This is a genomic window from Vibrio sp. D431a (assembly GCF_030248655.1).
Classification (GTDB): Bacteria; Pseudomonadota; Gammaproteobacteria; order Enterobacterales; family Vibrionaceae; genus Vibrio; species Vibrio alginolyticus.
Window position 1 is genome coordinate 1 of record NZ_JAHGAP010000019.1, and the last position, 115,343, is coordinate 115,343.

The following is a 115,343-nucleotide window of genomic DNA, read 5'->3' on the forward strand; positions in this document are numbered from 1 at the left end:
CCACGACTACAACATCAAGATTCACTTCACCATTGAAGTTTTGGTTTGGTGCAAAGCTGAACGTACCATCACCATTGTCGGTAAAGATACCTTCGCTGCCACTGTAGCTTACGCTATCTAGTGCTACCTCACCTTCAATATCGGAAGAGTTTGCCAACAACTGTTCTGCACTGATGGTAATGACTTCATCTTCATCAATGGTGTAACTGGTTACGCCTGCGATTGGTGGATCGTTCACTTCAAGAACGGTAATTCCCGCTGTTGTTGTATCAACCGCGCCGTCCTCGTCAACCACGACAACATCAAGGCTAACATCGCCTGTAAAGTTTTCGTTTGGTGAGAAGGTGTAAGTACCATCGCCATTAATTTCGAGCACACCGTCGTTGCCACTGTAACTCACGCTACTGATCGCAACATCACCCTCGATATCAGACGAATTAGCCAGTAGTTGCTCATCACTGATGGTGATCGAGTTGTCTTCATGTACGGTGTAAGACGTGCTGCCTGCAACTGGCGGATCGTTCTCTGGCGTCACACTCACATCAATGTTGGCAGAGGTTGTATCCGTACCGTCTGATACATCAAACGTGAAGTTCACATCGCCATTGAAGTTCTCGTTAGGCGCGAAGCTGTACGTGCCATCGCCATTGTCGGTTAGGACACCGTCCGTGCCAGTGTAAGTCACGCCTTCAACTGTTAGGTTGTCACCTTCTACATCCGTCGCGCCTGTTAACAAGTCTGCGTCTGTGAAGGTAAGAAGACCATCCTCACCCACGGTGAACGCTTGATCTTGTGGCTCTGGAGCGTCATTGACTGGTGTAACGGTTAGGTCAAGACCTGCCGCGACCACTTCCTCCCCGTCTGTCACATCGTAGGTGAACTCGATATCACCGTAGAAGTTCTCGCTTGGAGTAATGGTGAAACTGCCATCCTCATTCATTTCAACCGTGGCATTTGCATCGTTGGTGCTCAGGTTGATTGCGCTTAGGTCATCGCCATCGATATCAACAGCGTGCTCAAGTAACTGCTCTTGAGTTAGCGTAATGCTGTTGTCTTCGGCAGTGACTGCGCTGATATCACCCGTCACTTCTGGTGCATCATTGGTTGGCGAGATATGAATTGTCACATCTTGCGTCGCTGTCGCCGTGGTTCCGGTATCCACATCTGTAGAGGTTGCGTTCACGATTAGCGTCACATCGCCGTTGAAGTCCGCAGAAGGAATAAACTCTAGTCCTTCTAGCTCGCCTGGTTGTAGTGACCAAGTGCCGTCCCCGTTATCAACACCCGCTGATAGCGCGCTGCCTTCTGGCACATCTTCAATCAAGATAGCGAGGTTTTCTGAACCATCTGTATCGGTTAACGCTGCATCGATATCAAGTGGCACTGGTGTATCTTCGGTACCAATGATTTGGTAATCCGCGTCCGCTACCGTGATTTCGATGTTGTCGATACCAAACGATTCATCCCAAACGTCTTGATTCAAGGTTGAACCGAAGCCGAGTTGCAGTTCACCATCCTCGACAGGAACCGTCAGGTTGATTTGGTGAGCTTGGTCGTTCCAACCACTGAAGCCTTCACGTTGAGAGGCTCCGTGGATCACTTCACCCACTTCATTACCATCTGAGTCGTAAAGCGTTGTCGTGCCATCTTGAGTACGGAACGCGGAGTTTTCCAAGGTGGTTAGCTGTTCACCGCCCACAAAGATTTGGAACGACTCGCCATCCCAAGAATCGATTTCGTAGAAGCTAAACGAGATATTCACTTCATTAACATCGCTTGGGATCTCGTAGGTTTTGCTGACCGCTTCATCACCGCCAGTGCCACCAATACGACCCAACATGTCGCCCGTTTCGAAGCCTTGTGAGCTCTCAGTGTTCGCGTTCCAACCGTTCGAGCCAGACTCGAAGTTATCAGACGCAATCACCAAGTCCGAAGCAATCGAAAGCTCTGGCATATCAACCACAGATTGAACATCAATGTTCGCTTCTGCTGGCACGGTAGCGGTTCCATCGTTGACATCAAACGTTACGTTCACGTTGCCATCGAAGTTTTCATTCGGAGCGAAGGTGTACGTGCCGTCACCGTTGTCGACTAACGTACCACTGTCAGAAGCAACGTTCTCAACCGTTAGGTTATCACTATCGATATCACCTGCATTTTGCAGCAGTTGCTCTTCGGTGAAGGTGAAACTGGTGTCTTCTTGCGTAACAAACTGTGGTTGACCAACCGTTGGTAGGTCGTTCACTGGGTTCACAGTCAGATCGGCAGTGGCTTGAATGGTCGCATCGCCGTCCGTAATGTCGAAGCTCAGATCAATGTCGCCATTGAAGTCCGCATCTGGTGTGATAGTGAAGCTGCCATCGTCATTCGCAACAACGGTCGCATTGCCGTCAACAGTGAGGTTCGCCGCGGTTAGGTCATCACCATCCACGTCGCCTGCTTGTGCAAGAAGTTGCTCTTGGCTGAGAGTGATAGAACCATCTTCATCCACGCTGTAAGCCAAATCACCTGATACTGGAGCATCGTTGACTGGCAATACATCAATGTTTGCATTGGTTGCTACCGTTGCACCATCTTCATCGGTCACGACAACATCTAGGCTGACATCACCGTTGAAGTTTTCGTTTGGTGCGAAGCTGAATGTACCGTCGCCGTTGTCAGTAAAGATACCGTCGGAGCCGCTGTAGCTGACACTATCAATCGCGACGTCACCTTCAACATCAGATGCGTTCGCCAATAGCTGCTCAGAGCTAATGGTGATCACTTCGTCTTCGTTGACTGAGTAGCTAGTTGCACCGGCAATTGGTGGATCGTTCACCTCAAGAACGGTAATACCCGCAGTGGTTGAATCCGTTGCACCGTCTTCATCGACAACCACAACGTCAAGGCTCACTTCACCATTGAAGTTCTCGTTTGGCGAGAAGGTGTAAGTACCATCACCATTGTCTTGGAACACGCCATCTGCGCCACTGTAGCTCACGCTGTCGATTGCTACTTCGCCTTCTACGTCAGATGAGTTAGCCAATAGTTGTTCGTTACTGATGGTGATCGAATTATCTTCATGCACCGTGTAAGACGTGCTGCCTGCAACCGGAGGATCGTTCTCTGGCGTCACGCTTACATCGATATTCGCCGTCACGGTATCCGTGCCATCAGAAACATCGAAGGTAAAGTTCACGTCGCCATTGAAGTTTTCGTTTGGCGCGAAGCTGTAAGTGCCATCACCATTGTCGGTTAGGACACCGTCTGCACCTGTGTAAGTGACACCTTCAACCGATAGATTATCGCCATCGATATCCGTTGCACCATCAAGCAGATCTTCATCAGTGAACAGCAAGACGCCATCTTCACCAATGGTAAACGCTTGATCTTCTGGCTGTGGTAAGTCGTTAACTGGATTAACCGTTAGGTCAGCCGTTGCAACAATAGTGTCGCTGCCATCGTTGATATCGAACGTGATATCAATGTCACCATTGAAGTTCGCATCAGGCGTAATGGTAAAGCTGCCATCATCGTTTGCCGTAACCGTTGCATCACCGTCAACCACTAGGTTAGATGCGGTTAGCGCGTCGCCTTCTACATCCGATGCTTGAGCAAGAAGCTGCTCTTGGCTAAGCGTAATTGAATTGTCTTCATCGACACTGTAAGCCAAGTTGCCCGATACTGGCGCATCGTTGATTGGCAATACATCGATGTTTGCATTAGTTGACGCAGTTGCACCGTCTTCATCAACAACCACAACATCTAGGCTCACATCGCCATCGAAGTTTGCGTTTGGTGCGAAGCTGAATGTGCCGTCACCGTTATCAGTAAAGATACCGTCAGAGCCGCTGTAGCTTACGCTATCAATCGCAACTTCACCTTCAACGTCAGAAGCGTTCGCCAATAACTGCTCAGAGCTAATGGTGATGACTTCGTCTTCGTTCACTGAGTAGCTGGTCGCGCCTGCAATTGGTGGATCGTTCACCTCAAGTACTGTAATACCTGCGGTAGTCGAATCCGTCGCACCATCTTCATCGACCACGACAACATCTAGGCTCACTTCGCCATTGAAGTTCTCGTTTGGCGAGAAGGTGTACGTACCGTCACCATTGTCTTGGAACACACCATCTGTGCCGCTGTAGCTAACGCTATCAACCGCGACATCTCCTTCGACGTCAGATGAATTCGCCAGTAACTGCTCGTCACTAATGGTGATCGAGTTGTCTTCATGCACTGTGTAAGACGTGCTGCCTGCCACCGGTGGATCGTTCTCTGGAGTGACTGTCACATCGATATTCGCGGTCACGGTATCCGTGCCATCAGAAACATCGAAGGTAAAGTTCACATCCCCATTGAAGTTCTCATTCGGTGCAAAGCTATACGTACCATCGCCATTGTCAGTTAGGACACCATCTGCGCCTGTGTAAGTGACGCCCTCTACCGATAGGTCATCGCCATCAATGTCCGTTGCACCATCAAGCAGGTCTTGGTCAGTGAAGGTCAACACACCATCTTCACCAATGGTGAACGCTTGATCTTCTGGCTGCGGCAAATCATTAATTGGGTTAACGGTTAGGTCCGCTGTTGCAACAATAGTGTCGCTGCCGTCGTTGATATCGAACGTGATATCAATGTCGCCATTAAAGTTCGCATCTGGCGTGATAGTGAAGCTACCATCGTCGTTTGCCGTAACCCTTGCATCACCGTCAACCATTAGATTAGATGCGGTTAGCGCGTCGCCTTCTACATCCGATGCTTGAGCAAGAAGCTGCTCTTGACTCAACGTGATTGAGTTGTCTTCGTCGACGCTGTACGCCAAGTTACCCGAAACTGGTGCATCATTGATTGGTAAGACATCGACTGTGATGTAAGTATCGACCTCTGCGCCGTCTTCATCACGAATGGTCACATCCAACTGCACTTGACCATTGAAGTTTTCATTCGGAGCAAAGCTACAAGTACCATCGCCGTTTACTGAGAAGATACCATCTGGACCGTCGTAGCTGATGCCTACTAGCTCAACATCCCCTTCAACATCCGAAGCATTCAGTAGCACTTGAGATTCACTAAAGGTTAGAACTTGGTCTTCATCGATAGTGTATGCGGTAGGACCTGCGATTGGTGGGTCATTTACCTCAATCACAGTAATGCCAGCAGTGGTAGAATCCGTTGCACCTTCTTCATCAACAACGACAACATCTAGGCTCACCTCGCCGCTGAAATTTTCGTTTGGTGAGAAGGTGTACGTACCATCACCGTTGATTTCCAGCACGCCATCGTTACCGCTGTAGCTCACGCTATCAATCGCCACTTCGCCTTCTATATCAGACGAGTTAGCCAACAGCTGTTCGTTACTAATGGTAATCGAATTGTCTTCATGAACGGTGTAAGCCGTGCTGCCTGCAACCGGTGGATCGTTCTCCGGCGTCACGCTTACGTCGATATTCGCCGTCACGGTATCCGTGCCATCGGAAACATCGAAAGTGCAGTTCACGTCGCCATTAAAGTTCTCGTTTGGTGCGAAGCTATATGTGCCATCACCATTGTCAGTAAGAACACCGTCCGCGCCTGTGTAAGTGACGCCCTCAACAGATAAGTCATCCCCTTCAATATCGGTAGCGCCTGTTAGGAGATCCGCATCAGTAAAGGTCAGCACACCATCTTCACCAATGGTGAACGCTTGATCTTGTGGTTCAGGCGCATCGTTAACTGGTGACACCAATAACTCAAGGTTGGTTGAGACAACATCATCGCCGTCAGACACATCGAACGTAAAGGTGATGTCACCATTAAAGTCCGCATCTGGCGTTAAGGTGTAAGTACCGTCACCATTGTCTGTGATGGTGATGTTTTCATCATCCGTTGCCAAGTTCAGTGCTGTCAGTTGGTCTCCATCCAAGTCACGCGCATTAGCGAGCAAATCTTCTTGCGTGATTAGGATTGAACCATCTTCTTCAACCACAGCAGAAACAGGCAATGCTTCAGGCGTATGTTCAATGTGAGCACCCGTTGCATTGACGTAGATGGTTTGAGAAACGGTTTCAGAATCATTATTTGATAGCTCTGTCGCCGTTGCCGTTACATTGATTTCTAGCTGTTGGTTAAAGTCTTCTGGCAATTGAATCTGTAGCTCTTGTTCAATTGCTGTGGTTGGAAGCGTTACAGAACCATCTGGACCGACTGTTACTTCACCGCTGTAGATCTGGCTGTTCACTTCACCTACATCAATGGTGAAGTTGAAGTCACTATAATCGGCATCGCCGCCACCGTAGAGATCTTCAAAGCCGTAAACCAGTTCACCGTCTTCGTTCACAGTAGTTCGAGTATGTTCAATGCCATCTTGGTTGAGCTCTGAGCTTGTGCCGCCATGGAAGACTGCATCACCAAATTGGCTTTGAATCACGGTTTCAGAACCATCAGCACCCACAAACACGAGTTGTGGGTCGACCGTATCCATGTTCGCAGGAGAGCCATCTGCCGCACGGAACTCATACTGACCATCTTGCATGGACGCAAAGTCATTGAAGTTATGACCGTTAGGAATCAAGAATAGGTTGAAGCTTTCCCCTTCCGAGATTTGGAAGCTGAACTGATCTTGTCCCGGAATGAGGTCACCGCCTCCGCCAACTTGAGAGGCGTTTTCGTACACCACTTCAACGCCCGTGATATTGCCGTCTTCATCAACTTTGTAATAGCCAGCTGCGTTTTGGTAACCCGCGGTTTCACCTTCAAAGGTAACCGTGATTTCAGTATCGTTAAAACTGGTGATACCGTTGTCTTGATCGTTAAGTACCCCTTCGTTGTCGTAGCTGATCACCGAACCTTCTGGAACGCCATCAACGGTCACAGTCAGCGTTTCTGACAAGTCTTGGTCAACCAATGCTGCGGCGATGTTCACTTCAACAATACCGCCTGGCTCAACCAAGATCGCTTGGTCATCCACGTTTCGACCGTCGCCATCAGTGATGACTAGGTCTGGCGCATCTGCCACGGCTTCGATATGGACATTAATGTCTTGCTCAACTTCATCCGTACCGTCAGAAACCGTAAAGCTGAACTGCAAGTCACCACTGAAGTGCTCTTCTGGTACGAAGCTAAATGTACCGTCACCGTTGTCCGTTACAGTACCTTCATCACCGGAGTAGTTAATGCTGGTAACGGTGAGGTCATCACCATCAATATCAATCGCGCCACTTAGCAGATCTTCTTGCGTGAACAGGATGCTGCCATCCTCTTCAATTTGGTACATGCCAGGCGCAACAATTGGAATGTCATTGACTGGATTCACCGTCAATGTCATTTCATTAGCAACACTTAGTTCACCGTCACTCACTTCATAAGTGAATGCAATGTCACCATTGAAGTTTTCCGACGGTGTCACCGTGAAGGTGCCGTCGCCGTTATCCACGATAGAGGCATTCGGATCATTGGTTTCTAGTGCCGTTGCGTATAGGTCATCACCATCTTGATCGCTGGCATTTTCAAGCAGCATTTCTTGTGTCACGAGGATAGAGCCATCCTCGTCCACGTCTGCCACGATTGGCGCTGCTTCTGGTGCGTCGTTGACGAACTCAACTTTCAAGTCGATGTTTGCCGCCACCACATCGGTGCCATCACTCACATCAAACGTGAGGTCAACATTACCAAAGAAGCCCTGCTCTGGCGTTAACGTGTAGGTGCCATCGCCATTGTCTGTCACTTGAACCGTATCGCTTGAGCTCGTCACGTTCACAACAGATAAGTCATCGCCTTCGATGTCCGTCGCTTGAGCCAGCAGCTCTGCTTCAGTAATCGTGATGGCTTCACCGTCTTCTGTGGTGAAGGACAAATCAGGTACATCTGGCAGGTCGTTCACTGGGTTAACAGTGAGGTTTAGATCCGCGGCGACGGTTTCGATCGCGTCAGTTACGTCATAAGTAAATTCGATTTCACCAAAGAAGTTTTCACTAGGCGTAATCGTGAAGCTACCATCAGCGTTCTCAACGATGGTTGCATTAGGATCGTTGGTCGACAGGTTCACCGCTTCAAGGTTGTCACCATCCACGTCCGTCGCGTTCGCTAACAAGTCTTCTTGAGTGATGGTAATTGAGCCATCTTCATCAACGACCGCATCAACAGGACCGCTGACCTCTGGACCTTCGTTGACGATCTCAACATCGATCTTCGCAGTGCTTGGTGCACTTGCTTGACCGTCGCTGATATCGAAGGTCAGGTTCACTTCACCGTAGAAGTTCGAAGTTGGCTCGAAGGTAAAGGTGTTGTCGCCGTTGTCTGTCAACGTACCTTGTGACTGGTCAACAAGCAGTAGATTCTCGATATGAAGAATGTCGCCATCCACATCGGTCGCACCTGATAACAGGTCTTTTGCTTCGATGATGATGGTGCCGTTTTCTAGCATTTGAGTATGCAGCGGTGCACCAGGAACTGGCACATCGTTGACCGGAATAACGGTCAGATCTAGATGGGTATCGACTTCATCGGTGCCATCGAAGACTTTGTAATCGATATCGACTTCACCATTGAAGTTTTCATTCGGCATAAAGGTGTAAGTGCCGTCGCCATTGTCGACAAGCTCACCGTTATCACCGCTGTAAGAGATATCAGAGATAGACAGCGCATCGCCTTCCACATCACTTGCATTGGCAAGCAGATCGTCCGCGCTAAACGTAATGCCCACATCCTCATCAGTCGACAACACAATCGGACCAGAAACGATTGGCGCATCGTTTACTGCTTCGAAGTTGATGTTGATGATGTTGTCGTCAGTGAGTTCACCATCCGTAACTTGGTAACCCAGCTCAATCTCACCGTAGAAGTTCTCATCTGGTGTGACTGTCCATGTACCATCGCCGTTGTCAGTTAACGTAGCGTGCTCCGCGTTATCCCCCACCAGCTCTAGGTTTTGAATATCAAGAACATCGCTATCGATATCACTCGCTTGTGCGAGAAGCTGCTCTTCTGTGATAACCACAGAGGCAAACTGCGTAGAACCTTCGGTATCGATGGTCACATTTGGCAAGTCAGCGGTCAGTTCGATTTCACTGTCACCTTCTCGGATATTCAGTTCTACCGTCTCCGTGATTTCCGTGCCGTCCACGCCAATAGATGTGAACACTGCTTCATCATGACAAGTTTGCGATACCGTCATGTTTTGAACCACGTAAGTACCGTTACCTTGAATTGTTCCTAGCTCAAAGTAAGACACTGGCTCGTTCACCGTTAGGGTGTAATCCGTCTCATAGCTACCACGATCTTCTTTGTGGTAAGTCATCGAGTCGATCAAGTCACCATCGGAGTTGAATGCACGAATTTCGACTTCGGTAAAGTGGCGAGACTCTTCCATAAACCAGCCACCTAGACCGTCTAGGTGGAAGCTGATTTCGTTGATGTCTTGACCTTCAACGCTCACAGTCAGTTTTTCATCACCACTCAAGCCTTGACGGTCAGTATCACCAATACCGTGACCGATGTGTGTTTTACCATTCCACGCACCGAGTGGGTCATCATTACTTTGAACGGTAACTTTCAAATCACCATCAACAAACTCACGTGTGTAAGGGTCAACAGCAGTACCCCAATCATCGAGGCTAGCGTTGTCATCAAAGGTACCAATTTGACTCGTGTGCGTACCGTTTGCCAATGCGTCATCATTTGGAATGAAGCGCACTTCCGTATCTGCAGGCACCTCCTGCCCGACTTCTAGCTGTACCCATTCGTCATTTAGATTTGCTTCAATGATGCCGTTTTCAGGGGCTTGGTCGAGACGTAACGCAGGCTCTTCACGCAGAGAAACACCCACGGTTTGATCTTCTTCTGCTTGAATAAAGATCTCGTCGCCCGCTTCTGGCGCATCGTTGACAGGATTAACGGTCAGATCCAACGTGGTCAGAACATCATTTTCGCCATCGCTGATGTTGTAAGTGAAGTCCAACTCACCGTTAAAGTTTTCCGTATGCGTAATGGTGAAAGAACCATCATCGTTGGCTACGATCGTCGCATCTGGGTCATTGGTTTGTAGATTGCTGGCAACAAGGTCATCACCTTCAATGTCTGTCGCATTCGCAAGCAACTGTTCTTGCGTGATGGTGATGGCATTATCTTCATCCACTTCAGCTTGAATGCCTGACGTTTCTGGTGCGTCATTCATCGCGATAACATCGATGCCTGCGGTTGTTGTATCCGTTGCACCATCTTGGTCAATAACCGTAACGTCGAGCGAAATGTTACCGTCAAAGTTCTCATTTGGCGTAAAGGTATATGTGCCGTCGCCATTGTCCACGAAGCTACCGTCGTTACCAGAGTAGCTAACATTCGCCAAGGCTACGTCGCCTTCCACATCAGAAGAGTTGGCTAACAACTGCTCGTCACTAATGGTGATTTGACCATCTTCTTGAACCGTGTAAGACGTAGAACCTGCCACCGGTGGATCGTTCACTGGTGTCACGCTGACATCAATGAATGCTGGTGTTGAACCTGTGCCGTCAGACACATCGAATGTGAACTGAACATCACCGTTGAAGTTCTCATTCGGCGCGAAGCTGTAAGTGCCATCACCATTATCGGTAAGCACGCCGTCCGCACCTGTGTAGAGAACATTTTCGATAGACAGATCATCGCCGTCAATATCCGATGCGCCTTCCAATAGGTCTGCATCCGTGAAAAGCAAGGTGCCGTCTTCTTCTACCGTGAACTGTTGATCTTGCGCTTGTGGCAAGTCATTCACAGGATTAACCGTAATATCCAGACCAACTTGTACCGAGCCGCCATCGTTATCAATGATATCGAAGGTCAGATCTAGGTCACCGTTGTAGTTTTCATCCGGTGTGATGGTGTAGCTGCCATCATCGTTGTATTGAATCGTCGCGTTGTCATCTGTCGATAGATTGATGGCTTCAAGGTTCTCGCTATCAATATCGCCCGCTTTGGCAAGCAGCTGCTCTTGGCTTAGCGTGATTGAGCTGTCTTCGTTGATGGTGTAAGCCAAATCACCCGATACTGGTGGATCGTTGATTGGCAATACGTCGACATTGATGTGCGTATCAACGGTTGCCCCATTTTCATCTTGAATGGTCACATCCAACTGAACTTGACCATTGAAGTTCTCGTTTGGTGCAAAGCTGCAAGTACCATCACCATTGACGGTAAAGATACCATCCGAGCCTTCATAGCTGATGCCAACAAGCTCTACATCGCCCTCAATATCAGATGCGTTGGCAAGAATTTGTGACTCACTGAATGTCAGTACTGAATCTTCATCAATCGTGTAAGACGTTGGACCGGCAACTGGAGGATCATTCACTTCAATGACGGTAATGCCTGCGGTCGTTTCGTCAATCGCACCTTGCTCATCCGCCACAATCACATCAAGGCTGATATCACCACTGAAGTTCTCATTCGGCATGAAGGTGTAAGTACCGTCACCGTTGTCTTGGAATACGCCATCGGTGCCTGAATAGGTCACGCTATCGATGGACACCGCGCCTTCCACATCCGAAGAGTTAGCCAGAAGCTGCTCGTCGGAAATCGTAATCGCATTATCTTCATCAACCGTGTAAGACGTTGAACCCGCAACCGGAGGATCGTTCACTGGAGTGACGCTCACATCCACATTGGCAGGTACGGTCTCAGTGCCGTCAGAAACACCAAAGCTAAAGCTGACATCGCCGTTGAAGTTTTCGTTTGGTGCAAAGGTGTAAGTACCATCGCCGTGGTCAGTCAGCACACCATCGCTGCCTGTGTAGCTAATGCCATCAACCGTTAAGTTATCGCCATCGATGTCGGTCGCCCCTGCAAGCAGGTCTGCGTCAGTAAACTGAAGCGTGCCGTCTTCTTCAACACTAAACTGCTGGTCTTGAGGAACAGGAAGATCATTAACCGGATTAACCGTTAGATCTGCCGTTGCTTGGATAGTGTCTGTGCCGTCCGTAATGTTGAATTGGATATCAATGTCACCATTAAAGTCCGCATCTGGTGTAATCGTGAAGCTGCCATCATCGTTCGCTGTAACGGTTGCGTTTCCATCCACCGTCAAATCACTAGCAGTCAGGTCATCGCCCTCAATATCAGACGCTTGAGAAAGAAGTTGCTCTTGGCTGAGTGTAATCGCACCGTCTTCATCAACACTGTAAGCCAAATCACCCGATACTGGCGCATCATTGATTGGCAATACATTCACATTGATGACGGTATCAACTTCTGCTCCATCTTCATCTCGAATGGTGACATCAAGTTGAACTTGTCCGTTAAAGTTCTCGTTTGGCGCGAAGCTGCACGTGCCATCATCGTTAACGGTGAAAATGCCATCCGGCCCATCGTAACTAATGCCAACAAGCTCTACATCGCCTTCCACATCAGAGGCATTCAACAGCACTTGCGACTCACTAAACGTCAGAACTGAATCTTCATCAATAGTGTAAGAAGTTGGTCCAGCGACTGGTGGATCGTTCACTTCCAGTACTGTAATGCCAGCAGTGGTGACATCCGTTGCGCCTTCTTCATCAGCGACGACAACATCAAGCGTCACTTCACCATTAAAGTTTTCATTTGGAGAGAAGGTGTACGTACCGTCACCATTGATTTGCAACACACCATCGCTGCCAGAGTAGCTCACGCTATCAATCGATACATCCCCTTCTAAATCCGAAGAGTTTGCCAACAGTTGCGCGTCAGAAATGGTAATAGAGTTGTCTTCGTGAACCGTGTAAGACGTTGAACCAGCCACAGGAGGATCATTCACCGGCGTAACGCTCACATCCACATTCGCTGAAACTGTATCTGTGCCATCAGATACGTCGAAGCTGAAGTTTACATCACCGTTGAAGTTCTCATTTGGCGCAAAGCTATACGTGCCATCGCCATTGTCAGTTAGAACGCCGTCGGTTCCTTCGTAGCTGATTCCCGTTACAGAAAGGTCATCGCCTTCAATGTCGGTCGCACCTGCAAGCAGATCCGCATCGGTAAATTGTAGCGTGCCGTCCTCTTCCACACTGAATTGTTGGTCTTGAGGAACAGGCAGATCGTTGATTGGATTAACGGTTAGGTCAGCGGTTGCTTGAACGGTATTCGTGCCATCTGAAATATCAAAGCTAATGTCGATATCACCGTTGAAATCTGCGTCCGGCGTGATGGTGAAGCTACCATCGTCATTTTGAGTCACCGTCGCGTTGCCATCTACCGAAAGGTTAGAAGCCGTCAGTGCATCGCCTTCCACGTCAGAAGCTTGCGACAACAACTGTTCTTGGCTCAAACGAATCGAGCCATCTTCATCCACTGAGTAAGCAAGATTGCCAGATACTGGCGCATCATCAACTGGCGTAACGTTAACATCAATGTTGGCAGAAACCGTATCTGTGCCATCGGACACATCAAAGCTAAAGTTCACATCGCCATTGAAGTTTTCATTTGGCGCAAAAGTGTAGGTCCCATTACCGTTGTCGGTCAGGATGCCGTCACCACCGTCGTAGCTTACGCCCTCAACCGTTAGGTTATCGCCTTCAATATCCGTTGCACCACTGAGCAGGTCTGCGTCCGTAAAGATCAGCGTGCCATCCTCTTCAATCTCAAAGGTTTTATCTTCAGGCACTGGTGCGTCATTGATTGGACGAACAGTTAAATCAATCGAGCTAGAAATGGTTTCTTGACCATCACTGATATCAAACGTTAAGCCGAGTTCACCATTAAAATCAGTATCAGGTGTGACGGTATAAGTGCCATCACCATTATCCACAACGGATGCATTAGCACCCACTTGCACGTTGAATGCGGCAAGATCATCGCCATCAACATCACTCGCGTACCCGAGAAGTTGTTCTTGCGTGAAGGTAATGGTGCCATCTTCATCCATGATGTATGCCAGATCTTGCCCTACTTCTGGCGCGTCATTTTCACCTTCGACTTTAATTTGGAACGTTTCGCTCGTAGTTTCGGAGTCGAAATCGTCTTCTACTTGCGTCGTGGTTTCTTCGCTGGTGTCTTGTACATCCACCGCGAAGCTCTCTTCAGTGGTTTCTGAATCTAGCTCGTCACCACCTTGAGAACCTTCAGAGTCTGAAGAAGCACTTGGCGCAGATGAAGTTTGTACCGCTTGTCCTTGCGCTTCATTGCCTTCTGCGTCCGAACCACCTTCAGAGCCAGAGGCATCACCACCACCGACCGCTTGGGCACCCGCCCCAGAATCCGAACCACCGCTGCCCAGAGCCTCGTCACCTGATTCTCCGCTAGAAGCTACACTATCAACAACATTGGATTGTGCAGCGTCAGAGTCGCTGCTACTTTCAGTATCCTCTTCTTGAACTGCGCCACCCGAGCTCACTGCTTCTTCTTCCGTACCCGCGCCACTAGGATTTTCTTCCATCGCACGATTGGCTTCATCAACAGCATCTGCGCTTTCAGCACCGGTCGCTACAGTCGAAGAGACGGTCGACTGCTGTTTTTCTTCTTTTGTCCCCGTATCCTTCGTTTCTGTTTGCTCTACCGCATCGTTAAGCTTTTCATTGTCTTTTTCTTGATTAGTGTCGCCTGCCATTACAGCCTCCGTTGCTTTTAGCTAACTGATCGTATTTAGAGGCAGTAAAGGACACCATTTTTAGAAACCAACTTTTTTATACAACTTTTTTCATACCTTTCGAGTTCCATAAAAACAAAAAAATTTGAAAACCCAGTATAAAGATCCTTACTTGTTGTCATTAAAGCAATTAGTGCGGTGGGATAATGATAAATATGACAAATCTGTTGCGCTCAGTCGACAACAGCCATAAAGGGCTGCAATTGCTATTAGGCGATTTTTACCAAGATTTCAGTGACGCAGGGATTGATATTGAGATGCTGCATAAACAAAACCGTTTTGAAGCACTCAGATGTTATTCAAAAAGACTAAAGACCATTCTCGTCTTGTTATGTGATGACGACTTACCACCAAAATTGGCAAAGCTTGAACACTTAAACAAACACCATTTCCCTGCTCCTAATGAATTGATCGAGGATGTTAAAACCGAGCTTAACAACGTAAACAAACAAATTAGCCAGCTGTTAAAAATCGAAAATTCAATCGATAGCCGCACAGGTAGTGAATCGTAGGGGTGGCTCATGAGCAATAAGCAAATAGAACATCACCTCAAAAAGGCGCTCGTTTCGAACAACGAAGCTTCGAAGGTAACAACAGACGATACAATCGTGCTAGCCAGTGCAATGACCAGCGTACACAAAACCTTGCTGGTTATCTTTTTGCTTTCCATGGTGGCTATCGCCGTGGCATCTCAGGCTCGTATCGACATTGTGGTGTCGGTGCGCGGTGAGCTATTGCTCGAATCTGACATCGAAAAAGTGCAACACCTTGAAGGCGGTATTCTAGAAGAAATGCTAGTGCGCAAAGGCGAAGTAGTTTACGAAGGTCAGCCTATTGCACGCCTTCGCTCTCTGGATAGAAACACTCAACTCGATACGGTAAACACAGAGATCATTCAGCTTGAGCTAGACAAGATTCGTTACGAAAGCCTGCGCGATATGGTGGAACCCGATTTTTCTGCCTACATCGAAAAGTACCCAGAATTAGTGCAAGTCAACATGAATACCTGGCAGCAAGAATTTTCTAAAAACCGTTCCAATGAAGAGTTGATCACTCACGATATCCAACATAAGAATTCGCTTATTGATTCAATGCTCAAGCGCCGTAAAAGCTCCGAGAACCAGCTCTCCTTGATACGCAAGCAGCTCAATATTAAGAACACCTTGTACAAAGAGGAAATGGCGTCTTACGTCGATGTTCTGAATATGCAGGTTCAAGAGTCAAACATGGTGCGTGAGATTGAAAACCTTGATGAGTCGGTCATGAATGAGCGCTTCCAACTCGACAAACTAGAGAAGCAGTACCGAGACTTGGTGGAGAATCGTAATGCCGAGTATCAAGCACAAATCATTCAAGCAAACAAGGACTTAAAGTTGAAACGTATATTACGTCCTCAACACTCAGATAAAGTGGATCGCCTCGTGGTTTACGCCCCTATTGACGGTGTAGTAGATAAAGTGCACTTCAATTTCCGCTCCGCTGTGATACCGCCAGGTGAAAGCATCGCGGACATTGCACCGATCAATAACGCCCTTCACGGAGAGGCGAAGATCCCGCGTAAAGACATGGGTTTTGTAGAAATCGGACAAGCGGTCAAAGTGAAGATGGATACCTACAACTTTGCCAAATACGGATTTTTGGAAGGTCGAATTGCATCGATCAGCCGTTCTTCTTATGAAGAAGAAGACGCTGAATTCTATCTCGCGGAAATCCAAATCAGTCAAAACTATCTAGAGCGCGGAGGCACACAATACAAGCTGTCCCCTTATATGGAGTTTACCGCAGACGTGAAAACAGGTTCACGCCGGGTGATCGAATACGCAGCGAAGCCGGTTATGTCGGCTATCGAAGACGCATTCGATGAGAGGTGATGGATGAGTAGCAAACCTTCTTACAATATTTCCGTTCCTGTTATGCGCCTAAGCATCGCTTTCAGCTTGATGCTGGCTGCCCTCGCCTTTTATTTGTATATCTCTTGGGAAAAAGTGGATTCAGTCGAGAAAGTGCAAAACGCGCCTCTGTTGGTTCAAGCTCAACAGCTCAACCAAACTATCGAGTTTGATATTCAAACGCTTCAACGCTGTTTAAGCGCGCGTTATTGCAGTACAACAGAGCTTGATTTTGAGGTTCTGAAAGACGAAATTGACCAATTTAAGTCGCTCGCGTCACTCAACAAAACCGAGTTTAGCTTGGTGGGCGCGACCGAATACACGCAGCTTGAACTGGCAATCAATCGCTTCTCAGACAGCCAAAAAACACGCGACGATGTGTTGGCACTGTACCTCTCGCTCACCAATAACTACCTACAAATGGACGACAACTACCGGACCATATTTAACAACCATGCGAGTGACCTAATGATGGAGAAAAACGAGTTCTTCATTTGGTTGTTTGTGGTCGTTGTCGTACTGGTTGGTATCGCAGTGCTATCGAACTTGGTGGCAATCCTTAAACTGAAAAAATCCAGCTCGAATGAGCGTGACATTGACCAAGAATTCGATGAGCTTTATCAAGAACTCAAACTACTGGATTTACAAAGGTTGGAAGAGTTGCTGAATGAAGTGAGCATCAATCCTAAGCAGCGTCAGATCTACTCACACCTAAAACTGATTTTCAGCAAACTCGAAGAGCAAAAACGCAATAACGATCTCTACAAGCAGCTCTATGCTCTGATTGGTTACGAGATTCGTGGCATCACCAACACCATTAACGGCGGCGTGCAATATCTCGTTCAAGAGACCGATGAGAGCGGAGTGTTGATGGCGCAAGATATAACCTCGGCTGCCAATACCCTGTCTGAATTGGCAGAGAACTACAACCGACTCATTTCACAAGGGACCGAGAGCAAATCGAAAGAGTTTTCACTGCTGAATGTACTGTCTGAATTGATGATTCACATCAGTTCAAAAGTGCAGCGAAATGAAGGTGAGCTAGACTGCTTTATCTCAGATAACTTACCAAACCGTGTTGAAGGACAATCTACCAGCTTATTCTGGGTGTTGTTCCTACAGCTATCAAATGCCATCCAACTCAAAGCCGACAAGAAACTGTTTGTCACCATTGAATCAGGTGCGGCGTCAGACATTGAAAATACCCGCTTGACCATCAATCTAAACTTCTTAACCACACTGGATGTGCCGTTTGCCAAGCTCAATACCCTACACTGGAGCGACCATAAACAGCACACTGCAACCAAAGACGATTTGGCTAAAAGCGTACTGAAAGATTATGGCTATTACGAGAGCCATTGGTATCAATCGGGCAATCAGGAACGTTTTCAAATTCAGCTCGATTTGAAAGCCAAAAGCTTCCACACCGAGAAAACTCGCTTCGACAATAAGCGTTTGTTGCTGTGTGCCAACTCTCAGCTGCGCATTGATGTAATGAACAAAATGTTAGTCAACTTGGGCTTGGAGATCACGCCAATTCGAACGCCGAACGAACTCTTCTCTGCTGCAAAAACCTTTGGCGAATACGATGCCATCATGCTGACCGACACGTTCGAGCCAAACAAGCTGCCCTCACTGAGCAAAACGGTGAAATCGCAACTGCGCAATCACCCGAACACGAAGTTGTTGCTTTCAGTCACTAGCACTCAGCAAGCACAAGAGAGTCATACCTTTGTCGACAAGATTCTGAACTCCCCCGCTATTCCGTATGAGTTCATCCCTAACCTATTAGCAATCATGGAAGCGGAAGCCTCTGAAGAACAGATGGAGAACAGCTCATTCCTGATTGTGGAGGATGACCGTGTTCAACAGATTCTACTCAAACGTATTTTGAGCAAGCAAGAATACGAAGCCGACACCGTTGGCGATGGCGCAGACGCCGTTCAGCATTTCATGAATCAGCGCTCAGACATCATTTTTATGGACTGCATCATGCCGGGCATGGGCGGCATTGAAGCGACCAAACGCATTCGACAATACGAACAAGAGAGCGGACAGAACCCTTGCACCATTATAGGTGCGACAGCATTGACCAGCAGTAATGAACACCAAGCTTGTATCGAAGCTGGAATGGATTACGTGATCAGCAAACCTTATAAAAACGACGAAATCATCAAGGTGATCAACAAGTATGTGGCGGTACAGAAACTTAACTAGCTGTGTATTGGCAGCGCTTACATTGAGCAACGCTCCTTCGGCAATGGCGACCACCTTGCTTGAGGCGGTCAAACTCGGCTTGGAAAACAATTTATCTCTGCGCGCTAGTGACAAAGGAGTGGAAGAAAACGAATACAACATCGACATTAGCCGTTCTAAGTTTCTACCCTCTTTAAACGGTGCTGCTGATACCACATGGAATGAAAACGAAACCATATTAACGGGAACACCGGATACACGTTCTAGCTACAACTCGAACAGCTACAGTGTGTCTTTATCCCAATCGGTGTTTAACCTTGGTGACATCTTTAAATACGGCACCGCGAAGCTTGATTTCAACATTGAAGAAATCAAACACGAGAACAAAATCCAGAGCACCATTTCTGAAATCGCGACGCAATATTTCGAATACCTCAAAAACAACGCGCAAATCAAAGCCACCCAAGTAGAACTTAAATCGTCTGAAACACGTGAGCGCCAAATGCGTCGCAACGTGGAACTTGGCAACACTGCGGCGAGCGAGTTGTATGAGGTAATTGCCCAGAAAGAAGGCATTGCCAATCGCTTAAGAACCTTAGAGAAAGACCGGCGCGTAATTTTGAACGGTTTAGAGATTCAAGTTCAATACCCAGTCACCCCATCACAGGACATCTACGAAAGCGTGCCCTTGGCGGAAATCAGCGAATCCGAACAACGTGAGATTCTTGAACAAGCTTTGAAGCTCAATAACGACTTATTGGTTGCGAAGAAAACCGTCGAGCGCAGCCGAAGAGGCTTGAAAGAAAGCGGTTCAAACTTTGTGCCGACCGTATCGCTCTCTGCCAGTTACCGTTACGACGATGCGAACAACTATGACCGAACCGACCCAACCGCAACAGGGGACAGTAACTCGACCAGCGTCGGGTTGAACTTGAATGTGCCAATTTTCTCCGGCGGTTCGGATTACTACGGTTATCAAAAATCGTCGACTGCCATCGAGCGAACCGAGCTGCTGTACCAAGATTCATTGTTCGCGACGCGCAATAGCGTTAACACCTCAGTACTCAACATTAACGACTTCTCCCGCGCCATCAGCAGTTACGAGAACATCATCCGTGCCAACTACTCTTCCTACAAAGGCATTCAACGCGCCTATCAGCTTGGTACGCGAACCATTACCGACTTACTGGCAGCGGAAAGTAAACTGTTCAGCGCACTACGTGATTACGAGAGCGCGCGCTATGACTACATCATTGAATCGATCAATCTTGAGCAAATCAAAGGCATGCTATCGGTTCAATCTATCGAAAGCATCATGCAGTTGATGAGCGATATCGAAGGCAGAAGCAATCAAGACTTAGTTCCAAAACACCTTCTCTCTAAACCATCGATTAAGAAAGGAGGTCGCAATGCAAACTGAGCACTTTTCCCAAAAGATTAACTTTGCTGACAAGTGTTATCTGACTTTCTCAACGGTCATCTCAACACTGTTTGGTTTAGTGCTGCCCTTTTCGATTCTTATTATCTTTGACCGTGTTTTACCTAACCAAGCCAAAGACACGCTGTTTCTTCTGTTTGCCATTATCTTGATCACCATCTTCCTCGACTATCACTTAAAGAATCAGGAAGAGAAGATTTCGTCGGTGATCATGAAGCAATTCGAAACCAACTTAACCAACAAGGTGTTTCAATCAATCTGTTTGGCTGAGATATCGAAGTTTCGTCGTCTAGAACCCGGTGAATACCTAGAGCGTATTGCGACCATTCCAGAGATTAAATCCTTCTTTGGCGGAGAATCTGTACGGGCATTGATCAACCTTGCCGTCAGCATACTGACCATTCTGATTATCGGTCTGATCAACATCTGGGCAGGGGTGACCACCTTGCTCGCCTCCATCATTTTGGCGGTGTTCGCACTCAGTCTTTCCAAGCAAAAAATCAACAGTCTAGAAAACAAATCCGACATCGAAGGCTTAACCACGTCGAAAATCATCGAGATCATCTCTAGCCCACTCGATATCAAAGCGCGCAATATGGAATATCGCGTTGAGAGCCTCATGACACAAATGGTGGAAGAACGTGAAGTCGAGAACATCAAATACGAGCAAATTGAATCAAACTTCAACCTTATCTTGTCGCTCATACAACAGCTCTCCATCGCTTGTGTGGTGGTGGTTTTGGCAACGGCCGTTATCAACATGCAATCGAGTCAAGGCATCATGGCTGCTATCATCATGCTTACCAACCGTTACTTCGCGCCATACCAGCAAGTGATGCGCACGGTGAGTCGATGGGAGTTGAACAAGCTTCATATTCAACGTATCGCCGAGCTGCTTGAGCTTGCTGCATCTATAGAACAACAAAACGACACGACGGAAGTCGAGCGCATCTCGGTGAAGTATTCGGAAAAACAACGCATTGAGTTTGAACGCGGTCAGGCTTACTTGCTGACGGGGAAAAGCGGCGCAGGTAAAACCCACCTCGCCAATTGCATTACGCGGCAAAACACCGACAGCAAGCTCGATATCCAAATCAACGAGACACCGCTCGATGACGTCAACTACAACGTCTGGCGTAATAGCGTGCTCATGGTCGACAAAAGCAGTTCGTTCGTCGAAGGCACCATCATCGACAACTTGACTTGTTTCCGCCCGAGCTTAAATAACACGGCATTTGCGCTTTGCGAAACCATGAACATCAAGGCACAAATCGATGCCCTTCCCGCTGGTTTTTACACCGAGCTTAAAGGACATTTACGCAACCCATTCTCGCGCCAAGTCGCTTATGCCTTGTTGTTAGTGCGTGCCTTACTCGCTAACAAACGTGTGTTGATCTTCGACGACATCGACTGTGTTTATGATGACGACTTTGCTCGATTGGTTTTGACCAGCACCGCCTATCGCGCCAACGACAAAATCCTCATCATCGTCAGCAACAAGATGGACAAACTCAATCATCGCCTCAAACGCGTCAAACTTACCGGAGGTGACCAATGAGTATTTTGGTTGATTTTAATAATGTCCCTCAGCGCTTGTTGGACTTTGAGGCTCGCAGTTATGACGAGCGATACAATGAGTCACCTTTGATTCGTGGTTTAGCTTACACCCTCATAGCGCTTGAATGGGAAGGCACACCTTCTATCCTCAGCGACGCTTTTATCCCCAAACCAAAAGACAGCGACAGTTTTATCGCTACGATTGAACGCCTTGGTTACCGTTGTGACGTCACCAAACTAAAAACGTTGGAGCACATCGAGGGGCATCCTCATCCTTGTTTTATCGAGATAGAAAACCTCACTGCGATTTTCTTGGGCACTAAAGACGGCAAACTGATCCTGTTTGATTACACAAATAACAACACCATTGAATACCCGCTCTGCAAGAAGCCGTGCTTGTTGGTCTCGATCAGCGAATACTCCCGCTTATTCCGAGAACCGCCACCTGAATCTCAAGACCGCAGTAACTGGATTAAATACGCGTTTTATCGCTACAACAATGAACTCAAAAGCCTGATTATTCTCAGCTTCGTGGTCAGCATTCTCGGCGCACTCCAGCCCTTTTTTATTATGAGTGTGTACAACTTCGCCTTAACCTCTAGCTCGCAAGCCACGCTTTATTGGCTCACGTTATTTGCTGTGATTGTTGGGTTCTCGGAATACTTTTTCAAGAAAATGCGGGTCAACATCATCGCCACATCAGGAAAGGATTTGGCGGTGCATATTTCTCAAAACGTAATATCCAAACTGTTGTGGCTTCCTTATTCGATGACATCTACCGCTGGTGTCTCTTCTCAGTTAGCACGATTGAAGGACATCGACACTTTCCGCCGTTTGGTAACCGCAGAGTCAACATTAAGCTACTTCGACATGCCGTTTGTTATCGTATTCATTATTGCCATTGCTCTTATGTCTGGTACCGCAGCGCTAGTCGTTATGGCGGGGTTGATTCTAATGTTGGTGTTCTGTGTTTATTCTCGTTACATCTACTCGCAAGCCACGTCCAAGAGCTCTCGCGCCAACGCCATGGTTTCTTACCAATGGAATGAGATTCTTCGTGGTATAAAAACCATCCAAGGCTTGCCATTATTGCGTGTTATCCAGTCCCGCTTTAGCGCATCGCATTTACAAAGCACCAACGATGCAGAACATGTTTCAGTGACTAATAGCAGGGTTCAGGCAGCAGGCGGGAGTTTGATTCAGGTTATTGGTACCGCAAGTATCGTCGCGGCCGTTATCGGCGTGATGGACGGCACCTCCGATGCAGGTGCAATGCTTGCTACCGTAATTTTAGTCTGGAAGGCGTTGGGGCCAATTATGGGCATCTACAACTCTATTTCTAAGTTCCAATCCATTAAGGCGTCTTCTGCGCAAATCAACAACCTTATGGCGATGAATGACGATAAGCTAACGTTAGAGAAAAGCCCCCCTATTCGCCTCTTTCAAGGTAGTATCGTCGGCTCTGGTGTGAGCCATCGTTATAGTGGTGCGGCAACAGGCTTAACTAATCTTGGTTTTAAAATTCCACCGGGCGCAAAAGTCGTGATTTGTGGACCAACAGGTTGCGGTAAAACGACGCTCATCTCTATTATCGCTGGGCTAGAGGAACGCTATCAAGGCTCAGTTTCGGTGGACGGTTATAACATCAAACAGTTCAACAGTTACCGCTATCGAACCTCGATTAACTACATCCCGTTTAACCTGCATATTTTTGAAGGCTCCTTGGAGACTAACTTCATCTTGCATAATGGATTAATCCCAACAGAAAAAATGCGTGAAATGGTGAGTTTCTTTGAGCTCGATACATGGTTACCACAAGGCCTGGACACTCAATTGAGCGTTGATATCTGTAAAAGTTTACCAAATGGTATTCAACAAAGACTGCGGCTCGCATTAGGGCTAGGCAACTGCGAACAATCTTTGATTATCATTGACGAGCCATTTAATGGTGCAGAGCAAGAAAACTCCCACTATTTCAAGCGGTTATTTAGCGATAAACTACTCAATAAGACCGTTATTTTCTCAACGAATGATCCGGGCATGATCTCTACATCCAACATGAGCTTAGTCTTGGAGCCAGATGGCAACCTGAAATATTTCGGGTTAACCGATAAGTACTTAAAAAGTCTAAGTTAAGTTCGGAATGTGGTGTGGTTCATCATTCATACTTGAGCACGGTCATTGACAAAAATGTAAACGATGAGACTATTTACTCTGTAAGCACGTACACTAAGGAATCCGATGTATACATTTGTTGCAGACAAATTGGATGTGGTTTATTTATCAACAATACCAGAAAACTACCAGTTACAAGACTTCGATGTGCCTGAAGAAGAACTCGAAATTCGTGAAATTGTAGAGGTATGGTATGAGTGTGCGTTTCTTCCTGACTTTAACCTTCAACACATCGACATCGAAAACAAAACTGCATTAGTCGAGACACAAGCGCAAGTCGTAAACAACTACACAAGTACGCTCGCTTTTTTACTCAAAAGTCGTGCTTATCGCGCAGCACTTAACCGATTATTGAGTGTATGGAGATTGGAGTCAGCAGCTAAAGCACAGCTTGAGCTGCTGTTACTTACGGAAGAACAGAGTAGCAAGCCAGTAAATTAATCGGCTAGGATAAGGGGCCAAAAACCTTAAACCCAACCATCGAATCGGAGACGTTTCTGCACGCGTTCAACCGCCTCTATCTGCATCTGACGAACACGCTCGTTAGACACGTTTAACAACAGGCCTATTTCCGACAAGGTTTTCACTCTCTGGTCAAATAATCCGAATCGATGGATTAAGACTTTCTGCAACTTAGTTGGCAAGGTTTTAATAATATTTTCAATAGCTTGAGTAAAGCACTGGTTTTCACAGTCTTGTTGTGGATCTGGCGTATACTCACTTTCACACAGTTCAAGAACAAATGGAACACGATGTAGGTCCGCAGTGGTAGATACATCAATAAAACCACTAAGAGCAACAAGTTCATCTATACGCTCTGCTTTCACCCCTGAGCAGCGTGAGAGTTCAGAAATAGACAACTCCTTGCTCTCACTTTTTGACGCATCGAGCTTTTTTAAAGCCAGGCTATTTATCTCTTTGCACACATGAGCAGGTAAACGTACCGTGCGGCCATTGTTCATTAATGCCGCTTCTATATTCTCGCGAATCCACCATACCGCATAAGTAGAAAAACGGTAGCCTGGCTCAGGATCGAACTTATCTACCGCTTTTATCAAACCAATATTACCTTCTTCTATTAAATCGAGCAGAGTAAAGTTATTGCCTGGCCGTTTGAGGTAACCTTTTGCGATTTTCACAACAAGTCGAAGATTAGACTCAATCAACATTTCGCGCGCTTCTTCATCACCAGCTCGATTAAGTTTGGCGTAATGCAACTCCTCTTCACGAGACAACAAATCAATGCCCATAATATCTTTGAGATAGTGAGCATAAGGGTCTTTCCCAACTGACAACGATTCTTTCATTGACAGTTCATCCGTGACAGCTCGGAACCTAGCAAAGCATTCGTTGTTCATTCCCCGTCCTTCTCAAGCCAACTTATTTCTTATCTTCTTTAATTGTTTTTGTACAACACCGTATGCATCATGCTTTATATGCATTACTTTACACTGAGTGTAGACAGGGGTTCTGATCTTTACCAAGAAATCACTTATCACTTTAAAACAATTACTGCTTCTATGATAAAAACGTGAGCAAGCGGGGGTTTATATATATGAAAGTGATAGTATTTGTACGCAAATTGGCCTCAAAGAAAACAACGCAACGTGATCGTCAACGCTTACCACCTTACTCTGACTAAAACTTTGAGGCTTGAGGATGCTTTGAAGTATCAGTTGAATTAGCGAGACCTAATTCACTTGACGAAGCGCAGGTTGAAGCTGACAGTCTGTTATAACTTGGAAAACTGCACGATTCTTTCCTTCAGACTTACCTTGATACATCAACTCGTCAGCATCTTGCAAGCTCACGATGTGGGTAAACTCAGGATAGTAAGCACAGCCCAAACTGATACTCAAATGAATTGCTTGTCCGCCCAGTATAACAGGCTGATCGTAAACGGCTTTACAAAGCATATTGGCAAAATTGAGCGCTTCTCGCTCTGACAGAGAAGACGTAACGAGTGCGAACTCTTCTCCTCCAATTCTCGCCAATGTCATTCGGTCATCAGTCATCGACTTAGCGGCTTCTGCGATGGCAACTATTGCTCGGTCTCCAGCAAGGTGGCCATATCGATCATTGATTGATTTAAAATCATCAATATCAAACACCATCACCGTTAAGTTTCGCTTCAAATGATTCAGTAGCGCCAATTGCTCAATCAGGTGTCTACGGTTGTATAGCTTTGTGAGAGAATCCGTCAACGTCATCTCTAGCAATTGCTGATTGGCAATCGTTAACTGCCTTGTCCGAAGAGCAACCATACGTTTGAGGGCAAAAATATGATAAAGCGTTGCAACCGCCATAATGAAAATAGCAATAGGGAAAAGATAAAGTGGATAAACCGTTTTCACCACACTCCAACGGGTGAGGATCCGCTCACGATCCGTATCGATGACTTTTTCAAACGCTCTTGATACCTCTAAAATGGAAGTTGCACTGTGCATTCCTGCTGCAATCCGAAGATCTTTACTATATAAGCTAATTGTCGGGACAAACATACCTGCTCCCGGCGTGGTTGCCATATAAAAGTTAGCAACTTGCAGGTCTGCAACAAAGTACAGCACCTTTTTATCGACGGCGGCTTGTATCATCGAATCATTGTTAATGTATTCTGCGATAGGTGCATTCGGATAATTCGTCTGAACAAACTCAGACTCGTAACTTCCTTTAACAACGCCAATTGGCAGCGTCATTTCGCCAGTTAAAACACTCCTGATATCAACCGAAAGTACATCTTTATTTACGTACAGTTTGGTTTGGATAGGCATTATGACTGCGCCAAAGTCCATATACTTCGCTCTTTCGGGCGAGTAGACAAGTCCTCCGTGAAAGTCAGCCTTACCCTCTTTTACGGCTTGTAAAGAAGCATCCCAATCCAAAAGGAGAAACTGAACGTCGATTTGGTTGTTCGCCGCGTACTCTTTCCAAAAGTCGATTAAAATACCTTTAGGTTCACCATCTGGGCTAAGGTAAGAGAACGGCTTCCACGCTTTGGAGTTAGCAACAATTAAAGAATGAGACTCTGACTTGTGTGCATGCGCCATCGGACAAATGGACAGCCACAGTAGTAATATAGAAGCACACGCTTTTTTACATTTGCAACCATAAGTACCATAACTCGTCGATGACATACCTACTTCTCACCAGTCTTTTTAAACCATAATCTCGGCTGTTTGATTAGACTAAAGATATAGTAGAGTTGCATAATACAGGAAGTGACGCTTATTGATATGAATCTAACTTAGTAAGTTTTAGTACTTAATTGGTACTTTCAACGCTTGGTTCGCTGAAGCAGTTGAAGCAGTTGAAGCAGTTGAAGCAGGTGAAGCAGGTGAAGCAGGTGAAGCAGGTGAAGCAGTACATGATAAATTAGGAAAACTTATCTGGTACTAAAAAATTGAATATCATCAGTTTTGCAAACACCTAGTACCAATAAAAAAGCCCTATTCAAAATCCACCTTGAGGAGAACTTTGAACAGGGCTCTTTGCCTCTATGCTTCATTTTACGGCTGAAGCTACCTTTACCTTTTTTCGCTTTAACGACTCGTGTTTGGAACAGCTGACTGGTAACAACCGCTTTTAACGCGTTGTCTTTGATTTCACCTCTGCCGAAGTCGGTCTCATGTTGTGAGCCACTCGGTTGAGGACTGATTTTACGCTTTGCCATAAATCCTCCTTAATGGTCGAACCAGATTGGACAATAATTATATAAATAAGTCAAATTTATAGATTTAGTTGAATTTTATGCTAAAAAACTTCACATCACCGTCATTTATTTGAAATTTAATCAAAAACATGCTGGTTAAATAGTGACTAAATACAAATATTTGTCCATAAAGCACTAATATATGTTGACTCTTCGTGGAATTAACCTAGACTCAAACACGGCTAGAAAGAAAGTTCTTTGTTTTCACATTTCGTTGGATTACTTGTAACCCGTCGTCCTGTGGTACGCAATAGCAATTTATTTTTCCACGCTATAAGCGCCGTTGAGGCGAAAGATTACATTATTTAGATATTTAGGAAATAGACATGTCTAACACAGCTACTGGCACAGTTAAGTGGTTCAACGAAACTAAAGGCTTCGGTTTCATTCAACAAGAAAACGGTCCTGACGTATTTGCTCACTTCTCTGCAATCACTGGTGACGGCTTCCGTACTCTAGTTGAAGGCCAGAAAGTAGAATTTGTTATCTCTCAAGGTCAAAAAGGCCCTCAAGCAGAGCAAATCAAAGTACTTTAATTCTTAAAGAATTTGATACGATAGCCAGCTTTTAAAGCTGGCTATTTTTTTGCCTAAAACTTATTTTGCCAACAAAACGATATAAATCTATGGCTCTTAAACCAACCATTTACAAATTTCGTATCGCCATTTCCGATATGAATAATGACTATTACGATTCTAAAAATCTAACTATCGCCCTTCACCCTTCTGAAAAGCCGCAACGAATGTTGGCTCGCATTCTAGCTTACTGTTTAAATGCTCAAAGCAATCTAGAGTTTACAAAAGGACTCTCTACGATTGAAGAGCCTGATTTATGGCATGTTGGCGATGATCAAAGCATTACTCACTGGATTGAAATTGGCGAACCAGAACCAGACAGAATTAAGAAAGCTTCTCGCCTCGCAAAGCATGTAAAAGTTTACACTTATAACACCAAAGCGGCTGTCTGGTGGGACAAAATGTCAGGAAAGTTCTCAATGCTTCCCGTCAACGTAGAGAGCTTTGACTATGACGCTATCGACTTGATTTGTCAGCACCTTGACCGAGGTACTAGCCTTTCTGTTATGATTACTGGCAGCTCAATTTTTGTTGATATCAATGATCAGCATATCGAAGTAACGGTGAAGGAACTAAAAAACCATGACGTCTCTTAGTGAACTGAGTCAAGAGATGGGATTTGAAGAAATCCCCTTTGTTAAAGAACATAAAGCAGCAAAGCGACGTTGGTTAAAAGAACAGTCACAACTATTTACAAAAGTCTGTGAGAACAAACCCACAACAGCACCTACTCTTCACCTGCTTGGCCTTTTGACCAAATCACATATTGAAGCAAGTGCTAACTACGAGCAACATGCTCACTCTACCCAGCGTATGCAGCAAGTTCTGACTGACTCCTTGGGTAATGAGCACGCGGATAAGTTTACTAACCAATCTGCTGAAGACCTAATCTTAGTCACCCACCTTTGGTTATACACGCAAGGCTATTTAAATATGGATTTCAGCTTGGCGCACGATCATGCTGAGCAGACTCAAAATACATTGCAGCACGAGCTTGTCATAAAACGCATGGACGTTGATGCATTCAGAACCGAACTCATGCAAAGTTTTTATCAAGGTAAGGAAGCCCGTCCGGCTTCAGCAAGTGGCTTTTGGGGTTGGTTTAAACGTCTATTTTCCGCATAAAATACATGGTTTTATCCATTTCAAACAACTGATAGACTTCACGCTCAGTGCAACAAGCATCATGATTGCATTCTTAAAGGACAGTTACCCAATGAACATCAAGGGATCATTATGAAGTTTATCCGTTGGATTTTAGGCAAGGTTATCTTATTGCTGAACGCGGTGTTCTCACCTCGTGGTATTAAGCGCACCGCAGAAGAACAGCAACGTATTGATGAAAAAGCGAAACAATACGCACTTTACCAATTTGAAGCCTGCCCTTTTTGCGTAAAGGTCCGCCGTGCAATGAAACGTCAATCGGTGAACATTGAGCTACGTGATGCAAAAAATAATCCTACTCATCGAGCTGAACTAGAGCAAGGTGGTGGGCGAGTTAAAGTCCCTTGCCTTCGTATCGAAAAAGATGGCGAAACACAGTGGTTATACGAGTCATCTGACATCGTCGCTTACGTTGAAAAAGAATTTGCCTAAGTTCCCCCTATGAACATTGGCGGATGTAAAAGAGGCACCTAACGGTGCCTCTTTTCTATTTTTTCTAGCTAAATGTTGCCGTGCGAGCTTTCCTTATTCAGTCTTCTTGCTCAACTCCGAACTTAAACTCCACTAAGCAAATAATGGGTATGCAAGAACAACACAACGAAGATTACCACCCAACGTCTGCGTTATTCATCCACGATCAATGTTAGCTCTACGCGCCGATTGCAAGCTTTACCACTCGCTGTCGCATTGCTGCACTTCGGTACATACTCTCCGAAGCCTCTAGAAAACACTCGTTGACGTGGAATACTCGTCGCCAATAATTGTTTTTCTACTTCACGAGCTCGCTTTTCAGATAGCGTGTCGTTGAAACTTTCAGCTCCCGTACTATCCGCATGACCATCAATCACGACATCAACATCAGTTCTTCCCGCCAGATAGTGACCAATGTTTCGAATCCAGTCTTGAGATTGAGCAGATAACCGTGCAGAGCCCGTTTGAAAATGCACTTGCTCTTTCAAACGTATCATCAGGTGACCACCACTGAGCGTCTCGTGAGGAATGTTATGCCTGCTCAGGAACATTTCCAGAGAGGTCACGTTTTGCGACTTTTTTACTGACGCCCTCGCCGTTTGATATGAACGAGGGGAAGAAGCCACATTGGATGCGCTCGGGTATCCCCATTCTGGGTGTCTCAGCTCAGTGTTTGATTTAGGAGCTGTATCTAAAATGTTCCCACCTGGGACCATATCTTGATCGAGGCTACTGCACCCGGCCAGAATGCCACAAACAATTAAAAACCAATGCTTCATACCATTACCAACGTAGAAAAACTCTTGTTCATTGTGTCGACAAAACACGCCGAATCTTTAGCGCTTTTGTCCACCGATTGGTTTGTCTATGCAGCGTTCATGCCACTGGAGTCAATGCCAAATCATCTCTCAAATAAAAAGCAACACTAAAATACCCTACCCTTACAGCCCATACGTCAGGCTAAGTCTGTTACCAATGGTCTCACTTTATTGTTATTTAATGGTTTTAGTCACTATCGTTAACCGATAAACTAACGCAAATTTCTCATTTAGAGCACTACTATGTTAAAAACCATATCGAAAGGCTTTGCTGTTGTTGTTGCCGTAATGGCTTTGTCGGCATGCGATAGCGGCAAGAGTCAGCCTCAGCAAGGCAAACAATACGAAGTTTTGCCAGTATCCCTTGAAGAATATGATTTAGCTCCCCTGACTGAAGCATTCTCTTTAACTTGTGGCCACTGCCGCTCAATGGAAGAGTTTGTCCCTCAAATTGAATCATTGACCGATCAAAGCGTTGAAAAAATGCATGTAACGTTCAATGAAAGTGCACAAGTGAGCGCCATCATCTTCTATACTGCCGTAATGCAGCTTGAATCAACACCAGATAAAGCGTTTATGGCGGATCTTTTTACTGCTGTGCAAATGGGTGCCGATGCAACGGCTGAGGAACGCCAAATCGCCGTAGAGAAAGCCTTTGAGTCTCGCAACCTTATCAGCCCTTACCATTTAGATGAAGCACAGCAAAAAACGCTGTTTGAGTACATCACTAAGGCAGAAGCGATCACGACTCGCGGCCAAATTAACTCCGTTCCAGCCTTTATCGTAAACGGAAAATATCAAGTGATTACTGGTGGTCATGACAGCGTTGAAGCCATGGCAGAAACCATCAACTTTTTGCTAAAACAACCTAAATAGACAAGGAGATTACGTGTCTAAATTTTTGTTTCCTCTTATTATTTTTATTTTGGCGGGCTTTTTCATTTACCGTACTTGGACAAACCATAAAGTAGCAGATGAAAACTTTGCCAAAGGCCAAGCATTCTTACTAGAAAATGCGAAAAAAGAAGGCGTCATCACAACAGAAAGTGGCCTTCAATACATGGTTCTTGAAAAAGGCGAAGGTGAGGTTCACCCAACGGCAACAAGTAAAGTAAAAGTACACTACCACGGCACCTTGATTGATGGCACGGTATTCGATAGCTCTGTTAATCGTGGTGAGCCTATTTCATTTGGTCTTAACCAAGTCATTAAAGGCTGGCAAGAAGGTCTACAATACATGGTAGAAGGTGAGAAAATCCGCCTTTTCGTACCAAGCACGCTTGGCTATGGTAAGAGTGGCTCTGGCCCAATTCCACCAGCAAGTGTTTTGATCTTTGATGTTGAACTACTAGAAATTCAATAAATCTAGAAAGCTTTGTCTTAAAGCCAAAGTATCAAAACCAAAAACGCCGCGAACCACGCGGCGTTTTCTGTTTTAAGAAAGGTTAAAAACCAATATAGTGATCCGAAAGCAATGCAATGAACAACGCCAAAAGATGATAGATAGAGAATTTAAACGTCTCCATCGCGGTATTTGGCTCTGGTGCATATTTTAGCTTCCATGCATGGTACATAAAGCCAGCATTGAGTAGTAGCGAGGCAAAAAGATACACCACGCCGACCATACCAACCAAAACCGGTAGGACACAAACCAAAGTCAATAGCACCGTATACAACAGAATAGAAGTTTTGGTGTACTCAATGCCGTGTGTCACTGGCAGCATGGGAATATCTACCTTGCGGTAATCCTCGACACGATGAATAGCCAGAGCCCAAAAATGTGGTGGCGTCCAGATAAAAATGATCATTACGAGCAGCCAAGCATTCGCATGTAATTGCCCTGTTACAGCAGTCCAACCGAGAAGAGGCGGCATCGCACCGGCAATCCCTGCAATGACGATATTTTGGGGCGTAGCACGTTTGAGGTACATTGTGTATACCATCGCATAGCCGAGCAAACTCATCAAAGTCAACCATGCCGTCAGCGGGTTGACCATCGCATAGAGAAGTACAAACCCTAAGACACCTAAAACTGTAGCGAAGGCTATCACCGATGATGGTTTAGTCTCACCCGATGGCAATGGTCGTTTGTGTGTACGTGCCATTCTCGCATCAATTCGGCGGTCAATTAGATGATTAAACGCTGCCGCAGACCCTGCCATCAGACCAATCCCCGTTAGGCCAACTACCGCCTGCAACCAGGGGAAATCATCAACCGGGGCTAAGCTCATCCCTACTACTGCGGTCACCAACATTAACGCCACCACTTTAGGTTTCGTTAACTTCAAATAAACGGAACTTAGTCGCTTTCGCCCATTTAACGACAGCGCGATTTCTTTACTCATAGCGAACTCCTTTCGCGGTGTAATTCCAAGCCGTTTTACCCTGCCACAAGTAAAACTGGCTAACACAAACGAGACTCAACATAACAGCGGCACCAAGGTTGTGCGCCACCGCGACATAGATAGGAAGTTGAAATACTACGTTGCTTACACCCAGCATAATTTGGCACACCAGAGTGAATAACAACCACCCTCCGATTCTCTGTGAATGATGAGAATCTTGCCTCATAAGCCCAATACTATAAGCCAATACCACGGTGGCGGTAACAATAGCGCCTATACGATGAGTGACGTGTATAGTCATTCTTGCCGGATACTCCAAGACACCAAATTCATAATTCTCGAATCCAGTTTGCCAGAAAGAAAACGCTTCTTTCCATGAGAGATGGCTCATCCAGTCTCCCTCACAAATCGGCAGTGTGGTACACATCAGCGCAGCATAATTTGACGAAGTCCATCCTCCAAGGAGCACTTGCACCAAAACAACCAGGAAAACCAACAATGAAAAGCCTCTCAGAGAGCTAGAAGATGGAGAGAAATAGAGATTGTTTTGCGCTTTTAATTGGCAGTAAAAAATCGCCTGTAACGCCAATAAAACAAAACCACCGAGCAAGTGAAGCATCACGATGACGGGCATTAATTTAAGAGTAACTGTCCACATTCCCAAAAGTGCCTGCCCAATCACCAATACGCTTAGCAACATCGGAAAGGTTGAATTTACACGCTCAGACCTTACTGATATCGCTGCCATCGCAAAAATGACTAAACCTAACGTTCCCGCAAAATAGCGATGAATCATCTCAAGCCATGCTTTCTCATGCTCTACTGCCCGCTCGGGGAAGTTCAGGTTAGCACGTATGACGTCTTCTTCTTGATGCGGCACAGAAAAGTGCCCATAACAACCAGGCCAATCCGGGCAACCTAACCCTGCATCTGAAAGGCGAGTATATGCCCCTAACATGATCACCACGAGAGTTAGCAGCAAACTGAATCTAACCAACTGAATTAATTTCATATGCACTTCCTCTAACCGACTCGTGACAGTTTTAAGAGCTTGCGTAAGTCCGCCAACATACCTTTATTCAATAGGACTAAGTCCTCATTTGGTTTCGGCGAGTAAGACATCACCAGTTGCCCAAGAGGATCAACGATCAACATTTGCCCAGGTTTCACTTTTGCGGTAACCAATTCATTCATTTGCATCGCTAACATCGATACTTCCATGGGATCTGAATGCTCAGTCTGCCAAACGACTGGCACTACTCGCTCTTGATACTTACCTAAAGCAACATGGCTTTGCTGAAGCAGGTAAAGCTGCTGTTTACACTGTTCAGTGCATTCGTTAGGCAATACATAAGCGAGTTGCCAACCATGGTCTTTGAGAGGTGACTCTTGACCAAGTTGCTCTAACGTCGTGTATGGTTCGACTAACTCGCCTCTATTGGTCACTCCGCTTTGATACCACCCTTGTGTGAGAATGACTTTTGCAATGACAGCGGGAAGCGCGAACGTACAAACCAGCGCAATCAACATTAGTCGTCCTTTGGTTACTTTAGATGTCATGCTTCACCTCCATGTGACGCAACTTTTTTTGCCAACGAACAAAAACAATTAAAGTCAGTAATAAGAAAACACCTGCCATCGAAAACCATTGAATCGAATAGCCAAAATGTTTGGCACTATTGAGTGGCAATGGATTCCAAGGAAAGTCATAGGGCCAACGAGTTAAATTGTCTGGCTGCAAGACTGCGGGCATAAGTTCAATATTCAGTAGCTGATTCAATTGCGCGATGTTTAGGTTTTGCACGCGAATAACATCGCCAACTTCCGGCATTAACTCTGAGCTCAGTGGATTAGTAGATTTTCGGTACAGGCGTCCTGTGATGAAAATCGAATTATCGAGTTTGGTGACCGTTGGTAACATTGAGCGATCTGCTCTTCCCTCGACAAAACCAAGCTCCAATAACGCATAGGTACTAGGCTCATCGATCGTCAATACAATCTGAAATGCTAAATATCCCACTCTGCCTTGATGCGTTTGGTTGTCTAACAAAATTACGGGAAACGCCTGGGGAACAACATTAACTTCCACTTTTTTCCCGAGGATACTTTCCTCTCGCCAGTCGTTGTCTTCAAGAACGACGCTTAGTGCTTGGTACGCACTATCCGCACGCGCGAGAATGGCTTGTTCCAATGCTTGTTTTTCTTGCCCTCTCTCAAACTGCCAAAAACCCAGTTTGACCAAAAGAGAAAACACAACCACAGTTAAACCAACTGCAACCCAAAACCGTTTCGATAGCCATAATTGTCTTGATAACAACAATGATGAAACCGGAGGTGCCATGTCCACCGTATTTCTATTCAAACTGACGCTTGTCCTTTTGCTGCTTTTCATTATCTTCAACCTCGCAAAAGCGCTTATCGAAATGGTTCGTGAAGACCCAGATAATCCTGAAAAAAGAGACAAACCCATGAGTCATTACTTAGGCCGTCGAGTCATGTTCTCCGCTTTGGTGGTCGTCCTTTTGCTTATTGCGCTCAGCTCGGGTTGGCTAGCACCAAACCCTCGCCCTTATTAGTCGAACCAAGAGTTCACACTGCGCCTAAAGTACGTAAACAAACACAAACAGACATAACCAAACCACATCCACGAAATGCCAATACCAGCTGCCGGCTTGAAAGGCAAAATGGTTCTTTGGCGAAAAGTGATCTTTAGCGATTCTGAACAGCAGCACGATCAAGAAGATAGTCCCAAGACAAACGTGTAAACCGTGGAACCCCGTCAACATGAAGAACGTGTTACCGTAAATACCGGACTGCAACGTGAGCCCTATGTCTTGATAAGCATGAACATACTCAACCGCTTGGTAATATAGAAAAAAGCCAGCAAGTACGATGGTTATCTCTAACCAAACAATCAGTGCCGTTCTTTTGTCTTGTTCAAGGCTTATATGCGCCATATGTAGCGTAATAGACGACAATAGCAGCAAGATAGTATTGGTAAGGGGTATGCCCTGCCACGGCATAGCTTGTGTTGTTTCTCCCCCCGGTGTCAGTGTGAGTGGCCACATCGCTTCGAAGGTTGGCCACAGGACTTCGTTAGTCATGAAGTTATTATCTGCCCCACCTAACCAAGGCACAGAAATCATTCTGGCGTAAAACAAGGCACCAAAAAAGGCACCAAAAAACATCACTTCAGAAAAGATAAACCAGCTCATTCCTTGGCGAAAAGAACGAGTAATTTGCGAGCTGTATTTTCCACTCAGTGATTCAGTAATCACATTACTAAACCAACCAGCCAACATGTAAAGCAAGAACAAGAAGCCCACCGCTAGCACAATGCCACCAATGGTTCCCACTGCACCGTCACTTTGTGTCCCCTGGACGGTCATGCCTGCGCCAACAGCCACTAAAAACAGAGCAAATGCACCGATGATCGGCCAGCTACTTTGAGCGGGAACATAATATGTTCCTGGCTTGTTACTCATAATTTTTCTCCTTACTGACCAACCTTGGTCTGTATCTCTCTCCCTGAGTGGCTAAGAGCCTGTAGGAGGGGGAAGTTTATAGAGTGTGTAAGACAGCGTTAACGTGTGTATAGACTCTGGCAAGTCCGGTTCGATATAAAAAATCAACGGCATTTGAGCTTGCTGTTTACCATCCAGGGGCTGCTGGTTAAAACAAAAACACTCAATCTTGTTGAAGTAAGCAGCTCCAGTCCCGGGAGAAACAGAAGGAACGGCTTGCCCCACCAACTTCTGCCCGCTTTCATTAAATGCAAGGTATTCGGTTTGCACAACTTCACCTGGGTGAACATCCATCGAAATCACTTTGGGTCTAAACTCCCAAGGCATATCTGGGCTTACATGCGCCATAAACTCCACGCGAACAGTTCGGCTCATGTCCGGTTGCATACCTGTCGGTTGAATGGCGGCTACTTCACTTGTCTTTCCATTGATTCCCAGTGCGTCGCACATCACGTCATAAAGTGGGACTAGTGCATAGCCGAAGCCAAACATTAACAGGGTCGCCAAAAGCAACTTCACTGTGAGCTTCTTGTTTGATGGATTCGGTTTCATGTCACTCACCCCACTCTTTGCTAGTCAATCTTAGGCGGTGTAGTAAACGTATGATGTGGCGCAGGGCTTGGCACTGTCCACTCTAAGCCTTCCGCACGTTCCCACGGTTTTGCAGAAGCCTTCTCCCCGCCACGAATACACTTGATCACCAACCATAAGAAGATCAGTTGTGACAACCCAAATGCAAACCCACCAATTGATACTATTTGATTAACATCAGCAAACTGAATGGCGTAATCCGGTATGCGCCTTGGCATGCCTGCTAAGCCTAGGAAGTGCATTGGGAAAAACAGGACATTGACGGAAATAATTGAGCACCAGAAATGCCATAAACTCAGCTTGTGGTCGTACATATTGCCCGTCCACTTAGGTAGCCAGTAGTATGCCGCTGCCATGATCGAGAATACCGCACCAGATACCAACACATAATGGAAATGGGCAACCACGAAGTAAGTGTCATGATATTGGAAATCCGCCGGCACAATCGCCAACATCAGTCCCGAGAAGCCACCAATGGTAAACAGCACAATAAAGGCAATGGCAAACAACATTGGCGTTTCAAATGTCAGGGCTCCACGCCACATGGTGGCAACCCAGTTAAAGACTTTAACCCCCGTTGGTACCGCAATCAGCATAGTGCAATACATGAAGAAGAGCTCAGCAAAAACTGGCATCCCCGTGGTAAACATGTGGTGCGCCCACACAAGGAAAGATAACAATGCAATGCTGCACGTCGCGTAAACCATCGAATGATAACCAAACAGCTTCTTACCACTGAAAGCAGGCAGAATAGCGGAGATGATTCCAAACGACGGTAAAATCATGATGTACACTTCTGGGTGACCAAAGAACCAAAAGATGTGTTGGAACATTACCGGGTCACCACCACCAGCTGCGTCAAAGAAGCTAGTCCCGAAATATTTGTCAGTAAGAACCATGGTCACCGCACCCGCTAGTACCGGCATAACCGCGATCAACAAGAAAGCGGTGATTAGCCAAGTCCAAACAAACATTGGTAACTTGAACCAAGTCATTCCCGGAGCTCGCATATTTACGATCGTCACGATAACGTTGATCGCGCCCATAATGGAGCTGATACCCATGATATGAACAGAGAATACAAACAGCGCAGTGCTATCCGGGCCATAAGTCGTGGACAGCGGAGCATAAAACGTCCAACCAAAATCAGGACCGCCGCCAGGTAAAAACAACGAGCTCAACAAAATAAGAAATGCAAAAGGTAAGATCCAAAAGCTCAAGTTGTTCATGCGCGGCAGCGCCATATCTGGAGCGCCGATCATCATCGGAATCATCCAGTTAGCAAGACCAGTAAATGCTGGCATCACCGCACCAAATACCATCACTAAACCGTGTACCGTGGTCATTTGATTAAAAAACTGCGGATCGACTAGCTGTAGCCCTGGCTGGAACAGTTCGGCACGAATGATCATTGCCATCGCACCACCTGTTAGAAACATCGCAAAGCTAAACCAAAGGTAGAGGGTGCCTATGTCTTTATGGCTTGTAGAATACAACCAACGAGTGATGCCCTGGGGTGCATGATGCTCGTGACCATCATCGATCGCAATGGTACTGTTCGCACTGGCTTCTGCTGGCGCAGACTTCACTGCCTTATCTATTGGCTTACTCATATTTCCTCCTTAGCACTGCCTTGTGCCTTAAAGGCATTCACATCGGATGCTTGCACTGTATCGCCAGTATCGTTGCCCCATGCATTTCGTTGATATGTGATAACCGCGCCAATTTCTTTGTCACTTAACTGATTAGAAAAAGCCTGCATTGCGGTGCCCGGGCGACCGTTGACAATAATATCTATGTGCTCTGTAACATCTCCGGTTGCAATAGGACTGCCTTTAATCGCGGGAAATGCACCCGGAATCCCCTCACCATTTGCCTGATGACACACAGCGCAACGCGCCGTGTATATCGATTCGCCTTGCGACATCAATTCATCCATAGATAAGTCTTGAGAGAGCGCTTCTTGTGCCGCCGCTTTTTGAAGTGCGAGTTCTTCCTTCTTACTCGCTAGCCATTCATCGAACTTTTCTTCTTCCATCGCATGCACCACCACTGGCATAAATCCGTGTGCACGACCACATAGCTCCGCACATTGGCCGCGATATACGCCTGGCTCATCAATTCTTGTCCATGCTTCATTAATAAAACCTGGAATGGTGTCTTTCTTGACGGCAAAGTCCGGTACCCACCAAGAGTGAATGACATCATCAGAAGTCATCAAAAAACGCACTTTGCGATTCACAGGCAACACCAAAGGGTTGTCTACTTCCAGTAAGTAATGTGCGCCTTTAGCTTCGATTCCATCAATTTGTTTTTGGCTGGTGGCAAGCAAACTAAAAAACTCAACATCTTCGCCAAAATAGCTGTAATGCCATTTCCATTGCGAGCCTGTGATCTTGACCGTGATATCCGATTGGCTTGTGTCTTCCATTGCGACTAAAGTTTTCGTTGCGGGAATCGCCATAGCGACAAGAATGATGATGGGTATGACCGTCCAAATAATTTCCACTTTTGTACTTTCATGGAAATGTGCGGCAACTGCTCCTTTTGACTTGCGATGACGGAAGATGGAATAGAACATCACACCAAAAACAATCAAAGCAATTACACAGCAGATATAGAAAATCAGCATATGTAATTCATACACTTGCCCACTTATCTCTGTGACCCCTTTTGTCATGTTGTAGTCATTTTCCTTTGACCAACCAAAAGAGGAAAATGTGATTAAAATCACATTCAGTGATAAGGCTAGAGTAGTCGTTAATCTTTTCAAAAGATCTCTCCTCTGCTCAGCCGCTACGCCTACGCGAGCTTCCTTGCGTCCCGATGCAAATATCGAACAACTTTACGAAAAATCACAAAAACTACGATTTCGACACGGTTTGTTATATTTATGTTAAAAGGCTAGTTATAGTTCCAAGGTTCTTCAAGAAATTAAATATGATTAAATTTTGTTCGGATAAGAAAAATTAATTCGGTTTATCGATTGCCCTCTTTGAAATGTAATTGAGAACCATTTACATTGATTTAAAAGAAAACATTGAGATACTTACCAAACGAAGTGTCCAAGAAAGTAGGCTCCCCCTACTAAGGAATGACTGATATGACAGCACTAATTACGCAATGGCTAGAACGAGACCCTGATCCTAAGACTCGTGAAGAGCTACAACACCTCGTCGATACGAACAATGAACAAGAACTTACTGATCGCTTTGGCTCACGCCTTGCCTTTGGTACTGCAGGCTTACGTGGCAAAGTGGGCGCAGGTCCAAACCGAATGAACCGCTTGGTGATTCAAGAGACCGCCACTGGTTTAGGGAACTATTTGCTTGAGCAAGTCAAAGATGCCGCGAGTTGTGGTGTCGTTATTGGCTACGACGGTCGTCCCGATTCAAAACAATTCGCGCATGATACCGCATCCGTACTGACGGCCCTTGGTATCAAGGTTTACCTAACGTATGACGTTGCAGCAACCCCAATTGTTGCGTTTGGTGTCCGTACATTGAATGCTGCGGCCGCTGTTGTTGTTACTGCCAGCCACAATCCACCAGAATACAATGGCTTCAAAGTATATTGGGAAAATGGCGCACAGATTATTCCTCCACACGACTCTGGAATCGCAGCGAAAATTGATGACGCAACAACGAAGCCATTACCTTTAATGTCTCTCGATGATGCAAAACAGCACGGTTTGTTAGTTTGGTTGGAAGACGACTACTACCAAACTTACCGTAAGACAATGAATGAAAACGCGCTGCTTACTCCTGACAACAACACCGATATTTCTATCGCTTACACTGCGATGCATGGCGTTGGCGCGAATATGGCGGAAACGCTACTTGCCGACGCAGGCTTCCAAAAAGTGGCAAGTGTTAAGGAACAGCGCGAACCTGATGGAAGCTTCCCAACCGTCAACTTCCCAAACCCTGAAGAAGCCGGTGCAATGGACATGGTGATGGCATTAGGTAAGTCCGTAGATGCCGATATCGCTTGCGCGAACGATCCAGATGCAGACCGTTTTGCCGTGGCAGTTAAACGCCCAGATGGCGAGTATCAGATGTTAACCGGCGACCAAGTGGGTTCACTGTTTGGCGATTACTTGCTGGAACAGCAACCTAACGCTTTGGTTGGCAACACCATCGTATCCTCAAGAATGCTGAGCAGCATCGCTAAGGCACATGGCGCACAATACTATCAAACATTAACTGGCTTTAAATGGCTTACTAACGTTGCCATGGAACAAGAGACAGAAACCAACCCATTCTTGTTTGCTTATGAGGAAGCGCTCGGTTATACCGTGGGTAACAAGGTGTGGGATAAAGATGGTTTATCTGCAATCGTCGCGTTTTCACAGCTAACAGGCAAGCTTAAAGCGCAAGGCAAAACACTGTGGGATAAACTGGAAGAGCTGTACCGCGAGCACGGTTTCTACTTCAACGCACAACGCAGCATCGCTCTCGACCCGAACTCTCCACCAATCGGCGACAAACTCCGAGCCAATCCACCAACAGAGATTGCTGGTAAAAAAGTTGCAGTAACCGAAGATCTTAAAACATCGGTTCGCATGTTTGACGACGGCTCTGAAGAATCCATTGACTTACCAGCAAGTGACGTATTGATTTATCACCTAGAAGATCAATCACGCGTGATTGTTCGTCCTTCTGGTACTGAGCCAAAACTAAAATGTTACTACGAAGTCATCAACCTCTTCCCTGCGGATATGAGCTATGAACAAGCACAGCAAGCAGCAGAAGCGAAGATGAACGAACTTATCGACGCGCACCAGCAAAGTTTGTAAGTCAAAGAGAAACATAGATATTTGATACAACAAGAGGCGCAAATTCGCGCCTCTTTTTTGATTTTCACTAGAACAAGTCAAGCTAACCCGTGCTTTCCCTAGCCTACAATTTCCTTTTGTAGAAAGTACTTGTGGATGCCCTCTGCAGGATAGCCTGAGTACTGCCCCACTTTCTCAAAACCCAATTTGAGATAGAACTCAAGAGCTTGAAAGCTGTAGGTATCCAAATAAACATGGGTAACCCCATGAGGCTTTACTTTTTGTTCTAGCATCGACATTAATTGGCTACCGAGACCAGAGGTTCGACTTTCAGCGTCTACCCACAAAAACTCAACAAACACCGTATTTTTAAACATTTCGCCAGTCAAGCCACCCATGATCTTGCCATTCTCATCTTTTGCGAAACAGCCTACAGCATGCACTTCCCCTTCAGGTAAATGCAGTCGGTTATAAGATCGAATACCTTCACGAACAAAATCAAGGTCTGTTTGATCTGGATTTAAACAAAATTCAAGCTTCATATATCCTCTCCTTAGGAAACACCAATATCCTAAAACAAAAAGCCAGCAATTGCTGGCTTTCTGATGGAATATGATAACTTTACAAGGCGAAACTACTCAGCATCCACAACGCCAGAATAACAAACACTAACCCCATTAGTTTATGCTGATACGTGCGGAATTTTTCGTTCTCGAGCAGCCCTTTGCCCAATGTGCCTGCTAACCCAACAAGTAATAAATTGAATGACAAGCCAAGAACGTTCAACAATAACCCTAGCGCTAGCATCTGCTCACCGGAAGATGCCGTGATATTGCTTGAGACAAACTGCGGCAAAAACATCACAAAAAAGACCAAGGCTTTAGGGTTGAGCAAATTACTCATCAAAGCACGTTGATAATAAGTTGATGCTATTTTGTTTTGACCATCAAGCTCTGGAGCCGAAGATGCCTCAGCTCGTAAGCAGTCCCAACCCATTTTTAACAAGTAAGCGCCACCTAGTAGATGAAGGACTTTAAGGGCTATTGGGCTCATGGCAATCAGGGTAGATACGCCCATCGCAGCAAGCAAAGTAAGAATAACACCAGACGTCGCATTGCCTAAGCTAGCAAAAAGACCGACCTTCTTACCGTAACTCATACTAGAGCTCGCTATCAGCAACATATCGGGCCCTGGTAACAGTAACAAAGCCACTACTGCGGTGAGATAAACAGGAAGTACAGATAAATCAATCATGATGGAACCGCTTTTCTACAACAAGGCGGCGAATGTTATACCAACAAAATGACATCATCCAGCCTAAAATAGCCAAGATAATTCAAAAAATAAAAATCATAGTTTGCCCAGCTGAAAAATTGCAATCAATTCGCCTGTTTATCAAAATCGAATAGCAATTTTGTACAAAAATAAGCACGATGGATCCGTTACACTTCTAAAATGATTTTCTTGAGCAGACCGGATAAAGATGAAAGAAAAGAATAAGGAAATCGCTACCTTCAAGATAGCTCAAGAGCTCGGCGGTTTAGAACTTCTCGATGCAAAGTATGAGAAGCAGAATTTTTCACGCCATAGCCACGAAGGTTACACTATTGGTGTCATCGAAAAAGGGGCACAACAATTTTTTAGGACGGGCGGGAATCATATCGCGCCACAGGACAGCATCATCCTTGTTAATGCAGATGAAGTACACAACGGGCATTCAGCCTCGGAAGGCGGCTGGGAATACAAAGCAATGTACCCCGTACCTCAGCAGTTTCAAACTTTAGGACAAGAGCTTGGCTCACCAAATGTAGCTCTGCCCTATTTCCCTCAACCTGTGGTTTACGATCCTGAGCTGGCTAGTCAGTTACGACTGGTATTTGAAACACTAGAAAAATCAGACAACCGTTTATTGAGAGAAACTTTGGTTTACGGCACGTTGATCAAGCTAGCCAGTAAACACAGCACTCATCGGGCACCACTGAAAGAGTCAACCAGAGCTCAGCGACAAGTGCAGCTCGTCAGAGAATTTTTGGAAGACTTTCCACAAATGGACGTCTCACTAGAAGAACTCGCGAAACTGTCTGGATTAAGCCCTTTTCATCTGCTGAGAGAGTTTCAAAAGCAATTTGGCTTTCCGCCTCATGCCTATCAAATTCAGCAACGTTTACGTATGGCGAAGAAGCTACTAAAAATGGGACAAAAAATTTCAGACGTGGCACAAGAATGCGGCTTCCATGATCAGAGCCATCTGCATCGACACTTTAAAAAAGCCATGGGCGTCACTCCCGGCCAATACGTCCGTCACAGCTAAAGCAGCAATATTGTACAAGGCGTTATGCGACTACCGAGCTATCTTGGTAATCTGATTTAGGAATAAATAAGAAGAAACTATGGACCACACTTTGCCGTTACAAAAAGAATCAAAAGCCACGCTATTTTGGCAAGGTACACTTGCGATGATGCCTCTGAGTATCGCAGTGCTCCCTTGGGGCTTACTCGCAGGCTCATTCGCAATTGATACTGGGCTTCACCCTTTGGAAGGACAAGCACTATCCGCCATTTTGTTCGCAGGTTCTGCACAGCTCGTCGCGATGGGAATGATTAAAACCGGAGCAGGTCTAGTGACCATGTTACTGACAACGTTTTTTATCACCTCTCGACATTTCCTCTACAGTGTATCGATGCGCAGTAAAATTGCACCGCTCCCTCTAAAATGGCGATTATCACTCGGCTTCTTACTTACTGACGAGCTGTTTGCGATTGTAGGCCACCATTCCGATAAACAGTTTAATCGCTGGTATGCACTTGGGGCTGGTCTGAGTTTTTACCTGTTTTGGAATGTCGCGACATTGACAGGCATTATTGCGGGAAGTCTAATCCCTGAACTGAACGAAATGGGTTTGGAATTTGCTGTGGCCGCAACTTTTATCGCGATAGTAGTACCCACCATTAAAAATGCAGCGGTACTCGCGAGTGTTATTGTGGCTTTGGCGAGCTCGGTTGCCCTAACCTATTATCAAATTGAGGGAAGTTTGATGATTTCGAGCATTTTAGCCATGCTTACTGGTTACTTTGTGGAACAAGTAAAGGAGAAACGCTAATGATCATGTTGGCTATTTTACTGATGACGGTACTTGTTTTCACCAGCCGCTACTTGTTTTTAGAACCCAAGCTGCCATTGCGATTAGGGACGCGCACTCAAAAAGTACTCAATTACGCTAGCCCAGCAGTACTGACTGCGATCTGGGCACCTATCGTTTTCATTCCCGATGGGGAGCTCAGCGTCAATGTGCAAAACCCATTTTTACTGGCTGCCGTACTGGCTGCTTTAATCGCTTATTTTACTAAAAATGTTCTTTTAACGACAGTTATCAGTATGGTGGTATTTCTCGTTCTGCGAATTTGGCTTTAATCCGCCAACCACTCAATCTCCAACAAGGTGACATCGCCACACTTTAATCGACCAAGGAAGATGTCACCTTCATGTACCTCACCAACGCCCTTTGGTGTACCAGTCATCACTACATCGCCATCTTGAAGTGTTGTGTAACTGGTTAATTCATCCAGGATAGTTAGCGGCGGATAGAGCATTTGGTTAACGTGACCTTTTTGTACACGAACACAGTTAATTAAGAGCTCAAGGTTAAGATCATTGATATCAATGTTATCCAAAGAGACAAACCGACTAAACACGGCAGAGCCATCAAATGCCTTAGCACGCTCCCACGGCAACCCCTGATTTTTAAGCGAGGATTGCAAACCACGCTTGGTCAGATCCAATCCCAAACCAACCGCTGAATAACGTCCATCCTTGATCAAAAAGCAGATTTCAGCCTCATAATGAAGGGGCTCTTGATGGAATGAACGCAGAGTTGTTGATACGGAAGTTGCGGGTTTATTAAATACCACCATTTGCTCAGGCATTGCATTATTAAGCTCATGAATATGTTCAACGTAATTTCGTCCAACACAAAGCACTTTACCCACTTCTACTTTCTTTTCTTCAACTTGAATAACACTCATCATTCTTCCCTGCAAAACAAAAATCCCATCATAATCTAACCTATTGACTTAACGACACTAAATAGCAACCTCTAGTGTAAAAAATAAGACATTCACCCCGTTTTGAGTTTTGTATCATCTAATTGAAACAGCAAAGTATTTGTAAAACAAATAGACAAAAAAGCCAGCACGAGGCTGGCTTTAGATCAATGAGCTTGAATAATAGTTCTCGCTAAACCCTATTATAGGTAGTAACGAGCACCTAACGCCCATTTGTCATCAGTTTCACGACCATTGTCGTCATTTAGGTCAAACTGGTAACCTGCGTAACCAACAAATTTAGGCGTGAAGTTGTATTCTGCTTGTAGTGCCATTTCTTCACGAGCAGTTTCTGTTTTAGAGTTCTTAAACTCTTTACCTTCCACCATCTCATAGTTAACACTCAAGTTTAGGCTGTTCGCCAGAGCGTATGCGATGATCGCCTCGTACGCATCACTTTCTTCTAAACGGTCACCTTTTACACTGAAGTTCATGTTTTCGTTTGAACCATAAACCGCAGCAAGGAATAGGCCTTGGCCGTACGCACCGTAAGATGCTGATACAACGTGTGATTCCGCCGTGTGCTTACCTGCATATGCAGGGTGCTGGAAATCGCCGCCATTGTAAGAGTAACCGATTTTAGCGCCCATGATTGAGTAAGAAAGCGCAGCTTGCACACGGTCATCGTATTTAGCACCGCCAGTTATAACTCCAGCATCGTTGCGCGTGTAATCATCGTTTGCACCCTGCCAACCAAGACCAAAGTTGATCACCCCCGCTTCACCCAACTCGATGGCATTACGGTAAGAAAGCATTTTATCCGCACGGCCTGTGCCAAGGTTTCCATGATCGTCATAGATGAAGTCGTTGGCAAACGCGATTGGCATATCTGCAATACCTGCGACATCGTAGTAAGGTGACCATTGCGTACCACCTACTGCACGACCATAAACCTCATGCGTTACACCTAAGTAACCTAGACGAGTTTTAAACGACTCTTCACCACCGTCTAAGTAGTTTAGCGCCCATTCACCACGTGCGTCTGCGGTGAAGCCATTACCCAAATCCTGTGTCGCAGAGATATTGATACGAGGAGAGTTAGTACCCACATCCGTGTCACCTTGCTCTGATCCATTTAAATTAACAGAAACGTGGCCGCCCATCGAAAATGTTGTGCCATCGTTATTATATAGTTCCACTGCAACTGCTTGAGTACCGAAGGTTGCTGCCGCGATTGCCGTTGCTAATAATTTTTTATTCATTTCTAAATCCATTACTTATTAGTTGGTTAGTCAGTTTTAGACCCGGCTTTGGTTCACTTTCGTAAAAACGAAATGATGAACAAAGAGAGGAATACAAAGGCTATCCGAGGCATCGTTTCCACCAGATTAGTTTTACCTTTGTGTAACAACTGCCGACACTTTATTTGATTAGTTCCTGACAACCGAGTGAAAAGATCTCAGACAAAACCTAAAAAGCAATCGTTTACTTAGCCTTCAAAAAATCGAGAAATAAAAACCTTACAATAAGAAATGCTTTAGAGAGAGTTAGCTCACAAATAGCTGATGATTCGCTATTTTTAGGCCAAACTTCCCTGCCAAATTGAAATGTTTACTTACATTTAGGGTCAAGAAACAATTCAGGAACTTTTTGAAAAAAACACAGTCTTTAACGGAGAGGAAAAAACCTCAAAAAAGATAAACCTTTCTTTTTATAAGTGGTATGAGAAGGGGCACTTATTCTCGCCAGCAATAAAAGTGCAATCAAATCATAACTTAACAGAAATCTATCTTTCATTTTCAGCCTTTACCTTAGCGTCATCAACACATCGGGCAAGAAAGCCCATCGATTACAACTAGGGTAATAAGAAAATGAAAAAGGCAGCACTAACTACTGCAATTCTTACAGCATTGGTATCAGCACCATCATTCGCAGCAACTGTATACAAAAACGACGGTACTGAATTAAAAGTTGGCGGCCGCGTTGAGTTTCGTGGTGACTTCATCGGTTCAGACGGTGCTGAAGTTGAAGGTTCCATGGAAGATAAAAGCCGTGCTCGTCTTAACCTAAAAGGTAAAACAGACATCGGCAACGGCCTTTCTGCTTTCGGTGTTTACGAAGCCGAACAAAAAACGGGCAAAAGTGAATTCAAAAACCGCTACATGTATGCAGGCGTCGACTCTGATATCGGTGCTTTCTCTGTAGGTCGTCAAGACATGGCTGCAGTCATCATCTCTGACATGACGGATATCACTGAATTCTCTGGTGTTCAGCAAGTTATTGATTCGTCGTCTGATAAGCAAGACAGCGTTTTCGCATACCGTGGTGCGTTTGATGCACTACAACTTCAAGCAACCTACCAAGCAAACTCTAGCGATAACGAAGATAAATACGGCATCTCTGGAATGTACTCACTACCAATGGGCCTAGACCTCGGTCTTGCATATTCTGGTGGCGACGTAAATAAAGACAACTCTGAAGACCAAATTCTAGGTGGTATCGCCTACTCGATGGATAACCTATACCTAGCAGGTACTTACTCTCAAGGTTCATTGACGGACGCTGAAGACTTTACGGCTTACGAGTTAGTAGCAAGCTACAAAGTAGCGAGCAAAGTGACCCTTGCTGCGCTATACACAGCTCAAGAGAATGATCAAGACAACGGTCCAAAATACGACACCGTTGAAGGGATCGAGCTCGTTGGTTACTACAAACTAAACAGTAACTTCCGTACTTACCTGTCTTACTACATCAACCAACTCGATGAAAAGAAGGATGTAGTAGATGGTAAAGTGAAAGTGGTTCAAGGTGAAGACACACTACGCCTAGGCGTACGTTACGATTTCTAATTCACTCTTGTCCTAAGAGCGAGTCCACTTGGCCAGCACCTTTGCTGGCCATTTTTTATGTAACCCAACACAACTCGATAAGTTTTCACACTATCGAAGCATCGCTCAGCAATGAAAAACGACCGTAACGACGCCTACTTCTGCCCTCTTTTAATGCGATTGCTCACTAAGTTAGTGCGTTTGATCTAATCGACAACATAGAAAAACCAAAAAAACATTTAAAATCAAACAGATAAAAGTTGGCACGTGTTCTGCAGTATTATTTATGCAAATGCATGGCAGCGTTTGTGCTTCTCGTTCTTTGTACCTGTTATAACAGGCACGTCCTTTGAATTGGTAATGTCGCCTCCCTCTGGGAGGCATTTTTTTATTGGCGCGAAAAACAATAGGACGTATGATCCCGCCACCTCTATCAAACTGGAATTTTTCAATTGAATCATCATCCTGTTCAAGGTGCGTCCTGGATGCTAACAGCTGGCTTGGCATTCGCCATAGTGAACAGCTTCGCCCAAATTGCTAGCATCAACTTTGGTGTCTCTTCCACCACATTTGCGTTATTCCAATATGCAATCGCCTTATTTGTTATTCTGCCCTACCTACGTACACTTGGGATTAGACGTTCTTTAAGAACCCAACACTTTGGCTGGCATGCATTCCGCATTTTTCTCTCTGTTATCGGGATTCAACTTTGGTTATGGGCTCTCGCTTACCCAGTTCCAATTTGGCAAGGTATTGCACTTCTCATGACCTCCCCGTTATTTGCCACAGTTGGTTCTGGCTTGTTACTCAAAGAGAAAGTAGGTACTGCACGCTGGTTAGCGACATTGACGGGGTTTGTTGGTGCCATGATCATTCTTGAGCCTTGGGCAGACTCATTTACATGGGCGACCCTGCTCCCTGTTGGCGCCGCATTTTTCTGGGCAGCGTATTCATTAATGGTTAAAAAAATGTCGGTAAACGATCCGCCATCAACCATGGTTGTCTATTTATTGCTGCTGATAACACCATTTAATATCTTGTTAGCGATACCGACGTTTACTATGCCAGATACGTGGACGATATGGGGTGTGCTTTTAGCCGCAGGTGCACTTACAGCACTCGCTCAATGGGCTATCGTTAAAGCATATGCAGTAGCAGACGCCTCATTTGTGCAACCATTTGATCACGCCAAACTGCCTTTGAATGTTGTTGCTGGTTGGTTGGTGTTTGGTTGGGTGCCACCTGGTCGTTTATGGTTAGGTGCTGCGATTATTATTGCATCTATTGCGTTTATTACGCATTGGGAAGCGAAAAAGACAAAGTTAGTTGAAAGAAAAATCTAATTTAAAAGTTCTATATTTTCAGGAAAGGAAATGAGGAACCCATATGAGTCAACCAATCAAAATTACACTGTATCGCTGGGCTGGTAGTTGGGGCCCATTCAAAGTCAATATTCCTTGTGGTGAATGTACATTAACCAAAGATATTTTAAAGGATACTTTTGAAAACGAACTAGCCGATGTGCCCGTTGAACTTGAAGTAAAAGATTGGTTATCGCACTGGTGGGAACCATTAAAAGCTGGTGCTTGGCATGCACCCATTCTTCTTGTCGAAGGGAAAGTTATCAGCCAAGGAGAAGCATTGAATCGGGGTGTGCTTGTACAGTCTGTTATTGCTGAGTGGGTAAAACGCGATGAGCTAAAAGGCAACATTGTTTATGGTAAAGCAACTTGCCCTTACTGTGTCAAAGCCAAACAATTACTTGACGAGGCTGGCGTTCAGTATGAGTACCATGATGTAGTTAAAGACAGCGCCGCCTTATACCGCATGATTCCTGAAGTAAAAGCCATCATTGGCGAAAAAACACCGGTAACAGTGCCGCAAATCTGGTTAGATGGAAAATATATTGGAGGCGCTGACGATTTAGAAAAGTGGTTATCAGCAAAGGGGCTAGATAAAGTGCCTAACAATGTTGTGGAGATACCAAGCCAATCCGCGTAATTCTAGATTTAAATGTCATCAGTCTTTGAGTAGCGTTTTGCCAATGTTGTGCAATATGTTGGCTACTTACTAACAACAAAACAGAGAAAAGCAAAAAGCCCTGATTTTTCAATCAGGGCTTTTTAAATTATTTCGCCAGTTTTTTAATAACACGAGCAAAAACAGAAGCTTTTTTCTTCTTCGCTTTACCGTAAAGCGCTTTGTGCATCGCGTCTTTTGCAATCATCTGGCCAATATAAGCACCACCAAGTTCGTTACCCATGACCTTCTCCTGAATGTATTGACTTAACTATGTTGTAATTTTACACCATAATTAGATAAAAACAAGACTCCAGTCACATTTATTTTGTAATTAACTTTCAGTTTGATTTTCGTGGATTTCTTGAAATGAGCGTCTATCGCTTAGGTTGTTGGTATGTTTTACCCGCTGCGACGTACGTATCTTTCTGTTTGATTTCAAAGAATGTTTCAAAGAACCACGCAGCAAACTTGATCAAGTGATCGCCTTCATTCATGACGTGCTCTACGTATTCTTGCTCTTCTCCGGACTCATCTTCTTGAGTGGTAATATGGTAAATACGTTTCTCACCATCAACTTCTGCAAGGCCAAACTGACCCGTTAGGGATTGCGCCGCTTGTGCAACTTCTTCTTCCTCACACGCCTTCAAGATTTCAAGTGCCTTTGGCATGCTTTCTTGCTGAGTAATTTCTTTTACCAGTGTTTCAAATTCGTTTTGTTGCATTCTTTCACCTAACGATTAGAGATCGGATAGCCATTGGGCAGAAATGTATTCCAAGCTTGAGAGAAGTATCAAGGTTCGCCCTCTTCCTTTCAAACCAAGTCATTCAGTATACACAACAAGCCAGACTTAATTTAGCTGCGCATTTTAGAAAGCCGACCTTCTGGTTGCAAGTATATTCAGATGGAAGTTTCTGCTTGAACCGTCCCTTCTGGCACTTTACGAAATTGGCTTAGTACAAGAACAAAGCAAGAAAGTAACGCAATAAACAAATAAAACACCCCAAGCTGCTGCTGATTCGTAACCCATGAGTCTACTAAGTACCCACCAAACAAACCTGCTAAACACATTTGAATAGAGCCAGATAACGCAGAAACCGCGCCTGCCTGTTGCTTATGTGGCGAGAGTAGCAAACTAATCGATACTGGGAATGACATGCCTTGGGCAAAACTTAAACACGTGAATGCCGTCAGCAATGAAAATACACTGAAGGGGGTAACCAACAACATGAAGCCAGCAACAGCAACAATCGCGAAACTCATCAGCAAGATTTGCTGAGCTTTGTAACGAGCATTGATCAAATTCAGCACTAAGCTACCCGTCAGCAAACCAACTGACGGTATGATCATCAAAGAACCGTAATCTGCCGCCGTTAATCCTAACTCTTGTTGCATTAAAAATGGATACAAGGAGAGCGTAACCAGAGCCGATAAATAACTAAGCCAGTTGTAGCTCGCACTACCAATCACTTGTGTATTCGTTAACAGACGCAAATAGTTCGCGCTTACTTCGCCTACTTTAAATTTTCTCTTCGGATAAGGCAGCGTTTCTGGCAGCACCAATAAACCAAGTGTAAAAATTGCCATTAAGTAAATCAGTACAAACACGAAGACAGCATGCCAACTCAGGTGAAAAGCAATCCAGCCACCAAACAGCGGAGCAATAATTGGCATCACTGAAGCAGTGACTGAAATATAAGATAGCGCTTTGGTTAATTGCATACCGTCATAACTATCACGCAGTACTGACCGACCAAGTACCGAAGCGCTGCCCGCTCCTAGGCCTTGCAGTAACCGTCCCGCTTCAAGGGCAACAATGTTGTCCGAAAACGCGATGCAAATAACCGTACCAACTAGATATACACTTTGCCCCAGAATAAACACCGGCCGACGACCAATCGCATCAGACAATGGGCCGTAAAAAAGCTGAGAGATACCGAAGCCAATGAGAAATAGCGTGACGAGATTCTGAATCGAATGTTGCGGCAAATTCAAGTCATGACCAATCAATGGCAAAGAAGGAAGATAAATACTAACGCCAACTTGGCCTGTGGCGATGATCATCATCGCTAATAACAATGGTGTTTTACGCAAACGTTCCTCCTACTTTGTGACAGATTGATGGCAAACAGTGTATATTTGATACTCTAAGATGATAATCAGCTAAGTTGGAAAGGAATTAATTCCCAAGGAGATACAATGGACTGGATTCAAAGCGTGAAGAGTTATATTCGTGTGGTCGAAGAAGGTAGCTTTAATGCAGCAGCGCGGAAACTCAATACCACCAGCTCAGCTATCAGTAAGCGAGTTCAATGGCTAGAAGATAAAATTGGCGTTCAACTACTCAAACGTACGACCCGCTCAATTAGCCAAACTGAAGCTGGTGCTCTGTTTTATCAACGAGCAAAAAGTCAGCTTGATTCATGGCAATCGGTATTAGATGAAACTCGCTCAGTCAACCAATCACCAGCGGGGCTATTAAAAATTGGGGCAACGCTGGCCGTTGGTTCTAAATTTCTAGTTCATTATCTTGATGATTTTCTTGAGAAATATCCAGACATCACACTTCAATTAACAACAACGCTACCAGGCCAATTGCCAGAGCTAAGCTTAGACCTATTTATTAGCCGGGAATTAGAGCAACTGAACTCTCTAAGTTTCAAAGCCACAGCGCTTTTCGAACATAAAGCACAGTTTTACGCCGCACCTAGTTACCTAAAAAAATATGGAACACCACAATGCGTTGAGGATCTGACAGAGCATAATGTCCTGATTTGGGGAGAAAAACCCTCACGAGAAATCAAAACAAATCGAGGCAAACGTATCAGCTTGTCCGGTAACTTTGCCACGACCAACCCAGAAGCGCTGTTTCATGGTGCCAAAAGAGGCATGGGTATTTTGATGACGAACAACGTCATGATCAAAGATGATCTCAAATCCGGCGCGTTAGTCCCTATCCTGCCCGATATCACAGCGGATAAAGCCACTGTATATGCCTACTATCCAAAGCTGGATTATCAGCATACCCGGACTAAGCTGTTCCTCGATTATCTCAAATCACGATTAGAAGAGGAGAAGTGCGCCTAGCTTAGCGTTTTTATCGCTATACCTTTAAAAGGTTCAAGCATAAAAACATGAAAATAATGATTTGTTCGTTCACAAAATTTGAAAAATCTGCCTTAGTAACCGATAGTTTATTTGATGCATATCAAATAATAATTCGTCGTGTCTTACACGATATGTTAATAACAACGCTAGGTGAAATGCTCAATGGGTCAGGTACAAATCAGTTTCCACAAAATTGATGAGATATTGAAGCTAAACGGCACGGCTCAGCTAAACCGGGTCACGCTAGATATTCATCAACACTTGCAGAGCCATTGCACTTGCGTTGTAGAAGTTGCGCATCTTCAGCATTCGGCTCATACCATTTCCTTCGCCAGCAATGGAAAAATTACAGACAACCTAAGCTACCACCTTTCAGGCACCCCCTGTGAAAAAGTGGCGAAAGACATTGGCGAACATATTTTCTATCAAGACCAGGTATACAAGCGTTTTCCTGAAGATCAGATGTTTCAAGAAGATGGCATTCAAGCTTACATTGGCCTGCCATTGAAGACACAAAATGGCGAAGTTCTGGGAATTTTACTGTCTACCTTTACCCGAAGCATCCACGCGAAAGAAGCGCAAGATATCCTCGACTTCCACCGATTTTATGCCAATGTCATTATTCATAGCTTACGTGAAAAGTGGGTCAGTGAACGTTCAGATAAGCTTCTTAATCAGCTTAGCTATGAGGTATCGCATGATAACCTAACTGGACTGCTCAACCGTAGCTGTTTAGCTGATACCTTGGAGACATTAACGCAGCAGGCGACTCGCCCATTCAGTTTGGCGTATCTTGATATCGATAATTTCAAATCGATCAATGATATCAACGGAAACTATATCGGCGACCAAATCATTAAGTTCACAGCTAACGCCATTCAACAGAGCTTGTCGTCGCCAAACAATGCGTTCCGTGTCGCAGGAGATGAATTCGCCTTCATCACGTACGACGAAGATCCTGTAGCCGTGTGTCAGGAAGTACTCGACAAAATTGAAAGTGGCTACAGCGACAAATCTAACCGGATTTCTTTCACCGTTAGTATTGGTATTGCGCGTGCCCCAGTACATATGTTGAACAGCGATGAGCTGATTTTGAATGCCAGTCTCGCTCTCAAAGATTGTAAAAAACACCGCGATACACGGATTCAGCATTACGACACACACCTTAGTGCGTTATACCACCGTAGGACGCAGCTTATTGAGGCAATGCGAATCCAGCTAAGTACTGATATACAAGACAGCGATGAGTTGTATGTAGTGGTTCAACCGATCGTCGATATCACGAGCGACCGCTGGAATTACTTTGAAATTTTGACTCGTTGGAATAGCAATATCTATGGAAATATCTCTCCAGCAGAGTTCATTGAAGCTGCCGAACAATCAGGCCTGATTATCGAGTTAGGTGAACGGATTATTGAACTCGCGTGTATCGCAAAGCAAGAACTCGAAGCGAACCTAGGCTATAAAGTCAAACTCTCCATCAATTGCTCAGCGTATGAGCTGGTTGATTCCAACCGTTATATTAATCACTTAACCAACATGGTTGAAAAGTATCAGCACGAAGCAAAAGACTTTGTTATAGAGCTCACCGAGACCGTCTTACTCTCACAAAGTGGCCGTGAACAGATGGTACTTAACTCGTTGCGATACTTGGGTTTTAAAGTCGCACTGGATGATTTTGGTACGGGATACTCAAGCTTGAACTATATACACAATTATCCGATTGATAGCATCAAAATCGATGCTACCTTTGTGCAGAACATGCTCTCAAATACAACCTCTGAACAAGTAGTGTTTTTGATAGCACAATTGGCAGAGCTGCTTGATGTGGATTTGATTGCCGAAGGCGTAGAAGACGATAGAGCACTACAAAAGTTAATTGAAATGGGCTGCCACTACATCCAAGGTTACTTTTACTCTCGTCCACACAGTGTTGAAGAAATCGTACACCTGATAAATGAACGTGAAGTGCGGAGTGCCTAACGTACTGAACAGACTGCTGTCATAGAATTCAAATCTAGTTAATGCACAAAGTAAAAGAGACCAAGCTATGCTTAGTCTCTTTTTGTTTTTTAAGCGAAGTACTTTATTACAGCACTGCTTTCTCTTTATCGCGTAATAGTCTATCCATTTCATCTCTGTTCGCGACAAAAGTAGCCATCTCTTTCTTAGGAACAGAACTCGCCATTGGGATATTTGCTCGCATAGCGTTAACTGGACGGCCGTATTCAATCAACTCATAGTGAAGGTGTGGTCCAGTCACTCGACCTGTTTTACCAGAAAGACCGATACGCTGGCCTCGAGAAACCTTTTGCCCTTTCTTCACCAAAATCTTACTTAGGTGTAAGTAACGGGTTTTGTATTTGCTGCCGTGCTCAACAACCACGTAGTTACCCGCATAGGGGTGTTTACGAGTCATGATCACTGTACCATCACCAGTAGAAACGACTGGTGTACCGGTTGGTACAGCAAAGTCAGTGCCGTTGTGCGGCGCAACACGCCCCGTTACTGGATGTAAACGATTAGGGTTGAAGCCAGAACTGATACGCCAACGACTACTTACAGGGTAACGCTGGAATGCGCGCTGTAAGCTTTCACCTTTGGCATTGTAGAATTGACCATCAGTATGAAGGTAAGCGGTGATCTCGCGGCCGCGATTATAAATCTTAATCGCCTCAATTTCGTTCTTACCTGTTGGTACACCATTGATGCTTTGTGAGCGACGAACAACTTCAAATCGATCACCTGCACGAAGATCACGTCCAAAGTTAAGTTGTTCTTTGAGTAAGCTTACGACTTGACTCACTTCCGCCGACGTTAAACCTAAACGACTCGCAGAAGAAGAAAAACTGCCTTGAATAACGCCAACTAAAGGTTCTTGGCTCCACACGCCAGGAATGGAAATATCAGTAAAGTCATAGCTACCATCACTATTCAGCTTGTAGACCACTTTATCTGCAATAGAAAATTGCAGTTCCATTTTCGCTAACTCGCCTGTTGCATCATCACGCCAGAAACGGAGCGTATTGCCCGGCTTAAGTGTATCAAGTGCCAAGTAGTTCAAATCCGTTTCCATTACTTTCATTAACGAGCTGTAACCGAAACCGAGCTGACTAAAAATAGTGCTTAGGTTGTCACCTGCTTGGATTTGATATTCGAAGTTCGGGGGAGTGACAACTTCGGCAGTTGTCGCATCAAGAATTTTTTCAACGACCTGAGATTCAGGTAGGTTCAATGCGATGGTTTTGGTTAAAGATGACTCTTTGAGAGAGTGAGAAACACCAATCGCAACTAAAACTGGCAAGGAGTATAACAGCAGCGCTCTACGACTTGTCAGATTCGGCAACCGTCTTGTAATTTCATTTGTAGACACGGGAATTACTATCTCCTTTCAAACAAGGCTCATAGCTTATGCATTCCCGAATAAGAAATCACTAGGAAATTTCGAGATCTAGCGCAGAAAATACTGAATTTTTACAGAACTCAAAAAAAATTCATCACTGTTGCATATGTAAGTTATTCCCTACACGCTGTAATGTGGATGAATTGAATTGATTTGGCGTGTCTGCCATTGCTTGATCGTCACCGTGCGCTAAATATGAAAGCGTGATAGTTGTATCACTTTTCCATTCGAGCTGAGTAAATTTCACGCGGTCACCAACAAAAACACTGTCTAAAAGGACAACTCGGCTCGGCACGGGGTCAAACTTGAACAAGCCAACATAGTTAAACGAACCGCTACCTTGTGTCGTTACAATCATCGGTGCAACAACCCATGAAACACCTTCAATCTCACGCTGGCTAATCGACGCAGTTGGAACAAGTACCTGACCTTTTGTCGCACCTGCATCATAGTCACCTATCAAATAGCCGTTTTCTTTATCCCACTCATCAAGAAAAGTGACCGCACTTTGCTCGGGGACTTGGATCGTCCAAGGATTACGTGCAGTGATACCAAGCGTCTCTTGCACAATAACGTTAGTTTCTACTTCTGTTTGAGGAAACTTAGCCATGATCTCGTCATCAGACAAACTAAAACGATAAACACCCGCGATCACAACCACAACCAATAAAACGATTGGAATAAGTAGAATAAGTGGTATCGGCAGGATTTTTTTGTGAGTCATGAAGACTTCCTTGTTTCAAGGTATAAACGAAAAGCGAGTATACCATTGTATACCCAAATGATTTCACCTCTTCAAGTGTTTCAAAATTAAACTAAACTGATTGTATCCAAATAGTTTCAAGTCCAGAGCTCATAACGAGCTAGTGACACAAGCTCTGTGCTCTAGGTCTATTGGTGTATTGGGACAAATAGGTAATCACGATGACAAAAACCATTCATACATGCGAGTGCGCCTGCGGTTTAGTTGAGATCCGTTGTAAGGGAGAGCCCACCCACACGTCTGTCTGCCATTGCTTCGAATGCCAAAAACGAACTGGCAGTGTTTTTGGGGTACAAGCTCGCTTTGAAAAAGAGCATGTCACTTTAAACGGTGAAGTCACTAGCTATACCCGAATTGGCGATGATGGCAGTGAGGTTCAGTATGACTTTTGTCCATCCTGCGGCACGACAATGAGGTTGTTCGTTGCTGCATACCCAGAAATCATGATCATTCCCGTCGGTCTATTTACCGATAAAGAGTTCCACCAACCTACCGTTTCAGTCTATGAACAAATGAAACACGGGTGGGTGAGTTTCGAATGCACAACGGAACACATCTGCTAGCGAGCAATCCGCGTTCACGTATTTACTTTGGCTCGGACAACCGCCCTATAAGTGAGATTTTTTTGAGAATGATCAATCGAGTTTTACTGTAAAGGGTTTCGTAACTCGGTGTGAGCGCTATAATCGGCTCCTAATATTTGGTGGGGGTTTATTGTGATTTCCAGACTTCCTCGTTGGGTGGAATATGGCGCGTTTCTACTAGCTCTTCTCGCGGGCTGCGTCAACGCCGTTGGTCTTCTCGGCTTTCAACACCAAGCGATAACTCATCTTTCGGGAACCGTAACTCAGCTAGGGAACAGCTTGCTAACAGGTGTGGATAGCTCCATTCACCTGCTCTTCATCGTATTTAGCTTTTTGATTGGCGCTGCCTTTAGCGGCTTTTTTATTGAAAGCAGTGCGTTAAAACTAGGGCGAAGATATGGTGTTGCACTGTGCATAGAAGGGAGCTTGCTCTTACTCAGCTTGGGCTTTTTGGTGCAAGGGGATTTGTACGGCCAATATCTAGCATCAGCAGCATGTGGATTACAAAACGCAATGATCACCACGTTTAGCGGCGCAGTAGTCAGAACCACACATATGACCGGAATCATCACCGATCTAGGGATTATGATTGGAGAGAGCTTGAGAGGTCGTCAATTTGACCGACGTAAAGCAAAATTATTCCTATTCATTTTCTTTGGCTTTTTGTTTGGCGGCGCGGCGGGAGCGGCTCTATTTACGGTATATGGTTTATATACGCTGGTTTTCCCAGCAATATTGGCTTTTTCTACGGCTCTGATTTACTGGAGTTACCTATACATACTTAGCCGTCAACAAAAAGCATAAAATTTCGATCCGATTGAAGCGACATGCTTCAATCGGATTTGGCTCAATAGGTTCACACTGCAACGGTACAAGAAACGCTGAACGGTATTTTGACACCACTAAAAACCTTAGAATAGATAAGGCTAACTGAATTTCTGGCTAAGAAGTTAGTCAGATCAAAATCACATTTGTTTACCATTTTATTATTCCAGTCACAATGCGCCCCATAATTCACTGCGCAATTCGCCTCTCGTGCTACAATTTTCTAACACAAGCAACATATTCGCATACACTTAGACGTTATTTGACCAATTACCCGACAAATCGGCTGAATAACTAGATGTATTTAATGAATAGTATTGCAATGGATGCAGTTTGCGGGTACCCTCCGCAAAACTGTGATTAAATACGGATGTTTAGTGAATATTTATGTCATGGAAATGGCAAGTATTGACTAGTAGTAACACGAGACAACTATGCATAACACCACTAATGCTACTGAAGCTCCTAAGGGCAACTTTTGGATGTTTTTCATCCCTTCCCTAATTGGTCTTCTACTCTTTATGGCTCCGATCTCTTACGATGGCGGCCTAACCATTCCCGTTGCAGTGATGGCAAAAGTCATCCCAGCGGTGTTAGGCGATACCTTGATTGCTATCGTCACCAGTATCATCGCTTTCATGGCCGTTGCTTCTGTTCTTTGCAAAATTTTTAAGCCAGCTGCAATTTTACGAAATGGTTTTTTAAACGGTCTCTTCAACCCATCTCCACTTTGGCTCGTTGTTCGTTTAATCGGCGGCGCTGCCGTGTTAATGACGTTCTTCCAAGTGGGTCCAAAAGCAATTTGGGAAGAGAACACTGGCGGGCTTGTTCTTACTGGTCTTCTACCTACTCTGTTTGCCGTTTTCATTTTCGCGGGTTTACTGCTTCCGCTTCTTTTGAACTTCGGTCTTCTGGAGCTATTTGGTGCGTTACTCAGTAAAATAATGCGTCCGGTATTCAACCTACCTGGCCGCAGTGCAATTGACTGTATGGCATCTTGGCTAGGCGACGGAAGTGTTGGTATCTTGCTAACCAGCAAGCAATACGAAAATAAGTTCTATACTCAGCGTGAAGCGGCTGTTGTCGGGACCACTTTCTCAGCAGTATCGATCACGTTTAGCTTAGTTGTTATCGCTCAGGTAAAACTAGAGCACTTATTTTTGCCTTTCTACGGCGCTATCTGTCTAGCTGGTATCGTAGCTGCGATTATCATTCCTCGCCTGCCTCCGCTTAGTCTGAAGAAAGATCGCTACATTGACGGCAGCAACCCAGATAAAGACGCAGATGCAGTGCCAGAAGGCCACACCACATTCTCTTGGGGTATGGATCTAGCTCTTAAGCGTGCTGGTCAAGTCACATCGGTTCAGTCTGTATTTAAAGAAGGCGTACACAACGCAGTCGACATGGTATTTGGCGTACTACCTGTAGTTATGGGTCTTGGTACCGTCGCATTGGTGATTGCAGAATACACGCCTGTATTTGCAATTCTGGGTCAACCGTTTATCCCATACCTAGAGCTACTGCAAGTCCCTGAAGCTGTTGCAGCATCACAGACAATCGTTGTTGGCTTTGCAGATATGTTTATTCCAGCAATTTTAGCGGCCTCAATCGATAACGAAATGACACGTTTTGTTATTGCAGCAATGTCAGTAACTCAGCTTATCTACATGTCGGAAGTAGGTGCCCTACTGTTAGGCAGCAAAATTCCAGTAAACATTGTAGAGCTCTTCGTAATTTTCATTTTACGTACGTTAATCACATTACCTGTGATTGCTGGCGTTGCTCATCTTATTTTCTAAAATCGAGACGTCAATAAACAAAGGCTCCGCATCGTCGGGGCCTTTTTTATACCTAAAACTCCGTCCACATTATGCTTTTAGTAAAAAGCTCATAATTTACAAAGACAAAACTTCAACAAAACACCTGTCAGCACCAACAAAATTTTCATCACCTCACCTGTAAAGCCAGTTGATGCCACTGTTTGTTAAGCAATTCTTTTCATTATGACGATTTCATTAATTGAGATCGCAAACATGATCACACTCACAAGTTTTAACGTAAATTGTCGGTTTGTTTAAATTTAGTTAAAAAAGACGACAAATGAGTTCATGTTTTTGACAAAGATGTCGATAAAAATATAACCAAACACAATAGGTTTCTCTTTATGCCCAATTCGCTCGGTTTAAAAGAGGCGAAAGCAAAGTGGAACCAACCGGGAGAATCAGAGGAAAGCTCATGAAATTCAGACATAAGGTTGTCACAGCCTCTTCATTTTTGCTGCTAATTACCGTGTCGTTATTGTCGACACAACAAGTTATGACCATCCGCTCCCAAACTCAGGAGCAAATCGACTCAAGTGTCAACGAGATATTGACCAGTGTTGGTAACACTGTGCAATCAGAAATGAATGCAAAGAAGGATCTCGCTCGCTCCATTACTGAAGTGATTGAGCTTGACCCCAGTTCACATAGCTATGTTCAAAACATACTTGAAAGACCCACGCCAAAAAGCAGCTTCCTTGCCATCGGTTTTGGTTATGAAAGTAATGGCTTTGTGATTGAAAATGACGACGGCTGGGATGCGGGTCCAGACTACGACCCACGTCAGCGTCCTTGGTTTATTGCAGCTAAGAGCAAAGGCGATTTGGTCGTAACCGATCCGTACGTCGATGCGTCTTCGAAAAACGTTATAATCTCTGTTGGTACGCCAGTAAAAGAAAATGGCCAGTTTTTAGCCGGTATGTTTTATGACCTCGAATTAACTACCCTTTCAGATCTGGTCAACCAAGTGAATCTGTTTGATGCTGGTTACTTATTTCTGGTCACCGCTGATGGCACAACCATTGCTCACCCTCAAAGTAAATACAACGGTGAGAAAGTCGGTAGCTACCTCCCACAAATCGAACTTACGCAATCAGCACAACATGTTGAGATTGATGGCAACCGCTACATGGTTAACCTGACTCACATTCCTGGCGAGAACTGGTACGTAGGTTCGGTGATCGATGAAGCTGTTGCCTATTCTGCCGTAGGAGAGCTCCGTAACAACGCTATTATTTATTCAATCATTGCCGTGATTGCATCTATTATCGCCCTAACTCTGTTGATTCGCACTCTCATGCGTCCTTTGGACACGCTAAACAATGCGATTAAAGATGTAGCATCAGGGAAAGGCGACCTCACACAACGCCTCGAAACAGATACTGACCAAGAGTTTTCTGAGCTTGCCACAAACTTCAATACGTTCATGGAGAACTTACAACAGCAAATCATTGAGTCGAAACGTATTTCTGATCAAATTTTAAACGGAACTCAAATCACCGCTGAGGGCGCAAAAGACTCGGCAGGCGCAATTCACACGCAGCTGCAAGAGCTAGAACAACTTGCTACCGCGATGCATGAGATGTCTGTCACCGCGACAGAGGTTGCTAATAATGCGCAAGGTGCGGCAAGTGCAGCCAAAGAAGCCGACCAAGCAACGGTTGAGGGGTCTTCTATCGTTGGTGAATCGACACAAACGATAAACATGCTTTCCGATAGCATTGACCTTGCAGTCGAAGAAGTACAAGTGTTGGAATCTGCTACCGCCAATATCGAAACGATTCTAAAAGTCATCAACGATATTGCGGACCAAACAAACTTACTCGCGTTGAATGCCGCAATCGAGGCTGCACGTGCGGGAGAATCTGGCCGAGGCTTCGCCGTTGTTGCAGATGAAGTACGTACACTGGCACAACGTACTCAAGAGTCGACAACAGAGATTCGTACTATGATTGAGCAACTACAATCTGGCGCTTCATCTGTGGCAAATGCCATGCATCAAAGCAAAGGTAGTGCTATAGAGGCCGTTGAAAAAGCGGGTTTAGCAAATAGTGCGTTACAACGCATTCGTGACGCGATTCAGCGTATTTCCGATATGAACTTGCAAATTGCCTCAGCAGCTGAAGAGCAAAGCCTTGTCGCTGAAGAGATCAACAACAATACGGTGAATATTAAAGACCTATCGACTCAAGTCGCCGAATCGGCAAATCGAACCAACGACGCGATGCAGGCGCAACAAGAAGATGTACATAAACAAGATCAAATCTTAAATAGATTTACTGTCTAACACTCATCTAAGCAAAAACAGCGAGCATCGGCTCGCTGTTTTTGTTTTTAACCCTCTACCCTAGTATTGGTCGATGTTACGTGTGCCATATTGGTGCTTTTAAGCTCAACATTACAAGAACGCCGACTATGTGTCCTTTCAAGTTTAATTGAACTCGACATGGATATAGCGATCCTTAAAACGGCGATAATAACGGTCGTCCACTTTTAGATAAGTGAAATCTCCAATCTTTATGTAGGTACTATTCCGAGGAATTCGGTCATGGTAATAGTAACTGCGTCTTGGTCGTCGGTTCTCAACATAAATAACGTCACGATGTTTGTGTTTATGCTTGTGTTTATGATGGTGGTGATGCGCATGATGGTGATCGTACCGATGTCGATGCTTATGCTTCGGGTCAGCCACCGCTTCTGTACTCAACACACCTAAAGACAACATAACGCCAACCATGGCAAAAGATAATTGCTTTGACACAACAGAGCCTCTTATTCATATCAACATCGATATAATAGAAGGGTGAATCACTGTACATGTCAGCCTTTCGCTAAGGAGTTTTACTAAAAAGTCAGCACTAACCGTGATTATCAGAGAAACGTCAAACATCACAAATGCTGATGACTTTGAGTGGCCTAGGTTCGGCTATGAATACAAAAAAGCCGCCCGTTTGAATACGAGCGGCTCAGTTTTTAAATAAGCTAGCGTGATTTTATACTGCTTGGGCAAACAGCAAGAAACAGCCGAATAGGAAGATCATGCTCATTCCCATTGCGCCGCCACCAGCTTCATAAATATTGTCATCTTCTACCGGCACTCGGCGCACTTTCATGGTCATTGATAATGGGACAAAGACCGCGAGAAACACAAGAATAATCCCCGCGTAGCTGAGAATAGCTAGGAAGTGTTCTGGCGCAAATACAGCACCTAATAGTGGTAGCACAAAAGTAGTAACAAAAATCACTGGCTTACTTGCTTTCAGTAGGTCTGCATTTTGATCGTATAGCGCCATTGCAACACCTAAGAACGACGTTAGCAGTGCCAAACCAGTAAACATGGATAGGATGAACTCTAAGCCCTCGTATTGCTGACCTAGTACCGAGATCAACTCTGTTACGTTGGAGTATTGAACAAGCTCATGAGGTGGTAGGTTGCCGACAACCGCTAACAACCATAACAGGTAACAAACAAGCGGAATAGTTGAACCCACGATAATCATATTACGCAGTTGTGTTTTACTCGCTTCTTTGTTGTAAGTTACAAGCGATGGGATCACGACCATAAAACCGAAACTGGTGAAAAGCACCGAACTGGTTTTGATAAGTGCCATTTTATCGTCGCTCACAACCTCATCAAGTCCTTCAAACGAGACGCTTGGTGCAAGCGCAAAAAGTGTCAGGATCAGCGCTACGATCATGCCTAGGAACAAACCGCGATTCAGCTTATCTACTACCCCTGTACCTGCCGAAACAATGATACCAACTAAAAGAGTAAAACCGACTTGGCTTGAGATCGTAGATGTTGGAAGCCCAATTGAGGCTGTTACTTTTTGTACGAGATCACCCGCACCAATGATGTAAGCCATTAATAGACAAACTAACAGGGCGTAAAGCAAGCTGTTGGTTACCAACTGGCCTCCTTTACCAAGCGTTTCGCGAGCAATTGCATTCATGCTCACACCACCACCTACTTTGCAACTGGCTTCAAGAAGGAGCAGCGCAGCATAAGTCGTTCCAGCCCAGATGAACAACATAAGAAGAGTGCCCCAAAGGAGGCCAAATTGAGCAAGCACCATTGGTATAGCAAGCATACCAGCGCCAAGAGCAGTACCTGCAACGATCAGGGAGCTACCGACAAGTTTTAGGTTCACGGTTAATACCTCTAAATTCAATCCGTTAATTTCTCGCCAGTTGTGCTTTATCTAAAGCACACAGCAAAACGCTCCGACTTAGTCAAAATTTGGTTACAAGAGCACTATGTTACAAGAGCCCTGTATGGCTAAGAAAACATGCAACAAAAGGTGGTTAATCATTTGCACATGAACACTTGAGAGTCATTTTTGGCGATGTCATCGTTGATGAAATGTGCGCAACTTTGGGTTCGAAGCAAAATTGTTCATCTTAATTCATCAACCCCATTCGTTATGAATGGATTTGGTTCGAAAAGATTGTAAGGCATAAGCAGGACGATTGAAAAGCAAAAGGTCAATCTTATAGCGATATATTTTAACAACTCTTATCTTTTACCTAAGATGTGTTGTTTTTTTCGTCACTAATTAGTCTTTTATCGCTTAAAGAGAAGGAAGAACGTGCTCAATGGCTCAATTTGGCTGGGTGTACAGATTAATTTACAGTTTAAGTGAAGGTGTTAGATTCCAAGGACGTAGCCTAGATCGGACAATATCGCTATTATTCGCTGCGTACCGACACTGTTCGGTTCACATACCTCTAAACACTGATTTACGGTTCGAAAATATAGGTAAATGAGTGTCCGAATGCTGGGTGTGGTTCCCCAGCATTTGCATCCTTTCTTTTAGATGTCATCAATTGATCGAAATTGCGTAAATCTTGTATCGCCCGACTTTACGACTGTGTTAATACGCTTTATCTAGCGCGCCAATGATATAAGTTAACACTGGAATACCCATATCGGCGACCTGCTTCTCAGTCTCACTCATGTTTTCATGCGCCATCCGCAGCTCTACTTCACTTATCGATTCTTTGTGAAGGTAAAGCTCTTTGTAGTTCATCAATCGCTGTTGTGACTGTTGAATCAGTGTCACAACATTCTCTTTAGTCTCACGATGTTGCTGATCAATTTCACTAAATAAATGATCTAAAATGCGTTGCATTTTGCGAATAGAAGCTTTCGTTTCTATTGATTTGTATGATTGATACTTTTCCATTGAGTTAATAACTGACTAAAATATTTACGTTTTTATAAGACAGTTATTTTTATACTGATTACAAAGCAGGTAAATATGTGGTGGTTAAACTGGTCCACTTCTTGCTCCGTTTAGGTCAAAACTGTCCTTTCAGGAGAGCACATGCAGGTAGACCCTATAATTCAAGCACTGATCGCAAGACGAAAATCGAATGGCCTCTCCCGTGAGCAAATGGCAAACATCGCTGGAATGAGCGTAAAAACATATCAAAGGATCGAGCGCGGAGAGTCCGATCTTAAACTCTCACAATATCGTGCCATATTGCGTTCGCTTCATTTGACTGACCTAGATATTGCTTTAGATGTACGTGATGTTCAGCATGTCACAGCAAATGACCTAACGGCCGTGGCGCGATTGCTCTCACCGGAAGCTCAGTCCCTGCTCGTTCGCCTGTTATCGTTAGTCCTTGAACAAAAGAACAAGAAAGGTGATTAACGACATTACTCATACCCAAACGATGAATGCCCTGTTGAGCGTTGAAACATGAACCGTTTAGACAAAAATAAAACTCGTCAAATGACGAGTTTTATTTTTTATATCAGTCCGTTACTCTAGGCTTTTTAATTCCGATGTATCAACGCCTTTTATTGCATCTTTCGCCACTTTATCAGGATCAAATACATCACGTTCTTCATATGAACTATCAATCATGCCTTGTCCTATCGCGGTCGCCTGCTTTTGTAACTTATTACCCTCTACCTCACCAGCATCCCAGCCTTGTCGATAATCTGAGTCGGTTTGATACCTTGTTTCGTCCTTAATATAGTGTTCAAAATCATTCCCTGCCTCTTGCATACCACTATGCCGACCGTCATGAAAGCCTTGGATATAAGCTTCATCATAACCGCTCTCTTTTAACGCGCTGTCACTCGTACCACAGCCTGAGAGGAGAACAAAAAATAGCGCAACGAATACCTTATGAAACATATTTAGGCCTCAAAGCTTTCAAATAAATTAATCATAGTTCGCGATTTCAACTTCTGCTTACTTCAGGCTATTAGATAGCATCGTGACTCGACGAAGCCTGTGAACTTGGAGTACAAAGCTGGACAAAGCATCACACCTACTGATAAACATTATACTCAACGTGCGTTTAATACTTCCATCGCAAGTGCTTCATCATCTTGCTCAGCCAAACCGCTAATGCCAATTGCACCGACGATTTTCCCCTCTTGTTCTATAGGCACACCACCCATAAAGCCTGTGATCTTCGGGTCAGTCCAATAACTCAACTGCTTACCCGTCTCACGAGCCCAAGCACCCAGATTGCCGCTAGGCTGACGGTCTCTAGCCGAGGTGTAAGCTTTGTTTTGTGCCAACAAACCTGCTTGCACGCTCACATCATCCATTCGGGCAAAACCGAGCAATTCTCCATGTGAATCAACCACGGCAACCGCAATGTTTTGCTTGCGAGCAGCAGCAATTTCCAATGCCGTTTGAATCAGAGTTTGAACTTGTACATATTTCATTTTTCTCTCCTACGGGATCTCATGACCAAGGGTTTTCTCGAACAAGCCATACCAATGGCTGCGTGATAGCGTGACGTTCTCTACTTGAGCACAAGCGCGAATACGCTGTGGGTTTGCGGTACCAATAACAGGCTGAATTTGGTTTGGATGACGCATTAGGAAGGCTAAAACAATCGCCTCAGACGACACACCATATTCAGCTGCTAGCGCCATTACCATCTCCGCCGTCTGTCTGGTGTTGTGATCATCAGAATGTAAACCACGCTCTGAGAATCTTCCCTGCGCCATACTGCCCCACGCTTGCAGTTGGATATTGTGCTTACGGGCATGTTCCAGTATTCCTGCAACGTAGTCAGATGCAGACGAAGGAAGCCCCATGCCTTGCTTGATGAAGTCAGACTTAGCCAGACTCATTTCCAACTGGTTCGCCACAACAATTTCGCCCGTTGCTTGTTGAAGAAGATCAATTTGAGCACTGTTCATGTTAGAAACACCGAAGTGGTTAACTTTGCCAGCTTGTTTCAGGGCTTGTAGCGCTGTGCCCAGTTCTTCAAATTCAACCAGAGGATCAGGACGATGCAGCATCAAAACATCAAGGTTTTCCACGCCAAGGCGCTCAAGAATGCCCTCAACAGAAGCCGTCACCCATTTGGCAGAGAAGTCATACTGCTTAACACCTTGCTCATCTCCTAGACGGATGCCGCACTTGGATTGCAGATAAATTCGCTCTCGTAAGGTTGAGTCATTGGATAAGATGCACCCAAACACTGCTTCTGCCTTACCGAATTTGTAGATATCCGCATGATCAAAGAGATTAATGCCTACCTCTAATGCTGCCTCTACAGCGGCATAAGCTTGGTTTTCATCTTGGGCGGTTAATGGGTTGCGATTCCACTCCCCTCCAAGCCCCATGCAGCCGAAGACCAAGCGGCTAACGTTAGGTAAGGTTTTGGCGAGCGGTAGTGTTGGATTGTTCATCGTTGTTCTCACTTTTCCGATTTCTGCATCTTCAATTTCTTAAGTTAACTCGAACCATCTTACCGTTCGTAAAAATTAGTTTAATACCGTAAAATCGAATTCATTATCCTCGCTACCGAACAATTAAAGCGAACAATAAAGACGAGCAATCAAGATGGCAGATTATAAGAGAATCGAAAAACTGATGCTGTTTGCCGAAGTGGCTCAAACACTCAATTTTTCTAGAGCAGCGGAGCAACTTGGCATTTCTAAAAGTTACCTGTCGGAACAAATCAAACGATTGGAATCGGAACTCGCCACGCCTTTGATTGTTCGAACCACACGCAGCGTGAGATTGACGGCAGAAGGTGAATCGATCTTTGCACAAGCGGAAGATCTCAAACGCCGCGTAATGGAAATGGAAAAGAGTTTAAGTCAGCAATCTGAGCAAGTAGACGGTCTGATTCGTCTTACTGCTCCCAAGATGTTTGCCGAAGCGGTGCTGCATGATTTATGTGTGGCGTTTCGCGCTCTACATCCAAACGTAGAGTTCGAGATCCTTTCTAGCTATCAAGCGTTTAATCTGACGGAAACCAGCGTCGACTTTGCGTTTCGAGCGACAAGAACCCCGCCCGAGAATATGATTGCGCATCACCTTTTGGACTACTACCACTGGCTGGTTACTTCTCCTGAGTATCTTCGAGAAAAAGGCACGCCGGAGACGTTAGCGGATTTAAAACAGCATCAATGCTTAACCACATTGCATCAAAAAGAATGGCCTTTAAGAACGGGAACGGTTCAAACCCAAGGTTGGCTTTCTAGCAATGAAAACCGCTTACTCAAAGAATCAGCCCTATCTGGCAATGGCATTGCACGATTAGCAAGTTACTTTGTCGAGCAAGACGTTGAAAATGGCCGACTAGTGCAGGTTCTATCGGAAGAAACTGACCACCAGCACAACGCGGTTTACTTGGTGTACCCACAACTTATCTATCAATCGGCGAAAACCAGAGCCTTCATTGAATTTGTGAAGCAGCACTTTGCTCAATAACTAAAGCAGTTAATCCGCCGACCACACCGAGCGAATATCTGGCCAACCCCAGTTAGTAAGAGCGACGTCTTCTAAAACACCTTGGAAACGCAAAGTTTGTGTATGGTGGAACATGGGTGCAATCCAATACTCGCTGATCAACGTCGATGCAATTGGCTCCAATGCATTAAGGTAGTCCTCAAGTGGAACGAAAGATCTGACTCTCTGTAGTTGTTCATCTAACCATTGTGCGTTCTTTTCTCCCAAAGTGTGGAATAGCACAGCGTTGCTGAAGAAGTTCGTGAACGCAGAGGCATGACGATTATCATCTAGGTTTATGTTCGTTACGACCATTGTCTCATTTAGCTCACCGTTCTTAGCCTTCTCGTTCAGCTCACGGTAGGAATACATAACAATTTCTACTTTACTGCCAACACTCGCCAAACGATTAGAAATAGCCCGCGCACAGCGACGCAACGCGGTATAGTTATATCCTGCTATCGTAATGTGTTTAGGTAACTTAAGCGGCTCACTGAACGGACGGAGCACTGGCTTCCAACCTGGTAGCAGGTTATAAGCGGGTATACTCCCAAATACAATATTCTCGCGGCGCATCACTTCGGCCAAGCGCTCAGGTTGAATTAGCTCACTAATATAACGGCGCTGCGCTAAAGAGAGTTTGTGCTTAGCGTGCTGATTAAATAAGGCGAATAAGCAACCATCTTCTATTCGACTACGCTTGCTCGCCGATGAGTTTTCTCGGTTTTGCGTCGACATATAGTGTCCACACAAATCCTCCTCGGGCGAAGTATCCCTTTGCAACGTATTTGCTGCCAATGACGGGTTCTCCATTTGCTCGTCATTAACAATCCAGATAGTCACCAAATCCGTTAGAACTCTACATGCATAGTAACCATTAAATGCTTGCAGTTTTAAACGACTTTCATTGTGCTCGACAACAGAGAATGGGCCACTTCCGACCACCAGCTTGTTATTCGCTACGTTAACTTGGCTTACTGGTTGAATGCCGTATTTCACACCAGAAATAAGTCCAGCAAAGCCCAAGTCAGCTCGATTAAGCTTAAAAACAACTTTCAATGGCGTTGGCGCAGTAATGTTAGCAACATGTGCCAACTCTTTTTCGTAGTACTGTAATGAACTCAACTTTGCAAACAAGCTAACCACTGTTTCTGCATCAATGGAATTACCATTATGAAAAGTCAGACCTGGACGAAGGTAGAAAGTCCATTCGTAGGTGTCTTCGTCATAACGCCAGTGATGTGCGAGTTCTGGTTGCACTTTCCCATTGTTATCACTCGAAACTAAGCAACAATAGATTTGCCTTAATAAGAAACGTTCGCTGCTACGCTGAAGTTGATGTGGAACGACGCGCTCAAACATTCGCTTATAGGTTAATTGAATATTGAGCTGTCCTTCTTGAACAGAAGCACCAGACGTTGTTTTTAACAAACGGCCAAATGCCATTTCGTCTTCATCTAATATCGCCAGTGCTTTTTCATACTTGCCTAGCTTGATACGTTCAAGAGCCAAGCTCTCTTTTAAAACGTCTAACTCCATATTCAGAATAAGAGTCGATCGTTGGTTCCGCCCAGCTTTCGGGTGCCAGCTCAACCACGCCTTCTGCTGCATTTGCGTTAGCAGGCTACGAGCATGCCGAGAAGAAGTGAACATGATGTCGGCAATGTCCTGTAACGTGGTTTTTGTTTCATCACCAACGCTAAACGAGAGTAATCGTTGGTAATAGCGAAACAAATTGAGATCAGACACTGAATCAACCTTAGAGCTGTGAAGTTTGTGGATAGGAATAGTTTACTTAAGTTGGCGGCAATAAAATAAGAAAACTTCCTAATTATCTGTTCCCCTTTTCCACAATTAACCTCCAAATTCGGCTTTAAAGCCCCAGATATTTACGTTATTAGGAATAAAGTTAACAAAAGCACTCTCTTTTTTATCTCCCCTTTTATACGCATAATTTACTCGTCAGCGTAAAGGAGGAAGAAATGAAGAAGCCAATGATGGCGTACTTTTTTCAGCAACGCCTAGCTCAATCGAGTAATAAAATAGAAGTGATGACTCTGGTTTATCTTAACGATATGTTCCAGTGGTCATAGCCTAACCTCAAGCAGAACTTAGCTCCTGATATTACACCCCCACTTCGTTGTATCTTAAGTTCTGCTTTTTCATCTTTTGCACTCTACTACCTTATTGCAGGTTACTAAAAGTTAACTAGTTGAAACACCGCAAAACAGAGTCTACATTGAAGTCTCATCCCCCAATCGCTTTGTTGAGAAAGGGGCATTCATGGATATACACCACCAATTCGGGAGTCAATATGGCAACTTCAGTGAAACTTAAAGCGGGCGACAGCTTCCCTCATCTTCAAGCCACTTTGCTAGATGGTTCAAGCGTGACGTTGGGTCAGCCGCAAGGTGATGCGACTTGGCAAGCCGTATTCGTTTATCGTGGTAAACACTGCCCTCTTTGTACTAAGTACCTCAACGAGCTTGAGGGTTACAAACAGGCTTTCGCTGATGCTGGCGTCGATATTCTTGCCGTTTCTGGCGACTCAAAAGCACAGCTAGAGGGGCATCTAGAGAAACTCGAAATCAGCTTCTCTATCGCTTACGGCCTGACCGAAGAACAAATGAAAACGCTAGGCTTGTATGTATCTATTCCTCGATCTGAACAGGAAACCGATCATAATTTCGCAGAACCAGGTCTGTTTGTGGTGAATGAACACGGCGACTTACACGTGGTGGATATTTCAAACAACCCGTTTGTTCGCCCTGAGCTTGGCGCGCTATCACGCGGATTGGCATGGATTCGCGATCCAAAAAATAACTACCCTATCCGTGGCACATTGGATTACTAATATCTTCTACACCCAAGTAAACTTTCTATCCTTAAATAAGCTAGGATTCTTGCCTTAGTGAGAATAACTTAGAATGCATATCAGATCCGTGAGATCTGATATGTATCAACAAGTTGGAAATAGAGTCCTTGTTCATTATACAACGCCTTGATGAAAAACAAGATCAGTGAAGCTCAGGCTCTCCTCAAACGACGTTAAGTATTTACTTCTAAGTCACTTTCACGATAAATACATGAAATTAAGACTAAAAACTTAGACTTAACGGATATATAAATCATAACGGTACCTACACAAGTAGTTGGCTAGCGATTATTATCCTATTGCAACTCACAATTGTGCAATTCTAATAGTTCATACCATAAATGAAAACATAGATACCGTAAGAGACAAAATAAAAGCAAACGATTAAATTATCAATAAAACACCGTTCAATTAAAAATAAAAATTTTCACTTTATATAAATATAATTAATCGTTATTTGCAATCACACATCTTAATTGAGAAATACAGTATGAATAAAATCTCTTTGCTTTATATGGCCGTTTGTATCGGATTAGTTGGATGCGGTTCAGGAGGAAGCGACAACGATCCAGCAAAAGATATACATCCCACCATTTCAAATCCGGAACAAATCAACGCAATGACGGTGGAAAAAGGTCATTTCTATTGTTCTGTAAACCAACAAAAACTGGAACACGGAGGGACATCTGCAAGCATGTCCTACCTGATTGAAAAGAAAAGAAATTCTACGGTTGTTGACGATTATGAATGTACCGAATACGGTTTAAAGAAAGGTGAGTCAATTATCGTCACTAAAAGTGCAATTGAAAACTTTTCATACTCAAAACATTATAAAAGCACGAAGAAGAATGACATTAATGGGTTTAAAATCATCTACCCTACAGGACTTACGACTCCGATTAATAAAGATTATGAAAAAATTACGATCACGTATAATACGGAGAGACCTGACGTTAACATTAAGATAATTCAATATTTTGACGAAAAGTCTAAATTATATACCATCAAAAAATATGAAAGCCACGTTAACGACAACTCACCAATAGGTTTAGTTGAGAAAGAGGAATTCGATAAATATTCCGATTTTGAAAAGAAACTGGAATTAAATAGTGCTTTTTTAAATTCAACTGAAGTGAGTGATTTATTCTACAACTTATTAAGTATGATAAAATAATAACTAAAAATCAAAAACTTAAAAAGTACGATTATGCTCAAGTAGCTTCGATATGCCTGACTCGAAAGAGTACGTTGTTTTACGAAACAAATTACGATTTTAATGAAGCACATCTAAGTTACTTGGGTATAAACGGCGATGTATTGTTAATCAGCTTTCAAAAGAGAGTGACGTTTGCGATTAACTACTTTGGTCTTAACGAAGCTCAATTTGATGCTTTTCAGACCAAATTCGCAAATCATCAAGAATCTTAAGTGCGGTACGGCCGAACTCTGTTAGTTCATAGCTGACTGCAATTGGGCGGTCGCTGATCACTTTACGCACCACCATACCTTCCGCTTCTAGCTCTTTCAGGCGTTGGTCGATCATCTTTTTACTTGCACCGCCTAGCATGCGTGCTAAGTCATTGAAACGAACTGGGCCGTCTTTCAAATGATAAATCAGAGAACCTTTCCATTTACCACCAATTAGACGCATCCCTTTCTCGATAGCACATGGCTCCGCACATACGTTCACCACTGACTTACGACCTTTGCTATCTACACTGATTCTGCTTTCCACAATACACCTCAAGATACGCACCTAATCTAGGTAACGAAAAGTAAGCTATATACATTTAGTGCTTTAGAGTAATAAAAACGTCACCTCGCCGCAAACAAATAAAAATGGACCGCATGTAGCAGTCCATCTCAATTCATCATTCAGTTCGCACTATCTTTCTAAAAGGATTAGAAGTTTTCGTTAATGTGAGCTTCGAAACGAACAAAATCGTTTTCGATATCTGCGTTCTTCATCACGTCGTAACAAGCGAATGTAGGCAGTGCTGACATACCAAAGAAGCGGAAGTTAGCGTGCATGTGGAACATCAAATCGTCCACGCCTTTACCTTGGAATAGGTATTCGCTCTCATCATCAAACGATTCTTCTGGCGCGTTGAATGTCAGTGACAGCATGTATTTGCTGTTGGTTTGAGTGCCGCCTGTACCATAGTTTTTCTTTGGTTCTTCTGCGCTACGGCCATCGAATGCACATAGTGCGCCGCCCATACCCGCAGTAAACACGTCGTCCATGTATTTTTTGAATGACCAAGGCACAGACATCCAGTTGATTGGGCTTTGGATGATCACGCGATCAGCCCACTCAAAGTGTGCGAGTTGCTCATCTACGTTGATCTCATCTTGCATTGTCACAACGCGAACCTCATGGCCTTTTGCTTGCAGAAGCGTCTGTGCTTTGTCGACAAGAGAAGCATTTAGACGACCTTCTGAATATGGTGATGGTTCGTGTGCATTGATGATCAGTACGTTGCTCATGGGATTACCTTTAAATAAGTTCACAAGATGACGCAGTAACCATTGTGCGTCGGATGTGGTTTATTATGGTAACCTAGAAATATAGTGCAACTAGTTAACTTTTAGTAACCTACTTAATTTTTTATTATATCACTGTTTTTAAAACATATATTTTTTCAATTTTTTATTCATCGTTATTTTACGATTAATTTTTTCATCGAGTTGTTGCATCTTCCACAGAGCAGGCGTACACTTTATCGTAATTCGACGATTAACTATTAAGGCCAGCGAATGAGTGATAAGTGCAAGGACACGTGCGAAGTTGTTTTTCAGACAACGCAACAACAGCTCGAGAAAGAACAAACTCTCGCAGCGCAAGCAAAAGCTTTGTCGCATCCAGCACGTTTGCGCATTCTGCATATCCTGCACACGCTCGATACCATGGGCGGTTGTTTGAACAGTGATTTGGTTTCTGAACTGGGTCTTGCGCAATCTACTGTTTCCGAGCACTTGCGTATTCTAAAGCAAGCAGGCTTTATCAGCGCCGAGCCAAACCCACCTAAGGTGTGTTACCGCATTCAACGCGACGCGTTTGATCAGTTCAATCTAGGATTTTCCAAGTTATTTGATTAATGCCCTTTGCACGCTGTTCAGGCGTGCAGAGATAAACTATACCTTTAAATATCGCCTTTCGACGATAAACGAATAAGAGAACACTATGACTACTCAAGTTTTAAATAGTGCCAGCGACAAAATGAGCTTCTTGGACCGTTACCTAACGGTGTGGATTTTTGTGGCAATGGCAATCGGTGTAGGTATTGGCGCAGCATTCCCTCAAGTTGCTGAGTGGAACGAGTCAATGTCAGTTGGTAGCACAAACGTACCGCTAGCGATTGGTTTGATTTTGATGATGTACCCGCCACTCGCAAAGGTGAACTACAACTTGCTAGGCACAGTGACGAAAGATAAAAAAGCGATCACGCTGTCTTTGGTCATGAACTGGATTGTCGGCCCTATTTTGATGTTCATCCTTGCATTGACTTTCCTAGGTGATCATCCGGGTTACATGGTTGGTATCATTCTGATTGGTCTTGCTCGTTGTATTGCCATGGTATTGATATGGAACGATATCGGTGGCGGTAACAAAGAATACGGTGCAGCCCTAGTTGCACTAAACAGCGCTTTCCAAATCGTGACTTACAGTGTGATGGCATGGTTGTTCATCACTGTGTTGCCACCAGTCTTTGGTTACGAAGGTTTCGTGGTTGATATCTCGATGATGGACATCGCGGAAAGCGTTCTGATTTACCTTGGTATCCCATTCCTAGCGGGCTTCCTAAGCCGCAAATGGCTGGTCGCTGCGAAAGGTGAACAATGGTACAACGACGTGTTCATCCCACGCATTTCACCAATTACGCTTATCGCCCTGCTTGCGACCATCGTACTGATGTTCAGCTTGAAAGGTGAAATGATTCTTGAACTGCCAATGGATGTATTCCGTGTAGCAATTCCACTGGCTATCTACTTTGTGTTGATGTTCTTTGTCAGCTTCTTCGTTGGTAAGAAAATGGGCATTGACTACGACAAAAACGCGTCGATTGCTTTCACGGCAACAGGCAACAACTTTGAATTGGCAATTGCGGTTTCTATCGCGGTGTTTGGCCTAAACTCAGACCAAGCTTTTGCTGGTGTCATTGGCCCGCTGATCGAAGTGCCGGTATTGATTGCTTTGGTGAACGTAGCATTGCGAATGAAAACCAAATATTATGGTTAACCTAAAAAGCACAAAAAATACAAAAGCGGTAAAACATTAACTCACCACCGTTTTAATATACTCACTGGGCGTTAGGCCGAACTTACTTTTAAAGCGTTGGCTAAAACGCCCCTCTGACTGATAACCACACAACTGTGCAAGCAGCGCAACGTTATACGAGCCATTTTGCATCAAGTAAAGTGCGTGATTTAAGCGCACTTCTGCCAATACTTCGCGATACTGGGTACCTTCTTGTTTCAGTTTTCGTATCAATGTTGCTCGGCTCATAGAAAAGTGCCCCGCGACCATGTCTAATGAATGCTCCTCCCCTGGAGAGCGCGATAAGTAACGACTAAGTTTCTGACTAAAAGAGATATGTGAACTCGAGAACAACCGATGCAATAACCCTCTCTCAGCTAGCTGCTGATATAGGCCCATAATCCAATAGCGTTGTGTCGCTTCACTTAAGCTTTCCCGCTCAAACGAAAACAAAGCATTTAACGTCGCTTGCAATGCTTTATCTGTCTCAACAACGGGTACATAGTTTCCTAATGCGTTGCTCATGCTTAGCTCCAACATTTCATCGCTAGGCACACAGTGAAAACTGAACATTCGAGAAAGAAATCGCCCTTGTAGAGGAAGATTTTCAAAATTTAGGGATGCATTTGCTTCACAAAGCATGATATTTGGATGATGGATGTCGAGTACTTCGTCTTTCCAGAAAAGATGTTTACTCCCCTTAACAATCTGAATAATGCTTGGGGAGTGAATCCTGACATTACGAAGCTTCTGCTGCTGCTCCGCACGAAACAGCGTAACCTGATATTGGTGACCCATTCTCTCCCCTTATATTCAATTATCGCGTGTAAGTCGTGGTTAATGTCGCTTTACCCAAAGCAACACTATTCAAAGTAAACCCTACAATGGCTGGTGGCGTGTTTTCATCCAAATTCAGTTCTTCAGTTGGCAATGCCCACACCGTAAACTGGTAACGATGCATCCCATCATTCTTTGGAGGACACGCGCCGCCGAACCCCGTTGTGCCGTAGTCAATACGAGATTCTTTGCCGCCTAACTTGTTCATATCAATGCCTCGAGGCAGCTCGCTAACGGTGGATGGAATATTAAACGCTATCCAATGCCAAAAACCACTGCCTGTTGGTGCATCGGGGTCATACACGGTGATCGCAAAACTTTTTGTGCCCTTTGGAGCTTCTTTCCACATCAATTGTGGTGATTGATTCCCGCCATCACATCCCCAACCAGAGTATTCAAATGTCTTCGCCATCGGGTGGCCTTCTTGAATATCTCTACTCACGAGTTCAAATGCATGGGTAGAACCGACCGCAAAAACACTCAATACCAAAACTGACTTGTATATCGCTTTCATGTTTTTCTTCCTTTCAATGAATTCAACACTAGTCTAAATACCCAGCAGTCCGAATCCTTGTCAGTAAGTATCAAAAACCACAAAATAATCTATAATTTTGACACTTTAAGATTCTAACACAAACTTCTTACTCTCTTAATTGCACTTGGTTTATGCTAATTAATCGCTCACGGAATAAGGAAGGAAAATGGAATTGGATATCTACGTGGTGGACGCCTTCACCGATACGCAATTCAAAGGCAACTCAGCAGCGGTGATACCGTTAGAGGAATGGCTAGCCCCAGAATTGATGCAAAATATCGCGACAGAAAACAACTTATCAGAGACGGCTTTCCTAAAGTCCATTGGCGCAAACCAATATGAGATTCGTTGGTTCTCTCCGATTACTGAAATCGATTTCTGTGGACACGCAACACTGGCCTCTTCGTTAGTTCTGTTTGATGAGTTTGGCATTAATGGCACGATTGAATTTCATACTCTGGAAGTAGGGACCCTCACCGTAGAGAAGAATGCGCAAGGTAAGATCGAGATGACGTTCCCTGCTCGTCCTCCAAAAGCCGTTTCTGATATTCCCTCGGCATTGATTGAAGGCCTAAGTTGCGATGTGGAACGCGTACTGCTTAGCCCTCAAGCGTATTTCGTGGTGGTCGGCAACCAGCAGGAGGTACTTGAGGTTCAATACCGTTCAGAGCACCTCAAGACACTCGCTCCTTACGATGTGGTCGTTACCGCAAAAGGCGATCAACAAGACTTTGTATCTCGTTACTTTTGGCCTGCAAATGGTGGTGACGAAGACCCCGTAACTGGCTCGATTCACGCTGGGTTAGCACCGTTCTGGGCAGAAGCGTTAGGCAAAACATCACTGGTCGCTTACCAAGCTTCTCAGCGCGGAGGCATTTTGCACTGTGAAGTTACTGGCGAACAAGTAAGAGTATCTGGCGACGGCGTGCTCTACATGAAAGGCAAGATTTTTGTGTAGACCTTTAGTTTGTCTTTAGCATTAGCCCAATAAAACAAAGCCCAGCGTTATTGAGCTATATAACGCTGGGCTTGATGGTTTGAGTAGAGTGATGTCGAACTACTGGAACTTCTCACCCGCAGCAGCAACGAACGCCATTTCTACCAACAGTTCAGGATTTGCCAATTCAACTTTGACACAAGCACGGCTTGGTGCGCAGCCCTCAGGGAACCACGCATCCCACACTTCGTTAAGCGCATCGAAGTTAGCAAAATCCGTCACGTAAATCGTCACAGATAAGATGCGCGATTTATCGCTATCAACACTGGCTAGCATTTGCTCGGCTTGGTCGAAGATCTGCTGCACTTGCCCTTTCATATCCGCAGTGGTGTCAGCTTCTGCCACCTCAACAAAGTTGGCAATACCGTTGAATACCGTTACATCAGACCAACGTTTGCATGGATTAATACGATGAATTGTCATGTTATTTCTCTTAATTACGACTTCTCAACCAAACACACAGGCGCACCGATGTCGCACGAATATCCGGTTGGAGTGATAGCGCCAGTTTCCGGATTCCTGTGAAAGCTAGCGACATTATGTGAATGTTGATTAGCAACGAGCATCCACTGCCCGTCACGGGATAAAACAAAATCTCTTGGGAACGCGCCACCACAATCGGACGCGGCAATTTGAACCGGAATATTACTCGTTACATCAAATGTACTGATCAGATTTTGCGCGCGGCATGAGACATAGACAAAGCGCTCATCCGCAGAGAGACGAATAGCAGACGCCGCTTCTTTGTTCTCCTCGTCGGCTAGCAGCTTAACTTGCTGAACCAGATTCCACTGCCCGCTATGCTTACGGAATACCACCAGCGTTTCGGACAGTTCGCAAACAACGTACGCGACGGATTCATCACGATTGAAGATCAAATGACGAGGCCCAGAGCCAGCAGGCACAGCGATGCTTTGAGAAAGTGAAAACTTAACTGTCTCACCGTCATTGTCGTAGTCATAGAAATGAACACAGTCTGTGCCTAAATCGACCACAGCCAATTGAGCGGAGTGTTTTAGAAAAGTGACTTGATGGGCATGAGGTGAAGTTTGACGGTCAATATTCGGCCCATTGCCTTCTACATACAATTCTGCAATGGATTTCAAAGGCTTACCTTGCTCATCAAGTTGGTAAACACTTACATTGCCGGAACCGTAGTTTGCAACAGCGAGTAACTCTTCTTTAATGTCGATATGGCAAGGGTAATCACCTTCAATTGGCAATGCATAGCTGTCTGTTTTTTCGGAAAATATTAGCTCTGCACCTTCCAAGCGATCGACTTCATTAAAGGTATATAAACCCTCTCCTTTGAGCGCAAGGTAAGAAGGGTTACGAACCGTTTTTACTGCTTCCGGAACATGTTCATTGATGAGCGTTAATGCGCCAGTAGCAGTATCGAGAGAAACACACGCAATGCCCTGACTTTGGCTTGGTGAATCGGTATAGGTGCCTACATAAAAATGTAAGTGACCATTTACTATCATGGGAAACCTTTAGGAGATAAAAGAGTGCTTAACCGATAAGATGCCGCCTGCGTTACCAGACGGCAATCCCTTTTAGTTATCAATCGGTTAAAGTGTGAAGCAACCGCTCAGTTGGTACGACAATAGCTACAATGGTTTCATCAAAGATAATCGCATTTTCATTGATGATTTGTTGATACGCTTTAGCGTCAGATTGACTAATACCACGGCCCTGCTTGGCGAGCTCAATCAAGGTTAAACCTAAGTCGGCGACTTTGATGGCAGACTCTGCAACTGGCACCGTTTCTACTGATGCCACGTTGGCCGCGAAAATAGGTTTGGCTTGCTGCGCCGCTAAATTAACGCTTTGATAATGCATCGCTAACGCATCCAACGCGGTTTTATTACCTTGAGCATAAGCTGCGACCAAATCTTTCATCTCGTACACTGCTAGGCTTTCTACTGGCAATGCATCCGCAAAGCGGTTTAGTCGCTCATACTGGTTGTACAAATCACCCTCGTTTGGCGTAGAGATCCACTTCTCCCAATGACGAGCGTAGTATTGAGCCGGCTCGATGTACTTCGCTAACGTTTGTAGCGGTGCTTCGTCCGCACCATTAGCAAGACGTTTCAACATCATATTGGCATCGGCATGATGGCGCAGACCAAGCGAAATCTCAGACCATGTATCCATCACCTTCATGCGCTTGTACATGCTGCGCTCATCGATCAGGTCTTGGCTCGACCATAGGCGCTCAGCAATCGCGTAGCTTCTGGGCCATAAACGTTGCTCGATGGTCATTGAATCGAGGTTCTCACCCCAAATGGTGATTTCTCCACCTAAAATTAACTGCTGTTCTTTCTCGGTCAGCTCAGCCGGATAGCCGCCATTCGGCTCAGGAATGACACTCCCTGCCATGTCACTACTCGCGACCAATTCTCCAGTCGCAGGCCAACGAACATTGCCAATCAATTGGTAACTGGTGTCTTTCAACTTGCCATCAGCAAAGTCATAGTTGAATTCGGTGTAAGACATAAAGTTATCGAAGTAGCCTTTAAACTTCACACCTGGCACATACTCGATGATGAACACCTCTTCACGCGACTTACCGTTGTAATCGGTAAACGCACGGTAGCTGCCATCTGTCGCTTCAATAATGGTTAGATTACCTGTACGTGGGCCGCCTTTGTTGCGTGGTTTCACCCAATCATAAGTCGCAAATTTCTCACCTTGATGAAGTTGGTCATCAACCGTGATTCCTTTCGGCATTGGGTCATTGCGATAGTGGTAACTGGTTGGTTGTGGCTGGTCTAGGTAATAGCCTGTTGAGAGAATACCTTGGTAGCCCTCTTTTGCTGCTCGACCGATACTGTCGTGCCCTTGCCAGCTTTGAATCACAATCGAGGTTGGAAGGTCTTTGTGCCAGATTTCATCCCAGCCAGTCATCTTCTTGTCGCGCTGTTCCAGCATCTGTTCAACCTTGGTGTTCAGATACGATTGCAGACCACGCTCTCCATCCAGATTGTTGTCTTTGATGAATTGCTGAATCTTCGGGTTATCTTTCCACTGTTGGTAATTTGGTTCATCGCCGCCGATATGGAAGTACTCATCTGGGAAGAGCTCAACCACTTCGTCAAACACGCTCGCCAGCATCTTGTAGAGTTCAGGGTTGGTCGGGTCCATTAACGGCTCAAACACACCCCAGTCACGTTGATGCGGATAAGACTGCTCACCCATACCAGACATTAATTCAGGGTAAGCGTGCGCCACTGCCGAAGCATGTCCCGGCAAAGAAATTTCAGGGATAACTCGAATACCAAGGTTACGCGCGTAATTCACCACATAACGGATTTCATCTTTGGTGTAGTAATCACCATCTGCTGTGTCTTGCCACAGCTTTTGGTAATTATCGAGCTGGATGCGAATCGCTTGGTCATCCCAAATATGCCAATGGAAAACGTTCATTTTTGCTGATGCCATCGCATCAAGTTGACGAAGAATCACGTCGAGTTCAATGAAGTGACGAGAAGTGTCGTAAGAAACACCACGCCAAGGAAAGCGCGGCTCATCTTGAATCGATACTGTAGGTACAAAGTACCCAGTCACGTCCGTAGTCACCAGCTGCAAAAAGGTTTCTAAACCATGGAAAGCACCGTAAGGGCGTTCGGAGCGAATGATGATCTGACCATTACGCGATTCAAGTTGGTACGATTCATCACTGTTAATGTCTTGCACCTCTGACTTGGGCGCATTACGAATATCAATCACCAAGGTCGCGTTTTTTTCCGACTCAGCATGCCAGTTCAACATTGGTAAGCCGGTTTGGCGATATAGACGGTCCATGGTGCGCTTAGCGTTGAACTGCACGCGCGGTGAATCGTAGCCTTTGATGTAAATGCTGAAGGATTTATCCAGTGTGATTTTACCCTGCCCCAACTCTACATTTTTTGGGTAAGGCATTAGGTTAAGATCGGTGTTGGGAGTCATCGCCATCGCTGCCGTTGGAATTGTGATTAAGCCTGAAATGAGTAGTGCTAATGTACCTTTGTTCATCCGCGCCATCCTATTGTTACTAGGGTCTGTTGATCTTTCGCGGTTAAATTTTGTTCGAGATAAAATCGTTTTAGGCGCGACAAGGAGTGTGTAGCCTAGTCATTCTAAGCAAATACTCCTTAACAAAGCATAAAACGATTTTAGTCGGGGGCGCCTAGCCGAACCCTCTGGGCAGCGTTTGTTGGTCATTTCTACTGCGTTATCGACTTCTCATGTAGGCTAGCTACATAGCAAAGTCTCTGCCTTGTATAAATATCCAACAATTCGCTGCAAAAATCAGCTCGGAAGTTCAACAGACCCTATAATTGTTCAACCCAAGTCACGCTATTTAATGGGGTCTGGTGACTTGGGTAAAAGAGCTCAGTTTGAGTTACGCAACCAGTTCTACTGCTTCACGAACCAGCTTGCCAATTTCGTCCCACTGCTCGTTTTCAATTAAGCTCGGTGCCACCATCCAAGTGCCACCACAACAAACCACACGGTCGATGGCTAGGTAATCATTAACGTTGTTCTTACCGATACCGCCTGTCGGCATCAGACCCACATTAACGTATGGAGCCAACAGCGACTTCACCATCGCGATACCACCGCTCGCTTCCGCCGGGAAGAATTTGAGGAAGTTCAAACCCAACTCAAGAGCTTGTTCAACCTGACTTGGGTTATTCACTCCTGGTACGATTGGCATGTTGATTTCTTGGCAGCGACGCACGGTATTTGGGTTCAACCCCGGCGCGACAATAAACTCTGCACCCGCGTCTTTCGCTTGGGTAATTTGCTCTGGCGTCAGTACCGTGCCAGCACCGATGCACATTTGCGGGTAAGCATCGCGCATGGCTTTAATCGCATCGGCAGCGGCTTCTGTTCGAAACGTCACTTCTGCGACTGGCAGACCGTTTTCTACTAACACTTTTGCCAATGGAATTGCGTGCTCAACCTTATTGATTTGAATAACAGGAATAACTTTGAATTGCTGAAGTTGCTGAATCATTGCTTGGGACATAATACGTTCTCGGAAATTATCGAATTAGATGAGTCATGGCGTCGTTTGGAATGATCGCACCAGGATATTGAATAACGGTTGCCGCTAGTGCGTGACCGAGTTGGGCAGATTGCTCGCAACTTTGTTCGGTCAATCTGCCAGCAAGGTAACCAGCAGCAAAAGAGTCGCCGGCGGCACAGGTGTCGATCACTTTGACGACCTTCTCGGCGGCTACGTAAGCGGTTTGCTTGTCATCACCATGCGACCAAACCAATTTGCAAGGCTCACAGCCACGTTTAATCACGATTTCTCGGCAACCAAAGCGAAGGCAGCGCTGCTCGGCACTTTCCTCTTCACCCCATACCAAGACATCATCGTCTTCAGTGATAAGCGCAATGTCGACTAAAGGCAGAATTTGGCTGTACCAATGCTTTGCCTCTTGTGCAGACCAAAGTTGAGGACGGAAGTTATTATCGAAGATAACCTTGCCTCCAGCTTGTGAGAACTGGCTTAACGCCTTTTTAAGCCTTACTTTGCTATCGTCATTTAGAATCGCAATGCTGATGCCACTCAGATAGAGATAATGCAGCTCTCGGTTCGCAATCGCGGCTTCTAATTTGTTGAGCGAAGAGGTAGAGAAGTAACTTTTAACGGCTGCGCTGTCACGCCAGTATAGAAAGCTGCGTTCGCCCTCTTGGTCGGTCTGCACCATGTACAAACCCGGAAGCTGAGCAGGGAATATCTCGGCAAGGTCAGTCGCAATGCCCTCTTGTTGCCAGTTTTCCAGAAGCTCTTGAGAAAGTGCGTCTTCCCCAAGACCGGTCGCGTAGGACACTTGGACAGGCTGCTGAGCCGTTAGTCGAGAGAGGTAAAGTGCGGTATTGAGCGTGTCGCCACCAAAGCCTTTGCGAATTGGGTCGCCGCTCAGTTCAATCATGCATTCGCCAAAGAAAGCAATTTTAGTCTGGGATGAATCGGTCATCGTTCACCTACTTTGGATAAATTTAGAATGGTGGCTCGGGGGAGCCACCAGTTTGTCAGGAGCTTATAAGCGAGTTTCTGTTCGAGCCGGGAACTCTCTGCTGTTAAGCGTTTTGATTTGCCGCCGTTGCGCGGTTTTGTAGAGAAGCGTCTTCTTCCAGAACACCTTTGTCAGACAGTTCCATTTCCATCAGAGCACGCTCATCATCGAGGATTGCTCGTGCCATTTCTGGTGACACTTGGTTAGCTGGAGTCACTAAGCTCACTGCTACGCCTGCTGTTAGGGCAAACAAGCAAGATGGAATCACTGGGTTGCCCCAGAAAGCGGTCAGGTCAGGACTCATCATGACTGCAAATGAAGCAATAGACGCACCTGCCAATGTTGCCAATGCACCTTGCCAGTTGTAACGCTTCCAGAAGCGACCCAACATACCGCACACGAACATGCCAGACATGACTGTCGAGATCATCTTAGTGATGTAGCCGATGATGTCGTTAGAAGTTAGCGCGAACAGCAATGCACAACCGATCACTACAACCAAAGCCAAGCGAGAGTAATTCAACATGGATTCTTTGTTTGGCACACGACCGGTGAACATGACGTAAACATCACGCAGTAGGATAGACACGCCCGCAATCGCATCGGAACTCGCACTCGACATGGTTGCTGATAGACCAGCAATCAGAACGATAAGACCAACGCCTACTGGCAATACCGTTGCCGCGATGTATGGGAAAGCAAAGTTCGCGTTGTTTAGTTCAGGGTCAATCGCATGCGCCGCCATACCGATGACTGCTGGGATGATGGAGAAGAACAAGTACAGCACACCAGAAGCCACGAACGAACGGCGGATGGTTGATACATCTTTGCCTGAGTAGATGCGTTGGCGGAATGAAGGCGTTGCAAGTACACCCACACCAATCACGACGGCAAGAGAAACCGCAGGGATTAAACCAAGCTTATCAATCGCAAGGAAGCTCACCGCTTCTGGGTCCATGGCAGAGTACAGGTTATCCAAGCCGCCAATGTGTTGCACAGACAGTACCGCCATTAGGATGAAGCCAACAAACAAGATGATAGCTTGAATGGTGTCTGTCCAAACCACCGCAGTGTAGCCGCCAATAACCACGTAAATAGTAAACGCTGCTGCGATAATCATCTTCGCAGTGCTCAGCTCAATATCGGCAATCCACGCTAGGTACATACCACCACCAAGGATGTGTGCGCCCAACCAGCCAATAGAAGCGATAAAGATAAGCAGACCAACCACGTTCTTCACGATCCGGTTTGCACCTACGTAGTATGCGAGCTCTTCACTCATAGTCATAAAGTTGAGTTTACGAACTGGCGCAAACCACAGCGCCAATAACAAGATACCAATTGCGCCGCCAATGCCATAAAGCGCACCAGCCCAACCGTTTGAGTAACCAAAGCCCACCGCGCCCATACTAGAACCCGTGCCAACCATGGTTGCTACTGTGGTACCTAATACGAGGAACAGAGGTAAGCCTCGACCACCGAGTAGAAAGTCTTCACCTGATTTTTGATTGCGAGAGACAAACCATCCCAACCAAATTAAAAATAAGACATACGCACCGAAGCCGGTAAGAAAAAGTGTACTGTTCATTGAACACCTCTCATATCAAAATCCATCTTTCAGATTGATATAATTCCAGCAGCAAGTATTAGATTTTATTCCAGAAATTATCTAATTTTATTTTTATAGCTTTTACTAAATATATTAGGCACTACTGCTTTATGAAATTATATTTATGTAGGGAGTGAGAGTGCCAAAAAGATAATAACAGGAAAGTAATTAATTCCGGCACTCTATTTTATTTAATTAGGTAAAGTGTGATTTCTATCGGCGATCTTCGCGGTAGCAAGTCACATCGACTTCGACTTTCACGTCCACCACGAGATCACACACCATGCAAATACGTGCAGGTGGGTGGTCGCCAAAGAACTCTCTGAACACTTTATTGAACGATTGGAAGTAACGAGAATCCGTTAGTACCACTTTTACGTGTACCACGTCAGCAAGCGTGTAGCCTGCTTCTTCCATGATGTCGACACAGTTTTGAATCGCTAGGCGAGACTGGTCAACGATACCGCCTTCTACCACTTCGCCGTCAGTCATTGGTGTTTGACCCGAGACGTATAAGAAGCCGCCCGCTTCTGTTGCACGTGCAAATGGTAAATGTTGACCGCCAGTACCTACGCCGCCTTCTATACCATAACGTTTAATTGACATAATATTCTCCAGTGATAATGCTTAATCTATAAAATTAATTTATTTAATAAGTTATTGATGGGTATTATTTCTATAAATAAATACGCCATTTCTATTTTCGGTGACTTTATCTTTTAAATAAGATAGTTCGCCATTTACAAATACAGATTCAATACCTTGCGCGACGGAAATTGGATTTTCGAACGTTGCAGTATCTTTAATTGTATTTGGGTTAAATAAAACCAAGTCTGCGTAAGCGCCTGTTTTTATTTCCCCACGATCTTTCAATTGGTAGCGTGTTGCCGACATCCCCGTCATCTTGTGAATCGCTTCTGCCAATGGGAAAAGCTGCTCTTCACGACAGTAATGCCCCAAGACTTTCGGGAATGTGCCCCACAAACGTGGATGTGGATGCGGGTCATTTGGTAATCCATCCGAGCCCACCATGGTCAACTTATACTTAAGGACACGTTTGACGTCGTTTTCATCCATGCAGTGATAAACCGCGCCCGCAGGTTGCAACGCTTTTGCTGCTTCCATAAGAGGCAGTTGCATCTCGTCAGCAATGTCTTTCAGCATCTTGCCAGCGTGTTCAGGTTTACTTTCAGACCAAGTGATGAAGATGTCGATTTCATCCGTCACCTGTTTTAAATCCAGCGTTGAAGAACTGGCAGAATATGGGTAGCAATCGCAAGACACGTCTTGATGCTCAGAAACCTTATCCATCAAATCCAGCACTTCTACCGTGCGTCCCCAGTTGCCTGCACCTGCGCATTTCAGATGAGAAATCACCACTGGCACTTTGGCGTACTGCCCAGTTTCAAAGGCTTCTTCCATTGCGCTGATGATTTCTTCAAACTCGGTACGCATGTGTGTGGTGTAGATACCACCGTGATGGCCAAGAATTTCCGCTAGGCGCATCACTTCATCCGCGTTCGCTTGCTTGGCACTCGCATAAGCAAGACCCGAGCTCAAACCCAATGCGCCCTCTTCCATCGCTTGTGCCAGTGTTTGGCGCATTTGCTCGATTTCTTCATCGGTAGCCGTGCGCAGTAAGTCGTCCATCACGTTGTTACGTAAAGTTGTGTGACCGACCAACGCTGCAACGTTGACCGCAGGGTTCGCCGCTTGCACTGCCTTCGCATACTCCGCAAAAGTTGGGTATTTGAAGTCTTCCTGCTTGCCCAATAGATTCATTGGGTCTGGCGGAGTATCACTGAGTACCGCAGGGCTCGCGCTAATTCCGCAATTGCCTACAATTACCGTCGTCACGCCTTGGCTAATCTTTGGCAAGCAGTCAGGGTAACGAATCACATTGGTGTCATCGTGCGTGTGCACATCAATAAATCCCGGAGCCAACGCAAGACCCTGACCGTTGATAACCTTCTTTGCGGAAAGCTCGTCTAGCTGCCCTACTTGCTCAATACGATCTTGACGAATCGCAACATCAGCAATGAATGGTGCTGCACCCGTACCGTCAAATACCTCTACGCTTTTGATAATGGTATCGAACAACATACTTCACTCTCTTCGTCCGTCGTTAACATGATTCCATCTTAATAATTCTTGAAATTTAAACAGTGAAGAAACACACAAAAAACTAAGATTTGTTTGATACTTTCTAACACATTATTTATGGTAGTTAGCAACAAACACTTAATATCAATCACTTAGACCATGTTAGAAGTAGGTACGCCATGAAAGACAATCGCCAAAAGTGTGATAAAAACTATCATAATGAGTGTGTTACCACGCCAGGTTACGGAGAGAAAGCTCAACCTGTTGCGTGTAATTCCGATGGGTTACACAGTTTGATCCATGAAGAGATCACCTTGCCCGCTGCGGTGATCAAATCTTCTTCATTGAAGAACAACCTCGAATGGATGCAGCGTTTTGCCAATCAGCACAAAGTGAAGTTGTCACCGCACGGTAAAACCACCATGACTCCCGCTTTCTTTCAGCAGCAATTAGAAAACGGCGCTTGGGGCATTACCGTCGCAACGCCAGCTCAGGCAGAGATTGCGGTGCTAGGCGGAGCGAAAAACATCATCATGGCGAACCAACTAGTCGGGCGCGCTAACATGACCATCATCGCCAACTTGATTGAAACCCATGGAATCAACTTCTATTGCTGTGTGGATTCAAACCGAAACGTCAAAGCGCTAGAGCGTGCCTTCGCTGAATATCAGTTGCCGCTTAATGTACTGATTGAGTTTGGTGTCGAAGGCGGTCGCTGTGGATGCCGAAACCAACAAGATGTGGTTGAGCTCGCCACACTCATCCACCAGCAACCTCACCTTACGCTCAAAGGTATCGAGGTTTACGAAGGTGTCATTCATGGTGACAATGCTGAGCAGGACATCCGTGACTTCCTCAACACCACATTAGAAATCGCAGCCCAACTACAAAGCGACAAGTTGATTGAGTCCAAACCTCTTGTTACTGGCGCAGGCTCTGCTTGGTATGACGTGGTTTCTGAATGCTTCGCCAACCTAGAAGATTTTGATGCCGTCATTCGCCCAGGTTGCTACGCGATTCATGACACAGGCATTTACCTAGACGCACAAAACAAAGTCATGCAGCGCGCTGAAAACAACCAAGGTGCAGCGTGTGATTTAGGTGGTGACTTGGAATCGGCACTAGAGCTTTGGGCTTATATCATTTCTCGCCCTGAACCAACTAAGTTAGTTGCCGGCTTTGGTAAACGTGACGTGGCGTTTGATGCTGGATTGCCAATCCCTGAGCGCGCATACCGCGAAGGTGAGTCAATCTCTATTGAAAGTGCGGTAACGACCGCGGTGATGGATCAGCATGCGTTCATCGAAGTAGACGCAAACAGCGACCTTCAAGTGGGTGATATGATTGCCTTCTCAACCTCTCATCCATGTCTAACGTTTGATAAGTGGCGTGCAGTGGCGGTTTGTGATGATGAGTATCAAGTCACTCATTGGGTGAAAACCCGTTTCTGATGATGAGCTTAGTGAGGCTTTTCGTTATACTTCATGCCAAACCAGTGGAGGCGGCACAATCACCTCCATGCAAAAGATAGGAACACAGCTTGAGTTTAGAAGTCGATATTATCTCTCAAATCACTGAACGTTTCAGTGCGCTGCGCGATGCCGAAAAGAAGGTCGCGAAGTTGATCATGGACGACATTCAAACTGCCGCCAATGCCAGCATTACTGAACTGGCAGAAAGCGCAGAAGTGAGTGAAGCCACCATCACCCGTTTTGCCAAAGCTGTTGGCTGTAAAAACGTACGTGATATGAAGATCAAACTGGCACAAACCTTAACGGTTGGACAACGATTCATCCTTGAACCGCCTGATCAAAGTGGCTACCAAGGCATCTATGAGTCGATCAAGCAATCCCTTGATGTAAACCGCAGTTTGATTGTTGAAGAAGATATCGACACTGCCGTGAACTGGCTGCACAACGCAAGACAAGTTATCTGTATTGGTATGGGTGGTGGCTCAACCATTGCAGCACAGGAGATGCAGCATCGTTTGTTCCGTCTGGGCTACCCTGTTGTGGCGTACAACGATGGCTTGTTATCGCGCATGATTGCAGCGACGGCAGACGCGAACGATGTGTTGGTGATGATCTCAGCCACTGGCTATACCCCTGCCATCATAGAAACCGCGCAATTAGCCAAGCAGTACGGTGTAAAAGTCATTGTGATTACTCCAAAAGACACACCTTTGACTAAGCAAGCCGATTTGGTTCTGCCTATTGAACACCAAGAGACGGACTTCATATATAAACCATCGGCTTCTCGTTACGCGATGCTGGCGTTGGTTGATGTACTTTCGATGGCGTTGGCCGTTAATCATAAGCGACGCTCGCGCGATAAACTTCGTCGACTCAAAGTTGCTCTCGATTCTTATCGTGGCGGTTTGGAAAGACAGCCTCTTGGTGATTAAACCAACGTGATCTAGATACCCAAAATCTCGCTCATAAAACTCAAACAATAAAGCCCGATGTTCAGCCTCGGGCTTTGCTTTATCTCGCCATTTCTTTACGCGTGCACAGTAAACCTGATCCTTGTCTCGATTCTTCAATTTATCTTTCCTAATCCCACCAACATCACGGTAACCCACTATATTTGAATGAGAATATTCTTAGAGACGCATTCAAGAGTGAGGCCAGTTTCAATAATTAATCAATTGATGAATATTGAAGGAATTAACTTCCTAGCCGGACAAAACTGACTCACGTTACACTGAATGCAGTCCCACACTCTTCTATAGCTTGATACGAGTTCGAGCTCACCTTCTTAGAGGAAGCGTCGCATGATGAAGCGAATCATTATTGGCACCCTAGCCCTGACTCTTTTAACTGCCTGTTCCAAAGATGATGGACAGCAAGCCCTTGGCACATTAGAACGTGACCGCGTAACCTTCACTGCCACCTCTAACGAGATAATTCGTGCCCTACCCATTAAGGAAGGCAGCCAAGTCACCGAAGGAGAAGTGCTGGTTCAGCTCGATACAAAGAACCAAGAAGCCGTTTTAGCTCACGCCGTTGCCGAACAAGCCAAGGCTGACGCCTATCTTTTGAAATTGACCAATGGTGAGCGACCAGAAGACATTGCAGCAGCGCAAGCACGCGTTGCCAGAGCGGAAGCTCAATTGGTTGAAGCGCAAAAGAACTACCAACGTAAAGCAGAGTTAGTTCGCAAAAAGCTCATCAGCCAATCAGAAAAAGACACCGCTTTAGCAGCCAGAGATTCTGCCCGTGCAGAGCTAGACTCCTCACAAGAAGAGTTCAGCAAACTGACGGCTGGCTCTCGCCCTGAAGATATTGAACAAGCGAAAGCCGCACTCATGGCAGCAAAAGCCGATGTGGCACTGCAAGAACAGAAACTAGCAGAACTCACCATCACCGCCACGCGAGATGGCTTGTTGAATAACCTACCGTTTAACCTTGGCGAACGCGTCCCTGTGAATGGCGTGGTTGCTGTAATACAAGCCAGCCGGGTCCCATACGCTCGCGTTTATGTTCCTGCTAACTATCGAGTCGACTTTGTGCCGGGCAAAACGGTTAACGTGCATGTAGATGGCGTTGAGCAACCATATAGCGGCACCGTTCGTTGGGTAGCGACTGAGCCTTCATTTACGCCTTATTTCGCGCTTACCGAGGAAGAACGCTCGCGTTTGATGTACCTAGCAGAAGTCGACCTACAAGACTCCGCACAATCCTTGCCTTCAGGTATACCAGCGCAAGTGGATTTGGTGGAGTAAGCCAATGACCGAATACGCGATTCAAGCTGAAAATGTAGTGAAAAAGTTTGGTGACTTCACCGCCATCAACAACATCACGCTTAATGTGCCCAAAGGCAGTATTTATGGTTTTCTTGGCCCCAACGGCTGCGGTAAATCAACAACCATTCGTGTGCTAACTGGCTTGCTTAGCCCAAGTGAGGGCAATGTCGATGTACTCGGGCTAGAGATCCCAAAACAATCTGAGCTTCTGCGCCTCAAGATTGGCTACATGACGCAAAAGTTCTCCCTATATGATGACCTGACGGTTCAAGAGAATCTTGAGTTTATTGGACAAATCTTTGGAATGGAAACCAAGGCCCTGAAAGCTCGCATCGAAGAACAACTGTCAACCTACGGTCTCGACCAACTGCGTAAACAGCGCGTCGGCGGAATGAGTGGCGGCCAAAAGCAGCGCTTGTCTCTCGCCGCAGCCACTATGCACAAACCAGAACTGTTGTTTCTCGATGAACCCACGTCTGCGGTTGACCCAGAGAACCGACGCGATTTCTGGGAGCAATTGTTTGATCTCTCTGACCAAGGCACGACGATTCTGGTCACTACGCACTACATGGATGAAGCAGAGCGTTGCCATCGTCTGGCTATTATGGAAGCGGGGAAAATCCGCGCCGATGGTGAGCCAGAAGAACTCATGGCGCAAATGGGCGTTAACATCGTCGAAGTCAAAGCGGATAACTTACGCGAGCTAAAAGAGAAAGTCATTCAGCGTGAAGAGGTGCGCTCGGCCGCACAGCTCGGCATTCGTTTACGCATTTTGATCCACCAGCACATCGAAGAACCGATCGAATGGTTAACCCAAACCTTTCCTGAGCTTGATGGCTGCGAGATGAACATTGCTCGCCCGAGCTTGGAAGATGTGTTTGTCAGCGTGACGGGAGAAGGTCGCCAATGATGAAATCTATTGCCCGTATGAAAGCGGTAATGATCAAAGAGATCCGTCAGCTTTCACGTGACCGCATTACCTTTGGCATGGTCGTGATGATCCCGTTGATTCAGCTCCTGCTGTTCGGCTTTGCCATAAATACCGATATTCGCAACATTCCCGTGGGCGTCGTCGATCAAAGTGGCAGTACTGCTGGGCGTGTGATCACCGAGTCCGTCAAAGTCACGCAAGTGGTCGATGTGGTCGAAACCTTCGCTACCGCAACAGAAGCCGAGCAAGCCATTCAAGACGGCTTGGTACGAGCGGCTTTAATTCTGCCTAGCGATTTAACCCAACGTATGGTGCAAGGGCGAGAGCTTGGCCAATGGATTGTGGATGGTTCAGACACCATGATCAGCTCTGCGATTCTCTCACTACAAACCATGCCGTTAACAGATTTTGATTTTGAAATACGCCCTACTCCAACCAAAACCTTTGAAGTTGCGCTGTATTACAACCCGAGTCGGCGCTCGGCGGTGAACATTGTCCCTGGTTTATTGGGCGTGATTCTGACCATGACGATGATCTTGTTCACCAGTGCAGCCATTGTTCGAGAACGAGAACGTGGCAATTTAGAGTTACTGATTACTACGCCAATCCATTCCATAGAACTCATGGTAGCGAAGATCATCCCCTACATCTTTGTTGGTCTGATACAGGTGTTTATCATTTTAGGCTTGGGTCACTGGATATTTGGTGTGCCGATAAACGGCGCCATTAGTCAGATACTATTTGGCACGCTGTTGTTTATCGCCGCGAGTTTAACCTTAGGTTTGGTGATATCCACCATTGCGACGACACAGCTTCAGGCAATGCAGATGACGGTGTTTATTCTTTTGCCGTCGATTCTTCTATCCGGATTTATGTTCCCTTATGAAGGAATGCCCATCGCGGCACAATGGATATCCGAAGCGCTGCCTGCCACCCACTTTATGCGAATTATTCGTGGTGTGGTGCTGCGTGGTGCAGACCTAATGGAACTATGGCGAGATACAGTTTGGTTACTTGGATTCACCGTTATCGGCCTTATTGTCGCTTCATTTCGCTTCAAAAAATCACTCGACTAATCCCACGATATTGCGTTCATTCCTTAAAAACAAAAATAGCCCCAACGAAGGGCTATTTTTTGTTTCTGTGTTCATACACTGTGCTATCAAGCTCAACTCTCAGACAATATTAATAGTACTCACCGTAGGAACAATCTCGTAAATCGGAAATATTGTAGTTTTTCAAAGAGTTTATTTTAAAGTTGAACACTACCTGTTTACAGACAACGCCTTCGCGATCCGTGTACGTGATAATACCTTCACTGTACGCTCGCTGACCATCAGAGGATGTCACGTCAGCAACAAGTTCCAAATGGCCCTTATGCGCGTCTACGCGATTCATCATCTCAAACACATCTACCCACTCTTCGCGATTTGCCATTTGTATTAGCATCGACTTCGCCTGTGTTTCCAACTGCTGGGGGTATACATAATAACGGTTGTAACCAAAGTATGCGCACATAAGTAATAAAACGAGTGCAAATGAGGTTGTTCTTGTCATACAAGCTTCCTCTTGTTGTTATAAAAATCTTGCTTCGTTAATTCAGTATAGGAAGCGAGCAAAGTTTAGGTTATAGAACTTGCCCAAATAACAGGGGACAGTCAGAGACAGTCAATTCTATGACAAGCTCAACAACAAACTTTATTGCACTCTCATCATGGGCTTGAACAAAAATACGCCACAGAGACAGCAAGAAGTAAGAAGTAAGAAGTAAGAAGTAAGAAAGGAAAACTAACCGGAGCGCGGTGATAACAGAAAAGTAAAAGGAGTTTGAAGAAAAAGACAATCCGAGTGAATGTAGTGAGAGCGGAAATCAAGAGTAGATTATCCGCCCATCAACTAGGCTCAAATTGTCAGTGCCCACAACAACGTGACTCGCCGAATTTAAACGTGTTGGTAACTATCTTCGAGAGACTCTGTCTGCGTTGTCTTTTCGCTCACTTCCACTTTAACCGCAGCGACCTTGAACTCAGGGATCTTCGCATGCGGGTCAGTTGCCGTTGTCGTTAGGCGGTTGACTGGCGATTCAACAAAGTGGAATGGAATGAACACCACTCCTTTTTGAATACGCTTAGTCACAAAAGCATCAATCTCAATGCTGCCGCGACGTGTAGACACCGTCAGACGCTGACCATTACTGATGCCAAGTGCTTCTGCGTCTTCCACGCTCACCATCGCTCGTGGGCCAGCAAGATTATCCAACCCTTTGGTTTTGCGCGTCATGGTGCCAGTGTGGAACTGCTCAAGTACGCGACCCGTCGTTAACACAAGTGGGTACTCTTCATCTGGCAGCTCAGCCGCATAACGGAACGGTACACCCACCATCTGCCCTTTACCACGAGTAAACTGGGTTTGGTGCATGATGCGAGTACCCGCAGGGTTGTTCTTGTTGCTAGGCCATTGCACACCGTTTGGCGTAATGGCATCCCAACGAAGACCCGCGTATTGAGGTGTCACTCGTGCGATTTCATTGGTGATATCAGACACGCAGTGGTAATCCCAATCACTGCCCATGGCATTGGCAATTTCTTGAATAATCCACCAATCTTCTTTCGCTTCACCCGGTGCCGTGACAACCGGATTCACACGCTGTACACGACGTTCTGTATTGGTGAAGTGACCCGCTTTCTCTGCAAACGAGCAAGAAGGCAGAACCACATCCGCGTATTGCGCAGTCTCCGTTAGGAAGATGTCTTGAACAACCAAGAAGTCGAGTGCTTCTAAACCTTCAATCACATGCGCTTGGTTCGGGTCACTCAACACTGGGTTCTCACCCATGATGTACATACCACGAACGTCACGATGGCAAGCCGCATCAATGATTTCTGTCAGGGTTAGACCTTGCTCAGAAGGCAGATTTGGCGCATTCCATTCAATCGCAAACTTCTGACGCACAATTGGGTTGTATACCTTTTGGTAGCCTGGGAAACTGTTTGGCAAAGCCCCCATATCACACGCGCCTTGCACGTTTGATTGACCACGCAGCGGATTGATACCACCACCTTCAATACCGATGTTGCCACACAGTAATTGCAGGTTAGCGATAGAACGCACGTTGTCATGACCTGTCGTGTGCTGAGTAATACCCATCGAGTAGTACACAGCTGTACGATCTGCCGTACCGATCATGCGCGCCATTGCTTGAATGTCTTCGGCTTTAACACCCGTAACCAACTCCACTTTATCGAGGTTGTAAGCTGGCGACATCACCTCTTGCAACAAGGTATCAAAGCCGTCGACACGTTCTTCAATGTACTCTTGATCGTACCAACCGTTCTTGATGATCTGCTGCATGACGCCATTTAAAAGCATCACATCTGTACCCGGACGGTGCGCCATGTACAACTCAGCATGCTCTGCCATATCGACACGTTTCGGGTCAGCCACAATCAAGCGAGCGCCGTGGTGACGAATTGCTTGTTTGATGTGTGAAGCGATAATCGGGTGCGCCGATGTGGTATCCGAACCAATAATAAAGATCACATCAGAGTGCTTAATGCTTGGAATGTCGTTGGTCATTGCACCACTACCGAGTGATGCCTCAAGACCGGTTACACTCGATGCGTGACACAAGCGCGCACAATGATCGACGTTATTGGTGCCTAGTTCACGACGGACAAATTTTTGGAACGCGTAGTTGTCTTCGTTGGTGGTTTTCGCTGAAGAGAAACCCGCCAATGCGTTGCTGCCAAAATCTTGCTTGATGCCAGAGAACTTGCTCGCAATCAGTTGAATCGCCTCTTCCCAACTTGCAGGCTGCAACCAACCGTCTTTACGAATCAAAGGCGTGGTAAGACGCTCTTCACTGCCGATGAAATCAAAACCAAAGCGCCCTTTCACACACAGCATGCCTTGGTTCACTGGCGAGTCACCGCCCTTCACGTAACGAATCGTATTGGTTGCTTCGTCCACGAACATAGTCAACTTACAACCCACACCACAGTACGTACAAATGGTGTCGACCGCTTTCAGATCTTCAGTACGACCCTGTGAGCGGTCACGACTATCGACCATCGCGCCCGTTGGACACACTTGAACGCACGCGCCACATTGCACGCAGTTCGAATCGCCCATTAGGGTTAAGCCATTCTTGTTACTTCCAAAGTGTGGACGGTCGTCAGGACGTAATGCAGGACGACCTTGTTTGTCGCACACAAAGTTCAGTACGCCGTGCACGGCTTTGTCACGACACGCTTGGATACACTGACCACAGCTAATACAGCGGTTGGCATCAAACTCAATAAACTCAGAGCTACGGTCAACTTCGTACTTATGACGCAAGTCTTTCGCACGAAGATCTAACCAATCTTGATGCGATTTAATCTGTAAGGAGAAGTCAAAGCTTTGCTCAGCTTCATATTCGGTGGAGTAATCACGCAGCGCACAATCGGTATTTGCCTGACAGCCACATTCAAGGCAGCGCGCCGCTTCCTTCATCGCTTCTTCGTTATCAAAGCCCAACTCCACTTCAGCGAAGCTTTGCTCGCGTTGTGCTGGAGTCAGCTCAGGCATGATAGAGCGAGCGACTTTCTGGATGTTCTCGAAGTGAAGCGGATCGACTTGAGAGAGCTTCTTCTCTTTACGCGAGTTGAACGCTGCCTTTGGCATATCCGCCATATCACCATTCAAAAACAGGTCAATCGCTTTTGCCGCAACGCGGCCATCACCCACCGCTTCAACTGCCGTTGCTGGACCACGGCGGAAATCACCAATACTGAAGATATTGCCCGTGCCGGTGTGCATGGTCTTTTCATCGGCATCAGAGGTGTTCCAACGCGTAAGCGGAATCGACAAATCTTCGCCTTCGAGGAAGCTCAGATCTGGCTTTTGCGATACTGCCGCAATCACGGTGTCGAACTCTTCGGTGAAGAACTCGCCGGTTGGTTTAGGGCTGCGACGACCAGATGCATCCGGCTCACCCAACGCCATGCGTTCTAGACGAATCGCATTCACGCGTCCGGTTTCATCGGCAAGGTTTTCTGCCGGGTTGGTTAAGAAGTGGAATTTCACCCCTTCGTGTTCCGCTTCGACAATCTCGTAGTCTTCTGCCGGCATTTCGTCACGGGTACGACGGTAAATCAACGTGGTGTCTGCACCAGCACGACGCGCAGTACGAGCACAGTCAATTGCCGTGTTACCACCACCGATCACCGCGACTTTCTGACCCGTGACGTAGTTTTGCTCGGTAACGTAATCTTTGAGGTAATCAACGCCTAAGTAGCAACCTTCAAGGTCACTGCCTGTGTAGTGCATTTCAACCGCTTGAGACGCACCGACAGCCAAACACACCGCGTCGTATTCTTCACTCAATTGAGAAAGCGTTAAATCCACACCCAGCTTTTGATTGGTGTGAACTTGCATGCCATTACGGCACATCAGTTCGATTTCTTTATCGAGAATGTCTTTTGGTAAACGGTATTCAGGAATACCGTAACGCAACCAACCGCCCGCTTTTGGCATGGATTCAAAGACCGTAACGTCGTAGCCTTCATTCGATAAGTAGTAGCCAGCTGTCAGACCACCAGGGCCACTTCCGACGACGGCAATGTTCAAACCTTTGCTTGGTTTCTTTTCTGGTACGTAGGCTTCATGCGCAGACAAATCCGCATCCGCGGCATGACGTTTTAGCTGGCGAATTGCGATAGGTTCATCGACTAACGAACGGCGACATTCACTTTCACAAAATGCTGGGCACACGCGGCCAATCGATAACGGCATAGGGAGCGTACGCTTAATCACTTCAATCGCTTTTTGATGATCGTTCTGTGCGATGTGATAAAGGTACGATTGGATATCAACGCCCGCTGGACACGCGGTTTTACATGGCGCTTCACAATCGGCGTAATGGTCCGTCATGATGCGGTTGAGTGCTTTTCTGCGGTGCTCGCTTAATTGTTCTGATTGCGTGACCACATTGAGACCACGGTAAACTTCGAGTTCACACGCGCGTTTAGTGCCGCCGCTTTCGACTTCAACCACACACAAGTCACACGGTACTTTTTCATTACTTTTGTTCATTCCGCACAGCGATGGGATCTCGACCCCACACACTTTTGCTGCTTCTAAAAGGGTTAGACCCTCTTCTACAATTCTATATTTTCCATCGATGACAATTTCTATCATGCAACCCCCGCAGCAAAGCAAATCCAAATCTGCACAAGTAAAACCATGCATTCTATAAGGATAATCATTTGTAAGACAAGTTAGTGTGATGTAAAACTTATAAACCACATTTTTCACGTGTCATAAAAAGCCAGGGCTTCTTTCGCTAACTTTCCACACTCGGTGTTTAACAAACGTTTTACTCCCTCGAAAGTGCGAAAACTGTAGGGTTGGACTATTTTGATAATAAGAGTAATAAATGATTGACCTTACCCTTAGGTTAACCTTTAGAATCGAAGGGTTTTCATCATTTTCATCAAACACATGGGAAAGGGTATGCACTTAAAATCGCTGCATACAATCTGGTTAGCTCTCTTCACGACACTAGTGCTATTGGTATCTAGTGTGGCGAACAGTGAGCCGTTGATGAATATTCAAATGATGTCTACTGGCATGGCTCACCATCCTTCTATGATGAGTGACAGCGAACACTGCGGTATGCCTGGCACGATGGACGTCTCCATGACTGACGGTTCTATGTCCGAAGATGGCGATGCAAGAGAAACCAGCATGAACTGTGGTGGAGGCTCCGGCATGGTTCATACCTGCTGTACTGCCGCGTGTACGATAGTTTTCGTCCCCCTACCGAATCCTATCAATAGCCCAATGCCCGTTGTCTATCGCGCAACCATTACTCCTGAAGTTGCTTCCCCAGTCGTACACGTCAGCCGCGACCTGTACCGACCTCCTATAGCCTAAACCCGTCCTAGCATTCGACCCTGCGCGTGTATCGCAGGTTGTTTTAATGCGCCTGAACGATGAGGTAACAAGGCTTTACTGTTCCCGCAATAAAATCCGCACCTCCATCGATCCGGCGAACACTGGATTTAGATTATGGATATCAAACCATACCGCTTAGCTGCACCTATTTTTATGGTGGCTCTGGTCGCTGCGCCAACCTTGGTTAACGCCGCAGGTAGAGAGACGCACGCAGCGCAAAATTCCGCATCAAGTGAGCGAGCTTCAACGACCAAGCTTGCCCAACTGATCAACGTCGCTTTGAGTAACGATGGCAATCGTAAGCAATACTCAGCGCAATCTGCTGCCATGCGTGAAACGGGCGTCGCGAGTGCGACCTTGATGGACCCAAAACTAAAAGTGGGTTTTGGTGGCTTGCCTGTCGACAGCTTCAAATTCGATGAAGACCCAATGACCAACATCTCCGTTGGTTTAATGCAACAGTTTGAGCGTGGCTCTACGCTTGATTTACAACAGAAGAAAGCCAATCAACAAGCCGACGGCCTTGGGCTTCAAGTGCATGCTCGTGAGCTTGAGGTAGCCAACAGCATGACTCAACTTTGGTTAGAGCTTGGTTACCAGCAACGCGCTGAGCAAATCTTGCTTGAGAACCGCAAGTTGATGAAGGAGATGGAAAGCTTTATTCAAACCAACTATTCGATTGGTAAGAGTGAAGCGCAAGACCTACTCAACGCTCAATTACAAGTCAGCAAGTTGGATGAGAAACTGCAAGCCAACGCACAAATGCAACGTCGTCTTATCTCTCAACTCTCCGAATGGTTGGGGTCAGATTGGTTGGCGAATGAACAGGCCCTGCATGCGAGCAATCAACTTAATTGGGACACACTGAACAGCAAACTTGCTGCCAGTCAGGGTTCCACCAAGCATTATCAGCAACTCAGCCAACACCCGATGGTTAAGATGGCCGACGTCAGCATTTCTGCCAATAAAACGCAGGTGGAAATTGCTGAGCAAGCCTACAACCCACAATTTGGCGTCGAAGTAATGTACGCCTACCGCCAAGCCGACAACATGATGGGTGAGCCCGCCTCCGATTTGGTTAGCGCTTACCTCACCATGGACATTCCACTGTTCACAGGTGACCGCCAAGATCGCAATCTCGCGGCCGCTCAATACCAAGTTGGCGCGGCACAATCGCAAAAAGACACCTTACTAACGCAGATGAATGCCAAGGTGAACACTTTGCTGGTTGATCGCGGCAACTTAACCCAACGCTTAGAACGTTATCAATCCACCTTATTGCCTCAAGCGAAAGCGCGCATCCAAGCCGTTGAGCGGGGTTATCAAAACAACACAGCGCAGTTTAACGATGTGATTTCCGCCACGACTGACGAGTTGGCTCTGCAATTGGAGCAACAACGTCTACTGACCGATCTCAACATCGCAAACAGCAATTTAGCCACCCTACTCGGTGGTTTCGACTATCAAGTGGCTTCACCGGAAGCTCGCTCTATTTCGACATATTAATTTGTGATTCCCCAAGACAGTTGGGGCTACAGCTAGGCGGCAAACGAGAGAATCCCATGAGCACTTTCCCTAACAAACTAAGGGATCTGCTATGTGATTTGGGTGAACGAGAGCAGGCAACAACGCTGTAGCGTCAAATGTGAAGGGGAAAATAAGGTAAAACAATGAAAACATTTAAAATTGCAACCATCGCGCTGATTGTTGGTGGTGCTTTAGGGTTTGGTGCTAATCATTTTCTTACGGGCTCGACTCACGACATGAGTGCTATGGGTGGCGAATCTGCTGCAAGCTCTAATGATCCGCTTTACTGGGTTGCCCCAATGGATCCGAATTACAAACGCGACAAGCCGGGTAAGTCCCCAATGGGCATGGATTTGATTCCGGTTTACGCAGAAGACCTATCCGGTGAACAAGACGCACCGGGTACAGTGACTATTGACCCTTCAGTAGAGAACAACCTCGGGGTTAAAACCGCAAACGCGACACTACAACAGCTATCACCACGCATCGAAACGGTTGGCTATATTGCCTTTGATGAAAGTCTGTTATGGCAAACCAACGTTCGTGTGGCGGGTTGGGTAGAAAAACTCTACATCAATGCCGTGGGTGAGAAAGTGAAGAAAGGCGATGTGCTTTTCACTCTCTACTCTCCTGAACTGGTTAAAGCACAAGAAGAATTGCTGAATGCGTACCGCACTGGCCGCAAAGGTCTTGTAAAAGGCGCGACCGAACGCTTGGTAACGCTTGGTGTTGACCGCGCTCAAATCAAATCCATTACTCGTAGTGGTAAAGCATCGCAAACCATTGAAATCAAAGCGCCTGCTGATGGCGTTATCGCGAGCTTAAACGTGCGTGAAGGTGGCTATTTATCCCCTGCTCAAGCGGTGATCAGTGCAGGTCCTTTGGACAATGTTTGGGTTGATGCAGAAGTCTTTGAGCGTCAAGCACACTGGATGAAAGCGGGCTCTCAAGCCACGATGACCCTTGACGCGATTCCGGGCAATGAATGGCAAGGTGTCGTGGATTACGTGTACCCAATCCTCGATCCGAAAACACGTACGTTGCGTGTGCGTCTTAAATTCCCTAACCCAGATGGCGCATTGAAGCCAAACATGTTCGCCAATATTGCCTTGCAGCCTGTCACTGACGACGCAGTATTAACGATTCCCAAATCATCTGTTATCCGCTCTGGCGGTATGACTCGCGTTGTTCTGGCGGAAGGTGATGGCAAATACCGTTCTGCTCGAATTGAAGTTGGCCGCGAAGCTGGCGAACAAATCGAAGTATTACAAGGACTTAAACAAGGCGACAAGATCGTTACGTCATCTCACTTCATGCTCGACTCTGAATCAAGCCAGTCGGCAGATCTGTCTCGCATCAATGGTGTAGAAGTAGCGGCAGAAACGGCATGGGCCAAAGGTGAGATCACGGATGTGATGAAAGATCACCGTATGCTGACCATCAACCACCAACCTGTACCAGAATGGGATTGGCCGGGCATGGTAATGAACTTCACTTTCGCAGATGGCGTTGAAATGGGTGACTTGAAAAAAGGTCAGGCTATCGAATTTGAAATGCAAAAGACGGAGTCCGGTCAGTACCAAATCGTTGACTATAAGGCAGACAACAGCGTCATTGCAGCAGAAGTTTGGCTAACTGGTGACATTAGCATGCTGATGGCTGATTTTGGCATGATCACCTTAAACCACCTACCGGTTGCAGAATGGAACTGGGATGCAGGTGAGATGAACTTCTCTGTGGGAGAAGACGTTGATCTATCGGGTTTTGAAGAAGGACAGAAAGTTCGGTTTCTAGTTGAAAAACAAGGATCTGACTACGTTCTTAAACAGCTAGTTCCTGCAACAACAGCCGTCGAGGGTTAATTATGATCAATGCTATTATTCGTTGGTCACTGAGCAACCGATTCCTAGTGTTGGTCGCGACCTTAGCCCTTGTATTAGGCGGACTTTACAGTGTAAAGAATACGCCTGTTGATGCGATTCCGGATCTTTCTGATGTGCAAGTGATCATCAAGACAAGCTATCCGGGTCAAGCTCCTCAAGTCGTCGAGGATCAAGTTACTTACCCACTCACCACCGCCATGCTTGCCGTGCCAGGTGCTGAGACAGTTCGTGGCTACTCTTTCTTTGGTGACTCTTACGTTTATATCATTTTCAACGATGATACCGACATGTACTGGGCACGTTCACGCGTGTTGGAGTACTTGAGCCAAGTAGCACCAAAGCTGCCACCGAACGCAAAACCAACCCTAGGTCCTGATGCAACGGGCGTGGGCTGGGTTTACAGCTACGTATTACAAGACAAAACTGGCAAACATGATTTGGCCGATCTTCGTAGCCTGCAAGATTGGTTCTTGAAGTACGAATTGCAAACCGTTGATGGCGTTTCTGAAGTTGCGACCGTGGGCGGTATGGTGAAGCAGTATCAAGTGCAGATTGATCCTGCCAAGCTGCGTGCGTACAACCTCACTTTGCAACAAGTGAACATGGCAATCCAAAACGGTAACCAAGAAACCGGCGCGTCCGTTATCGAAGTGGCCGAAGCCGAACACATGGTTCGTACCACGGGTTACTTAACCAGCATTGAAGACATTAAATCACTGCCGCTAAAAGTCACCGAGAAAGGCACGCCGTTGCTATTAGGTGATATCGCAGACATTAACCTTGGTCCACAAATGCGCCGTGGTATCTCAGAGCTGAATGGCGAAGGTGAAGCGGTCGGTGGCGTTATCGTGATGCGCTTTGGTGAAAACGCCAGTGAAGTGATTGCGAAAGTCAAAGACAAGCTCGCAGACCTACAACGCAGCCTGCCAGAAGGCGTGGAAATTGTTGCAACCTACGACCGCTCTACCCTTATCGATTCAGCGGTAGAAAACCTCTGGAAGAAGCTTGCAGAAGAGTTCATCGTCGTTGCGATTGTGTGTGCGCTGTTCTTGTTCCACATTCGTTCTTCATTGGTTATCGCTCTGAGTCTACCGGTTGGCATTCTCACTGCGTTTATCGTAATGCATTGGCAAGGCATCAACGCCAACATCATGTCCTTGGGCGGTATTGCGATTGCCATCGGTGCCATGGTGGATGGTGCAATAGTAATGATTGAAAACGTTCACAAGCACATTGAACGAACGCCATTGACCGACAAGAACCGCTGGCAAGTAATTGGCAAAGCCGCAGAAGAGGTTGGCGCACCGCTGTTCTTCTCGTTGCTGATCATTACTCTTAGCTTCGTACCGGTGTTTGCCTTAGAAGGTCAGGAAGGCAAGATGTTCTCGCCGCTTGCGTTCACTAAGACGTACGCCATGGCAGCAGCAGCAGGTTTGGCAATCACACTCGTCCCTGTGCTTATGGGCTACTTCATTCGCGGTAAGGTGTTACCAGAACACAAAAACCCAGTTAACCGTGGCTTGGTCGCGTTGTACCGTCCGCTGTTGAACACCAGCTTAAAATACCCTAAGACCATGATTGTTATCGCATTAGGTCTAATGGCATCGGCTTACTACCCAACCAGTAAACTGGGTAGCGAGTTCATCCCTCCGCTGGATGAAGGCGACTTGATGTACATGCCAACGACCTATCCGGGTATCTCAATTGGTAAAGCACGTGAGCTTCTACAACAAACCAACAAGCTGATCAAAACCGTTCCAGAAGTGAAAACCGTATGGGGCAAAATTGGCCGAGCTGAGACCGCAACCGATCCAGCGCCACTCACCATGATTGAAACCGTGATTCAGTTGAAGCCACGCGACCAATGGCGTGAAGGGGTAACAACCGAGTCACTGCGCAAAGAGTTCGACAAGCTGGTTCAGTTCCCTGGTCTTACTAACGCTTGGGTAATGCCGATCAAAACGCGTATCGACATGCTGGCAACGGGCATCAAAACCCCTATCGGCATTAAGATCGCCGGACCTGATCTGAAAGTGATTGAGAAGATCGGTTCTCAGCTAGAGCCAATTCTTAATGGCGTACAAGGCACGGCATCGGTTTACGCAGAACGTGTAGCAGGTGGTCGTTATGTCACGATCGACATTAAACGTCGTGCCGCAGCGCGTTACGGCTTGAGCATCAAAGACGTTCAGCAAGTGATCTCCACTGCGGTGGGCGGTATGAATGTGGGTGAAACCATCGAAGGCTTGGAGCGTTACCCAATCAACGTTCGTTACCCACAAGACTACCGTGACTCAGTGGTAAAATTGCAAAACTTACCGTTAGTGACACCAAATGGCGCTCGTATTGCACTGGCTGACGTAGCGGACATTCGTTACGAAGACGGTCCTCCAATGATCAAGACAGAGAACGCACGCCCGAACGGCTGGGTGTTTGTCGACATCGATGGTCGTGACCTTGGCTCTTACGTCGTGGAAGCACAGCAAGTCGTGGCCGATCAGTTGGAGCTTCCTGCGGGTTACTCGTTGGCTTGGTCTGGTCAATACGAATACATGGAACGTGCGAAAGACCGCTTGAGTGTCGTGGTACCAATTACCATCGCCATCATTATGCTGCTGCTTTACTTCAGTTTCCGTCGTGTCGGCGAAGTAATGATCATCATGCTTACCCTACCACTCGCTATGGTTGGTGGTTTGTGGCTCATGCATATCCTCAACTACAACTTCTCGATTGCCGTTGGGGTCGGCTTTATTGCCCTAGCAGGCGTCGCGGTTGAGATTGGGGTCATCATGCTCGTCTACCTCAACCAAGCATGGCACTACAAAAAGCTGGATGCGGAAGAGAGCCAACAGAAGCTTGAGGCGAAAGACCTAACCGATGCCATTCGTGAAGGTGCAGGCCTGCGTGTTCGCCCAGTAATGATGACGGTACTGACGGTCATTATTGGTCTGATTCCGATCATGTACGGCGAAGGTACAGGGTCAGAAGTGATGCAACGTATCGCTGCACCAATGATTGGCGGTATGGCCTCAGCACTGCTGCTGACGCTGTTAGTGCTTCCAGCCATCTTCAAGCTGTGGAAACAACGTGAGTTGCGCCCAAACAACTCAACTCCGAGCCAAACAAGCACGCAAACTGGCAACCAAATCGAAAACGCCGACAGCACAGATCGCACTGATAACAAGGCTTAATCCTTACCTTCCTCTCAAACATGCCGTTTGAGGGGAAGCAACCAAGTTATTAATGAATTAAAACAAGGATATAAAAATGAAAAAGACACTAATCACTCTTGCTCTAGCCCTAACAACAACGACTGCGTTTGCCCAAATGGATCATTCAAACATGGACCATGGCAACATGAAGCATGAAAACATGGACCACGGCAGCATGAAGATGGACCACAGTAAAATGGACCATTCAAACATGATGGATATGCCGGGCATGTCGGCAGTAGGTATGCCAGCGAAAGGGGCAAAGCCAGACAAGGTGGTACACGTAATCTTGGGTGATGACATGACCATCAAGTTCAAGAAAGACGTCAAGATTGAGCCAAACGATGTGGTGCAGTTTGTAGTCATGAACACCGGCAAGATCAACCACGAGTTTACGATTGGTTCGGCTAAAGAGCAGCTAGAACATCGCGAAATGATGAAGACAATGAGCGGTGATCACATGCACGACTCGGGCAACTCTGTGACGGTAGAACCGGGTAAAGCGAAGCAATTACTGTGGCACTTCCACGGTGACAACAAGGTTGAGTTCGCGTGCAACATTCCAGGCCATGCAGAATCGGGCATGGTTAAAAAGATTGAACTGTAAGTAATTATCCAACTAGACAAAGGAGCTGATGATTCAGCTCCTTTTATTTCTGGATCAAACTATTCGTTAGCTCATGATAAGAAATTCTGAGCCAGTGTCTCACGCTAAGATATTTTTGTGACCGAATCACCGACGTAATATATAAGCCAAACTACAGGCCTTGATAGCAACACTCTTCTCCCCATATTGAGACCGTTTAAGCGTATTGCAAAGAATCCTACATAAAATAGACATAGATTTAACAGTGTTTAGAGTATTGGCTCGTTATAGTTTACGTGACATCGCTACCGTGCGAACTAAAACTAAAATTGAAGAACACGATCCATGAAAAAGTTATTTTTGTTGGCTGGGCTAATGGTTTGCTCAACCCTAAGTTACGCGTCCCAACTGAATGAGGACATTTCTCTCCTCGAGCAACAAACCTCAAGCAGAATTGGGGTGTCAGTTTGGGATACCCAAGCAGACGAGCGTTGGGATTACCGTGGCGATGAACGCTTCCCACTCATGAGCACATTCAAAACCCTAGCTTGTGCCAAAATGTTAAGTGATATGGACAGCGGTAAGCTAAGTAAAAATGCGACCGCAAAAGTCGATGAGCGCAGTATCGTTGTATGGTCTCCAGTGATGGATAAGCTCGCAGGCCAAAACACACGCATAGAGCACGCGTGTGAAGCCGCTATGTTAATGAGTGATAATACCGCAGCCAACTTAGTATTAAATGAAATTGGCGGCCCTAAGGCCGTAACAATGTTTCTGCGAACAATTGGAGATAAAGCAACGCGCCTAGACAGAATAGAACCTCGCTTGAACGAAGCCACACCAGGCGACAGCCGCGACACAACTACACCTAACGCCATACTAAACACTCTTCGAACTTTGGTCGAAGGCGAAACGTTGTCTTATGAGTCTCGTGTACAATTAAAAATCTGGATGCAGGACAACAAAGTTTCAGACTCGTTAATGCGTTCTGTATTACCAACAGGTTGGTCTATTGCAGACCGTTCTGGTGCGGGAGGTCATGGTTCGCGTGGCATTAACGCGATTATATGGAAGGAAAATCATCGACCTGTTTACATTAGTATTTATGTCACAGAAACTGAGCTCTCACTTCAAGCTAGGGACCAACTCGTTGCGCAGATAAGTCAGTTGATTTTACAAAAGTACAAAGACAATTAAGTCACCACTCACCTGACCCTATTTGTATCCTTTTCTAGCCCTTCTCTTCCAGAAGGGCTCATTCTGTACTTCCATCTTAAAAACACCACTTATTGAGTAATGACTTACTTATAAATAGGTATAAGATTTACTTATTTAGGGTGAGTTAACGCCCACATTAAGCAACCAAATGCACACAAACGGCGATAATTGAACCATACTCTTACCAAGAAGCACATTTTCTACAAAATAGCTTCACGTAATTTATTGTTGGTATTTGCAACATTGCCAAGGAGATGTCTATTGAGACTTGAAAGAACTTTTAACCCTGATGACTTATCGATGCAAAACATGGAAAGTCCGATATGTATGCCGATAGGGTTTGTTCACTTTTTAGCTCAATCGGAAACACTACAGCAAGTACTTGATACGGTGGCAGAATGGATAAATCGCATATTTAATTCTGACCGTGCGAGTATCACACTTTATGAAAACAATGATAATTTAAAGGTCTACTCTTTCTCTGGTAGTAAAGCGATTCCCGCTGAATTTTTAGTGCCCATTCATCAAGCGTTTGTTGGCCGAGTGTTCAAAAAGCAACAACTGATGATCTGCGACGATGTTACTCAATCTGATGAGATCGATTGTGTGATGCTCGCATCCAATGGTATGGGTACGTGTATGGACGCGCCTTTAATACACGGTAAAGTCTGCCTAGGAACGCTTAATGTTGCGCATCATCAAACGCACATTTACACAAACGAACAAGCGGCACAGCTTCAGTGCATCGCTAATTGGATTGCTTTAAACATTGCCCTTCATATACAGATCATGAAAATGGAGCACCTCGCCACGACGGATGATCTAACAGGTATTCCAAACCGCAGAGAGTTCATGCGACAAATCGAAAGCCGCCTAAATGAATACCGAACCCAGGGCATTGACTTCCATGTTGCTATTTTAGATCTCGACAATTTTAAAAGCCTCAATGACCGATTTGGTCATGACGCAGGCGATAAATCACTGATCCATGCAGTTAATACTATTAAAAGTCATCTACTTGATTGTGACTTACTTGCCAGAGTTGGTGGTGAAGAGTTTGCCATGGTATTAAGAAGTCGCTCATCACAGCAAGCTCTAGACACATTAGAAACAATTCGTAATGCACTAGAAACGACGACCGTTCAACATTCAGGTTGTGATATGAGCTTCACCGCGAGTATTGGGGTAACTCAAGTCTGTCGTCTCGACGACTCATTTGAACCACTTGTTAAACGCGCAGACTTAGCACTTTACAAGGCAAAGGAAACCGGAAGAAATCGCGTTGAGTTTCATATTGGTGAAGAAAGGTAGAAAAAATAAAAAAGGTAGCGACTCATTGCGCTACCTTTTATCGATTCTAACCTGCTTAAAATAACTAGTACGAACTTTAAGCCAGTTAAAAATAAGAATGAGCAAATTTAATTATGCTTTCTTAAGATCTTTAGCTGGGTAAGTTAGTGTTTTTTCGCCTGCTTTTACATGTGTGTAAAAACCGCCACTGCTTAAACCTGTAACAACCATTTCGCCAAGATCGATACCTTTAGTCGCTACTACTACGTCACCGATTGAAAACATATTGAATACCTTGTTTGTTTAGATTAAGACACTAAGTCGTTGCGCGGTATTTAATACGATATTAGGCAAAGCACCTAATCGAGTTTTTTATCGTAAAGATTAATTTATATTTGTCGTGAACTCTAAGTTTCCACATTGAAAATCACAGGATATTTTCCAAAAAAAGATGCGCGATTCTTGTGAAATACGGTAATATTTTCTAGCATCAAGTGCGGAGGTATTCTCCGCCCTCATTGGAGAAAAATGATGAAGAAAGGCCTAAAAATGCGTGCATTAGAGCGTTCTGATTTGCGCTTTATTCATGAACTGAATAACAACCGAAATATCATGGCCTACTGGTTCGAAGAACCTTACGAGTCTTATGACGAGCTCGAAGAACTTTATCGAAAACATATACATGATGACGCTGAAAGGCGTTTTGTCGTCGAAGATGAAGACGGCATCGTAATTGGCTTAGTTGAGCTGATCGAGATTAACTACATTCACCGCAGCGCGGAATTTCAGATAATCATCGCCCCAGAGCATCAAGGCCGAGGTTATGCGACAGAGATGATTAATCGTGCGTTAGATTACTCATTCTCAATTCTTAATCTACGTAAAATCTACTTATTAGTCGCAGTGGATAACGAAGTCGCTATTCACTTATACAAAAAGTGCGGCTTTATCGAAGAAGGTCACCTTGTAGAAGAATACTTTATTAACGGCGCTTACAGCGATGTTAAGCGCATGTATATATTAAAACACCAGTACCAGAAAAAGATCGAAGAAAACAACTCAATTCACTAGTTCATTCTATCAAAGTAAAAACGCAGCTATTTGGGCTGCGTTTTTATTTATTCAAATTGATATTGATATGATAACACGATGCGCTTGTCTGCTTCATCCAAATAGGTGTTGTTGTCCATGACAAACGTCATTACGTTAAAAGAGTGGCGTTTGCTCACGAGGTAACCAAGACCAATACCACCAAAGAAGCCTTTGTAGTTCTCTCCTTCACTGTTTTCTGAGCCGTAAGTGCCTGCTGCGAAGCTGATTAACGTCAGCTCTTTGGTAAACGATTTCAGCGCAAATGCACCAACGTAACCGCTACTGCCTGAAGAGCTCATCATGTTGAAGCCATTCTCTGCACTTGGCGTCCCCGTAAAGTTAGGCTCGCTACAGAGACTACTTTCTGCACCGTCACAAACAGGAACATCACCAGTGTTGTACGTATAGCCTGCCATTGGGAAAATTTGGAAGCCTGCTGGCTCAATCCCGAAATAACTTAGCGGCATAAAGGTACCAACGCTGTAGTTGGTTTGATCCGCGCCGTTTACATATTCATTTTTACCGAAGTTGAAGTTCACGATACCGACCGGAAACAACCACGAGCCACCAATACGCCACTCGCTCGCATCATCATTGATACGCAGGTTAATTTTGCGCGCTTGGTCAAGCGCAAGTGAGCCCGAGAATGAGATGTTTTGATCATCAAAATCGTAGTTGTTTGCGTACGACGCGCCAAATTTCGTGATGACTTTTGTTGGGTCATCCGCCAACTTGTTTTTATTGTCTTTTACTCGATGCTCGGCACCATGAGCCAGCGTACTGACCAACAAAGTCGTACACACTAACGCTAGTTTATTTTTCATTTTTTAGTCCTTTGAGATGTTGAATACCCGTACTTAGCTGCGCAGATACTTTTTGAATCATCACTCACTGGATGTGACAGAAGCGCCCTAACTACCTTAGATGGTGTGACAGCATCCAGTGCAGGTAGTTAGGGTAGAATGGCCTGTAAGGAAGGCGTTTTAGCGATTAGGAATGATTAGTTTTTCCAGTTGTAGCTCATGCTCATGGAGTACAGAGCAGGCTCATCAAAACCAGCTTGTAAGCGTGGCGTTTCTGACGATTCCATCAAGATCGCTTCAAACGCGAAACCAATTGAGTTTTCTGAATCCAATTTGTAATCAATGCCTGTACCAATGCGGTACGCCTTGCCAGTAGGAACGGTAATGTCACCGTTTGATTGACTTTCATACATGCTGGTATCGAATGCAAAACCTGCATTCCACATCATTTTTTCATTCAGTTTGTACTGAGTACCCAATGCGATTTGGTAAGTGTCTTGTGTCTCTACGTTCAGCGTGGTTGTGTATTCGCTCCAGTCTTGCCAGTTCACGTTCCACATCACCGCTAGGTCATCATTCACTTCGTGGTAAGCACTGAAGATCAGTTGTTGCGGAGCAATGGAGTTACTATTGTCGAATTCAAATTCGGTTTCAGAAGAGTAAGACAGACCAAGACGCGTGCCTGGTGTTGCTTCATAAAGCACACCTACTCGGCCGTTGAGCTGAGTATCTTGGTCTTCGTCATTGAAGTTCAAGGCTCCCTTCGTTTCCACTTCATACATACCGTACTGAATGCCAAGCGCCGCACCCACAGACCAGTGATCATTGATGCGGTAAGAAGCGGAAGGTTGAATGGTCAAGGCTTGCGTCGTTGCTGTAGGGATATCTAAATGATTATTCAAAAGACCTTCGTACTCGAGGCCAAGGCCGTAGTTGCCATACAGACCAATACCCAGCGTCCATTTGTCGTTCACTTGTTGGCTGTAAAATGCCGACGCCATAGGAACAAAACCAATCACGTTGCCCGCATCGCCAGTCATCGTGTCTAATTGCGCGTCACCGTAAAGGCCAATCAGGTTACCAGAGAAAGATTTACCAGAAATATTCGCCAGACCAGCCGGGTTTGCTGCCATTACTGAGGCATCTTGCGCACGAGCCGCCATACCAGCGGATGCCAAACCAATATCCGATGCTGTAGTTTCGTAAAGGTATAACCCACCCGCTTGCGCAGCAGCACACGTCAGTAAAGAGCTCGCTACGACGATTTTTGAAAGATTTTTCATGTTAAAACCTATTATTGTTTGGGAAACCCACGCTGCGACGGTGGTTATATATCAATGAAAGGCATTGGCCAATCGCACACAACGTGGGGGTGTTGTGGAGTCAGTAAGTTGAAATCAGCGTTGTTGCTCGCTCACCTCAAGTTCAGTGGATTTCTTTCGCTTAAACTTCTCGCGCAGAGATTGCATCATCACGAAGAACACTGGCGTCAGTAACGTGCCGACAAACGTAGAGAGAATCATGCCGCCGAACACTGCAAAGCCCAGTGAGTGACGAGATGCGGCACCAGCACCCGATGCAATCACCAACGGGAATACCCCCCAGATGAAGGCGAATGCGGTCATCTGTACTGCACGGAAACGGATTCGAGCAGCTTCTTTGGCAGCATCAATGATGGATAAGCCCTTTTCTTCTCGCAGAACTTTGGCAAATTCCACGATAAGAATCGCCACTTTGGCGGACATACCGATCAAGATGACCACACCAATCTGCACGTATAAATCGAACGGTTGTCCCACCAGCAGTAGCGTGCCCATTGCGCCGAGAATCGCGACTGGAACCGCCATCATTACTGCAGCAGGAATGGTCCAACTTTCGTACTGAGCCACCAAGAACAAGTAGGTGAACAGCAAAGACAATGCGAACGCGATTGGTGCCATGTAGCCTGCTTTCATCTCTTGGTAAGTCATGCCTGACCACTCGTACGAGTAACCACTTGGCAAAGATTCTGCAGCCAGTTTTTCAATGGCTTTTACAACATCACCCGAGCTGTAGCCTGGCGCTGGCGCACCGTTCACGGTTGCAGAACTGAACATGTTGTAGTTCGACAAAGTATCAGGGCCGAAGATCGGCTTCACTTTCACTAGCGTTGCCAGTGACACCATTTTTCCAGAGCTTGAGCGAACAAACAGATGGTTGATGTCGTCGATGTTGTCACGGTATTGCTCTTCTGCTTGCACTTTCACTTGGTACGAACGACCAAACAAGTTGAAGTCAGAAATGTAGGCACCGCCCAACTGTGCTTGCAGTGTGCTGAAGATTTCATTCAACGGTACGCCCATCGAAATCGCTTTATCGCGATCAATATCGATGTAACGTTGCGGAATATTCGCACGGAAAATCGAGAACGCACGTGCCACTTCAGGCAGTTGGTTGATTTGGGCAACAAAATCAGCGGTTGTTTTTGCCAACTCTTGTGGAGAACGGCCCAAGTTGTCCTGCAGCACAAGGTTGAAACCATCCACCGCACCCATACCTTTGATTGCCGGCGTCGCGAAAACGAACGAAGCGGCATCTGGCGTTAAGTTCAGCATTTGGTTAACTTTATTCATCAATGCGCGTTGGTGTAGTTCAGGGTCTTTACGTTTGCTCCAGTTATCCAGTTTGATGATCAACATGCCCGAGTTTGGAATCGACGCCATGTTAATTACCGAGAAGCCCGCAACCGAAACCACGTTCTCCACACCTTCCATCTGTTTTAGCTCATCAACGTACTTCTTCATTAATGGTGCAGTACGCTGCAATGCTGCTGCGTCTGGCAAACGCATTTCGACCATGAACACGCCTTTATCTTCGTTCGGAACGAAAGAAGAAGGTACGGTCATGAACGCAAATGCCAGCACCGCAATAAGCGCGCCATAAACACCGATACTCAGCACAATGCGGCGGCTCAAGAAGCCAACTAAACCTTGGTATTTGCGCGTTATTGCTTCAAAACCT

At 45.5% G+C, this 115,343-nt stretch carries 94 protein-coding genes (1 of these 94 running past the window's edge); 47 read left to right on the plus strand and 47 right to left on the minus strand.

Annotated elements, in window-relative coordinates; genetic code table 11:
* Positions 1-14,506: tandem-95 repeat protein (locus KJB35_RS16420; protein WP_285357164.1), on the minus strand; the 14,506-nt coding region annotated here is incomplete at its 3' end.
* A gap of 182 nt (positions 14,507-14,688) precedes the next feature.
* Here KJB35_RS16420 and KJB35_RS16425 point away from each other — a divergent pair.
* From KJB35_RS16425 to KJB35_RS16455, 7 genes are all read left to right on the plus strand, one after another.
* Entirely contained in the window at positions 14,689-15,057 is a 369-nt protein-coding gene (locus KJB35_RS16425) for a hypothetical protein (RefSeq protein WP_031777210.1), read from the plus strand.
* A gap of 9 nt (positions 15,058-15,066) precedes the next feature.
* On the plus strand, positions 15,067-16,416 hold the full coding sequence (locus tag KJB35_RS16430; RefSeq protein ID WP_005375593.1) for an HlyD family type I secretion periplasmic adaptor subunit: 1,350 nt from the start codon (positions 15,067-15,069) through the stop codon (positions 16,414-16,416).
* Between the two features lie 3 nt (positions 16,417-16,419).
* Positions 16,420-18,651: a response regulator gene (locus KJB35_RS16435; RefSeq protein ID WP_025768453.1), complete on the plus strand. Its 2,232-nt coding sequence runs from the start codon at positions 16,420-16,422 to the stop codon at positions 18,649-18,651.
* Positions 18,626-20,050, plus strand: a complete 1,425-nt coding sequence (locus KJB35_RS16440; RefSeq protein WP_025768454.1) for a TolC family protein — start codon at positions 18,626-18,628, stop codon at positions 20,048-20,050. Before KJB35_RS16435 ends, KJB35_RS16440 begins: the two co-directional genes overlap by 26 nt.
* Positions 20,040-21,626 carry an ATP-binding cassette domain-containing protein gene (locus tag KJB35_RS16445; protein WP_238843104.1) on the plus strand — a complete coding sequence of 529 codons (1,587 nt, stop codon included), beginning with the start codon at positions 20,040-20,042 and terminating at the stop codon, positions 21,624-21,626. The genes KJB35_RS16440 and KJB35_RS16445 overlap by 11 nt, the downstream gene beginning before the upstream one ends.
* On the plus strand, positions 21,623-23,761 hold the full coding sequence (locus KJB35_RS16450; protein ID WP_053350479.1) for an ATP-binding cassette domain-containing protein: 2,139 nt from the start codon (positions 21,623-21,625) through the stop codon (positions 23,759-23,761). The genes KJB35_RS16445 and KJB35_RS16450 overlap by 4 nt, the downstream gene beginning before the upstream one ends.
* A gap of 105 nt (positions 23,762-23,866) precedes the next feature.
* A complete protein-coding gene (locus KJB35_RS16455) occupies positions 23,867-24,241 on the plus strand; it encodes a hypothetical protein (protein ID WP_054865870.1) in 375 nt (124 codons plus the stop codon).
* Positions 24,242-24,267: 26 nt separating this feature from the next.
* Here the strand turns inward: KJB35_RS16455 and KJB35_RS16460 are convergent, their stop codons facing one another.
* The 3 genes from KJB35_RS16460 to KJB35_RS16470 form a co-directional block, all read right to left on the minus strand.
* Positions 24,268-25,158 (minus strand): RNA polymerase sigma factor RpoD/SigA, encoded by an 891-nt coding sequence (locus tag KJB35_RS16460; RefSeq protein ID WP_213907604.1) that lies wholly within the window; start codon positions 25,156-25,158, stop codon positions 24,268-24,270.
* Between the two features lie 333 nt (positions 25,159-25,491).
* Positions 25,492-26,934, minus strand: a complete 1,443-nt coding sequence (locus KJB35_RS16465; protein ID WP_213907603.1) for a diguanylate cyclase domain-containing protein — start codon at positions 26,932-26,934, stop codon at positions 25,492-25,494.
* A gap of 248 nt (positions 26,935-27,182) precedes the next feature.
* On the minus strand, positions 27,183-27,470 hold the full coding sequence (locus tag KJB35_RS16470; protein WP_213907602.1) for an alternative ribosome-rescue factor A: 288 nt from the start codon (positions 27,468-27,470) through the stop codon (positions 27,183-27,185).
* 365 nt (positions 27,471-27,835) lie between these two features.
* Here KJB35_RS16470 and KJB35_RS16475 point away from each other — a divergent pair, with 365 nt between their 5' ends.
* The 4 genes from KJB35_RS16475 to KJB35_RS16490 all read left to right on the plus strand — a co-directional run bounded on the left by KJB35_RS16475 (position 27,836) and on the right by KJB35_RS16490 (position 29,680).
* Positions 27,836-28,045: a cold-shock protein gene (locus tag KJB35_RS16475; RefSeq protein WP_005375625.1), complete on the plus strand. Its 210-nt coding sequence runs from the start codon at positions 27,836-27,838 to the stop codon at positions 28,043-28,045.
* An 89-nt stretch (positions 28,046-28,134) separates the two neighbouring features.
* Positions 28,135-28,680, plus strand: a complete 546-nt coding sequence (locus tag KJB35_RS16480; RefSeq protein ID WP_005375627.1) for a YaeQ family protein — start codon at positions 28,135-28,137, stop codon at positions 28,678-28,680.
* Positions 28,667-29,209: a hypothetical protein gene (locus KJB35_RS16485; RefSeq protein WP_005375629.1), complete on the plus strand. Its 543-nt coding sequence runs from the start codon at positions 28,667-28,669 to the stop codon at positions 29,207-29,209. The genes KJB35_RS16480 and KJB35_RS16485 overlap by 14 nt, the downstream gene beginning before the upstream one ends.
* A 111-nt stretch (positions 29,210-29,320) precedes the next feature.
* On the plus strand, positions 29,321-29,680 hold the full coding sequence (locus KJB35_RS16490) for a glutaredoxin (protein ID WP_005375631.1): 360 nt from the start codon (positions 29,321-29,323) through the stop codon (positions 29,678-29,680).
* A gap of 191 nt (positions 29,681-29,871) precedes the next feature.
* Here the strand turns inward: KJB35_RS16490 and KJB35_RS16495 are convergent, their stop codons facing one another.
* Positions 29,872-30,498 carry an OmpA family protein gene (locus KJB35_RS16495; protein ID WP_025768460.1) on the minus strand — a complete coding sequence of 209 codons (627 nt, stop codon included), beginning with the start codon at positions 30,496-30,498 and terminating at the stop codon, positions 29,872-29,874.
* Positions 30,499-30,780: 282 nt separating this feature from the next.
* Between KJB35_RS16495 and KJB35_RS16500 the strand changes: the two genes are divergently transcribed.
* Both KJB35_RS16500 and KJB35_RS16505 read left to right on the plus strand, forming a co-directional pair.
* Positions 30,781-31,413: a thiol:disulfide interchange protein DsbA/DsbL gene (locus tag KJB35_RS16500; RefSeq protein WP_005375635.1), complete on the plus strand. Its 633-nt coding sequence runs from the start codon at positions 30,781-30,783 to the stop codon at positions 31,411-31,413.
* A 13-nt stretch (positions 31,414-31,426) separates the two neighbouring features.
* Complete coding sequence (locus tag KJB35_RS16505; RefSeq protein WP_005375638.1) at positions 31,427-31,900, plus strand: FKBP-type peptidyl-prolyl cis-trans isomerase; 474 nt, start codon at positions 31,427-31,429, stop codon at positions 31,898-31,900.
* An 82-nt stretch (positions 31,901-31,982) separates the two neighbouring features.
* On the opposite strand, the gene cyoE is transcribed toward KJB35_RS16505, so the two are convergent.
* Genes cyoE through KJB35_RS16525 form a run of 4 tightly spaced genes read right to left on the minus strand, consistent with a single transcriptional unit; the run spans position 31,983 to position 35,223 of the window.
* On the minus strand, positions 31,983-32,882 hold the full coding sequence (gene cyoE / locus KJB35_RS16510; protein ID WP_005385222.1) for a heme o synthase: 900 nt from the start codon (positions 32,880-32,882) through the stop codon (positions 31,983-31,985).
* On the minus strand, positions 32,875-33,894 hold the full coding sequence (locus KJB35_RS16515; protein WP_158155329.1) for a heme A synthase: 1,020 nt from the start codon (positions 33,892-33,894) through the stop codon (positions 32,875-32,877). The genes cyoE and KJB35_RS16515 overlap by 8 nt, the downstream gene beginning before the upstream one ends.
* Positions 33,895-33,905: 11 nt before the next feature.
* Positions 33,906-34,442, minus strand: a complete 537-nt coding sequence (locus KJB35_RS16520) for a hypothetical protein (RefSeq protein ID WP_017635864.1) — start codon at positions 34,440-34,442, stop codon at positions 33,906-33,908.
* On the minus strand, positions 34,432-35,223 hold the full coding sequence (locus KJB35_RS16525; RefSeq protein ID WP_213907608.1) for an SURF1 family protein: 792 nt from the start codon (positions 35,221-35,223) through the stop codon (positions 34,432-34,434). The genes KJB35_RS16520 and KJB35_RS16525 overlap by 11 nt, the downstream gene beginning before the upstream one ends.
* On the opposite strand from KJB35_RS16525, the gene KJB35_RS16530 reads away from it, so the two are divergent.
* Positions 35,222-35,458, plus strand: a complete 237-nt coding sequence (locus tag KJB35_RS16530) for a DUF2909 domain-containing protein (protein ID WP_005375504.1) — start codon at positions 35,222-35,224, stop codon at positions 35,456-35,458. The genes KJB35_RS16525 and KJB35_RS16530 overlap by 2 nt on opposite strands.
* 24 nt (positions 35,459-35,482) lie before the next feature.
* Here the strand turns inward: KJB35_RS16530 and KJB35_RS16535 are convergent, their stop codons facing one another.
* Genes KJB35_RS16535 through coxB form a run of 4 tightly spaced genes read right to left on the minus strand, consistent with a single transcriptional unit; the run spans position 35,483 to position 39,770 of the window.
* On the minus strand, positions 35,483-36,367 hold the full coding sequence (locus KJB35_RS16535; RefSeq protein WP_005385214.1) for a cytochrome c oxidase subunit 3: 885 nt from the start codon (positions 36,365-36,367) through the stop codon (positions 35,483-35,485).
* A gap of 51 nt (positions 36,368-36,418) precedes the next feature.
* Positions 36,419-36,958, minus strand: a complete 540-nt coding sequence (locus KJB35_RS16540; protein ID WP_005385211.1) for a cytochrome c oxidase assembly protein — start codon at positions 36,956-36,958, stop codon at positions 36,419-36,421.
* A 20-nt stretch (positions 36,959-36,978) separates the two neighbouring features.
* Positions 36,979-38,610: a cytochrome c oxidase subunit I gene (ctaD, locus tag KJB35_RS16545; protein ID WP_005375510.1), complete on the minus strand. Its 1,632-nt coding sequence runs from the start codon at positions 38,608-38,610 to the stop codon at positions 36,979-36,981.
* Positions 38,607-39,770 carry a cytochrome c oxidase subunit II gene (coxB, locus tag KJB35_RS16550; RefSeq protein WP_005385208.1) on the minus strand — a complete coding sequence of 388 codons (1,164 nt, stop codon included), beginning with the start codon at positions 39,768-39,770 and terminating at the stop codon, positions 38,607-38,609. The genes ctaD and coxB overlap by 4 nt, the downstream gene beginning before the upstream one ends.
* 330 nt (positions 39,771-40,100) lie before the next feature.
* Between coxB and KJB35_RS16555 the strand changes: the two genes are divergently transcribed.
* Positions 40,101-41,795, plus strand: a complete 1,695-nt coding sequence (locus KJB35_RS16555; RefSeq protein WP_213907601.1) for a phospho-sugar mutase — start codon at positions 40,101-40,103, stop codon at positions 41,793-41,795.
* Positions 41,796-41,893: 98 nt separating this feature from the next.
* Here KJB35_RS16555 and KJB35_RS16560 read toward each other — a convergent pair whose 3' ends face one another.
* The gene (locus tag KJB35_RS16560) at positions 41,894-42,316 is read right to left on the minus strand and encodes a GNAT family N-acetyltransferase (protein ID WP_005375519.1); all 423 of its coding nucleotides are present in this window, start codon (positions 42,314-42,316) and stop codon (positions 41,894-41,896) included.
* A 79-nt stretch (positions 42,317-42,395) separates the two neighbouring features.
* Complete coding sequence (locus KJB35_RS16565) at positions 42,396-43,028, minus strand: LysE family translocator (protein WP_017635859.1); 633 nt, start codon at positions 43,026-43,028, stop codon at positions 42,396-42,398.
* A gap of 229 nt (positions 43,029-43,257) precedes the next feature.
* On the opposite strand from KJB35_RS16565, the gene KJB35_RS16570 reads away from it, so the two are divergent.
* The 3 genes from KJB35_RS16570 (at position 43,258) to KJB35_RS16580 (ending at position 45,186) form a co-directional block, all read left to right on the plus strand.
* A complete protein-coding gene (locus KJB35_RS16570; protein ID WP_062730936.1) occupies positions 43,258-44,085 on the plus strand; it encodes an AraC family transcriptional regulator in 828 nt (275 codons plus the stop codon).
* A gap of 79 nt (positions 44,086-44,164) precedes the next feature.
* On the plus strand, positions 44,165-44,875 hold the full coding sequence (locus tag KJB35_RS16575; protein WP_136976478.1) for an AzlC family ABC transporter permease: 711 nt from the start codon (positions 44,165-44,167) through the stop codon (positions 44,873-44,875).
* Positions 44,875-45,186, plus strand: coding sequence for an AzlD domain-containing protein (locus tag KJB35_RS16580; protein WP_005385193.1), 312 nt, complete (start codon positions 44,875-44,877; stop codon positions 45,184-45,186). The genes KJB35_RS16575 and KJB35_RS16580 overlap by 1 nt, the downstream gene beginning before the upstream one ends.
* On the opposite strand, the gene KJB35_RS16585 is transcribed toward KJB35_RS16580, so the two are convergent.
* Together KJB35_RS16585 and KJB35_RS16590 are read right to left on the minus strand one after the other, a co-directional pair.
* On the minus strand, positions 45,183-45,797 hold the full coding sequence (locus tag KJB35_RS16585) for a fumarylacetoacetate hydrolase family protein (RefSeq protein ID WP_017635857.1): 615 nt from the start codon (positions 45,795-45,797) through the stop codon (positions 45,183-45,185). The two genes, KJB35_RS16580 and KJB35_RS16585, sit on opposite strands and share 4 nt — an antisense overlap.
* Before the next feature lie 221 nt (positions 45,798-46,018).
* A complete protein-coding gene (locus KJB35_RS16590; RefSeq protein ID WP_158173152.1) occupies positions 46,019-47,077 on the minus strand; it encodes a porin in 1,059 nt (352 codons plus the stop codon).
* 609 nt (positions 47,078-47,686) lie between these two features.
* Here KJB35_RS16590 and KJB35_RS16595 point away from each other — a divergent pair.
* The 3 genes from KJB35_RS16595 to KJB35_RS16605 all read left to right on the plus strand — a co-directional run bounded on the left by KJB35_RS16595 (position 47,687) and on the right by KJB35_RS16605 (position 50,644).
* Positions 47,687-48,664: a porin gene (locus KJB35_RS16595; protein WP_053350491.1), complete on the plus strand. Its 978-nt coding sequence runs from the start codon at positions 47,687-47,689 to the stop codon at positions 48,662-48,664.
* Positions 48,665-49,128: 464 nt separating this feature from the next.
* Complete coding sequence (locus tag KJB35_RS16600; protein WP_005375542.1) at positions 49,129-49,986, plus strand: DMT family transporter; 858 nt, start codon at positions 49,129-49,131, stop codon at positions 49,984-49,986.
* A gap of 43 nt (positions 49,987-50,029) precedes the next feature.
* Positions 50,030-50,644 (plus strand): glutaredoxin domain-containing protein, encoded by a 615-nt coding sequence (locus KJB35_RS16605; protein ID WP_005385185.1) that lies wholly within the window; start codon positions 50,030-50,032, stop codon positions 50,642-50,644.
* Between the two features lie 127 nt (positions 50,645-50,771).
* Here the strand turns inward: KJB35_RS16605 and KJB35_RS16610 are convergent, their stop codons facing one another.
* The 3 genes from KJB35_RS16610 to KJB35_RS16620 all read right to left on the minus strand — a co-directional run bounded on the left by KJB35_RS16610 (position 50,772) and on the right by KJB35_RS16620 (position 52,757).
* Positions 50,772-50,906 (minus strand): hypothetical protein, encoded by a 135-nt coding sequence (locus KJB35_RS16610; protein ID WP_017635854.1) that lies wholly within the window; start codon positions 50,904-50,906, stop codon positions 50,772-50,774.
* A gap of 133 nt (positions 50,907-51,039) precedes the next feature.
* Entirely contained in the window at positions 51,040-51,387 is a 348-nt protein-coding gene (locus KJB35_RS16615; RefSeq protein WP_005375501.1) for a hypothetical protein, read from the minus strand.
* Between the two features lie 176 nt (positions 51,388-51,563).
* Entirely contained in the window at positions 51,564-52,757 is a 1,194-nt protein-coding gene (locus tag KJB35_RS16620) for a multidrug effflux MFS transporter (RefSeq protein ID WP_206952745.1), read from the minus strand.
* 105 nt (positions 52,758-52,862) lie between these two features.
* Here KJB35_RS16620 and KJB35_RS16625 point away from each other — a divergent pair, with 105 nt between their 5' ends.
* The gene (locus KJB35_RS16625) at positions 52,863-53,750 is read left to right on the plus strand and encodes a LysR family transcriptional regulator (RefSeq protein WP_213907600.1); all 888 of its coding nucleotides are present in this window, start codon (positions 52,863-52,865) and stop codon (positions 53,748-53,750) included.
* Positions 53,751-53,933: 183 nt separating this feature from the next.
* The gene (locus KJB35_RS16630; RefSeq protein WP_005375494.1) at positions 53,934-55,754 is read left to right on the plus strand and encodes a bifunctional diguanylate cyclase/phosphodiesterase; all 1,821 of its coding nucleotides are present in this window, start codon (positions 53,934-53,936) and stop codon (positions 55,752-55,754) included.
* Between the two features lie 106 nt (positions 55,755-55,860).
* Here the strand turns inward: KJB35_RS16630 and KJB35_RS16635 are convergent, their stop codons facing one another.
* Complete coding sequence (locus KJB35_RS16635; RefSeq protein WP_025768471.1) at positions 55,861-57,144, minus strand: peptidoglycan DD-metalloendopeptidase family protein; 1,284 nt, start codon at positions 57,142-57,144, stop codon at positions 55,861-55,863.
* A gap of 124 nt (positions 57,145-57,268) precedes the next feature.
* On the minus strand, positions 57,269-57,898 hold the full coding sequence (locus KJB35_RS16640) for a hypothetical protein (RefSeq protein WP_170890029.1): 630 nt from the start codon (positions 57,896-57,898) through the stop codon (positions 57,269-57,271).
* A 200-nt stretch (positions 57,899-58,098) separates the two neighbouring features.
* Between KJB35_RS16640 and KJB35_RS16645 the strand changes: the two genes are divergently transcribed.
* The 4 genes from KJB35_RS16645 (at position 58,099) to KJB35_RS16660 (ending at position 63,453) form a co-directional block, all read left to right on the plus strand.
* Complete coding sequence (locus tag KJB35_RS16645) at positions 58,099-58,500, plus strand: GFA family protein (RefSeq protein WP_025768472.1); 402 nt, start codon at positions 58,099-58,101, stop codon at positions 58,498-58,500.
* Positions 58,501-58,653: 153 nt separating this feature from the next.
* Positions 58,654-59,325, plus strand: a complete 672-nt coding sequence (locus KJB35_RS16650; RefSeq protein ID WP_206958950.1) for a YoaK family protein — start codon at positions 58,654-58,656, stop codon at positions 59,323-59,325.
* A gap of 455 nt (positions 59,326-59,780) precedes the next feature.
* Positions 59,781-61,145: a YjiH family protein gene (locus KJB35_RS16655; protein ID WP_017635848.1), complete on the plus strand. Its 1,365-nt coding sequence runs from the start codon at positions 59,781-59,783 to the stop codon at positions 61,143-61,145.
* Between the two features lie 436 nt (positions 61,146-61,581).
* Entirely contained in the window at positions 61,582-63,453 is a 1,872-nt protein-coding gene (locus KJB35_RS16660; protein WP_017821611.1) for a methyl-accepting chemotaxis protein, read from the plus strand.
* A gap of 144 nt (positions 63,454-63,597) precedes the next feature.
* Here KJB35_RS16660 and KJB35_RS16665 read toward each other — a convergent pair whose 3' ends face one another.
* The 3 genes from KJB35_RS16665 to KJB35_RS16675 all read right to left on the minus strand — a co-directional run bounded on the left by KJB35_RS16665 (position 63,598) and on the right by KJB35_RS16675 (position 66,352).
* Positions 63,598-63,927, minus strand: a complete 330-nt coding sequence (locus tag KJB35_RS16665) for a hypothetical protein (RefSeq protein ID WP_206958952.1) — start codon at positions 63,925-63,927, stop codon at positions 63,598-63,600.
* Positions 63,928-64,159: 232 nt separating this feature from the next.
* A complete protein-coding gene (locus tag KJB35_RS16670; protein ID WP_005375474.1) occupies positions 64,160-65,317 on the minus strand; it encodes an amino acid permease in 1,158 nt (385 codons plus the stop codon).
* A 723-nt stretch (positions 65,318-66,040) separates the two neighbouring features.
* Positions 66,041-66,352 (minus strand): hypothetical protein, encoded by a 312-nt coding sequence (locus KJB35_RS16675; RefSeq protein ID WP_005375472.1) that lies wholly within the window; start codon positions 66,350-66,352, stop codon positions 66,041-66,043.
* A 141-nt stretch (positions 66,353-66,493) separates the two neighbouring features.
* Here KJB35_RS16675 and KJB35_RS16680 point away from each other — a divergent pair, with 141 nt between their 5' ends.
* Positions 66,494-66,826, plus strand: coding sequence for a helix-turn-helix transcriptional regulator (locus KJB35_RS16680; protein WP_031780945.1), 333 nt, complete (start codon positions 66,494-66,496; stop codon positions 66,824-66,826).
* Between the two features lie 111 nt (positions 66,827-66,937).
* Here KJB35_RS16680 and KJB35_RS16685 read toward each other — a convergent pair whose 3' ends face one another.
* The 3 genes from KJB35_RS16685 to KJB35_RS16695 all read right to left on the minus strand — a co-directional run bounded on the left by KJB35_RS16685 (position 66,938) and on the right by KJB35_RS16695 (position 68,838).
* Positions 66,938-67,318: a hypothetical protein gene (locus tag KJB35_RS16685; RefSeq protein WP_151515419.1), complete on the minus strand. Its 381-nt coding sequence runs from the start codon at positions 67,316-67,318 to the stop codon at positions 66,938-66,940.
* Between the two features lie 155 nt (positions 67,319-67,473).
* Complete coding sequence (locus KJB35_RS16690; protein ID WP_151515418.1) at positions 67,474-67,860, minus strand: heme-binding protein; 387 nt, start codon at positions 67,858-67,860, stop codon at positions 67,474-67,476.
* Between the two features lie 9 nt (positions 67,861-67,869).
* Positions 67,870-68,838: an aldo/keto reductase family oxidoreductase gene (locus KJB35_RS16695; RefSeq protein ID WP_213907598.1), complete on the minus strand. Its 969-nt coding sequence runs from the start codon at positions 68,836-68,838 to the stop codon at positions 67,870-67,872.
* Positions 68,839-68,992: 154 nt separating this feature from the next.
* Here KJB35_RS16695 and KJB35_RS16700 point away from each other — a divergent pair, with 154 nt between their 5' ends.
* Positions 68,993-69,868 carry a LysR family transcriptional regulator gene (locus KJB35_RS16700; protein WP_213907597.1) on the plus strand — a complete coding sequence of 292 codons (876 nt, stop codon included), beginning with the start codon at positions 68,993-68,995 and terminating at the stop codon, positions 69,866-69,868.
* A gap of 9 nt (positions 69,869-69,877) precedes the next feature.
* Here the strand turns inward: KJB35_RS16700 and KJB35_RS16705 are convergent, their stop codons facing one another.
* Complete coding sequence (locus KJB35_RS16705) at positions 69,878-71,635, minus strand: SgrR family transcriptional regulator (protein WP_025768478.1); 1,758 nt, start codon at positions 71,633-71,635, stop codon at positions 69,878-69,880.
* A 565-nt stretch (positions 71,636-72,200) separates the two neighbouring features.
* On the opposite strand from KJB35_RS16705, the gene KJB35_RS16710 reads away from it, so the two are divergent.
* Both KJB35_RS16710 and KJB35_RS16715 read left to right on the plus strand, forming a co-directional pair.
* Positions 72,201-72,740: a redoxin domain-containing protein gene (locus tag KJB35_RS16710; protein ID WP_213907596.1), complete on the plus strand. Its 540-nt coding sequence runs from the start codon at positions 72,201-72,203 to the stop codon at positions 72,738-72,740.
* Positions 72,741-73,251: 511 nt separating this feature from the next.
* Positions 73,252-73,935 (plus strand): hypothetical protein, encoded by a 684-nt coding sequence (locus KJB35_RS16715; protein ID WP_005385150.1) that lies wholly within the window; start codon positions 73,252-73,254, stop codon positions 73,933-73,935.
* A gap of 195 nt (positions 73,936-74,130) precedes the next feature.
* Here the strand turns inward: KJB35_RS16715 and KJB35_RS16720 are convergent, their stop codons facing one another.
* Both KJB35_RS16720 and KJB35_RS16725 read right to left on the minus strand, forming a co-directional pair.
* Positions 74,131-74,496: a helix-turn-helix domain-containing protein gene (locus tag KJB35_RS16720; RefSeq protein ID WP_054865851.1), complete on the minus strand. Its 366-nt coding sequence runs from the start codon at positions 74,494-74,496 to the stop codon at positions 74,131-74,133.
* A gap of 167 nt (positions 74,497-74,663) precedes the next feature.
* Positions 74,664-75,248: an NAD(P)H-dependent oxidoreductase gene (locus tag KJB35_RS16725; protein ID WP_017635228.1), complete on the minus strand. Its 585-nt coding sequence runs from the start codon at positions 75,246-75,248 to the stop codon at positions 74,664-74,666.
* Positions 75,249-75,518: 270 nt separating this feature from the next.
* Between KJB35_RS16725 and KJB35_RS16730 the strand changes: the two genes are divergently transcribed.
* Entirely contained in the window at positions 75,519-75,860 is a 342-nt protein-coding gene (locus KJB35_RS16730; RefSeq protein WP_005375451.1) for a helix-turn-helix transcriptional regulator, read from the plus strand.
* Positions 75,861-75,945: 85 nt separating this feature from the next.
* Positions 75,946-77,001, plus strand: coding sequence for an ACR3 family arsenite efflux transporter (gene arsB, locus KJB35_RS16735; protein WP_213907595.1), 1,056 nt, complete (start codon positions 75,946-75,948; stop codon positions 76,999-77,001).
* Positions 77,002-77,037: 36 nt separating this feature from the next.
* Here arsB and KJB35_RS16740 read toward each other — a convergent pair whose 3' ends face one another.
* Both KJB35_RS16740 and KJB35_RS16745 read right to left on the minus strand, forming a co-directional pair.
* Positions 77,038-77,817 carry an AraC family transcriptional regulator gene (locus KJB35_RS16740; RefSeq protein WP_136976486.1) on the minus strand — a complete coding sequence of 260 codons (780 nt, stop codon included), beginning with the start codon at positions 77,815-77,817 and terminating at the stop codon, positions 77,038-77,040.
* Positions 77,818-77,836: 19 nt separating this feature from the next.
* The gene (locus KJB35_RS16745; RefSeq protein ID WP_047101665.1) at positions 77,837-78,370 is read right to left on the minus strand and encodes a YbhB/YbcL family Raf kinase inhibitor-like protein; all 534 of its coding nucleotides are present in this window, start codon (positions 78,368-78,370) and stop codon (positions 77,837-77,839) included.
* A 187-nt stretch (positions 78,371-78,557) separates the two neighbouring features.
* Here KJB35_RS16745 and KJB35_RS16750 point away from each other — a divergent pair, with 187 nt between their 5' ends.
* Complete coding sequence (locus KJB35_RS16750; RefSeq protein WP_017821512.1) at positions 78,558-79,349, plus strand: PhzF family phenazine biosynthesis protein; 792 nt, start codon at positions 78,558-78,560, stop codon at positions 79,347-79,349.
* A 99-nt stretch (positions 79,350-79,448) separates the two neighbouring features.
* Here the strand turns inward: KJB35_RS16750 and KJB35_RS16755 are convergent, their stop codons facing one another.
* The 8 genes from KJB35_RS16755 to KJB35_RS16790 all read right to left on the minus strand — a co-directional run bounded on the left by KJB35_RS16755 (position 79,449) and on the right by KJB35_RS16790 (position 89,117).
* A complete protein-coding gene (locus tag KJB35_RS16755; RefSeq protein ID WP_005534602.1) occupies positions 79,449-79,811 on the minus strand; it encodes a RidA family protein in 363 nt (120 codons plus the stop codon).
* Between the two features lie 14 nt (positions 79,812-79,825).
* Positions 79,826-80,872, minus strand: coding sequence for a lactonase family protein (locus tag KJB35_RS16760; protein WP_213907594.1), 1,047 nt, complete (start codon positions 80,870-80,872; stop codon positions 79,826-79,828).
* Between the two features lie 79 nt (positions 80,873-80,951).
* Positions 80,952-83,405, minus strand: coding sequence for a beta-N-acetylhexosaminidase (locus tag KJB35_RS16765; RefSeq protein WP_213907593.1), 2,454 nt, complete (start codon positions 83,403-83,405; stop codon positions 80,952-80,954).
* Positions 83,406-83,775: 370 nt separating this feature from the next.
* Entirely contained in the window at positions 83,776-84,405 is a 630-nt protein-coding gene (locus tag KJB35_RS16770; protein WP_213907592.1) for a bifunctional 4-hydroxy-2-oxoglutarate aldolase/2-dehydro-3-deoxy-phosphogluconate aldolase, read from the minus strand.
* Positions 84,406-84,421: 16 nt separating this feature from the next.
* Positions 84,422-85,366 (minus strand): sugar kinase, encoded by a 945-nt coding sequence (locus KJB35_RS16775; RefSeq protein WP_213907591.1) that lies wholly within the window; start codon positions 85,364-85,366, stop codon positions 84,422-84,424.
* A gap of 103 nt (positions 85,367-85,469) precedes the next feature.
* Entirely contained in the window at positions 85,470-86,993 is a 1,524-nt protein-coding gene (locus KJB35_RS16780) for a sodium:solute symporter family protein (RefSeq protein WP_038895509.1), read from the minus strand.
* Positions 86,994-87,227: 234 nt separating this feature from the next.
* Positions 87,228-87,620, minus strand: a complete 393-nt coding sequence (locus KJB35_RS16785) for a RidA family protein (RefSeq protein ID WP_213907590.1) — start codon at positions 87,618-87,620, stop codon at positions 87,228-87,230.
* Between the two features lie 51 nt (positions 87,621-87,671).
* The gene (locus KJB35_RS16790) at positions 87,672-89,117 is read right to left on the minus strand and encodes an amidohydrolase family protein (protein ID WP_005425135.1); all 1,446 of its coding nucleotides are present in this window, start codon (positions 89,115-89,117) and stop codon (positions 87,672-87,674) included.
* 179 nt (positions 89,118-89,296) lie between these two features.
* On the opposite strand from KJB35_RS16790, the gene KJB35_RS16795 reads away from it, so the two are divergent.
* From KJB35_RS16795 to KJB35_RS16815, 5 genes are all read left to right on the plus strand, one after another.
* Positions 89,297-90,568, plus strand: coding sequence for an amino acid deaminase (locus tag KJB35_RS16795; RefSeq protein ID WP_213907589.1), 1,272 nt, complete (start codon positions 89,297-89,299; stop codon positions 90,566-90,568).
* 89 nt (positions 90,569-90,657) lie between these two features.
* Positions 90,658-91,521: a MurR/RpiR family transcriptional regulator gene (locus KJB35_RS16800; RefSeq protein WP_213907588.1), complete on the plus strand. Its 864-nt coding sequence runs from the start codon at positions 90,658-90,660 to the stop codon at positions 91,519-91,521.
* 369 nt (positions 91,522-91,890) lie between these two features.
* Entirely contained in the window at positions 91,891-92,841 is a 951-nt protein-coding gene (locus KJB35_RS16805) for an HlyD family secretion protein (protein ID WP_373417407.1), read from the plus strand.
* Positions 92,842-92,845: 4 nt separating this feature from the next.
* Positions 92,846-93,772: an ABC transporter ATP-binding protein gene (locus tag KJB35_RS16810; RefSeq protein WP_054574432.1), complete on the plus strand. Its 927-nt coding sequence runs from the start codon at positions 92,846-92,848 to the stop codon at positions 93,770-93,772.
* On the plus strand, positions 93,772-94,869 hold the full coding sequence (locus KJB35_RS16815) for an ABC transporter permease (protein WP_064354574.1): 1,098 nt from the start codon (positions 93,772-93,774) through the stop codon (positions 94,867-94,869). The genes KJB35_RS16810 and KJB35_RS16815 overlap by 1 nt, the downstream gene beginning before the upstream one ends.
* Before the next feature lie 109 nt (positions 94,870-94,978).
* Here KJB35_RS16815 and KJB35_RS16820 read toward each other — a convergent pair whose 3' ends face one another.
* On the minus strand, positions 94,979-95,350 hold the full coding sequence (locus KJB35_RS16820; RefSeq protein ID WP_005375433.1) for a hypothetical protein: 372 nt from the start codon (positions 95,348-95,350) through the stop codon (positions 94,979-94,981).
* A 384-nt stretch (positions 95,351-95,734) separates the two neighbouring features.
* The gene (gene fdhF / locus KJB35_RS16825; RefSeq protein ID WP_054574434.1) at positions 95,735-99,973 is read right to left on the minus strand and encodes a formate dehydrogenase subunit alpha; all 4,239 of its coding nucleotides are present in this window, start codon (positions 99,971-99,973) and stop codon (positions 95,735-95,737) included.
* A gap of 315 nt (positions 99,974-100,288) precedes the next feature.
* On the opposite strand from fdhF, the gene KJB35_RS16830 reads away from it, so the two are divergent.
* From KJB35_RS16830 to KJB35_RS16860, 7 genes are all read left to right on the plus strand, one after another.
* The gene (locus KJB35_RS16830) at positions 100,289-100,711 is read left to right on the plus strand and encodes a hypothetical protein (protein WP_054574435.1); all 423 of its coding nucleotides are present in this window, start codon (positions 100,289-100,291) and stop codon (positions 100,709-100,711) included.
* Between the two features lie 135 nt (positions 100,712-100,846).
* A complete protein-coding gene (locus tag KJB35_RS16835) occupies positions 100,847-102,238 on the plus strand; it encodes a TolC family protein (RefSeq protein ID WP_054574436.1) in 1,392 nt (463 codons plus the stop codon).
* A 164-nt stretch (positions 102,239-102,402) separates the two neighbouring features.
* Positions 102,403-104,121 (plus strand): efflux RND transporter periplasmic adaptor subunit, encoded by a 1,719-nt coding sequence (locus KJB35_RS16840; RefSeq protein ID WP_054574437.1) that lies wholly within the window; start codon positions 102,403-102,405, stop codon positions 104,119-104,121.
* A 2-nt stretch (positions 104,122-104,123) separates the two neighbouring features.
* Positions 104,124-107,333, plus strand: coding sequence for an efflux RND transporter permease subunit (locus KJB35_RS16845; RefSeq protein WP_054574438.1), 3,210 nt, complete (start codon positions 104,124-104,126; stop codon positions 107,331-107,333).
* 76 nt (positions 107,334-107,409) lie between these two features.
* A complete protein-coding gene (locus KJB35_RS16850) occupies positions 107,410-107,961 on the plus strand; it encodes a hypothetical protein (RefSeq protein WP_054574439.1) in 552 nt (183 codons plus the stop codon).
* A 324-nt stretch (positions 107,962-108,285) separates the two neighbouring features.
* Positions 108,286-109,137, plus strand: coding sequence for a carbenicillin-hydrolyzing class A beta-lactamase CARB-42 (locus KJB35_RS16855; RefSeq protein WP_005375420.1), 852 nt, complete (start codon positions 108,286-108,288; stop codon positions 109,135-109,137).
* Between the two features lie 282 nt (positions 109,138-109,419).
* Positions 109,420-110,469, plus strand: coding sequence for a sensor domain-containing diguanylate cyclase (locus KJB35_RS16860; RefSeq protein WP_285358370.1), 1,050 nt, complete (start codon positions 109,420-109,422; stop codon positions 110,467-110,469).
* Between the two features lie 111 nt (positions 110,470-110,580).
* On the opposite strand, the gene KJB35_RS16865 is transcribed toward KJB35_RS16860, so the two are convergent.
* Complete coding sequence (locus KJB35_RS16865) at positions 110,581-110,733, minus strand: hypothetical protein (protein WP_005375418.1); 153 nt, start codon at positions 110,731-110,733, stop codon at positions 110,581-110,583.
* Positions 110,734-110,979: 246 nt separating this feature from the next.
* On the opposite strand from KJB35_RS16865, the gene speG reads away from it, so the two are divergent.
* Complete coding sequence (gene speG / locus KJB35_RS16870; RefSeq protein ID WP_005375417.1) at positions 110,980-111,519, plus strand: spermidine N1-acetyltransferase; 540 nt, start codon at positions 110,980-110,982, stop codon at positions 111,517-111,519.
* Between the two features lie 47 nt (positions 111,520-111,566).
* On the opposite strand, the gene KJB35_RS16875 is transcribed toward speG, so the two are convergent.
* The 3 genes from KJB35_RS16875 to vmeQ form a co-directional block, all read right to left on the minus strand.
* On the minus strand, positions 111,567-112,364 hold the full coding sequence (locus tag KJB35_RS16875) for a hypothetical protein (RefSeq protein WP_005385112.1): 798 nt from the start codon (positions 112,362-112,364) through the stop codon (positions 111,567-111,569).
* 176 nt (positions 112,365-112,540) lie between these two features.
* Complete coding sequence (locus KJB35_RS16880; RefSeq protein ID WP_054574441.1) at positions 112,541-113,626, minus strand: OmpP1/FadL family transporter; 1,086 nt, start codon at positions 113,624-113,626, stop codon at positions 112,541-112,543.
* 114 nt (positions 113,627-113,740) lie between these two features.
* Positions 113,741-115,343: the 3' portion of an efflux RND transporter permease subunit VmeQ gene (vmeQ, locus tag KJB35_RS16885; RefSeq protein WP_054574442.1), read on the minus strand. 1,544 nt of this gene lie beyond the right edge of the window; only the last 1,603 of its 3,147 coding nucleotides appear in the window; its start codon lies beyond the right edge, outside the window; its stop codon occupies positions 113,741-113,743.

Excerpts from the sequence above, each read along its gene's own strand:
- KJB35_RS16430 (WP_005375593.1), top strand. The coding sequence starts at position 15,067 with ATGAGCAATAAGCAAATAGAACATCACCTCAAAAAGGCGCTCGTTTCG.
- KJB35_RS16435 (WP_025768453.1), top strand. The coding sequence starts at position 16,420 with ATGAGTAGCAAACCTTCTTACAATATTTCCGTTCCTGTTATGCGCCTA.
- KJB35_RS16440 (WP_025768454.1), top strand. The coding sequence starts at position 18,626 with ATGTGGCGGTACAGAAACTTAACTAGCTGTGTATTGGCAGCGCTTACA.
- KJB35_RS16445 (WP_238843104.1), top strand. The coding sequence starts at position 20,040 with ATGCAAACTGAGCACTTTTCCCAAAAGATTAACTTTGCTGACAAGTGT.
- KJB35_RS16450 (WP_053350479.1), top strand. The coding sequence starts at position 21,623 with ATGAGTATTTTGGTTGATTTTAATAATGTCCCTCAGCGCTTGTTGGAC.
- KJB35_RS16455 (WP_054865870.1), top strand. The coding sequence starts at position 23,867 with ATGTATACATTTGTTGCAGACAAATTGGATGTGGTTTATTTATCAACA.
- KJB35_RS16460 (WP_213907604.1), bottom strand. The coding sequence starts at position 25,158 with ATGAACAACGAATGCTTTGCTAGGTTCCGAGCTGTCACGGATGAACTG.
- KJB35_RS16465 (WP_213907603.1), bottom strand. The coding sequence starts at position 26,934 with ATGTCATCGACGAGTTATGGTACTTATGGTTGCAAATGTAAAAAAGCG.
- KJB35_RS16470 (WP_213907602.1), bottom strand. The coding sequence starts at position 27,470 with ATGGCAAAGCGTAAAATCAGTCCTCAACCGAGTGGCTCACAACATGAG.
- KJB35_RS16475 (WP_005375625.1), top strand. The coding sequence starts at position 27,836 with ATGTCTAACACAGCTACTGGCACAGTTAAGTGGTTCAACGAAACTAAA.
- KJB35_RS16480 (WP_005375627.1), top strand. The coding sequence starts at position 28,135 with ATGGCTCTTAAACCAACCATTTACAAATTTCGTATCGCCATTTCCGAT.
- KJB35_RS16485 (WP_005375629.1), top strand. The coding sequence starts at position 28,667 with ATGACGTCTCTTAGTGAACTGAGTCAAGAGATGGGATTTGAAGAAATC.
- KJB35_RS16490 (WP_005375631.1), top strand. The coding sequence starts at position 29,321 with ATGAAGTTTATCCGTTGGATTTTAGGCAAGGTTATCTTATTGCTGAAC.
- KJB35_RS16495 (WP_025768460.1), bottom strand. The coding sequence starts at position 30,498 with ATGAAGCATTGGTTTTTAATTGTTTGTGGCATTCTGGCCGGGTGCAGT.
- KJB35_RS16500 (WP_005375635.1), top strand. The coding sequence starts at position 30,781 with ATGTTAAAAACCATATCGAAAGGCTTTGCTGTTGTTGTTGCCGTAATG.
- cyoE (WP_005385222.1), bottom strand. The coding sequence starts at position 32,882 with ATGAGTAAAGAAATCGCGCTGTCGTTAAATGGGCGAAAGCGACTAAGT.
- KJB35_RS16515 (WP_158155329.1), bottom strand. The coding sequence starts at position 33,894 with ATGAAATTAATTCAGTTGGTTAGATTCAGTTTGCTGCTAACTCTCGTG.
- KJB35_RS16520 (WP_017635864.1), bottom strand. The coding sequence starts at position 34,442 with ATGACATCTAAAGTAACCAAAGGACGACTAATGTTGATTGCGCTGGTT.
- KJB35_RS16530 (WP_005375504.1), top strand. The coding sequence starts at position 35,222 with ATGTCCACCGTATTTCTATTCAAACTGACGCTTGTCCTTTTGCTGCTT.
- KJB35_RS16525 (WP_213907608.1), bottom strand. The coding sequence starts at position 35,223 with ATGGCACCTCCGGTTTCATCATTGTTGTTATCAAGACAATTATGGCTA.
- KJB35_RS16535 (WP_005385214.1), bottom strand. The coding sequence starts at position 36,367 with ATGAGTAACAAGCCAGGAACATATTATGTTCCCGCTCAAAGTAGCTGG.
- KJB35_RS16540 (WP_005385211.1), bottom strand. The coding sequence starts at position 36,958 with ATGAAACCGAATCCATCAAACAAGAAGCTCACAGTGAAGTTGCTTTTG.
- ctaD (WP_005375510.1), bottom strand. The coding sequence starts at position 38,610 with ATGAGTAAGCCAATAGATAAGGCAGTGAAGTCTGCGCCAGCAGAAGCC.
- KJB35_RS16555 (WP_213907601.1), top strand. The coding sequence starts at position 40,101 with ATGACAGCACTAATTACGCAATGGCTAGAACGAGACCCTGATCCTAAG.
- KJB35_RS16560 (WP_005375519.1), bottom strand. The coding sequence starts at position 42,316 with ATGAAGCTTGAATTTTGTTTAAATCCAGATCAAACAGACCTTGATTTT.
- KJB35_RS16565 (WP_017635859.1), bottom strand. The coding sequence starts at position 43,028 with ATGATTGATTTATCTGTACTTCCTGTTTATCTCACCGCAGTAGTGGCT.
- KJB35_RS16570 (WP_062730936.1), top strand. The coding sequence starts at position 43,258 with ATGAAAGAAAAGAATAAGGAAATCGCTACCTTCAAGATAGCTCAAGAG.
- KJB35_RS16575 (WP_136976478.1), top strand. The coding sequence starts at position 44,165 with ATGGACCACACTTTGCCGTTACAAAAAGAATCAAAAGCCACGCTATTT.
- KJB35_RS16580 (WP_005385193.1), top strand. The coding sequence starts at position 44,875 with ATGATCATGTTGGCTATTTTACTGATGACGGTACTTGTTTTCACCAGC.
- KJB35_RS16585 (WP_017635857.1), bottom strand. The coding sequence starts at position 45,797 with ATGAGTGTTATTCAAGTTGAAGAAAAGAAAGTAGAAGTGGGTAAAGTG.
- KJB35_RS16590 (WP_158173152.1), bottom strand. The coding sequence starts at position 47,077 with ATGAATAAAAAATTATTAGCAACGGCAATCGCGGCAGCAACCTTCGGT.
- KJB35_RS16595 (WP_053350491.1), top strand. The coding sequence starts at position 47,687 with ATGAAAAAGGCAGCACTAACTACTGCAATTCTTACAGCATTGGTATCA.
- KJB35_RS16600 (WP_005375542.1), top strand. The coding sequence starts at position 49,129 with ATGCTAACAGCTGGCTTGGCATTCGCCATAGTGAACAGCTTCGCCCAA.
- KJB35_RS16605 (WP_005385185.1), top strand. The coding sequence starts at position 50,030 with ATGAGTCAACCAATCAAAATTACACTGTATCGCTGGGCTGGTAGTTGG.
- KJB35_RS16610 (WP_017635854.1), bottom strand. The coding sequence starts at position 50,906 with ATGGGTAACGAACTTGGTGGTGCTTATATTGGCCAGATGATTGCAAAA.
- KJB35_RS16615 (WP_005375501.1), bottom strand. The coding sequence starts at position 51,387 with ATGCAACAAAACGAATTTGAAACACTGGTAAAAGAAATTACTCAGCAA.
- KJB35_RS16625 (WP_213907600.1), top strand. The coding sequence starts at position 52,863 with ATGGACTGGATTCAAAGCGTGAAGAGTTATATTCGTGTGGTCGAAGAA.
- KJB35_RS16630 (WP_005375494.1), top strand. The coding sequence starts at position 53,934 with ATGGGTCAGGTACAAATCAGTTTCCACAAAATTGATGAGATATTGAAG.
- KJB35_RS16640 (WP_170890029.1), bottom strand. The coding sequence starts at position 57,898 with ATGACTCACAAAAAAATCCTGCCGATACCACTTATTCTACTTATTCCA.
- KJB35_RS16645 (WP_025768472.1), top strand. The coding sequence starts at position 58,099 with ATGACAAAAACCATTCATACATGCGAGTGCGCCTGCGGTTTAGTTGAG.
- KJB35_RS16655 (WP_017635848.1), top strand. The coding sequence starts at position 59,781 with ATGCATAACACCACTAATGCTACTGAAGCTCCTAAGGGCAACTTTTGG.
- KJB35_RS16660 (WP_017821611.1), top strand. The coding sequence starts at position 61,582 with ATGAAATTCAGACATAAGGTTGTCACAGCCTCTTCATTTTTGCTGCTA.
- KJB35_RS16675 (WP_005375472.1), bottom strand. The coding sequence starts at position 66,352 with ATGGAAAAGTATCAATCATACAAATCAATAGAAACGAAAGCTTCTATT.
- KJB35_RS16680 (WP_031780945.1), top strand. The coding sequence starts at position 66,494 with ATGCAGGTAGACCCTATAATTCAAGCACTGATCGCAAGACGAAAATCG.
- KJB35_RS16685 (WP_151515419.1), bottom strand. The coding sequence starts at position 67,318 with ATGTTTCATAAGGTATTCGTTGCGCTATTTTTTGTTCTCCTCTCAGGC.
- KJB35_RS16690 (WP_151515418.1), bottom strand. The coding sequence starts at position 67,860 with ATGAAATATGTACAAGTTCAAACTCTGATTCAAACGGCATTGGAAATT.
- KJB35_RS16695 (WP_213907598.1), bottom strand. The coding sequence starts at position 68,838 with ATGAACAATCCAACACTACCGCTCGCCAAAACCTTACCTAACGTTAGC.
- KJB35_RS16700 (WP_213907597.1), top strand. The coding sequence starts at position 68,993 with ATGGCAGATTATAAGAGAATCGAAAAACTGATGCTGTTTGCCGAAGTG.
- KJB35_RS16710 (WP_213907596.1), top strand. The coding sequence starts at position 72,201 with ATGGCAACTTCAGTGAAACTTAAAGCGGGCGACAGCTTCCCTCATCTT.
- KJB35_RS16715 (WP_005385150.1), top strand. The coding sequence starts at position 73,252 with ATGAATAAAATCTCTTTGCTTTATATGGCCGTTTGTATCGGATTAGTT.
- KJB35_RS16725 (WP_017635228.1), bottom strand. The coding sequence starts at position 75,248 with ATGAGCAACGTACTGATCATCAATGCACACGAACCATCACCATATTCA.
- KJB35_RS16730 (WP_005375451.1), top strand. The coding sequence starts at position 75,519 with ATGAGTGATAAGTGCAAGGACACGTGCGAAGTTGTTTTTCAGACAACG.
- arsB (WP_213907595.1), top strand. The coding sequence starts at position 75,946 with ATGACTACTCAAGTTTTAAATAGTGCCAGCGACAAAATGAGCTTCTTG.
- KJB35_RS16740 (WP_136976486.1), bottom strand. The coding sequence starts at position 77,817 with ATGGGTCACCAATATCAGGTTACGCTGTTTCGTGCGGAGCAGCAGCAG.
- KJB35_RS16745 (WP_047101665.1), bottom strand. The coding sequence starts at position 78,370 with ATGAAAGCGATATACAAGTCAGTTTTGGTATTGAGTGTTTTTGCGGTC.
- KJB35_RS16750 (WP_017821512.1), top strand. The coding sequence starts at position 78,558 with ATGGAATTGGATATCTACGTGGTGGACGCCTTCACCGATACGCAATTC.
- KJB35_RS16755 (WP_005534602.1), bottom strand. The coding sequence starts at position 79,811 with ATGACAATTCATCGTATTAATCCATGCAAACGTTGGTCTGATGTAACG.
- KJB35_RS16760 (WP_213907594.1), bottom strand. The coding sequence starts at position 80,872 with ATGATAGTAAATGGTCACTTACATTTTTATGTAGGCACCTATACCGAT.
- KJB35_RS16765 (WP_213907593.1), bottom strand. The coding sequence starts at position 83,405 with ATGAACAAAGGTACATTAGCACTACTCATTTCAGGCTTAATCACAATT.
- KJB35_RS16770 (WP_213907592.1), bottom strand. The coding sequence starts at position 84,405 with ATGTCCCAAGCAATGATTCAGCAACTTCAGCAATTCAAAGTTATTCCT.
- KJB35_RS16775 (WP_213907591.1), bottom strand. The coding sequence starts at position 85,366 with ATGACCGATTCATCCCAGACTAAAATTGCTTTCTTTGGCGAATGCATG.
- KJB35_RS16780 (WP_038895509.1), bottom strand. The coding sequence starts at position 86,993 with ATGAACAGTACACTTTTTCTTACCGGCTTCGGTGCGTATGTCTTATTT.
- KJB35_RS16785 (WP_213907590.1), bottom strand. The coding sequence starts at position 87,620 with ATGTCAATTAAACGTTATGGTATAGAAGGCGGCGTAGGTACTGGCGGT.
- KJB35_RS16790 (WP_005425135.1), bottom strand. The coding sequence starts at position 89,117 with ATGTTGTTCGATACCATTATCAAAAGCGTAGAGGTATTTGACGGTACG.
- KJB35_RS16795 (WP_213907589.1), top strand. The coding sequence starts at position 89,297 with ATGAAAGACAATCGCCAAAAGTGTGATAAAAACTATCATAATGAGTGT.
- KJB35_RS16805 (WP_373417407.1), top strand. The coding sequence starts at position 91,891 with ATGATGAAGCGAATCATTATTGGCACCCTAGCCCTGACTCTTTTAACT.
- KJB35_RS16810 (WP_054574432.1), top strand. The coding sequence starts at position 92,846 with ATGACCGAATACGCGATTCAAGCTGAAAATGTAGTGAAAAAGTTTGGT.
- KJB35_RS16815 (WP_064354574.1), top strand. The coding sequence starts at position 93,772 with ATGAAATCTATTGCCCGTATGAAAGCGGTAATGATCAAAGAGATCCGT.
- KJB35_RS16820 (WP_005375433.1), bottom strand. The coding sequence starts at position 95,350 with ATGACAAGAACAACCTCATTTGCACTCGTTTTATTACTTATGTGCGCA.
- fdhF (WP_054574434.1), bottom strand. The coding sequence starts at position 99,973 with ATGATAGAAATTGTCATCGATGGAAAATATAGAATTGTAGAAGAGGGT.
- KJB35_RS16830 (WP_054574435.1), top strand. The coding sequence starts at position 100,289 with ATGCACTTAAAATCGCTGCATACAATCTGGTTAGCTCTCTTCACGACA.
- KJB35_RS16835 (WP_054574436.1), top strand. The coding sequence starts at position 100,847 with ATGGATATCAAACCATACCGCTTAGCTGCACCTATTTTTATGGTGGCT.
- KJB35_RS16840 (WP_054574437.1), top strand. The coding sequence starts at position 102,403 with ATGAAAACATTTAAAATTGCAACCATCGCGCTGATTGTTGGTGGTGCT.
- KJB35_RS16845 (WP_054574438.1), top strand. The coding sequence starts at position 104,124 with ATGATCAATGCTATTATTCGTTGGTCACTGAGCAACCGATTCCTAGTG.
- KJB35_RS16850 (WP_054574439.1), top strand. The coding sequence starts at position 107,410 with ATGAAAAAGACACTAATCACTCTTGCTCTAGCCCTAACAACAACGACT.
- KJB35_RS16855 (WP_005375420.1), top strand. The coding sequence starts at position 108,286 with ATGAAAAAGTTATTTTTGTTGGCTGGGCTAATGGTTTGCTCAACCCTA.
- KJB35_RS16865 (WP_005375418.1), bottom strand. The coding sequence starts at position 110,733 with ATGTTTTCAATCGGTGACGTAGTAGTAGCGACTAAAGGTATCGATCTT.
- speG (WP_005375417.1), top strand. The coding sequence starts at position 110,980 with ATGAAGAAAGGCCTAAAAATGCGTGCATTAGAGCGTTCTGATTTGCGC.
- KJB35_RS16875 (WP_005385112.1), bottom strand. The coding sequence starts at position 112,364 with ATGAAAAATAAACTAGCGTTAGTGTGTACGACTTTGTTGGTCAGTACG.
- KJB35_RS16880 (WP_054574441.1), bottom strand. The coding sequence starts at position 113,626 with ATGAAAAATCTTTCAAAAATCGTCGTAGCGAGCTCTTTACTGACGTGT.